At 64.9% G+C, this 110,208-nt stretch carries 115 protein-coding genes; 54 read left to right on the top strand and 61 right to left on the bottom strand.

What is annotated here, in order from left to right; genetic code table 11:
* The first annotated feature begins 310 nt into the window (after window positions 1–310).
* Window positions 311–541: a hypothetical protein gene (locus OU426_RS08580; RefSeq protein ID WP_267633527.1), complete on the top strand. Its 231-nt coding sequence runs from the start codon at window positions 311–313 to the stop codon at window positions 539–541.
* Between the two features lie 322 nt (window positions 542–863).
* Here OU426_RS08580 and OU426_RS08575 read toward each other — a convergent pair whose 3' ends face one another.
* Genes OU426_RS08575 through OU426_RS08555 form a run of 5 tightly spaced genes read right to left on the bottom strand, consistent with a single transcriptional unit; the run spans window position 864 to window position 8,148 of the window.
* Window positions 864–4,253: an error-prone DNA polymerase gene (locus OU426_RS08575; protein WP_267633526.1), complete on the bottom strand. Its 3,390-nt coding sequence runs from the start codon at window positions 4,251–4,253 to the stop codon at window positions 864–866.
* Window positions 4,250–5,731 (bottom strand): Y-family DNA polymerase, encoded by a 1,482-nt coding sequence (locus OU426_RS08570; protein WP_267633525.1) that lies wholly within the window; start codon window positions 5,729–5,731, stop codon window positions 4,250–4,252. Before OU426_RS08570 ends, OU426_RS08575 begins: the two co-directional genes overlap by 4 nt.
* Window positions 5,646–6,233 carry an ImuA family protein gene (locus tag OU426_RS08565; RefSeq protein ID WP_267633524.1) on the bottom strand — a complete coding sequence of 196 codons (588 nt, stop codon included), beginning with the start codon at window positions 6,231–6,233 and terminating at the stop codon, window positions 5,646–5,648. The genes OU426_RS08570 and OU426_RS08565 overlap by 86 nt, the downstream gene beginning before the upstream one ends.
* Before the next feature lie 55 nt (window positions 6,234–6,288).
* Window positions 6,289–7,350 (bottom strand): ABC transporter ATP-binding protein, encoded by a 1,062-nt coding sequence (locus tag OU426_RS08560; protein WP_267633523.1) that lies wholly within the window; start codon window positions 7,348–7,350, stop codon window positions 6,289–6,291.
* A gap of 12 nt (window positions 7,351–7,362) precedes the next feature.
* Complete coding sequence (locus OU426_RS08555) at window positions 7,363–8,148, bottom strand: IclR family transcriptional regulator (RefSeq protein WP_267633522.1); 786 nt, start codon at window positions 8,146–8,148, stop codon at window positions 7,363–7,365.
* Between the two features lie 104 nt (window positions 8,149–8,252).
* Between OU426_RS08555 and OU426_RS08550 the strand changes: the two genes are divergently transcribed.
* From OU426_RS08550 to OU426_RS08495, 12 genes are all read left to right on the top strand, one after another.
* Complete coding sequence (locus OU426_RS08550) at window positions 8,253–9,500, top strand: ABC transporter substrate-binding protein (RefSeq protein ID WP_267633521.1); 1,248 nt, start codon at window positions 8,253–8,255, stop codon at window positions 9,498–9,500.
* A gap of 58 nt (window positions 9,501–9,558) precedes the next feature.
* The gene (locus tag OU426_RS08545) at window positions 9,559–10,446 is read left to right on the top strand and encodes a carbohydrate ABC transporter permease (protein WP_267633520.1); all 888 of its coding nucleotides are present in this window, start codon (window positions 9,559–9,561) and stop codon (window positions 10,444–10,446) included.
* Between the two features lie 11 nt (window positions 10,447–10,457).
* Window positions 10,458–11,303, top strand: a complete 846-nt coding sequence (locus OU426_RS08540) for a carbohydrate ABC transporter permease (protein WP_267633519.1) — start codon at window positions 10,458–10,460, stop codon at window positions 11,301–11,303.
* Entirely contained in the window at window positions 11,300–12,655 is a 1,356-nt protein-coding gene (locus tag OU426_RS08535; RefSeq protein WP_267633518.1) for an alpha-glucosidase/alpha-galactosidase, read from the top strand. Before OU426_RS08540 ends, OU426_RS08535 begins: the two co-directional genes overlap by 4 nt.
* 73 nt (window positions 12,656–12,728) lie before the next feature.
* Window positions 12,729–14,438, top strand: a complete 1,710-nt coding sequence (locus OU426_RS08530; RefSeq protein WP_267633517.1) for an IlvD/Edd family dehydratase — start codon at window positions 12,729–12,731, stop codon at window positions 14,436–14,438.
* Window positions 14,438–15,208, top strand: a complete 771-nt coding sequence (locus OU426_RS08525; protein ID WP_267633516.1) for an SDR family NAD(P)-dependent oxidoreductase — start codon at window positions 14,438–14,440, stop codon at window positions 15,206–15,208. The genes OU426_RS08530 and OU426_RS08525 overlap by 1 nt, the downstream gene beginning before the upstream one ends.
* Window positions 15,205–16,128, top strand: coding sequence for a 2-dehydro-3-deoxygalactonokinase (locus OU426_RS08520; protein ID WP_267633515.1), 924 nt, complete (start codon window positions 15,205–15,207; stop codon window positions 16,126–16,128). Before OU426_RS08525 ends, OU426_RS08520 begins: the two co-directional genes overlap by 4 nt.
* On the top strand, window positions 16,125–18,065 hold the full coding sequence (locus OU426_RS08515; protein WP_267633514.1) for a beta-galactosidase: 1,941 nt from the start codon (window positions 16,125–16,127) through the stop codon (window positions 18,063–18,065). Before OU426_RS08520 ends, OU426_RS08515 begins: the two co-directional genes overlap by 4 nt.
* Before the next feature lie 197 nt (window positions 18,066–18,262).
* Complete coding sequence (locus OU426_RS08510; protein WP_267633513.1) at window positions 18,263–18,640, top strand: hypothetical protein; 378 nt, start codon at window positions 18,263–18,265, stop codon at window positions 18,638–18,640.
* Window positions 18,641–18,671: 31 nt separating this feature from the next.
* Window positions 18,672–20,027 (top strand): DUF6638 family protein, encoded by a 1,356-nt coding sequence (locus OU426_RS08505; RefSeq protein WP_267633512.1) that lies wholly within the window; start codon window positions 18,672–18,674, stop codon window positions 20,025–20,027.
* Window positions 20,024–20,302: a hypothetical protein gene (locus OU426_RS08500; RefSeq protein ID WP_267633511.1), complete on the top strand. Its 279-nt coding sequence runs from the start codon at window positions 20,024–20,026 to the stop codon at window positions 20,300–20,302. Before OU426_RS08505 ends, OU426_RS08500 begins: the two co-directional genes overlap by 4 nt.
* Before the next feature lie 9 nt (window positions 20,303–20,311).
* On the top strand, window positions 20,312–21,082 hold the full coding sequence (locus OU426_RS08495; protein WP_267633510.1) for a DUF1523 family protein: 771 nt from the start codon (window positions 20,312–20,314) through the stop codon (window positions 21,080–21,082).
* Window positions 21,083–21,115: 33 nt separating this feature from the next.
* Here the strand turns inward: OU426_RS08495 and OU426_RS08490 are convergent, their stop codons facing one another.
* From OU426_RS08490 to OU426_RS08480, 3 genes are all read right to left on the bottom strand, one after another.
* A complete protein-coding gene (locus tag OU426_RS08490) occupies window positions 21,116–21,685 on the bottom strand; it encodes a nucleoside 2-deoxyribosyltransferase (protein WP_267633509.1) in 570 nt (189 codons plus the stop codon).
* A 57-nt stretch (window positions 21,686–21,742) separates the two neighbouring features.
* The gene (locus OU426_RS08485; protein WP_267633508.1) at window positions 21,743–22,798 is read right to left on the bottom strand and encodes a glycoside hydrolase family 183 protein; all 1,056 of its coding nucleotides are present in this window, start codon (window positions 22,796–22,798) and stop codon (window positions 21,743–21,745) included.
* 172 nt (window positions 22,799–22,970) lie between these two features.
* Window positions 22,971–23,288, bottom strand: coding sequence for a hypothetical protein (locus tag OU426_RS08480; RefSeq protein ID WP_267633507.1), 318 nt, complete (start codon window positions 23,286–23,288; stop codon window positions 22,971–22,973).
* A 246-nt stretch (window positions 23,289–23,534) separates the two neighbouring features.
* On the opposite strand from OU426_RS08480, the gene deoC reads away from it, so the two are divergent.
* Both deoC and OU426_RS08470 read left to right on the top strand, forming a co-directional pair.
* Window positions 23,535–24,509 (top strand): deoxyribose-phosphate aldolase, encoded by a 975-nt coding sequence (gene deoC, locus OU426_RS08475; protein WP_267633506.1) that lies wholly within the window; start codon window positions 23,535–23,537, stop codon window positions 24,507–24,509.
* A 7-nt stretch (window positions 24,510–24,516) separates the two neighbouring features.
* The gene (locus OU426_RS08470) at window positions 24,517–26,871 is read left to right on the top strand and encodes an aldehyde dehydrogenase family protein (RefSeq protein ID WP_267633505.1); all 2,355 of its coding nucleotides are present in this window, start codon (window positions 24,517–24,519) and stop codon (window positions 26,869–26,871) included.
* Between the two features lie 73 nt (window positions 26,872–26,944).
* Here the strand turns inward: OU426_RS08470 and OU426_RS08465 are convergent, their stop codons facing one another.
* A complete protein-coding gene (locus OU426_RS08465; RefSeq protein WP_267633504.1) occupies window positions 26,945–27,265 on the bottom strand; it encodes a TFIIB-type zinc ribbon-containing protein in 321 nt (106 codons plus the stop codon).
* Between the two features lie 248 nt (window positions 27,266–27,513).
* On the opposite strand from OU426_RS08465, the gene OU426_RS08460 reads away from it, so the two are divergent.
* The 3 genes from OU426_RS08460 to OU426_RS08450 all read left to right on the top strand — a co-directional run bounded on the left by OU426_RS08460 (window position 27,514) and on the right by OU426_RS08450 (window position 30,308).
* Window positions 27,514–28,719 (top strand): aminopeptidase P family protein, encoded by a 1,206-nt coding sequence (locus tag OU426_RS08460; protein ID WP_267633503.1) that lies wholly within the window; start codon window positions 27,514–27,516, stop codon window positions 28,717–28,719.
* Between the two features lie 86 nt (window positions 28,720–28,805).
* Entirely contained in the window at window positions 28,806–29,597 is a 792-nt protein-coding gene (locus OU426_RS08455; protein WP_267633502.1) for a L,D-transpeptidase, read from the top strand.
* Between the two features lie 144 nt (window positions 29,598–29,741).
* A complete protein-coding gene (locus tag OU426_RS08450) occupies window positions 29,742–30,308 on the top strand; it encodes a hypothetical protein (RefSeq protein ID WP_267633501.1) in 567 nt (188 codons plus the stop codon).
* Window positions 30,309–30,334: 26 nt separating this feature from the next.
* Here OU426_RS08450 and OU426_RS08445 read toward each other — a convergent pair whose 3' ends face one another.
* Both OU426_RS08445 and OU426_RS08440 read right to left on the bottom strand, forming a co-directional pair.
* The gene (locus OU426_RS08445; RefSeq protein ID WP_267633500.1) at window positions 30,335–31,387 is read right to left on the bottom strand and encodes a helix-turn-helix domain-containing protein; all 1,053 of its coding nucleotides are present in this window, start codon (window positions 31,385–31,387) and stop codon (window positions 30,335–30,337) included.
* 116 nt (window positions 31,388–31,503) lie between these two features.
* Window positions 31,504–31,845 (bottom strand): cupin domain-containing protein, encoded by a 342-nt coding sequence (locus OU426_RS08440; protein ID WP_267633499.1) that lies wholly within the window; start codon window positions 31,843–31,845, stop codon window positions 31,504–31,506.
* A 134-nt stretch (window positions 31,846–31,979) separates the two neighbouring features.
* On the opposite strand from OU426_RS08440, the gene panB reads away from it, so the two are divergent.
* The 3 genes from panB (at window position 31,980) to OU426_RS08425 (ending at window position 34,766) form a co-directional block, all read left to right on the top strand.
* Window positions 31,980–32,813: a 3-methyl-2-oxobutanoate hydroxymethyltransferase gene (panB, locus tag OU426_RS08435; RefSeq protein WP_267633498.1), complete on the top strand. Its 834-nt coding sequence runs from the start codon at window positions 31,980–31,982 to the stop codon at window positions 32,811–32,813.
* 5 nt (window positions 32,814–32,818) lie between these two features.
* On the top strand, window positions 32,819–33,658 hold the full coding sequence (gene panC, locus OU426_RS08430; RefSeq protein WP_267633497.1) for a pantoate--beta-alanine ligase: 840 nt from the start codon (window positions 32,819–32,821) through the stop codon (window positions 33,656–33,658).
* 115 nt (window positions 33,659–33,773) lie between these two features.
* Entirely contained in the window at window positions 33,774–34,766 is a 993-nt protein-coding gene (locus tag OU426_RS08425) for a P1 family peptidase (RefSeq protein ID WP_267633496.1), read from the top strand.
* Between the two features lie 71 nt (window positions 34,767–34,837).
* On the opposite strand, the gene OU426_RS08420 is transcribed toward OU426_RS08425, so the two are convergent.
* Window positions 34,838–35,629: a hormone-sensitive lipase gene (locus OU426_RS08420; RefSeq protein WP_267633495.1), complete on the bottom strand. Its 792-nt coding sequence runs from the start codon at window positions 35,627–35,629 to the stop codon at window positions 34,838–34,840.
* A 77-nt stretch (window positions 35,630–35,706) separates the two neighbouring features.
* Here OU426_RS08420 and OU426_RS08415 point away from each other — a divergent pair, with 77 nt between their 5' ends.
* The gene (locus tag OU426_RS08415; protein WP_267633494.1) at window positions 35,707–37,185 is read left to right on the top strand and encodes an NAD-dependent succinate-semialdehyde dehydrogenase; all 1,479 of its coding nucleotides are present in this window, start codon (window positions 35,707–35,709) and stop codon (window positions 37,183–37,185) included.
* A 190-nt stretch (window positions 37,186–37,375) separates the two neighbouring features.
* Entirely contained in the window at window positions 37,376–37,729 is a 354-nt protein-coding gene (locus tag OU426_RS08410) for a cupin domain-containing protein (RefSeq protein ID WP_267633493.1), read from the top strand.
* 24 nt (window positions 37,730–37,753) lie between these two features.
* Here OU426_RS08410 and OU426_RS08405 read toward each other — a convergent pair whose 3' ends face one another.
* Window positions 37,754–38,359, bottom strand: coding sequence for a TetR/AcrR family transcriptional regulator (locus tag OU426_RS08405; protein ID WP_267633492.1), 606 nt, complete (start codon window positions 38,357–38,359; stop codon window positions 37,754–37,756).
* Between the two features lie 105 nt (window positions 38,360–38,464).
* Between OU426_RS08405 and OU426_RS08400 the strand changes: the two genes are divergently transcribed.
* Genes OU426_RS08400 through OU426_RS08390 form a run of 3 tightly spaced genes read left to right on the top strand, consistent with a single transcriptional unit; the run spans window position 38,465 to window position 40,521 of the window.
* Window positions 38,465–39,142, top strand: a complete 678-nt coding sequence (locus tag OU426_RS08400) for a PspA/IM30 family protein (protein ID WP_267633491.1) — start codon at window positions 38,465–38,467, stop codon at window positions 39,140–39,142.
* 48 nt (window positions 39,143–39,190) lie between these two features.
* Entirely contained in the window at window positions 39,191–39,478 is a 288-nt protein-coding gene (locus OU426_RS08395) for a YiaA/YiaB family inner membrane protein (protein ID WP_267633490.1), read from the top strand.
* 53 nt (window positions 39,479–39,531) lie between these two features.
* Entirely contained in the window at window positions 39,532–40,521 is a 990-nt protein-coding gene (locus OU426_RS08390) for an Lnb N-terminal periplasmic domain-containing protein (RefSeq protein ID WP_267633489.1), read from the top strand.
* A 2-nt stretch (window positions 40,522–40,523) separates the two neighbouring features.
* Here the strand turns inward: OU426_RS08390 and OU426_RS08385 are convergent, their stop codons facing one another.
* Window positions 40,524–42,455, bottom strand: a complete 1,932-nt coding sequence (locus OU426_RS08385) for a DUF3857 domain-containing transglutaminase family protein (protein ID WP_267633793.1) — start codon at window positions 42,453–42,455, stop codon at window positions 40,524–40,526.
* A gap of 160 nt (window positions 42,456–42,615) precedes the next feature.
* On the opposite strand from OU426_RS08385, the gene OU426_RS08380 reads away from it, so the two are divergent.
* Entirely contained in the window at window positions 42,616–43,155 is a 540-nt protein-coding gene (locus OU426_RS08380; protein WP_267633792.1) for an RNA polymerase sigma factor, read from the top strand.
* A 212-nt stretch (window positions 43,156–43,367) separates the two neighbouring features.
* Entirely contained in the window at window positions 43,368–45,242 is a 1,875-nt protein-coding gene (locus tag OU426_RS08375) for a vWA domain-containing protein (protein ID WP_420712584.1), read from the top strand.
* Here the strand turns inward: OU426_RS08375 and OU426_RS08370 are convergent.
* The gene (locus OU426_RS08370) at window positions 45,239–46,186 is read right to left on the bottom strand and encodes a LysR family transcriptional regulator (RefSeq protein WP_267633487.1); all 948 of its coding nucleotides are present in this window, start codon (window positions 46,184–46,186) and stop codon (window positions 45,239–45,241) included. The two genes, OU426_RS08375 and OU426_RS08370, sit on opposite strands and share 4 nt — an antisense overlap.
* A 107-nt stretch (window positions 46,187–46,293) precedes the next feature.
* Here OU426_RS08370 and OU426_RS08365 point away from each other — a divergent pair, with 107 nt between their 5' ends.
* Entirely contained in the window at window positions 46,294–46,773 is a 480-nt protein-coding gene (locus OU426_RS08365) for a cupin domain-containing protein (RefSeq protein WP_267633486.1), read from the top strand.
* A gap of 8 nt (window positions 46,774–46,781) precedes the next feature.
* Here OU426_RS08365 and OU426_RS08360 read toward each other — a convergent pair whose 3' ends face one another.
* The 6 genes from OU426_RS08360 to OU426_RS08335 form a co-directional block, all read right to left on the bottom strand.
* Window positions 46,782–47,312: a cupin domain-containing protein gene (locus tag OU426_RS08360; protein ID WP_267633485.1), complete on the bottom strand. Its 531-nt coding sequence runs from the start codon at window positions 47,310–47,312 to the stop codon at window positions 46,782–46,784.
* Window positions 47,313–47,411: 99 nt separating this feature from the next.
* Entirely contained in the window at window positions 47,412–47,876 is a 465-nt protein-coding gene (locus tag OU426_RS08355) for an Hsp20 family protein (RefSeq protein WP_267633484.1), read from the bottom strand.
* A 148-nt stretch (window positions 47,877–48,024) separates the two neighbouring features.
* Window positions 48,025–48,849, bottom strand: a complete 825-nt coding sequence (locus OU426_RS08350) for a trypsin-like serine peptidase (RefSeq protein ID WP_267633483.1) — start codon at window positions 48,847–48,849, stop codon at window positions 48,025–48,027.
* A gap of 118 nt (window positions 48,850–48,967) precedes the next feature.
* Window positions 48,968–50,248: a glycolate oxidase subunit GlcF gene (gene glcF / locus OU426_RS08345; RefSeq protein ID WP_267633482.1), complete on the bottom strand. Its 1,281-nt coding sequence runs from the start codon at window positions 50,246–50,248 to the stop codon at window positions 48,968–48,970.
* Between the two features lie 3 nt (window positions 50,249–50,251).
* Window positions 50,252–51,358, bottom strand: coding sequence for an FAD-binding protein (locus tag OU426_RS08340; protein WP_267633481.1), 1,107 nt, complete (start codon window positions 51,356–51,358; stop codon window positions 50,252–50,254).
* Between the two features lie 68 nt (window positions 51,359–51,426).
* Window positions 51,427–52,860 carry an FAD-linked oxidase C-terminal domain-containing protein gene (locus tag OU426_RS08335; RefSeq protein WP_267633480.1) on the bottom strand — a complete coding sequence of 478 codons (1,434 nt, stop codon included), beginning with the start codon at window positions 52,858–52,860 and terminating at the stop codon, window positions 51,427–51,429.
* 76 nt (window positions 52,861–52,936) lie between these two features.
* Between OU426_RS08335 and OU426_RS08330 the strand changes: the two genes are divergently transcribed.
* Both OU426_RS08330 and OU426_RS08325 read left to right on the top strand, forming a co-directional pair.
* Complete coding sequence (locus tag OU426_RS08330; RefSeq protein ID WP_267633479.1) at window positions 52,937–53,644, top strand: DUF599 domain-containing protein; 708 nt, start codon at window positions 52,937–52,939, stop codon at window positions 53,642–53,644.
* 206 nt (window positions 53,645–53,850) lie between these two features.
* Window positions 53,851–55,092, top strand: coding sequence for an arylsulfotransferase family protein (locus tag OU426_RS08325; RefSeq protein ID WP_267633478.1), 1,242 nt, complete (start codon window positions 53,851–53,853; stop codon window positions 55,090–55,092).
* 18 nt (window positions 55,093–55,110) lie between these two features.
* On the opposite strand, the gene OU426_RS08320 is transcribed toward OU426_RS08325, so the two are convergent.
* The 4 genes from OU426_RS08320 to OU426_RS08305 are packed head-to-tail and all read right to left on the bottom strand — an operon-like array spanning window position 55,111 to window position 61,902.
* Window positions 55,111–57,216 carry a hypothetical protein gene (locus OU426_RS08320; RefSeq protein WP_267633477.1) on the bottom strand — a complete coding sequence of 702 codons (2,106 nt, stop codon included), beginning with the start codon at window positions 57,214–57,216 and terminating at the stop codon, window positions 55,111–55,113.
* Window positions 57,213–59,993, bottom strand: a complete 2,781-nt coding sequence (locus tag OU426_RS08315; RefSeq protein ID WP_267633791.1) for a DUF4159 domain-containing protein — start codon at window positions 59,991–59,993, stop codon at window positions 57,213–57,215. Before OU426_RS08315 ends, OU426_RS08320 begins: the two co-directional genes overlap by 4 nt.
* Before the next feature lie 14 nt (window positions 59,994–60,007).
* Complete coding sequence (locus OU426_RS08310; protein WP_267633476.1) at window positions 60,008–60,901, bottom strand: DUF58 domain-containing protein; 894 nt, start codon at window positions 60,899–60,901, stop codon at window positions 60,008–60,010.
* On the bottom strand, window positions 60,898–61,902 hold the full coding sequence (locus OU426_RS08305; protein ID WP_267633475.1) for an AAA family ATPase: 1,005 nt from the start codon (window positions 61,900–61,902) through the stop codon (window positions 60,898–60,900). Before OU426_RS08305 ends, OU426_RS08310 begins: the two co-directional genes overlap by 4 nt.
* A gap of 83 nt (window positions 61,903–61,985) precedes the next feature.
* On the opposite strand from OU426_RS08305, the gene OU426_RS08300 reads away from it, so the two are divergent.
* Both OU426_RS08300 and OU426_RS08295 read left to right on the top strand, forming a co-directional pair.
* Window positions 61,986–62,561: a DUF1285 domain-containing protein gene (locus OU426_RS08300; RefSeq protein WP_267633790.1), complete on the top strand. Its 576-nt coding sequence runs from the start codon at window positions 61,986–61,988 to the stop codon at window positions 62,559–62,561.
* Window positions 62,561–63,319, top strand: coding sequence for a hydroxypyruvate isomerase family protein (locus OU426_RS08295; protein WP_267633474.1), 759 nt, complete (start codon window positions 62,561–62,563; stop codon window positions 63,317–63,319). The genes OU426_RS08300 and OU426_RS08295 overlap by 1 nt, the downstream gene beginning before the upstream one ends.
* Here OU426_RS08295 and OU426_RS08290 read toward each other — a convergent pair.
* Complete coding sequence (locus OU426_RS08290) at window positions 63,307–64,311, bottom strand: cation diffusion facilitator family transporter (RefSeq protein WP_267633473.1); 1,005 nt, start codon at window positions 64,309–64,311, stop codon at window positions 63,307–63,309. The genes OU426_RS08295 and OU426_RS08290 overlap by 13 nt on opposite strands.
* Window positions 64,312–64,362: 51 nt before the next feature.
* On the opposite strand from OU426_RS08290, the gene OU426_RS08285 reads away from it, so the two are divergent.
* Window positions 64,363–64,773 (top strand): MerR family transcriptional regulator, encoded by a 411-nt coding sequence (locus OU426_RS08285; RefSeq protein WP_267633472.1) that lies wholly within the window; start codon window positions 64,363–64,365, stop codon window positions 64,771–64,773.
* A gap of 44 nt (window positions 64,774–64,817) precedes the next feature.
* Here the strand turns inward: OU426_RS08285 and polA are convergent, their stop codons facing one another.
* From polA to OU426_RS08255, 6 genes are all read right to left on the bottom strand, one after another.
* Window positions 64,818–67,649: a DNA polymerase I gene (polA, locus tag OU426_RS08280; RefSeq protein ID WP_267633471.1), complete on the bottom strand. Its 2,832-nt coding sequence runs from the start codon at window positions 67,647–67,649 to the stop codon at window positions 64,818–64,820.
* A 74-nt stretch (window positions 67,650–67,723) separates the two neighbouring features.
* Entirely contained in the window at window positions 67,724–68,353 is a 630-nt protein-coding gene (locus OU426_RS08275; RefSeq protein WP_267633470.1) for a 5'-methylthioadenosine/S-adenosylhomocysteine nucleosidase, read from the bottom strand.
* Window positions 68,354–68,762: 409 nt separating this feature from the next.
* Window positions 68,763–69,239 (bottom strand): SRPBCC family protein, encoded by a 477-nt coding sequence (locus tag OU426_RS08270; RefSeq protein ID WP_267633469.1) that lies wholly within the window; start codon window positions 69,237–69,239, stop codon window positions 68,763–68,765.
* Complete coding sequence (locus tag OU426_RS08265) at window positions 69,179–69,364, bottom strand: zinc-finger domain-containing protein (RefSeq protein ID WP_267633468.1); 186 nt, start codon at window positions 69,362–69,364, stop codon at window positions 69,179–69,181. Before OU426_RS08265 ends, OU426_RS08270 begins: the two co-directional genes overlap by 61 nt.
* Before the next feature lie 60 nt (window positions 69,365–69,424).
* Entirely contained in the window at window positions 69,425–69,802 is a 378-nt protein-coding gene (locus OU426_RS08260) for an HIT domain-containing protein (RefSeq protein WP_267633467.1), read from the bottom strand.
* Window positions 69,803–69,809: 7 nt separating this feature from the next.
* On the bottom strand, window positions 69,810–71,387 hold the full coding sequence (locus OU426_RS08255) for a DUF5928 domain-containing protein (RefSeq protein ID WP_267633466.1): 1,578 nt from the start codon (window positions 71,385–71,387) through the stop codon (window positions 69,810–69,812).
* 140 nt (window positions 71,388–71,527) lie between these two features.
* Between OU426_RS08255 and OU426_RS08250 the strand changes: the two genes are divergently transcribed.
* Window positions 71,528–72,346 (top strand): sulfotransferase family protein, encoded by an 819-nt coding sequence (locus OU426_RS08250; protein WP_267633465.1) that lies wholly within the window; start codon window positions 71,528–71,530, stop codon window positions 72,344–72,346.
* Between the two features lie 29 nt (window positions 72,347–72,375).
* Here the strand turns inward: OU426_RS08250 and OU426_RS08245 are convergent, their stop codons facing one another.
* Window positions 72,376–73,056 carry a TetR/AcrR family transcriptional regulator gene (locus OU426_RS08245; protein ID WP_267633464.1) on the bottom strand — a complete coding sequence of 227 codons (681 nt, stop codon included), beginning with the start codon at window positions 73,054–73,056 and terminating at the stop codon, window positions 72,376–72,378.
* Window positions 73,057–73,091: 35 nt separating this feature from the next.
* On the opposite strand from OU426_RS08245, the gene OU426_RS08240 reads away from it, so the two are divergent.
* Window positions 73,092–73,697 (top strand): SDR family oxidoreductase, encoded by a 606-nt coding sequence (locus OU426_RS08240; protein ID WP_267633463.1) that lies wholly within the window; start codon window positions 73,092–73,094, stop codon window positions 73,695–73,697.
* Here the strand turns inward: OU426_RS08240 and OU426_RS08235 are convergent.
* Window positions 73,644–74,300, bottom strand: a complete 657-nt coding sequence (locus OU426_RS08235) for a TetR family transcriptional regulator (protein ID WP_267633462.1) — start codon at window positions 74,298–74,300, stop codon at window positions 73,644–73,646. The two genes, OU426_RS08240 and OU426_RS08235, sit on opposite strands and share 54 nt — an antisense overlap.
* A gap of 67 nt (window positions 74,301–74,367) precedes the next feature.
* Between OU426_RS08235 and OU426_RS08230 the strand changes: the two genes are divergently transcribed.
* The 3 genes from OU426_RS08230 to OU426_RS08220 all read left to right on the top strand — a co-directional run bounded on the left by OU426_RS08230 (window position 74,368) and on the right by OU426_RS08220 (window position 77,129).
* Entirely contained in the window at window positions 74,368–74,688 is a 321-nt protein-coding gene (locus OU426_RS08230) for a darcynin family protein (RefSeq protein WP_267633461.1), read from the top strand.
* The gene (locus OU426_RS08225) at window positions 74,685–75,428 is read left to right on the top strand and encodes an SDR family NAD(P)-dependent oxidoreductase (protein WP_267633460.1); all 744 of its coding nucleotides are present in this window, start codon (window positions 74,685–74,687) and stop codon (window positions 75,426–75,428) included. The genes OU426_RS08230 and OU426_RS08225 overlap by 4 nt, the downstream gene beginning before the upstream one ends.
* A gap of 84 nt (window positions 75,429–75,512) precedes the next feature.
* Window positions 75,513–77,129, top strand: coding sequence for an FMN-binding glutamate synthase family protein (locus OU426_RS08220; protein WP_267633459.1), 1,617 nt, complete (start codon window positions 75,513–75,515; stop codon window positions 77,127–77,129).
* Window positions 77,130–77,209: 80 nt separating this feature from the next.
* Here OU426_RS08220 and OU426_RS08215 read toward each other — a convergent pair whose 3' ends face one another.
* From OU426_RS08215 to nth, 3 genes are all read right to left on the bottom strand, one after another.
* Entirely contained in the window at window positions 77,210–77,851 is a 642-nt protein-coding gene (locus OU426_RS08215) for a VOC family protein (RefSeq protein WP_267633458.1), read from the bottom strand.
* An 87-nt stretch (window positions 77,852–77,938) separates the two neighbouring features.
* Window positions 77,939–78,928 (bottom strand): adenosine kinase, encoded by a 990-nt coding sequence (locus OU426_RS08210; RefSeq protein WP_267633457.1) that lies wholly within the window; start codon window positions 78,926–78,928, stop codon window positions 77,939–77,941.
* On the bottom strand, window positions 78,928–79,572 hold the full coding sequence (gene nth, locus OU426_RS08205; RefSeq protein ID WP_267633456.1) for an endonuclease III: 645 nt from the start codon (window positions 79,570–79,572) through the stop codon (window positions 78,928–78,930). The genes OU426_RS08210 and nth overlap by 1 nt, the downstream gene beginning before the upstream one ends.
* 106 nt (window positions 79,573–79,678) lie before the next feature.
* Here nth and OU426_RS08200 point away from each other — a divergent pair, with 106 nt between their 5' ends.
* The 3 genes from OU426_RS08200 to OU426_RS08190 all read left to right on the top strand — a co-directional run bounded on the left by OU426_RS08200 (window position 79,679) and on the right by OU426_RS08190 (window position 82,213).
* The gene (locus tag OU426_RS08200; protein ID WP_267633455.1) at window positions 79,679–80,527 is read left to right on the top strand and encodes a methylated-DNA--[protein]-cysteine S-methyltransferase; all 849 of its coding nucleotides are present in this window, start codon (window positions 79,679–79,681) and stop codon (window positions 80,525–80,527) included.
* Between the two features lie 144 nt (window positions 80,528–80,671).
* Complete coding sequence (locus OU426_RS08195) at window positions 80,672–81,340, top strand: YiaD family glycine zipper/OmpA-like lipoprotein (protein ID WP_267633454.1); 669 nt, start codon at window positions 80,672–80,674, stop codon at window positions 81,338–81,340.
* A gap of 102 nt (window positions 81,341–81,442) precedes the next feature.
* Window positions 81,443–82,213: a FadR/GntR family transcriptional regulator gene (locus OU426_RS08190; RefSeq protein ID WP_267633453.1), complete on the top strand. Its 771-nt coding sequence runs from the start codon at window positions 81,443–81,445 to the stop codon at window positions 82,211–82,213.
* 139 nt (window positions 82,214–82,352) lie between these two features.
* Here the strand turns inward: OU426_RS08190 and OU426_RS08185 are convergent, their stop codons facing one another.
* The 6 genes from OU426_RS08185 to OU426_RS08160 all read right to left on the bottom strand — a co-directional run bounded on the left by OU426_RS08185 (window position 82,353) and on the right by OU426_RS08160 (window position 86,079).
* Window positions 82,353–82,907 (bottom strand): F0F1 ATP synthase subunit B, encoded by a 555-nt coding sequence (locus OU426_RS08185; protein ID WP_420712578.1) that lies wholly within the window; start codon window positions 82,905–82,907, stop codon window positions 82,353–82,355.
* A gap of 5 nt (window positions 82,908–82,912) precedes the next feature.
* Window positions 82,913–83,395 carry a F0F1 ATP synthase subunit B' gene (locus OU426_RS08180; RefSeq protein ID WP_267633786.1) on the bottom strand — a complete coding sequence of 161 codons (483 nt, stop codon included), beginning with the start codon at window positions 83,393–83,395 and terminating at the stop codon, window positions 82,913–82,915.
* A 184-nt stretch (window positions 83,396–83,579) separates the two neighbouring features.
* Window positions 83,580–83,819, bottom strand: coding sequence for a F0F1 ATP synthase subunit C (locus OU426_RS08175; protein ID WP_105514294.1), 240 nt, complete (start codon window positions 83,817–83,819; stop codon window positions 83,580–83,582).
* A gap of 47 nt (window positions 83,820–83,866) precedes the next feature.
* Window positions 83,867–84,634: a F0F1 ATP synthase subunit A gene (locus OU426_RS08170; RefSeq protein WP_267633452.1), complete on the bottom strand. Its 768-nt coding sequence runs from the start codon at window positions 84,632–84,634 to the stop codon at window positions 83,867–83,869.
* A complete protein-coding gene (locus OU426_RS08165) occupies window positions 84,618–84,974 on the bottom strand; it encodes an AtpZ/AtpI family protein (RefSeq protein ID WP_267633451.1) in 357 nt (118 codons plus the stop codon). The genes OU426_RS08170 and OU426_RS08165 overlap by 17 nt, the downstream gene beginning before the upstream one ends.
* 181 nt (window positions 84,975–85,155) lie before the next feature.
* A complete protein-coding gene (locus OU426_RS08160; protein WP_267633450.1) occupies window positions 85,156–86,079 on the bottom strand; it encodes a DMT family transporter in 924 nt (307 codons plus the stop codon).
* 156 nt (window positions 86,080–86,235) lie between these two features.
* On the opposite strand from OU426_RS08160, the gene OU426_RS08155 reads away from it, so the two are divergent.
* Genes OU426_RS08155 through OU426_RS08145 form a run of 3 tightly spaced genes read left to right on the top strand, consistent with a single transcriptional unit; the run spans window position 86,236 to window position 87,859 of the window.
* A complete protein-coding gene (locus OU426_RS08155) occupies window positions 86,236–86,565 on the top strand; it encodes an ArsR/SmtB family transcription factor (RefSeq protein WP_267633449.1) in 330 nt (109 codons plus the stop codon).
* Window positions 86,566–86,609: 44 nt separating this feature from the next.
* Window positions 86,610–87,377 (top strand): tRNA pseudouridine(38-40) synthase TruA, encoded by a 768-nt coding sequence (truA, locus tag OU426_RS08150; RefSeq protein ID WP_267633448.1) that lies wholly within the window; start codon window positions 86,610–86,612, stop codon window positions 87,375–87,377.
* Complete coding sequence (locus OU426_RS08145; protein WP_267633447.1) at window positions 87,374–87,859, top strand: HugZ family pyridoxamine 5'-phosphate oxidase; 486 nt, start codon at window positions 87,374–87,376, stop codon at window positions 87,857–87,859. Before truA ends, OU426_RS08145 begins: the two co-directional genes overlap by 4 nt.
* A 19-nt stretch (window positions 87,860–87,878) precedes the next feature.
* Here OU426_RS08145 and OU426_RS08140 read toward each other — a convergent pair whose 3' ends face one another.
* The 3 genes from OU426_RS08140 to OU426_RS08130 all read right to left on the bottom strand — a co-directional run bounded on the left by OU426_RS08140 (window position 87,879) and on the right by OU426_RS08130 (window position 92,397).
* On the bottom strand, window positions 87,879–90,176 hold the full coding sequence (locus OU426_RS08140; RefSeq protein WP_267633446.1) for a glycosyl hydrolase family 28-related protein: 2,298 nt from the start codon (window positions 90,174–90,176) through the stop codon (window positions 87,879–87,881).
* A 152-nt stretch (window positions 90,177–90,328) separates the two neighbouring features.
* Window positions 90,329–90,727 carry a DUF4864 domain-containing protein gene (locus tag OU426_RS08135; RefSeq protein ID WP_267633445.1) on the bottom strand — a complete coding sequence of 133 codons (399 nt, stop codon included), beginning with the start codon at window positions 90,725–90,727 and terminating at the stop codon, window positions 90,329–90,331.
* Between the two features lie 89 nt (window positions 90,728–90,816).
* Window positions 90,817–92,397, bottom strand: a complete 1,581-nt coding sequence (locus OU426_RS08130; RefSeq protein ID WP_267633444.1) for a lysine--tRNA ligase — start codon at window positions 92,395–92,397, stop codon at window positions 90,817–90,819.
* 164 nt (window positions 92,398–92,561) lie between these two features.
* Between OU426_RS08130 and OU426_RS08125 the strand changes: the two genes are divergently transcribed.
* Window positions 92,562–92,933 (top strand): tellurite resistance TerB family protein, encoded by a 372-nt coding sequence (locus OU426_RS08125; RefSeq protein ID WP_420712583.1) that lies wholly within the window; start codon window positions 92,562–92,564, stop codon window positions 92,931–92,933.
* Window positions 92,934–92,941: 8 nt separating this feature from the next.
* Window positions 92,942–93,199, top strand: a complete 258-nt coding sequence (locus tag OU426_RS08120; RefSeq protein WP_267633442.1) for a hypothetical protein — start codon at window positions 92,942–92,944, stop codon at window positions 93,197–93,199.
* Window positions 93,200–93,232: 33 nt separating this feature from the next.
* Here the strand turns inward: OU426_RS08120 and betC are convergent, their stop codons facing one another.
* From betC to OU426_RS08105, 3 genes are all read right to left on the bottom strand, one after another.
* The gene (betC, locus tag OU426_RS08115) at window positions 93,233–94,687 is read right to left on the bottom strand and encodes a choline-sulfatase (protein WP_267633441.1); all 1,455 of its coding nucleotides are present in this window, start codon (window positions 94,685–94,687) and stop codon (window positions 93,233–93,235) included.
* An 83-nt stretch (window positions 94,688–94,770) separates the two neighbouring features.
* Window positions 94,771–96,249, bottom strand: a complete 1,479-nt coding sequence (gene dacB / locus OU426_RS08110; RefSeq protein WP_267633440.1) for a D-alanyl-D-alanine carboxypeptidase/D-alanyl-D-alanine endopeptidase — start codon at window positions 96,247–96,249, stop codon at window positions 94,771–94,773.
* Window positions 96,246–96,854, bottom strand: coding sequence for a nicotinate-nucleotide adenylyltransferase (locus tag OU426_RS08105; protein WP_267633439.1), 609 nt, complete (start codon window positions 96,852–96,854; stop codon window positions 96,246–96,248). Before OU426_RS08105 ends, dacB begins: the two co-directional genes overlap by 4 nt.
* Before the next feature lie 145 nt (window positions 96,855–96,999).
* On the opposite strand from OU426_RS08105, the gene OU426_RS08100 reads away from it, so the two are divergent.
* The 5 genes from OU426_RS08100 to OU426_RS08080 all read left to right on the top strand — a co-directional run bounded on the left by OU426_RS08100 (window position 97,000) and on the right by OU426_RS08080 (window position 101,036).
* Window positions 97,000–97,476 carry a GNAT family N-acetyltransferase gene (locus OU426_RS08100; RefSeq protein ID WP_267633438.1) on the top strand — a complete coding sequence of 159 codons (477 nt, stop codon included), beginning with the start codon at window positions 97,000–97,002 and terminating at the stop codon, window positions 97,474–97,476.
* A 183-nt stretch (window positions 97,477–97,659) separates the two neighbouring features.
* On the top strand, window positions 97,660–98,079 hold the full coding sequence (locus OU426_RS08095; RefSeq protein WP_267633437.1) for a DoxX family protein: 420 nt from the start codon (window positions 97,660–97,662) through the stop codon (window positions 98,077–98,079).
* A 120-nt stretch (window positions 98,080–98,199) separates the two neighbouring features.
* A complete protein-coding gene (gene ettA, locus OU426_RS08090) occupies window positions 98,200–99,855 on the top strand; it encodes an energy-dependent translational throttle protein EttA (protein WP_267633436.1) in 1,656 nt (551 codons plus the stop codon).
* Window positions 99,856–100,694: 839 nt separating this feature from the next.
* Window positions 100,695–100,853 (top strand): DUF3309 family protein, encoded by a 159-nt coding sequence (locus OU426_RS08085; protein WP_267633435.1) that lies wholly within the window; start codon window positions 100,695–100,697, stop codon window positions 100,851–100,853.
* Between the two features lie 27 nt (window positions 100,854–100,880).
* Entirely contained in the window at window positions 100,881–101,036 is a 156-nt protein-coding gene (locus OU426_RS08080) for a hypothetical protein (RefSeq protein WP_267633434.1), read from the top strand.
* Window positions 101,037–101,421: 385 nt separating this feature from the next.
* Here OU426_RS08080 and OU426_RS08075 read toward each other — a convergent pair whose 3' ends face one another.
* Window positions 101,422–102,108, bottom strand: coding sequence for an FkbM family methyltransferase (locus OU426_RS08075; RefSeq protein ID WP_267633433.1), 687 nt, complete (start codon window positions 102,106–102,108; stop codon window positions 101,422–101,424).
* A 712-nt stretch (window positions 102,109–102,820) separates the two neighbouring features.
* Between OU426_RS08075 and OU426_RS08070 the strand changes: the two genes are divergently transcribed.
* Complete coding sequence (locus OU426_RS08070) at window positions 102,821–103,267, top strand: DMT family transporter (RefSeq protein ID WP_267633432.1); 447 nt, start codon at window positions 102,821–102,823, stop codon at window positions 103,265–103,267.
* Window positions 103,268–103,390: 123 nt separating this feature from the next.
* Here the strand turns inward: OU426_RS08070 and OU426_RS08065 are convergent, their stop codons facing one another.
* Window positions 103,391–104,014 carry a TIGR02466 family protein gene (locus OU426_RS08065; protein WP_267633431.1) on the bottom strand — a complete coding sequence of 208 codons (624 nt, stop codon included), beginning with the start codon at window positions 104,012–104,014 and terminating at the stop codon, window positions 103,391–103,393.
* Window positions 104,015–104,145: 131 nt separating this feature from the next.
* Here OU426_RS08065 and OU426_RS08060 point away from each other — a divergent pair, with 131 nt between their 5' ends.
* Window positions 104,146–104,763 carry a hypothetical protein gene (locus OU426_RS08060; protein WP_267633430.1) on the top strand — a complete coding sequence of 206 codons (618 nt, stop codon included), beginning with the start codon at window positions 104,146–104,148 and terminating at the stop codon, window positions 104,761–104,763.
* Window positions 104,764–104,886: 123 nt separating this feature from the next.
* On the opposite strand, the gene rplP is transcribed toward OU426_RS08060, so the two are convergent.
* From rplP to OU426_RS08010, 10 genes are all read right to left on the bottom strand, one after another.
* Entirely contained in the window at window positions 104,887–105,300 is a 414-nt protein-coding gene (rplP, locus tag OU426_RS08055; protein ID WP_267633429.1) for a 50S ribosomal protein L16, read from the bottom strand.
* Window positions 105,301–105,312: 12 nt separating this feature from the next.
* Window positions 105,313–106,032 (bottom strand): 30S ribosomal protein S3, encoded by a 720-nt coding sequence (gene rpsC / locus OU426_RS08050; protein WP_267633428.1) that lies wholly within the window; start codon window positions 106,030–106,032, stop codon window positions 105,313–105,315.
* Window positions 106,032–106,412, bottom strand: coding sequence for a 50S ribosomal protein L22 (rplV, locus tag OU426_RS08045; RefSeq protein WP_267633427.1), 381 nt, complete (start codon window positions 106,410–106,412; stop codon window positions 106,032–106,034). Before rplV ends, rpsC begins: the two co-directional genes overlap by 1 nt.
* A 3-nt stretch (window positions 106,413–106,415) precedes the next feature.
* Window positions 106,416–106,694: a 30S ribosomal protein S19 gene (gene rpsS / locus OU426_RS08040; RefSeq protein WP_267633426.1), complete on the bottom strand. Its 279-nt coding sequence runs from the start codon at window positions 106,692–106,694 to the stop codon at window positions 106,416–106,418.
* A gap of 3 nt (window positions 106,695–106,697) precedes the next feature.
* Window positions 106,698–107,534, bottom strand: coding sequence for a 50S ribosomal protein L2 (rplB, locus tag OU426_RS08035; protein ID WP_267633425.1), 837 nt, complete (start codon window positions 107,532–107,534; stop codon window positions 106,698–106,700).
* Window positions 107,535–107,680: 146 nt separating this feature from the next.
* Window positions 107,681–107,977: a 50S ribosomal protein L23 gene (locus tag OU426_RS08030; protein WP_267633424.1), complete on the bottom strand. Its 297-nt coding sequence runs from the start codon at window positions 107,975–107,977 to the stop codon at window positions 107,681–107,683.
* Window positions 107,974–108,594, bottom strand: coding sequence for a 50S ribosomal protein L4 (gene rplD, locus OU426_RS08025; RefSeq protein ID WP_267633423.1), 621 nt, complete (start codon window positions 108,592–108,594; stop codon window positions 107,974–107,976). The genes OU426_RS08030 and rplD overlap by 4 nt, the downstream gene beginning before the upstream one ends.
* Window positions 108,591–109,328, bottom strand: a complete 738-nt coding sequence (rplC, locus tag OU426_RS08020; RefSeq protein ID WP_267633422.1) for a 50S ribosomal protein L3 — start codon at window positions 109,326–109,328, stop codon at window positions 108,591–108,593. Before rplC ends, rplD begins: the two co-directional genes overlap by 4 nt.
* Before the next feature lie 13 nt (window positions 109,329–109,341).
* On the bottom strand, window positions 109,342–109,653 hold the full coding sequence (rpsJ, locus tag OU426_RS08015) for a 30S ribosomal protein S10 (protein WP_104070856.1): 312 nt from the start codon (window positions 109,651–109,653) through the stop codon (window positions 109,342–109,344).
* Window positions 109,654–109,863: 210 nt separating this feature from the next.
* Window positions 109,864–110,208 (bottom strand): EF-Tu C-terminal domain-related protein (locus OU426_RS08010; RefSeq protein WP_506737134.1); only part of this gene is annotated, 345 nt, incomplete at its 5' end.

Genomic DNA, 110,208 nt, shown 5'->3' with positions numbered 1-110,208 from the left:
CGCCCCCCCAGAGGACCGGCAGGTAACGCGCCAGTGGCGCGTTACCCGGTCCGATTGGCGCTGACGCGAGGCAGCGCCAAGGGGCTCTCGGCAAGACCGGACGATTGGGCACGGACGGCGCCTGCCCTGGCGGGTGCGAATGCGCCCGCCGCCCGGAGGGCGGGCGCTGGCCGTGCGTCAGGCGCACGGCCGGGATAGTGTCGGCCGGTGACCGTGCGCGGGGCGATGGCCCCGCGCATTGGGGCGCGTCCAAATCCCGCCCCTTTCCGCCGTTAACCTTGCCCAGACGACAACAGCGGAGGGGTCCTCCATGAAATATGTGCAGGCAATTATCGCGCTCGGCCTTTTCGGCTGGGCCTCCTATGCGGTCCTGACCGACAGTTTCCCGGGTGGCGAGGGCGGCTCGTCGAAGACGCGGGCACTGAAATCCGTCGTCACGGCGGCCACCGACCAGTTCGGCACCCTGCAGACCGCGGCGGGTCTGGCCGTCTTCGGCCTTCTGCTCGCCCTCTTCTTCCTGCGTCGGCAGGAATCCGAATAGGTCTGCGCCGGCCGGTCGCGGTTCGCGGGCATGGACCGCTTCTTGGCCGAAGTTCAGCGCCGGGGCTATCGGGTGGCCGTGAACGGCGGCCAGATCATCATCTTTTGCAACCGCGCCCCAGTCCGCTGGCTGACCTCTCCCCCCGCGCCGCCGCCGATTTCTTGAAAAGAAATCGGACCGAAAACCTTCAAGGATTTCGGCGCCCTTCGCCGTACCGGTCCCCTCCAAACCCTTTCCAGACCCTTGCCCTTCCGTTCGCCCCTGTCGGGACGGATGCGGGACGGATGCGGGACGGGGGGCCGACGCTTGCGGGACGGGATATTCAGTGGAAATCGCGGCTGGGGAACAGCCTCTTCGCCTGCTCTCTGGGGTGCATCGCCCGCGGCGGCTGGCGGGGTGGTTTGCGGGGCTGGCGGGGGGCCTCGTCGGCCTTGGGATGGGTGATGCCCACCGCCCCGTCCATCGGATGGCCAAGCTCGGAGAGGCGGTGGGAAATATCCTCGATCTCGTCGGCGATCAGGTGGACAACGATCCCCTCCCGCTCCAGCCGCCCGGTGACGCGGAGGAGGCGGCCCCCCATGACCGCGCGGCGGAAGCGTTCGTAAACCTTTGGCCAGACAACGATATTTGATACACCCGTCTCATCCTCCAGCGTCAGGAAGATGACGCCAGAGGCGGTGCCGGGCCGCTGGCGGGTGATGACGAGGCCGCAGACCGATGTGCGGCGGAGGGGGGCGCCGACCAGCCTCTCATGCGGCGTCAGCCCCGGCAGCGCGGGGCGCAACAGCTCCATCGGATGGGCGCGGAGCGTCAGGCGCAGCGCGATGTAATCCTCCACCACCTCCTCGCCCAGATGCATGGCCGGCAGGGTGACGCGCGGCTCGGCCAGCCCCTCGCCATCAAGCGGATCGGCAAACAGCGGCAAAGGCGCCGCCCCCCTTATCCCCCTGACCTCCCACAGCGCCTCGCGGCGGCTGAGACCCATCGACAGGAAGGCGTCCGCCTCGGCCAGCCGTTCCAGCACCGCAGGCAAAAGCCCCGCGCGCAGCCACAGGCTTTCGGGGTCGGGATAGCCGTTGCCGCGCGCGGCGACGATCCAGCCCGCCTCCTCCTCCCGGAAGCCCTTGATCTGGCGAAAGCCGAGCCTGAGCGCCAGCGCCCCGTCGGCGCGGCGTTCCAGATGATTGTCCCAGCCGCTGCGGTTCACGCAGATCGGCCGCACCTCGACCCCGTGGTCGCGCAGATCGCGCACGATCTGGGCGGGGGCGTAAAAGCCCATCGGCTGCGAATTCAGAAGCGCGCAACCGAAGACCGCCGGATGGTGGCATTTGAGCCAGGACGAGACATAGGTCAGCATGGCGAAGGCCGCGGCATGGCTTTCGGGAAAACCGTAATCGGCGAAACCCTCGATCTGGGAAAAGCAGGCCTCGGCGATCGCCTGATCATAGCCGTTCGCCCGCATGCCCGCGATGAACCGGTCGCGGTGGGCGCCGATCGTGCCCATCCGCCGGAAAGAGGCGAGCGAGCGGCGAAGCTGGTCGGCCTCTTCGGCGGAATAGCCCGCCCCCACCACGGCGATCTGCATCGCCTGTTCCTGAAAGAGCGGCACGCCCAGGGTCTTTTCGGTGACCCGGGCAAGCGCGGGGCCGAAAGGTTCCGGCGCCTCCAGCCCTTGGCGACGGCGGATATAGGGCTTGACCATGCCGCCCTGGATCGGCCCGGGGCGGACGATGGCGACCTCGATCACCAGATCATAGAAGGTCGCGGGCTTCATGCGCGGCAGGAAATTCATCTGCGCCCGGCTTTCGACCTGAAAGACGCCGACCGCATCGGCGCGCTGCAGCATCCGGTAGGTCGCGGGATCTTCCTGCGGCACGGCATCGAGCGTGAGGCGGGTCCGTTCATGTTCTTCCAAGAGATCAAAGGACTTGCGCAGGCAGGTCAGCATGCCAAGCGACAGGACATCGACCTTGAGGATGTTCAAGGCGTCGATATCGTCCTTGTCCCATTCGATGACGGTGCGCCCCTCCATCGCGGCATTCTCGATCGGGCACAGTTCGTCGAGCCGCCCGCGGGTGATGACGAAGCCGCCGACATGCTGGCTGAGATGACGGGGAAAGCCGATCATCTCGCCGATGAGGCGGATGGTCTGGGCCAGCCGCCGGTTGGACGGATCAAGGCCCAGTTCGCGGATACGCTCGGGCTCCGCCCCCCGGCTCGACATGCCCCAGATCTGGCCCGACAAAGCGGCGGTCACATCCTGGGACAGGCCCATGACCTTGCCCACCTCGCGGATCGCGGCACGCGAGCGGAAATGGATCACGGTCGCGCAGAGGCCCGCGCGATGGCGGCCGTATTTTTCATAGATCCACTGGATGATCTCTTCCCGCCGCTCATGTTCGAAATCGACGTCGATATCGGGCGGCTCGCCCCGGTGGCGCGAGATGAAGCGTTCAAACACCATGCCGATCATGTCGGGCGAGACGTCGGTGATGCCGAGAAGGTAGCACAGGACCGAATTGGCGGCCGACCCCCGCCCCTGGCAGAGGATGCCGCGCGAACGCGCCTCGGACACGATGTCATGGACGGTGAGGAAATAGGCGGCATAGTTCAGCTCGCCCACGAGCGTCAGCTCCTTTTCCATCAACCCCAGAACCCGGTCCGGTGCGCCCCCGGGGTAGCGCCGTTTCAGCCCGTCGCGCGACAGCCGTTCCAGCCGGGCCTGCGGGCTTTCGCCATCGGCGATCTCGTCGGGGTAATCGTAGCTGAGTTCCGACAGGTCGAAGCTGCAGCGCGCGGCGATCTCAAGCGTGCGGCGCAGTGCGGCCGGGTGGCCGCGGTAGAGCCGCGCCATGTCGGTGGCGCCCTTCAGGCGGCGTTCGCCATTGGGCAGCGCGCGGGTGCCGATCCGGTCGATGGTGATCCCCTCGCGCAGGCAGGTCAGCACATCGGCCAGCTGGCGGCGCGCGGCGCGGTGCATCAGCACATCGCCCACCGCGACCATCGGCGCGGAAGTGGCCAGTGCCAGATGGGCGCAGGCGTCGAACCAGGCCTGATCGGACCCGTCATAGCGCGGCGGCGCGCCAAGAAAGACCTGCCCCGGATAGCGGCGGCAGAGCCGCTGGATAGGCAGGCGCGCGGCAGCCAGATCGGTGGGTGGCAGCGCGATCAGGATCATGCCCCGGCAGCCCTCTTCCAGATCGGCGAGCGTCAGGTGGCATTCGGCCTTGCCCGCCCGGCGTTTGCCGAGTGTCAGAAGCCGCGCCAGCCGTTGATAGGCATCGCGGTCGGTGGGCAGGGCCAGCCAGTGGACCGGGCAGTCCGTCAGCACCAGCCGCGCCCCCACGATCAGCTTCGGCAGGACAGGCTTTTCCGGCACGGCCAGATCCTGCGGCGTGCCGATCACCTGCCGCGAGCAGGGATCGACCCGGTGGGAGGAGCGGATGCGCAGCTTTTCCTCGGCCTCCTTCCTCAGCACCTTCAGCGCCGACCAGGCGCGCACCACGCCCGCGAGCGTGTTGCGGTCGGTGATCGCGATGGCATCGAGGCCCAGTTCAGCGGCGCGCAAGACCAGTTCTTCGGGGTGGGAGGCGCCGGTTAGGAAGCTGAAGTTCGAGGTGACGCAGAGTTCGGCATAGCGCGACCCATCAAACAGGCGGTGCGGCGACCCGGCGGCTGGCAGAGAGGCAGGCGGGGAGGTAGGCTTCGTCATGCGAATTCCCCCTGCACGAACCAGCCGGGGTTTTCCGGTGTGTGGAACAGCCACAGGCGACGCCCCTCGCGCGTCTCGACCTTCCAGTAATCGCGCAGGCCCGCGCGCCAGCCTTCATCCTCCAGCCACCATTCCGGGGCGATCCGTTCGGGCCCGGTGGCCTGGCCTGTGGTCAGCATCATGCGCCGCCAGCGGAACCGGTCGGGCGGGCGATTGCCCCGGCCCGCGATCGGTTCGGGCGGAAAGAGGCTCAGGGGCCGCGGGCGCGGGTTCAGCCATGCCCCTTCGGGGCGGCTGAAGGCGGCAGGCGCAAGGGTGAAGGCGCGTTCGGGGATATGGCTGTCGGCGGGCAGGAAGCGGCGGATATTCTCCAGCCCGATCCGTGTGCCGATCCGGGTGATGAGGTCATCCAGCCGTTCGGGTTCTTGGCGCGCGGCGCCTATGGCGATCTGCTGGACGGCGAGCGGTTCGACCGTCACCGCCTCCAGGCGGATCTGGTCGATGCCATAGCCCGCGTCGACCTCGGCGATGCCACGCTCGAACAAGGGCAGGATGCGGGCGGGCTCGCGCATCGGCCCGGCCAGACGCAGTTCCACCTGCCGGCTGGCCTGATCGACGCGCCTGAGGGTCAGCTGCAACCGCCGCGCCCCCGCGCCGTTCGCCTTCAGCCGCTCGCACAGGGGGGCCAGAAGCCGGGCCGTGGCCGCCATCACGTCGGCAACAAGGCCGATCGGTTCGGGCAAGGTCAGGCGCAATCCGTAATGCGGCGGCTCGGCCAGGGGCGAGAGCGCCTCGGGCGCCCGCCCCAGCGCCTGATCGAGCCGCATCAGAAGCCCCGGTCCGAAGCGGCGCGAAAGCGGCGCCCGCGCCGTGGCCAGAAGATCGCCGATCCGGCGCAGGCCAACCCGTTCAAGCCCGGTCGAAACCTCTGGCTCAAGCCGCAGCGCGGCGACCGGAAGGGGGGAGAGAGCCTCGGCCTCGTCCCCCGGTGCCGCGATCCCCTCGCCGTAATGGGCAAGCGCCCAGGCCGCGCCGCGTGTGCCCGCAAGCCCGAGCCTGAGTTCCAGCCCCGCCCGCGCAGCGCGGGCGCGCATGTCGGCAAGCATCGCCGCCTCGCCCCCGAAGAGATGGGGCGTGCCGGTGATGTCCAAGACCAGCCCGTCCGCGCCCTCCACCCCCACCCAGGGCGCATAAAGCCGGGCCCAGCGGCTGAGCGCGGTCAGGAAACGCGCGTCAAGATCGGGCCGCGCCGGGCGGCTGACCAGATCGGGGCAGTAGGCGCGGGCGTCGGCAAAGCTCATGCCCCGGTGAAGGCCCGCCTGCTCGGCCTCTCTGTTCAGGCAATAAAGCCGCTCGGCATTCTTGTCCTTCAGCGTGAGGGCAAAGGGCGCCTCAACCGGGCGCGCGCGCAGAACCCGGTCGCTCGCCAGCCGGGGAAACCACATGCAGATGACGCGTTTCTTCATTCCAACGAACATGCCAGGCGCCAAGTGTTCCCGATTTGTTCTTGATACTTTCCCACCGCATCAGAGTCGAGTCCCGCGCGCCTGGATCGAAGAGGGGTGCGGCTTGCCATCGGGTCTCGGCGGCGTTCGAGCCCATGCCTTCGGGGATCAGGCACAGCCCCGTCGCCCGGCCCGCCTTGGCGGCAAGCTGGAGCCTTCGCCCCTCGCGCAGGTCCAGGGGCCGCGTGACTTCCACCACCACGAAGGGCGCGGCGCCGTCCTTGAGCGCCTCTTCAGTCACGGCGAGGCTGTCGGTCTGGTCCTTGCCAAGCGCCAGAAGCAGGCGCGCGGGATCGAAGAAACGGGCCACGGCGACCGGGTTCACGCTGTCGGCAAGCCAGCCCTCGCGCACCCAGATCACCGGGCCCGTAGCGGAGGCGGCCGCGATGGCGGCAAAGGCGAAGGCGCCGGGGCCACAGACCTCGTGCACACGCGCCCGTCGCAGGGGGAAGCTGGAAGAAAAGCCGGTTTGCATGCGCCGACGCTAGCCGAAAAGGCGGGGTTTTCCAACGCCTCCTCGTAAGGGTGGTTCAGCGCAGGCGCTGTTCGGTCACCGGATCGAAGAAGAGTGCGTGCGCCGGATCGAAGCCGACCTGAACCGGCGTCCCTTCGGCAATCGTCTCGTCGTTCCGTGTCTCAACGATCAAACGGGCGCCGCCGGGTGCTGTGAGGTAATCGTAGGACACGCCGCCCAGCCGTTCGCGGATGTCGAGCGTGATGGCAGAGGGGCCCGGCGTCACCGTCAGGTGCTGCGGCCTGAGACCGACAAGCACCGTTCCGCCTTCCGCAGGCAGGGCCACTTTCGTCGAGACCGCCACATCGCCAAGCGCCGCGATGCGCACCCTGCCCGTCTCGACCCGACCTTCAAGGAAATTCATGCTGGGCGAACCGATGAAGCCCGCCACGAACCTGTTGTTTGGGTCGCTGTAAAGCTGCATCGGGCTGCCGACCTGTTCGATCTTTCCGGCGCGCAGCACCACAATCTTGTCGGCCAAGGTCATCGCCTCGACCTGATCATGGGTCACATAGATCATCGTCGCGCCGATTTCCTTGTGCAGCCGTGCGATCTCGACCCGCATGTCGACTCGGAGTTCGGCATCGAGGTTCGACAGGGGTTCGTCGAAGAGAAACACCTCCGGCCCCCGAACGATGGCGCGGCCGATCGCCACACGCTGGCGCTGGCCGCCCGACAGGGCCTTGGGCTTGCGGTCGAGATAGGGGTCAAGCTTCAGGATGCGGCTCGCCTCGGCGACTTTTGCCCTGATCTCTTCCTTCGGGTGGCCGGTCATCTTCAGGCCGAAGCCCATGTTCTCGGCCACCGTCATGTGCGGATAAAGCGCGTAGGTCTGAAAGACCATCGCCACGCCACGCTCTGCCGGGTCAAGGGCGGTCACGTCGCGCGCGCCGATCCGGATCGCGCCCGATGTGGTCTGTTCGAGCCCGGCAACCATCCTGAGAAGCGTGGACTTGCCGCAGCCCGAGGGGCCGACGAAAACGCAGAACTCACCATCGCCGATATCGAGGTCAACGCCGTGAATGACCCCGACGGGCCCGAACTTCTTCACGACATTCGTCAGAGTTACGCCGGCCATTCCATCCCTCCGCTAGACAATCTCTGGAAACTGCCAGCTCTCCGCCTCGGCGCCGATGGCGGCGGCGCAGTGCAGAAGCCGGGGTTTCAACGCATTCAGTTCCTCAAGCGTGTGGCGCGAGGTCGAGGTTGCGATCGACACCGCCCCGATAACCCGGCCCGCACGCGACCGGATCGGCGCCGCGATCGAGATGATGCCGCGCTCGTGCTCTTCCCGGTCGAAGGCAACGCCTTCGGCGCGGATGATCTCAAGTTCCGCCAGCAGCGATGCCGGGCCGGTATGGGTGGCGGGCGCATAGGGGTGAAAGGACTGCTGCGGCATGACCTTGTCGCGCGACGCCTCAGGCAGGAAGGCGAGGATCGCCTTGCCCACGCCGGTGCAATAGGCCGGCGCCACCCGCCCCGCCTGGGCCAGCGTTTCGAACATGTTGGTCGTCTTGCGCTTGTCGACGAACAGGATATGGCCATTGTCGATCTGCGCCAGATGGATCGCCTCGCCCACTTCGGCCGCCAGCGCATCGAGATGCGGCCGGGCGAGCGGCGCGAGCGAGCTTTGCGCCCAGGCATTATGGGCAAGCCGGACGAGCCGGACGCCGATCCTGTAGGCGCCGCTGTCCAGATCCTGCGAGAGCATCCCCTGGTTCACCAGCGTCTGCAGCAGTCGGTAAAGCGTTGCCTTGGGATAGTGCGATAATGCGAGCAGATCGGAAAAGCGGACGGGGCCGCCCTGATCGGCAACCATTTCAAGCACATCGAGTGCCTTCCCCACCGTTCCGTCGGCATGACCTTCGCTGCCCATGCGCCTTACCCCTGCGACTCAGTTGACAGGTTAGAGGATAGCGGACATAGTTTTCAATATTCAAGACTTAGTTTCACTTAATGGAACCACATCGGGAGGATACAATGGTCCATTACGCACGGGGCGCGCTCGCCCTGACGGCGGCTTTGCTGATGACAACGGCAGCCGTCGCCCAGGACAAGCGCGTGGTGAAGTACAATGCGGATTACGATCCGGCGCCGCTTGCGGCGATGGAGCAGGTGATCGCCGATTTCGAGGCAGCAAACCCCGACATCGACATCCAGCTGAACAATTTCGACCATGAAGGCTACAAGACCGCGATCCGGAACTTCCTGACCGCGGACGCGCCGGACCTTGCCAACTGGTACGCGGGCAACCGGATGGCGCCTTTCGTGACTTCGGGCCAGTTCATGGATGTCTCGGATGTCTGGGAAGCGAACGGGCTGAAGGATTCGCTCGGCTCAGCGCTCGCCTCGATGACCATCGACGGAAAGCAATGGGGCGTACCCTATACCTACTACCAGTGGGGCATCTATTTTAACCGCGACGCCTACAAGGCGGCGGGTGTGGACGTTCCGGGACCGGAAGGCGTGAGCTGGGACCAGTTCGTGTCCAATTGCGAGAAATTCGCAGCCGCGGGCATCGACTGCATCACCACCGGCACCAAGGCCCTGTGGCCGGGGGCTGGCATCTTCGACTATCTGAACCTGCGCACCAATGGCTACGAGTTCCACATGGACCTTACGGCCGGCAAGGTTGCCTGGACGGATGACAAGGTGCGCGCGACCTTCGCGGAATGGGCCAAGATCCAGCCCTACGTCACCAAGAACCATGCAGCAATCGACTGGCAGGATGCGGCAGCGCTTCTGGTGCAGGGCAAGGCCGCGAACTATGTGATGGGCAACTTCGCCGTCGCCGTCTTCAAGGAAGGCGGGATGACGAACGACAATCTGGGCTTCATGGGCTTCCCGGAAATCACCCCCGGTATCGCCCGCGCCGAAGAGGCCCCGACCGACACGGTCCATATCCCGTCGGGCGCCAAGAATGTCGACGATGCGAAGAAGTTCCTTGCCTATCTCGCCTCGGCGGACGCCCAGAACAAGATCAACGCCGCCATGGGACAGCTGCCGATCAACAAGGCATCGACCGTTGCCGACGATCCGTTCCTGCAGGCAGGCTTCCAGATGCTGTCGACGGCGGACGGCGGGATCGCGCAGTTCTTCGACCGGGACGCACCCGCCGAAATGGCCAAGGCCGGGATGGAAGGCTTCCAGGAATTCATGGTGAAGCCGGAAAACCTTGATGCGATCCTCGAACGGCTCGAGAAAATCCGCCAGAAGGTCTATCAATAATCGACCCTGGCCGGGCGGCGGTTTCGTCGCCCGGCCCTTCCGGACTGAAGGCGAAGCCATGACCGACTTCTGGAAATCGAACCAGCGCCGCATCGCGCCCTGGCTTTTCCTGGCGCCCGGCCTTTTCATGTTTGCGGTCTATGTAATCATCCCGATCTTCCAAAGCCTGTGGATCAGTCTCTACGACTGGGACGGGCTGGGCGCGAAGGTCTGGATCGGCACCGCGAACTATGTCGAGCTGTGGGATGATGACGCCTTCTACACCTCGCTGAAGAACAACGTCATCTGGCTGATCCTCTACCTGCTTGCCGTTCCGGCGGGCCTTTTCATCGCGATCTTCCTCAACCAGACGATCACCGGCATGCGGCTATATAAGTCGCTCTTCTTCTTCCCCTTCGTGATTTCGCAAGTCGTCGTCGGCCTGATCTTTTCCTGGTTCTACGCGCCCGATTTCGGCCTCTTCTACAAACTCATCGAGCTTCTGACCGGCCAAAGCATCGCGATCCTCGCCGATGACCGCTTTGTCACTTACGGCATCATCGCGGCTGGCCTCTGGCCGCAGATCGCCTATGTGATGATCCTCTACCTCACCGGTCTCAACAATGTCGCCCCCGACCAGATCGAGGCGGCGCGGCTCGATGGCGCGAAGGGCTGGCGGATGCTCTGGTATGTCGTCCTGCCGCAGCTTCGGCCCGCGACCTTCATCGCGGTTGTCGTCACGGTGATCGGGGCGCTCCGGTCCTTTGACCTTGTCTCGATCATGACCGACGGCGGGCCTTACGGATCGTCGCGCGTCCTGTCCTTCTACATGTACGAACAGGCGCTTTCCGAATACGGCTACCGCATGGGCTATGGCGCGGCAATTGCCGTGGTTCTCTTCGCGATCATGATGGTCTTCATCTCGGGCTTCATCTGGAAGATGTGGCGCGACGAGAGCGAACGGTAAGGGGCCCAGCGATGTTTCCCAGACCCATCGAACAGACATCCGCCCCCGCCCAGTGGCTTTACAGGATCGCCGTGCCTGTCGCGCTGATCCTCTGGCTCCTGCCGCTGATCGGCGTCGCCGTTACCTCGGTCCGCCCGGCCTCGGACCTCGCGCAGGGCAATTATTTCGGCATGCCCTCGTCGCTCGCCTTTTCGAACTACCGCGACGTCTTCGCCAATTCGCCGATGGGCGCCTATATGCTCAATTCCTTCAAGGTCACGATACCGACAGTGATCGGCGCCGTGGCCCTGTCGTGCATGACCGGCTTTGCGTTGGCGATCTACCGCTTCCGCTCGAACCTTCTGGTCTTCTTCCTGTTCGTCGCGGGCAATTTCGTACCCTTTCAGATCCTGATGGTGCCGGTCCGCGACCTCACGCTTCACCTCGGCATGTACAACAGCTGGTACGGGCTCGCGCTGTTCCACATCGCTTTCCAGACCGGTTTCTGCACGCTTTTCATGCGTAATTTCATCAAGGCCCTGCCGTTCGAGCTGATCGAGGCGGCGCGGGTCGAGGGCGTCAGCGAGGTCCGGATCTTCTGGTACGTGGTCCTGCCGCTGATGCGGCCAGCCATCGCGGCGCTGTCGGTCCTGATCTTCACCTTCATCTGGAACGATTTCTTCTGGGCCACCGTTCTGTCGAACTCACCGGAGTCGCAGCCGATCACCGCAGGGCTTTCTTCACTGAACGGTCAATGGATCGCACAATGGCATCTGGTCAGCGCAGGTTCGATCCTCGCCGCCGTGCCGCCCGTCGCCATGTTCTTCCTCATGCAGCGGCATTTCATCGCCGGTCTGACACTCGGAGCGGTCAAATGACGAAAATCGCCTTCATCGGAGCGGGCTCGACCGTCTTCATGAAGAACATCATCGGTGATGCGCTGCATTTCCCTGCGCTTGCCGACGCGACCATCGCGCTGATGGATATCGACGGTGAACGGCTGGCCGAAAGCGCGCTGGTGGCGCGCAAGCTGGTCTCGACCCTCGGTACCGGCGCGAAGGTCGAAACCCACACCGACCGCCGGGCGGCTCTGGCTGGCGCGGATTTCGTCATCGTCGCCTTCCAGATCGGCGGCTACCGGCCCTGTACCGTCACCGACTTCGACATTCCCAAAGCGCATGGCCTGCGTCAGACCATCGCCGACACATTGGGTGTGGGCGGCATCATGCGGGGTCTCAGGACCGTGCCGCATCTCTGGGCGATCTGCGAGGATATGCGCGCGCTTTGCCCGGATGCGATCCTCCTCCAGTACGTCAACCCGATGGCGATCAACACCTGGGCCATCGCCGCGCGCTACCCGGAGATCCGGCAGGTGGGCCTTTGTCATTCGGTGCAGGGCACTGCCCATGAACTGGCCCGCGATCTCGGGGTGGACCCCGCGACGCTCGTCTACCGGGCGGGCGGCATCAACCACATGGCCTTCTACCTGGAGTTCGGCCAGCGCCAACCCGACGGCACGATCCGCGACCTCTACCCCGCACTCCGTGAGGGCTACCGCGCGGGCCGCATCCCCTTGGAAAGCAGCTGGAACCCGCGCTGCCCCAACCTCGTGCGCTATGAGGTGATGATGCATCTGGGGCATTTCGTCACCGAAAGCTCCGAACATTTTGCCGAATATGTGCCCTGGTTCATCAAGTCCCACCGCCCCGACCTGATCGAGCGCTTCCGTATCCCGCTCGACGAATATCCCAGGCGCTGTGAGGAACAGGTCGCCGCCTGGAAAGCGCAGGCCGATCAATACCGCAAGGCCGACCGGATCGAAGTGAAGCAAAGCCACGAATATGCCGCCACGATTATGAATGCGGTCACCACCGGCGCACCTGCGGTCATTTACGGCAATGTCGCGAACCGTGGCCTGATCCCGCAACTGCCCGAAGGCTCTGCGGTCGAGGTGCCCTGCCTTGTCGATGCGAACGGCATCCAGCCCACACCGGTCACCGACCTGCCCCCGCAACTGACCGCGCTGATGCGCACAAACGTGAACGTGCAGGAACTGACCGTTGCGGCCCTGATGACCGAGAACCGCGATCATATCTATCATGCCGCCATGCTCGACCCGCATACGGCGGCCGAACTGGACCTTGGCCAGATCCGCGCGCTGATCGACGATCTGATTGCCGCCCATGGCGACTGGCTGCCCGCCTGGGTGCGAACATCGAGGGCCGCATGAGACTTGCCCTTTCATCTTGGCCCAAATACCTCCGCCGGAGGCTCCCCGACGCTCCGCAATCCCCGAAGGCATCATGACAAAGAACCGCCGCAACCGCGCCTGGTATGGCAAGCTCGACAAGGACGGCTTCATCCACCGGTCCTGGATGAAGAACCAGGGCTTCCCTGATCATGTCTTCGACGGCCGCCCGGTGATCGGCATCTGCAATACCTGGTCGGAACTGACGCCCTGCAACTCGGGCCTGCGCGACCTTGCCGAAGGCGTGAAGCGCGGCGTGTGGGAGGCGGGCGGTTTCCCGGTCGAGTTTCCGGTCATGTCGCTGGGTGAGACCCAGATGAAGCCGACCGCCATGCTCTTCCGCAATCTTCTGGCCATGGATGTCGAGGAATCGATCCGCGCCTACGGGATGGACGGCGTGGTTCTCCTGGGCGGCTGCGACAAGACAACACCGGGCCAGCTGATGGGCGCGGCCTCGGTCGATCTGCCCGCAATTGTTGTCTCCTCCGGTCCGATGCTGAACGGCAAATGGCAGGGCAAGGACATCGGGTCGGGCACCGACGTCTGGAAATTTTCCGAAGCCGTCCGCGCGGGCGAGATGACCTTGAAGGATTTCATGGCGGCGGAAAGCGGCATGAGCCGCTCGAAAGGCGTCTGCATGACGATGGGCACCGCCTCGACCATGGCAAGCCTTGTCGAGGCGATGGGGATGAGCCTGCCCACGAATGCCGCGCTTCCCGCCGTCGATGCCCGCCGCATGGCGCTGGCGCATCTGACCGGGCGGCGCATCGTCGAGATGGTGGATGAGGACCTGCGCCCGTCGAAAGTGATGACGCGGGCGGCCTTCGAAAACGCGATCCTCGCCAATGCCGCCGTCGGGGGGTCAACGAATGCCGTCGTCCATCTGCTGGCCATTGCGGGCCGGGTGGGCGTGGACCTGACGCTCAAGGATTTCGAGATCGGGTCGGACGTTCCGCTGCTGGTCAACTGCATGCCCTCGGGCAAATATCTGATGGAGGATTTCGCTTATGCGGGCGGCATGCCGGTGGTGCTGAAGGAACTCGCGGGTCACTTGCGCAGGGCCACAACGGTGATGGGCAAGGATATCGCCGCCTATGCCGAAGGCGCGGGCTGCTGGAACCGCGATGTGATCCGCCCCTTCGCCGATCCGGTGAAGCCCGCTGCCGGCATACGGGTCCTGAAGGGCAACCTCGCGCCGAACGGCGCCATAGTGAAACCGTCCGCCGCCACACCCGCGCTTCTGGAACATGAAGGCGTGGTGCATGTCTTTGAAAGCATCGAGGACATGAAGGCCAATATCGACCGCGAGGACTTGGCCGTGACGGCCGAGACGATCCTCGTCCTGAAAGGCTGCGGGCCGAAAGGCTATCCCGGCATGCCGGAAGTGGGCAACATGCCGATCCCGCGCGCTTTGGTGAAGCAGGGCGTGCGCGACATGATCCGCATCTCGGACGCGCGCATGTCGGGCACCGCCTTCGGCACGGTGATCCTGCATGTCTCGCCCGAGGCACAGGCGGGCGGCACGCTCGCGCTGGTCAAGACCGGCGACCGAATCCGGGTTTCGGCCAAGGCGGGCGTGCTGGAACTGCTGGTCAGCGAGGCAGAGCTTGCGGCCCGGCGCGCGGCATGGACGCCCGAGGAAAGCCCCTACACGCGTGGGTACGCGAAGCTCTATATCGACCATGTGTTGCAGGCCGACCGCGGCGCCGACCTTGATTTCCTCGTCGGCAAGGACACAAGGCCCGTCACGCGGGAGAGCCATTGATGCAACTGCCAGCCACGTTCCACGACCTTAAGGGCGCCTCCGTCTTCATCACCGGCGGCGGGTCGGGCATCGGCGCGAGCCTGACCGAAGGCTTCCTCCGGCAGGGCGCGAAGGTCGCCTTCGTGCAACGCTCGGACTCCACCGAATTCTGCGACCGGATGGCGGAAGAGACCGGCAACCGGCCGCTGTTCATCCCCTGCGACATCACCGACACGGCCGCGCTGAAGGCCGCCGTCGATCAGGCCGCCGAAGCGCACGGACCGGTCCGGGTGCTCGTGAACAATGCGGCGAACGACAAGCGCCATGACGTCATGGAGGTCGACGAGGCCTTCTGGGACTGGTCGATGGCCATCAATCTCAAGGCCTATTTCTTTGCCATTCAGGCGATCGTGCCCGGCATGAGGGCACTGGGCGGCGGTTCGATCGTCAACTTTTCCTCGATCAGCTACATGATGGGAAATGCGGGCTACACGCTCTACACGACCGCGAATTCCGCCATCAACGGCATGACCCGCAGCCTCGCCCGCGAGTTCGGGCCGGACCGGATCAGGGTCAACGCGCTCGCCCCCGGCTGGGTGCTGACGCAAAAGCAGAAAGACCTCTGGGTAACGCCCGAAGGCCTCTCGAAGCATCTCGACCGGCAGTGCCTGAAGGATACGCTTGGCCCCGAGGATGTGGTGGGCGGCACGCTTTTCCTCGCTTCGGACATTTCGAAGATGATGACCGGGCAGGCGTTGGTGATCGACGGCGGCGTGGTGGTGACCGGATGAGCGGCCAGACCGAGCGCGCCGCCTGGATCGCCGTCGACTGGGGCACCAGCAACCTGAGGCTCTGGCGGATGGGTCCTTCGGGCGAGGTCTTGGGCGAGGCGCGGTCGGATCGCGGCATGGGTACGCTCAAACCCGAGGGGTTCGAACCTGTCCTGCTTGACCTGATCGCTAACGACCTTCTGGAAAATGGCCGCCTGACAGTCATCGCTTGCGGCATGGTGGGGGCGCGGCAAGGCTGGCAGGAGGCGCGCTATGTCGCCGTCCCCGCCACGCCGCCGGGCATCTCGCAGGCCCTGAAGGTCGACACCAGCGATCCAAGGCTTTCGGTCCATATCCTGCCGGGCATGAGCCAGGCCTCTCCCGCCGACGTGATGCGCGGCGAGGAAACCCAGATTGCCGGGTTCCTGTCGGCGGAACCGGCCTTCGACGGGGTCCTCTGTCTGCCCGGAACCCATTGCAAATGGGCCCATATCAGCGCGGGCGAAGTGGTGAGTTTCCGCACCTTCATGACCGGCGAGATTTTCGCGCTTCTGTCGGGCCAGTCGGTGCTGCGCCATTCGGTGGCCGCCTCGGGCTTCGACACGGAGGCATTCACCGCCGCCGTCAGCCATGTCATGTCGCGCCCACAGGCGCTGGCGGGCGATCTCTTCTCGATCCGCGCCGAAACGTTGCTATCCGGCCTTGATGCAGTTCAGGCACGGTCGCGCCTATCCGGCATGCTGATCGGGGCGGAACTTGCAGCCGCGCGGCCCTACTGGCTGGGGCAGGAAATCGTCATCCTTGGCGAAGGCGGGCTCGCCGGTGCCTACCGTACGGCGCTTGCGGCGCAGGGCGCCCCTGCCCGCACAGTAGATGCCGCGCGCTTGACTCTGATGGGCCTGACCGCCGCCTGGCGGGCACTGGCAGAGGGCGCGCAATGACTGCCCGGCGCCGGACGCTCGGCGTCTGCTACTATCCCGAACACTGGCCCGAGGAACAGTGGCCGGAAGATGCGCGGCGGATGGCCGAGGCGGGTCTGACATGGGTCCGGATTGGCGAGTTCGCCTGGGGGCGCATCGAGCCCGAACCGGGGCGCCTTGATTGGGGCTGGCTTGACCGGGCAATCCAGACGCTGGGGCGCGAAGGGCTGAAGGTCGTCTTGGGCACACCGACTGCAACACCGCCGAAATGGGTGCTCGACCGCCATGCAGACATGCTGGCTATGGATGCCGAAGGGCGCCCGCGCAAGTTCGGCTCGCGTCGCCATTATTGCTTCAGCCACGAGGGCTATCTGGGCGAATGCCGCCGGATCGTGACCGAGATCGCCCGCCGCTACGGCCGCAACCCGCATGTCGCCGCCTGGCAGACCGACAATGAATATGGCTGTCACGATACGGTCCTGTCCTATTCCGACGCCGCGCGGCGGGCCTTCCGCGACTGGCTGCGCGCCCGCTTTCCGGCGGAGGGCGGCAATGGCGGCGATATCGGCGCGCTTAACCTGGCCTGGGGCAATGTCTTCTGGTCGATGGACTATGCCGATTTCAACGATATCGACCTGCCGAACCGGACGGTGACCGAACCGAACCCGGCCCATAGCCTCGCCTTCCGCGCCTTTTCTTCCGATCAGGTCGTGCGCTTCAACCGGGCGCAGGTCGAAATCATCCGCGCCCATTCCGACGCGCCGATCGCCCACAACTACATGGGTCGGGTGACGGAGTTCGATCATTTCAAACTCGGTGCCGATCTCGATATCGCGTCCTGGGACAGCTACCCGCTTGGTTTCCTTGAAGACCGTGTGGGCGCGAGCGCAGAGGATCAGCGCCATTTCGCTCGGCAGGGCGACCCGGATTTTCAGGCCTTCCACCACGACCTGTACCGCGCGGTTGGGCGCGGCCGCTGGTGGGTGATGGAACAACAACCGGGGCCGGTGAACTGGGCACCCTACAACCCCGCCCCCCTGCCCGGCATGGTCCGCCTCTGGACGTGGGAGGCCTTTGCCCACGGCGCCGAGGCGGTCTGTTATTTCCGCTGGCGGCAGGCGCCCTTCGCGCAGGAACAGATGCACGCGGGGCTTTTGCGCCCCGACAGCGCGGAAGCGCCGGGTCTGGCCGAGGCGCGGGCGGTAGCTGGGGAGCTGGCCGAGGCGCCCGAGGTCAGCCAGGCCCGCGCGCCGGTCGCGCTGATCTTCGACTATGCCGCCGACTGGGCCTGGACCGTCCAGCCGCACGGGCGGGGGCTGAGTTATTTCGACCTGCTCTTCGCCCACTATCGCGCTTTGCGCCGGGCGGGTCTGTCGGTGGATATCCTGCCGCCCGAGGGCCGGGATTTCTCCGGTTATCGCGCGATCTTCGCACCGGGCATGATGCACATGCCCGAGGCACTTAAGGAAGCGCTGGCGTCATGCGGTGCAGAGGTGGTGATCGGCCCGCGTAGCGCCGCGCGCGACGAGCACTTCTCGATCCCCGTGCCGCTGCCGCCCGCCTTTCCCGGCCTCGATGTCACGGTCTTGCGGGTCGAGAGCCTCAGGCCCGACATGCCGATAGCGGTTCAGGGCGGCGGGGCAGTCACCGGATATCGCGAGGAACTGGAAACAAGCTGCAAGGCCATTTTGCAGCTTGAAGACGGGCAGGCCGTCGCCGTCCAGTCTGGACGCATCGCCTATGTCGGTGGCTGGGGCGATGACGTGATGCTTGACCGGCTGGTGGCGGAAATCGCGGCCCGGGCCGGACTGGAAACGCTCTCGCTGCCGCGCGGCCTCAGGGTTCGCGACAGCGGTCATGAGCGGTTCTGGTTCAACCACAACCCCCACCCGCTCGAGAGCCCGGTCGGCACGATCCCGGCGGCCGGGGTCATCCGCCAGCGAAAGGGAACCACTTAACTGCACGCTGACCCGGACAGCTGCCGGAGGTGAGACAGTTTCTGTCTTTTTCCCCTTTCGCACACTATGCGACGCGTGCCACCCGCCATTCATGGCGGGAGCCTGTACCTGGATCATCATCGCAGGCTGTACATGAGGCTTGCGGAGTGCGAAACATGGCGAACAGGCCGCGTAGGTCGACATGACGCGGGGGTGAGATGGACGTTCCGATCGGATTTTCAAACACGTTTTTGCCGATCCTTATCCTCGGGGCAGCGGCAATCTCTCTGCCGCGGCTGATCGTGCCCAAGGAAACCCGGTCGCACCGCATGGTTATTTCTGGCGTCCTTCTGTCGGCCTTTCTTGTTCAGGCGCTCTCGACGGCGCTCACTGGCTATATGTTCGCGCAAATTGGCGCCGATGTCGGCGGGGCCTTGTCGGACGCGCCGGGCGAGACCATGTTCTACCTGATCAGGACTTCCTTCCTGCCGATGATTGCATGGGGCCCGCTGATGCTTATTTCCTGGCTTTCGCTTTCCCGCCGTACAGAAAGGCTGCGCGGCCAGGATCTGGCGCGGAACCGGCTGCCGGAATGACGGAGCCCGGACGTCCGGAGACGAAGCAGAGATGAGACGGCTGATCGAAAAGGGGCTGATGTTCGGCAATCTGGTTGCCGTGGATTCGCCCGCCCTTGTCGAGCGTTACAACCGCGCGCTGGAACGTCTGACCGGCAAGCGGACCGCACTGCAGGACTTCCATATCGACCTGTCGGGCTACAGCCCCGAGGTGGGCGACGAGCTGGGTGATCATCTCTATCTCAACCCCAATGGCATGAACCGCCAGTTCATCCTTCTGACGACCGAACAGAAGGAAGCGCCGCTGCTGAACGCCAGGTTCTCCACCTCGCGCGGCATCCTTGTGCGCTATATCGAGGAAAACGAGGAGCAGCTCTTTTCCCTCACCGCGCGCGACGCGGTGGCGGGGGAGCTGGAGAATACGATCTTCAAGCTTTCCACGCCCGGACAACTTCTCGATCTGCGGCAGGTGACGGTCAGGGCCGACACCGCCGGACAGGCGGTGAAGGGGGCCGAGAAGATGCAGGGCCTGATCCACCGCTTCCGCAGCGAATATGACGCCTGGTGCGACGATGCGCTGATCGGCGAGATGATCGATCTTGCGAAGTCCACCGGAGACATCACCCGCAACCCGATCCGGCTGAGCGAGAAGGTCTACGATCAGGGCAATTTCTGGACCGGGCATTTCGGCGGGATCTATCTTTTCCCGAAGGTCGATTTTCCCGCCGCCATCTCTGTCGGCCCGAAAGAAGTGCTGGGGCGGATGCCGATCGCCTATACGTTTGACCTTGGCGACCGCAATCAGATCGCAAAGTTTCTCGACCTCAACGATCTTGCCGAACCGGTCGTCCATGCCCGCGGCGCCGATGCAGCCGCGATTTTGCGGCAGAAGATGGATTTCATCCTTGTCGATTTCGCTGCGCGCGAGGGGATCGACCCTGGCGCGGGCACGCGCGCCGAACTGCGGCTGATCGCCAATACGCTTGCGGCACAGTTGCCCGAGGAGTTCCACGGGCTCGCCGCCATGCTTCGCTGGGCCGAGGCGGGCGGCACATGGCCGCGCATCACCTCGGACCATCCGTCCTATTTCTACACGCTGCGCGCCAAGGCCGGGCCTGACCGCGATCTGGTGAACATGCTGTTGGCGGAACTCTCGCCGCTCGACATCCGCCAGACCTTCATCTGCCACAAGGACCTGTTCTACCGGCTCTATTCCGGCTGGTCCGAGGCCAAGAAAGACTATGTGGCGACCTTCCTCGCCGCCGAATATCAGATGGACCGGGTGGGCACGCGCGAGGCCCTGTTCGGGCCAGAGCCGGACATGGGAGACCACCTGCCCGACCTTGTCGCTCGCGTTGGCCCCTGGGGTGCGGTGCGCGCCAAACCTGCCCGAAAGGACAGACGATGATCGCCATCCTTCGCCTTCTGCTCTTCGCCTTCATCGGGCTCTCGGTATTCTATCTTCTCCTTGGCGCCTACTGGCGCTCCCTGCGTCGCGAGGCGCTGGAAAAGCAATGGGACGCCGCGCCGCCGGACGGTCAGGGCGCGGCCGAGCGCAATGCGTTCATCGCGAAGGGCATGGAGGCCTATGAACGCGGGCTGAAGAAGAAACTACTCTGGCTCGTCTATGTCATCCCGATGGGCCTGATCGTGATCATCGCCTATGTGCAGAATTATCAATAGGGGGCGCCGATGTCTGGCTATCTGGTCTGGGGGCTGATCCTCCTTCTCCTCATCGGGGGCACGCTTTTCCTGCGCTACCGCTATCCCGAGGGCAGCAGCGGGCGGCGGCGGATGAAATGGGGCTTCTGGGCCCTGGTGATCCTGATCGTCGGCCTCTTCCTCAACTACACGCTGCCCAGTCATGACGTCGTGCGGATCACCAACACCTACAACCGGCTGACCACGGTTTCGTGGGAAAACGCCTGGGCCTATGCCTCGCCCGACACCGGCACCGGCGAGGGCACCCAGACGCGCGATATCCGCTTCATCGAGGCGGTGCATGACGATGACAGCGTAGTCGTGTTCCGCAACGAGGATACCGGCTGGGTCTGGCCGCCCTATTTCAAGTACGACAGTTCGAACCTGCATGCCGAGGCCTCGAACCTCAGGTCCGACAAGGCCGCGCCGCAATGGGTGATGGTCACCTATTACGGCTGGCGCCTGCCGATCCTGTCGATCTATCCCAATGCGGTGAAGGTGCGCGCGGTCGACAGCGCGGACGCGACGGTGTTGCCGTGGGTCAATATCCTGATCCTCACCGCGCTCGCGCTTCTCATATTGATGCTACGGCGGATGTGGCTGCAGTTCCGCGAAAGGACCATCGACCCGGTGGTCGAGGATGCAGGCGATTTCCTTGAGGGGATTGACGCTCAGGCTGATGCCGCCCGCGCGCAGGCGCGCGGCTGGTGGGGGCGCTTCATTGCCTGGATCAACACCTGGCGACAAAAGCCACGACCCTAGCGTCGGCATTGCGTCCGGCTCGGCCCCGGCGCCTTACCCGCCACGCAGCCTTTGCGTCGCAATCGCAAGCACGGCCTCGAATGCCGACAGGTCCAGGTAGCGCCGGTCCTCGGGCACATCGCGCGTCACCCAGGTGCCGCCCGCCGCCATGATCCCGCCGTCGAGCATGAGGTTCTCGTTCATGTCGAAATCCTCGACCAGCATGCCGTCCGGGCCGCGCGCCCGCCCGGCCGCATCCGTTTCCACCTGCCCGCCATAATGCGCCAGGAGGCGCGCGTGATGGCTGGCGGTGACGTTCGAATAGGCGAATGCCGGCTTGCCGCGCCCGCACATGAAGCCTAGCTCGAATATCGTGCCGGCATCGGCGTGCAGGCCGCGGAAGGGTGTGAGGTTCGCGATGATTGCGCCTGCGGACATCATCAGTCGTTCGTCGGCGCGGTAAATGTTCTCGCCCATCTGCCGCTTGGTCAGCGCGGCCGGAATCTCCAAATCGCCGGGTGCCACCGGCTCCAGCCCCGCCGCGCGGGTCAGGGCGATCTTGCGGTCGAGGACCTCGCGCGCGTCGGGCAGAAAGACTTCGGGCCCAGCCAGATAGACCTTCATGACACTTCTCCCTGGGTGCGCGGCAACCGCTCCATGCGACTTGAAACGCCGCCATTCCTACCGGCGCTGCAGCTCGGCCTTCATCAGGAAGGTGTTGTAAAGGCCGAACTGGCTCATGATAAAATAGAAGGTGAGCCCGTCGTCCTCGATCCAAGAGGGTGTCATGTAGGAGCCATAGAGCAGCGGGTAATCCGCAGCACGTGCCAGCGCGACCGGCTCCGACCAGGGGCCTTCCGGTCGGTCGGCGAAACGCAGTTCCAGCGCTTCCGAGACTTCGTTGATCGTGGAGTACATCCAACGGCCGATGCCCGCGTTCCAGACGAGTGAACCTTCGCTCGCAGCCGGCAGAATGACCTCGACCGCGCGTGCGCGGTCCTTCTGCCAGACGCTGCCGTCCCAGTATTCCCAGGCCTCGGTCTGCAGAAGTTCACCGGCACTGACGCGGGCCGCCCGTGCCCCGCCTGCGCGGCCGCAGGGGGTGCCGATGGCATAGACATAGCGCGCGTCCTCGTTGCCGGTGCCGGCCTCGGCCGATAGTGCCCGCATGTTGAAGTTCGACAGATGGTCGCCAAAGTCGCCCGAGCCCCTGTCCCAGGTCCGGCCGCCGTCCTTCGAGGTGATGAAGCGGGAATAGTTGCAGATCGTCCCCATCCCGGGGGAGTAGCCATGCATCGACATGTAGTGCAGGTAGAGCGTATCGCCGACCGCCACCATTGCGGTGGGGATCTTCGACTGTTCGCCCGTGAACGGCGCATCGTGCCAGCCCTCGACTGCCGCCTTGGCGTGGCCATCCGGGCCGGTCAGCCACGCGTCGATCACGACACCGTCCGACGGGTCCAGGTCGCGTGTGAACGCGATGGCATTCGAACGCATGTTCGGACCGAATTTCTGGCACCAGTCGCCCTGCCAGCCGAACGTGTCGCCGAAGGCGATGACGATTGTCCCGTCAATCTCGGCCATCGTGCCAAGATCGGTGCCGCAAATGTCGAGCGCCTGCACGTCAGCCGAGGCTTCCGGGCCGGTAAGCGGCTGCACCTTTGTCGAGGTGACGTCGTACTCCTGCCCCAGGGTCGGCCAGGCGACCAGCACAAGTAAGGCGACCAGGGATTTCATGCGTCATCCTCATCGACGGACAGGGCCGCCATTGGAATGGAAGCCACGCAGCCCAAGTCTGACACGGCCGGGCGACGTCGGCAATCTGCCCGACGACCCGATCGCCTTGCACCCTGCAAGGCGCGGCGGGATGTCGCCGGTACATCCGCCGCACGGTTCGGCGCCCGTACTTTCAAAGATCGCGAAAGAAGGGATCGATCGCCCAGTAGGTTTCCAGATCGGCGGCGCGTCCGCGTGGCAGGCCAAGCGCCTCCATCGCATAGAGATCGGCGCCGAGCAGCGCGGCGAGCCGCCAGGCCTGCGCCGCATCGTCGCGAGCGGGGCTGCCGGGGCCGAACGTGGCCTCGATATCCGCCGCCGCCGTCGCCAGCGTGAAGATCAGCTCCGACGGCCGCGCCTCCGGCCAGGCGTGCACCATGTCACGCACGACCGAGCGCCAGCCGTCTGGCGCCTCGAGCAATTTCTCGATGGCAAAATGAACCTTTTCCACACCGGCAGCCCCACCCGCTGCCTCGATGTAAGCAGAAATCCCCGGTTTCCGCCACTTTGCGTCATTTTGGGCCCGATTCCGGCGCCAGAGGCGGCAACAGATGCCAATTGTTGGCAAAAGCCCCGCAATAGCAGACCAAAACCTGACCAATTGGTCAAATTTCTTGGTTGATTGGCATTGGCGCTTTGGCTAATGTCGGGCACAGTCTTTCCAACCGGCCAAGCGCGCCGCCCCCGAGGTTTCCCGATGTCCCTGAGCGCGAGTGCCGCCACGGCCAATTTCCCCCGAAACCAGGGCGTGCCCCTGCAGACCGACTGGTTCGACGCCATCGCCGTGAACACCTCGGCCGCCGAACGGCGCGCTGCGACGATGACAACGCGGCGCACGGTGAAGAAGGAATTCCAGGCCGCCTGGCTCGTGAACGCCATCCGCTGCATCGACCTGACCACGCTTTCCGGCGACGACACGCCCGACCGCGTCGCCCGCCTCTGCGCCAAGGCCCGCCGCCCCTTGTCGGACGAGATCATGACCGGCCTCGGCCTTGATCATCTCACTACAGGCGCGGTTTGCGTCTACCCGTCCATGGTCCCTGCGGCGGTGAAAGCCCTGAAGGGCACATCCATCCCCGTCGCCTCGGTCGCCACCGGCTTTCCGGCGGGCCTCACGCCGCTCGCCCTGCGCCTCGCTGAAATCAAGTACGCAGTTGAGGAAGGCGCCGAGGAAATCGACATCGTCATCCATCGCGCTCAGGTGCTGAACGGCGACTGGCAGGCGCTCTATGACGAGGTCGCGGCGATGCGTGAGGCCTGCGGCGCCGCGCATATGAAGGCCATCCTCGCCACGGGCGAACTGAGAACGCTGCGCAATGTCTACAAGGCCTCGATGGTCGCCATGCAGGCCGGGTCGGATTTCATCAAGACCTCGACCGGCAAGGAAGGCGTGAACGCCACGCTCCCCGTCTCGCTGATCATGGTCCGCGCGCTCCGCGACTACGGGCGCCTGACCGGCCACAAGATCGGCTTCAAGCCTGCGGGCGGCATGAAATATGCCAAAGACGCGATCGCCTGGCAGATCCTGATGAAGGAAGAGCTGGGCAACGACTGGCTCCAGCCCGACCTCTTCCGCCTCGGCGCCTCCTCGATGCTTGCCGATATCGAACGTCAGCTCGAACATCACCTGACCGGCCGCTATGCGGCCGCCCACCGCAACGCCATCGCCTGAGGGTCCCATGTCCAAAGTCACGGAAATCCTCGCCACCATGGAATACGGCCCCGCCCCCGAAGCAAATGGCGAAGTGGTCAAATGGCTTAAGGCGCGCGGCACCTTCGGCCATCTAATCGGCGGCGCATTCACCACGCCCGCGAAGACCTTCGCCGTCCATAACCCCGCGACCGGCGAGGTGCTGGCCCAAGTCGCGCAAGGCTCCGCCGCCGACGTCGATGCAGCCGTGAAAGCCGCCCGCGCCGCGCTCCCCGGCTGGCAGCGCCTTTCCGGCCACGAACGCGCCAAATGGCTCTATGCGCTGGCCCGCGCCGTCCAGAAACGCGAGCGCTTCCTCGCCGTCCTCGAGACGATGGACAACGGCAAACCGATCCGCGAGACGCGCGACATCGACGTGCCTTTGGTCGCCCGCCATTTCTACCACCATGCCGGCTGGGCCGAGATGCTGGCGGACGAATTTCCGGGCACGGACCCGGTGGGCGTCTGCGGCCAGATCATCCCCTGGAACTTCCCGCTCCTCATGCTCGCCTGGAAGGTCGCGCCCGCGCTGGCCGCCGGCAACACCGTCGTCCTGAAGCCCGCCGAATACACGCCCCTCACCGCCCTCGCCTTCGCCGAGATCTGCGTCGAGATCGGCCTGCCGAAGGGCGTCGTGAACATCGTCACGGGTGACGGCGAAACCGGCGCGGCGCTTGTGAACGCCGAGGTCGATAAGATTGCCTTCACCGGCTCAACCGAGGTCGGCCGCGCGATCCGCAAGGCCACTGCCGGCACGGGCAAGAAGCTGACGCTGGAACTCGGCGGCAAGTCGCCCTTCGTGGTCTTTTCCGACGCCGACATCGACGGCGCGGTCGAGGGCGTCGTGGACGCGATCTGGTTCAACCAGGGTCAGGTCTGCTGCGCGGGCTCGCGCATCCTCGTGCAAGAGGTCATCGCCGAGGACTTCACCCGCCGCCTGAAGGCCCGCCTCGCGAAGCTGCGCGTCGGCGATCCCCTCGACAAATCCACCGACATGGGCGCACTCGTCGATCCAGTGCAACTCGACCGAGTCTCCTCGCTCGTCCGCGAAGGCCAGGCCCAGGGCGCCGTGCTGCATCAGGCCCCCTGCCTCCTGCCCACCAAGGGCTCCTTCTTCGCCCCCGGCTTCTTCACCGGCGTTGCCCCCGCGAACGTCATCAGCGAGGTCGAAATCTTCGGCCCCGTCGCCACGCTCACCACCTTCCGCACGCCGGACGAGGCGGTGGAACTTGCCAACAACACCCGCTACGGGCTCGCAGCCTCCGTCTGGTCGGAAAACATCAACCTCGCCCTCGACGTGGCCAGCCAGGTCAAGGCCGGGATCGTCTGGATCAACGGCACCAACATTTTCGACGCCGCCGCCGGTTTCGGCGGCTACCGCGAGTCGGGCTTCGGCCGCGAGGGCGGGCGCGAGGGGATGCTCTCCTACCTCGCCGACACCCCGGTCAAGTCCAAAACCGAGGCCGCCCCCATCGCCCCCGACACCGCGCCTCACCCGAACGCGCCGGGCCGCGCCGACGGCATCGACCGCACTGCGAAACTCTACATCGGCGGCGCACAGAAGCGCCCTGATTCCGGCTATTCCTACGCCGTCACCGCCAAGGGCCGCACCCTCGGCCTCGCGGGGCTTGGCAACCGCAAAGACATCCGGAACGCGGTCGAGGCCGCGCACGCCTGCAAAGGCTGGGGCAAAGCCACCGGCCACAACCGCGCGCAGGTCCTCTATTTCCTGGCCGAAAACCTCAGCCAGCGCGCCACCGAATTCACCGAACGGCTGAAAGCGGCCGGCACTCCCAAGGCCGCCGAGGAGGTCGAAACCGCAATCCGCCGCGCCTTCTGGTATGCCGCGCAAGCCGACAAGTTCGACGGCGCCGTCCATTCGACCAAATCCGCCCATGTCACGCTCGCGATGAACGAACCCTTCGGCGTGATGGGCATCGCCTGCCCGACCGACGCGCCTCTCTTGGGCTTCCTCAGCCTCGTCCTGCCCGCCATCGCGATGGGCAACCGCGTGATCGCAGTCCCCTCGCAGAACATGCCCCTCGCCGCGACCGATCTCTATCAGGTACTGGAAACCTCGGACCTTCCAGGCGGCGTCGTGAACATCGTCACCGGCCCGCGCGACGAGCTGGCCAAGACGCTGGCCGGCCACGATGACGTGGCTGCGCTTTGGTACTGCGGCTCGGCCGAAGGCGCGCGGATGGTCGAGACGGAAAGTGCGGGCAACCTCAAGGTCACCTGGTGCCCGGAAAACCGCGACTGGCTCTCGCCTGCGGGGCAAGGGCGCGGCTTCCTGACCCGCGCCACGCAGGTCAAGAATATCTGGGTTCCCTACGGCGAATGACCCTTATCGTCGCACTTCGTGCGCTCTCCGGGTGTCCCCCCGATAAGCGGCGAAGCCGACGAGGAGGCCCGGCTCAGAAGTCGAACAATTCGCTCAGGAAGCTCTCGCGTTTCTTCGGCTTGCGACGGCGATCGTCGTCGTCATCATCATCGTCGCGGTGGCGCGACCGTTCGCGCCGCTCTTCGGTATAAGCGGGCGCCGACCGTGGCTCGCGCAAAGGCACCGCCTGACGCGCCGCCGTCGAAGCCAGCGGATCGCCTCCGGTGGCCCGGTCGATAATCTTGTCCAGCTCGCCACGATCCAGCCAGACGCCCCGGCATCTCGGGCAATAGTCGATCTCGACGCCGTTGCGGTCGGCCATCACCAGCGTTTCATTGTCGACAGGGCAGCGCATAGAACATCCTTTCACTTTTCGAAGGAGATAGTGCGCCCCGCCTGCCCCGCAAGCCAGCCGCCTCTGTTTTCGCAAGATTCCGCTTGCCAGACCGCCCCCTTCTGCGTCATTTACCGCGCGAGCCGTGACGATGGCGTCGTCACAGGGGGCAGACCCCGCCGCTTGCGGTCCAGTAGCCGCGACTGTCCTGTACGCCGGGACCTTTCGGGGTCTCGGTCGCGATCAGACCCCAATCAAAGAGGTCTGAAATGTCCGAGCGCCCACAGCAATACCGGTTCCACCAAGGCGACCGCGTCCTGCCCTTCGCCGCATCCGAATATGACGCCCGCCTTGCGGGACTGAGGAAGATCATGGCCGACCAGGGGGTCGAGGCCGCGATCTTCACCTCGATGCACAATATCGCCTACTACTCGGGCTTCCTTTACTGCTCCTTCGGCCGCCCCTACGGCCTTGTCGTCACCCCGACGGAATCGGTGACGATCAGCGCGGGCATCGACGCGGGCCAACCCTGGCGGCGCTGCCACGGCGACAACATCACCTACACCGACTGGCAGCGCGACAATTACTGGCGTGCGATCCTCTCGGTCACCGGCCCGGGCCGGGTGATCGGCTATGAAGGCGACCATCTGACCCTTCTGCAGAACCAGAAGCTCGAAGCCTTCCTGTCGCCCAAGACCAAGGTCGACATCGCGCCCGCCACGATGAAACAGCGGATGATGAAGTCGAGGGCCGAGATCGACCTGATCATCCACGGCGCCAATGTCGCCGACGTCGGCGGCTTCGCCATCCGTGATGCGGTGAAGGAAGGCGCGCGCGAGATCGACATTGCCATGGCCGGCCGCGACGCGATGGAACTGGAGATCGCCAAGCGTTTCCCAGACGCCGAATATCGCGACACCTGGGTCTGGTTCCAGTCCGGCATCAACACCGACGGCGCCCACAACCCGGTCACGGCGCGCAAACTGCAGCGCGGCGACATCCTCAGCCTCAACACCTTCCCGATGATCTCGGGCTACTACACCGCGCTGGAGCGCACGATGTTCGTGGGTGAGTGCGACGCCGCCTCGCGCCGCATCTGGGACATCAACGTCGCTGCCCACGAATATGGCATCAGCCTCCTGAAGCCCGGCGCCTCCTGCGCCGAGGTCACCCAGAAGCTGAACACCTTCTTCGAGGAACATCAGGTGCTGCAATACCGCACCTTCGGCTACGGCCATTCTTTCGGTGTTCTCTCGCACTATTACGGCCGCGAAGCAGGGCTCGAACTGCGCGAGGATATCGACACCGTCCTTGAACCCGGCATGGTCATCTCGATGGAACCGATGCTCACGATCCCCGACGGCCAGCCCGGCGCGGGCGGCTACCGCGAGCATGACATCCTGATCATCACCGAGGACAGCAATATCGACATCACCAAATATCCCTACGGGCCGGAATACAACATCGTCGACTAAGGTTGGGCGCGTCGCGAAGGGTGGCTTTCGTTTGCCGCCGAAATTCTGCTAGTCAGGTTCGAAACAGACTCTCGCGCGGACGGAACATGCCATTCTCGACCCTATCGCCTTCGCGGCGCACCTTCATCGCCCTGGCCGGTTCGGCCGCCCTCTCGGCTTGCGGCGGCCCGCCGACGCCCGCCGCCGACGATCCGGTGACGCGTTATGGCTTCACGCCGGTCGAGGGTTACGGCCCTCTGGACGACAACGGCTACCATCTGCCACCTATTCCGCCGAATTACCTCGAATGGCCGAACCGCCGGCAGCTTGTCTTCTACGAAGGCGAGCGTCCGGCGGGCACGATCGAGATCGATCCCTGGGCCAAGTTCCTTTACTGGATCATCGGCGACGGCACCGCTTGGCGCTATCCGATTGCAGTCGGCCGCGCAGGTCTTACGCTCAGGGGCCAGACCACGATCCGCCGCAAGGAGGTCTGGCCGGGCTGGCAGCCCACCGCCAACATGCTGCGCACCCAGCCCGAGGTTTACGGCCCCTTCGCGCGCGGCGTGCCCGGCGGCCTGGCAAGCCCCCTCGGCGCGCGGGCGCTTTATCTCTACCGCGGCGGCAAGGACAGCTATTACCGCATCCATGGCACCAACGATCTGGAATCGATCGGCAATTCGGGATCTGCGGGCTGCATCCGGCTTTTCAACCATGACATCATCGACCTCTTCGACCGCATCTCGATCCCGACCGAAGTGAGCATCCGCACGCTGGAGGACAGCCAGCGCCTTCTCGGACCGGCCAACACGCCGCGCGGCGTCGAACTGCCGCCGAAGATCATCTCGCCCGAGACGATCTACGGCGCAACCGAGCCTGCGGTCGATCCCGGAACCTGACGCCCCTCCGGGCGTAGTTCGGAAAAGCGATTTCGAACGTTTGGATTCATGCATTCGGACTTTTTGCCCGGCGTCCCTGCTTAGGTGTTGGTACCGCCGCCGCGCGCTGCGGCTTAACCAAGCATCTGCACAGGGTCATCCGATATGTCGAACAGGTTCAATCGCGTACTATTCCTGACAACTCCAGCCGCTCTCCTTGCGACCGCACTTGTGGCCAGCGGACAAGAAACCGTTCCGCCGCCCGGCTGGCCGGAAGATACCGCCGTCCAGACCGAAGCCGGGCAACAGATTCCGGCCGGCGCCCTTGGCATCGCCCAGATCGAGACCCCGCGCGTGGCAACGCTTCTGCAGCTCAGGGGCGTTACCGGAAAGGGGGTGGTGATCCTGAAAAGCAGCGACAGCCAGGATTGCCTGACATTGCTTATCCGCTTCGTCGCGGGCGATTTTGGCGGCGACGGCATCTCGGCCCGTGCGGCGGAGCCAATTCGCCTGATCATCCGGTCCGCGCGCGTTGCCGACGCGCTGGTGACCGGCGGGGACGTGGTCAGCAACATGTATCGCGTCAGCAGCCGGACCGATGACCCGAAGGCAGACATCGTCATCGAGAGCGGATTGAGGGAAAGCCACGGTTTCGTTCTCAATCCGGGAAATTCCATTCTCGCCGACATTTTCGGTGCCGCAGTCAGCCGCACGGCCTGCTCGGCACTCTGATCTCGACAAGGCGGCGGCGGGCGTTTCTAGGCGTCCGCCTGCCCGGCCCGGAATTTCGACGGGGTCTGGCCGGTCATCCGGCGAAATTCGGTATTGAAGCTCGACTTACTGACAAACCCCGCGTCGAACATCACTTCCGTGATTGGAAGATCGGTTTCCAGCAGTGCTTTTTGCGCATAACGCACCCGGAACCCGTTGACATAACGTGAAAAATTCTCCCCCGTCAGGCCGTTTATCGCAACTGAAACGTCACGCGCAGGCACCGACAGCCGCCGCGCCACCCGCGCCAGCGTCAGGTTGCTGTCCTTGTAAAGCTGCTTTTCGCGCATCAGCACATCCAGGGCGGCCAGCATCTCGCCATCCCGGGTCGTCGGCCGCGCGGCCTTCGCCGAATGGCCCGCCGGGCCGCGCATCAGGATCGAGGTGCCGACGAGTGCGGCAACAAAGATCAACACCGTGAAGATGCCCGACACGCCCGTCAGAAATGTCAGGATGAAGGCTTCTCCCGCCACCAGTCCAGCCGCAACGATCGAAAGATCGGTCGCAACCATCAGCCCAAGCAGCACGAGCGTGGCATAAATCGCCGATCGCAGAATCGGTTGCGCGTTCGGCGCGACATGGACGAACTGGTCCGCCTCACAATGCAGAAGGCGAGACATACGAAACAGATAAAGGCTGGTGACACCAAGAACGAAGACATCGGCCGAAACCGGAATCCTTGCCAGGATCGCCAACTGTGCCAGGGCAACCGGCACACCATTCAGGACAAGCAGGCTGCGCCAGTTCGACACCACATCCTGGGACAGCGCAGCAAAACCGAGGTAGGCGAGCGGTCCGACCATGACGGCGACCAATGGCTGCAGTCGTGCAGCCAATGCAGAATCGAAAGATAACCGAAACCCCAGCAACAAGGCGATGGCCGCCAGGGCCATCAGGAAGTGGCAAAGGAAACAGCGCGCCGGAAGCGGCAATCGCATGTCCTGGGCAAGAGCCAGGGCGGCAATCGTCGTCAGGACGCTGACAACCCAGACAAGCGGCAAGGTGATCATGTCTTCTCCGGAAACCTCGGGCAGGTGCACGACCACATTCCTACCACCATTTCCCCGACAATCCGCATCAGGTCATTGCAAATTCGCACTAATGGCGGCGCCGTGTCACAAGCTCTATGGCCTGCCAGCGAGGCCTCGGTGCCCCCTCACACCAAGATCACATAATCCTTCCGTGTCGTCTCGATCACCTCCCAGGTTCCCTTGAACCCAGGGCGGATCAGGAAACTGTCGCCCGCCGCCACCTCGAACGCCTCGCCGCCGTCCTCGGCAATTACCGAACGGCCCGCCAAAATCCGGCAATATTCCCATTCGTCATAGGAAATCCGCCATTTCCCCGGCGTCGATTCCCAGATGCCTGCATAAAGTCCGCCCCGTTCCTCGGCATTCCACGTCGTGTGGACGGGATCGCCCGCCAGCACTTTCTCGGCGGCGGGGCGCGCGACTTCGGGCGTGGCGGCAGCAGGGGTCAGACGCAGAAAGGCGGACATGGCAGGCTCCTTTTCATTTCCTCCGGCCTAGCGCGCGCCGCTCGCCCGGGCAAGCCGCAGCGGCAGGCAAGGAAGTGCTGGAAACCATGCTGCGGCGCAGCTAGATTATGAGCGACAACCTCGGGGGGACGAAGATGAGCGCAACCGGCGTCGAGAAACGCATCACCCCCCCGGATATCCGAGCGCGCAAAGGCGGTGAGCCAATCGTGATGCTGACCGCCTATACTTGGCCCATCGCCCGGATCGTCGATCAGCATTGCGATATCGCATTGGTGGGTGACTCTCTCGGCATGGTCGTGCATGGCCTGCCGTCGACCCTGCCGGTCACGCTCGAGATGATGATTCTGCACGGCCAGGCAGTTGCCCGCGGACTGACGCGCGCGATGATGGTCGTCGACCTGCCCTTCGGCAGCTACGAAGAAAGCCGCGAGCAGGCCTTCCGCTCCGCCACCCGCGTGATCCGCGAGACGGGCGCCTCGGCGGTGAAGCTCGAAGGCGGCGCGCATATGGCCGATACGATCCGCTTCCTGACAGAGCGCGGCGTGCCGGTGATGGGCCATGTCGGCCTCCTGCCGCAGGCGGTTAACACCGTGGGCGGCTACAAGGTCCAGGGCCGCGGCGCCGATGGCGACCGGGTTCTGGCCGATGCCCGCGCGGTGGCCGATGCGGGAGCCTTCGCCATCGTCCTTGAAAAGATCCCCGCCTCGCTTGCCGAGGAAATCACCGCCGCCGTCCCGGTGCCTACGATCGGCATCGGCGCCTCGGCCGCCTGCGACGGGCAGGTGCTGGTCACAGACGACATGCTTGGCCTTTTTACCAGCTTCCGCCCGAAATTCGTCAAGCGGTTCGCCGACCTCGGACTCACGGCCGACGAGGCAATCAAGGCCTATGCGGCCGAGGTCAGGGCAAGGACCTATCCGGCGGCAGAACATCTCTTCGCCGACGAAGCGCCGACGAAGAAGGGCTGACCGGCATGCGCACGATCCGTGACCTTGCGGTCCTCAGGACCCGTGTGCGCGACTGGCGCGAGGCGGGTGAAAGCGTGGCGGTCGTGCCCACGATGGGGGCCCTGCACGAGGGGCATTTGAGCCTTGTCGCCGCGGCGAAGGCGGCCTGCGACCGGGTGATCGTGACGCTCTTCGTGAACCCAAAGCAGTTCAACAACCCTCAGGACCTCGCTAGATATCCCCGCACCGAGGCGACGGACGCGGCACTGTTGCAGCCGCTGGGGATCGATGTCCTGTTCGCGCCCGAGGCGTCGGCGGTCTATCCTGAAGGCTTCCTGACCAAGGTCACGGTCGCCCATCTGCAGGACGTGCTCTGCGGCGCGCACCGGCCCGGCCATTTCGACGGCGTCGCGACGGTGGTGACGAAGCTCCTCCTGATGACAGGCGCGGATATCGCCTTCTTCGGCGAGAAGGACTGGCAGCAGTTGCAGATCATCCGCCGTCTGGTCGAGGATCTGAACATTCCGGTCGATGTGGTCGGCTGCCCGACACTGCGCGAGAAGGACGGGCTTGCCATGTCCTCGCGCAACCAGCGCCTGTCGAAGGCCGACCGGGCCCGGGCACCGGCGCTGCATGCCGCCATGGCAGAGGCGGCAGTGGTGATCCGCGCTGCGGGTGACGTGGCGGCGGCCCTTTCTGCGGCGCGCGGCGCGATCCTGAAGGCGGGCTTTGCCGAGGTCGAATATCTCGAGCTGCGCCACAGCGCGACGCTTGAGCCTCTGGACCGGGCGGCACCCGAGGCGCGGCTCTTCGCCGCTGCCTGGATCGGCGGCGTGCGACTGATCGACAATATCGCGCTCTTCTGAACTGCTCACGGCCGGACCGCTCGTCGAGCCCTTGCATGCTCTCCTCGCTCCGGCGGCCGATTTGGCAGTTGCGCGGGAAGCGGCCTCTTCATAGGGTCACCTGCGGAGGTTTTGCATGCGGCCCGGTCCACGCAATCTCATCACCGATGTCACCGGACTGCGGGTCGGAAATGCCGCCGATGCGCGCCTGAAATCGGGCGTTACCGTCCTGACTGCCGACAGGCCTTTCACCGCCGCCGTCCATGTGATGGGCGGCGCGCCCGGCACCCGCGAGACAGATCTACTGTCGCCCGACCGGCTGGTGCAGGAGGTCGACGCGCTTGTCCTCGCGGGCGGTTCGGCCTTCGGCCTTGCCGCCGCCTCCGGGGTGATGGAAGGGTTGAGGGCAGCGGGACGTGGCTACGCGGTGGGCCCCCTACGGGTGCCGATCGTCCCGGCGGCGATCCTCTTTGACCTTCTGAACGGCGGCGACAAGGATTGGTCCGACAATCCCTATCCCGCGCTCGGCCGCGCGGCTCTCGCCGCTGCCACGGCGGATTTCGCGCTCGGCACCGAGGGGGCGGGCCATGGCGCCACCTTGTCGGGCCTGAAGGGCGGGCTTGGTTCGGCCTCGGCCAATCTGGCGAACGGCATGACGGTCGGGGCGCTTGTTGCCGTCAATGCGCTCGGCTCGGCCACCGCCGACGAGGCGGGGCGCTTCTGGGCCGCGCCCTTCGAGTTCGGCACGGAGTTCGGCGGCCTCGGCCTTGCACAGATCGCAAGGCCGGACCGCGATCCCTTGCCATCGAAGGCACCGGGAGAGGCCACGACCATCGCCATCGTTGCGACCGACGCGGCACTTACCAAGGCGCAGGCCCACCGCATGGCGGTCGCAGCCCATGACGGGATCGCCCGTGCACTCGTCCCCTCCCATACGCTCCTCGATGGCGATCTGGTCTTTGCCGTCGCAACCGGCGCGCGGTCGCTGACCGACCCGATCTCCGACCAGTTTGCCCTCGGCCATGCCGCAAGCGCCTGCCTCGCCCGCGCCATCGCGCGCGCCGTCCATGCGGCACGGCCGGAGCCCGGCGATCTTCTGCCCGCCTGGCGCATGCGGTTCAGCGGCTAGAGCGATACTGCACGGTCTGTCGGGAAATACTTTCGGGGGAGCGCGAGGGGCAGTAAGCCCCCTCGCCCACCTCAAGACCCCACGATCGCCCGCATCAGGGGGCTGTCCGCGACCTCCAGCCCCTCGATCACGTTGAAATGGTGACGATCGGGCTCCACCGTCACTGGGCAGCACCAGGCATTGCCCAGCCGCCGCGCCTGATCGAGGAAGCGCGGTCGCTCGATGCCGCCGACCCAGACATGAACCGCAGCGCCGGGACGCCGTTGGAGAAGCGCGGGGCTTTCCGCCTTTGCGACCGCCGCGTCGATCTTCAGATCGCGGTTCATTTCGGTTTCCATCAGCGGCCGCAGATCACTTAGGGGAGAAATCGGAACGACATTGGCGATTCTATCGGCGACCGCCTCGGGCAAGCCAATGGCCGTCGTCGCCATGCGCGCCGACAGATGCCCCCCGGCCGAATGGCCAGTGACGACGACCGGCCCGGCGATCCTTTCGGCGGCCGCCAACAGAGCGCTGCGAATCTCCGCTGTCATCTGCGGCAGGCCGGCGGTCGGGGCGAGCGTATAGGCAGGCATCGCCACCGCCCATCCCGCCGCGACCGGCCCCGCCGCCAGATGCGAAAAGTCGCGCGGACCGAAGGCCAGCCAATAGCCGCCATGGATGAAAATCACGAGGCCACGGGGCTCTCCTTCGGGCAGGAAAAGGTCGAACCAGTGCCTTTCGCCCGGACCATAGACAATACCAAGCTCGGCCCTCGCGCCCATTGCTGCGCGAAAGCCGTCAGCCTTCCGCGCCCAGCGTGATGGAAAATCTTTTCCATCTGCTAAATATTTTGAATTGGCAAACGCGTCGTCAAAGCGCATATATTCCCCCGTCAACCGGCTCTCCCGGCCCATACTCATGCCTGCCCCGTCCCGGGGCAATCCACAAGAGGTCTGCCATGCTCGATACCGTCACCGATCTGAGGTCGCTTCTCAAGGATCCATCGCTTCTGGTTACAAAAGCCTATGTCGCGGGCGAATGGGTCGATGCCAAGGACGGCAAGACCTTCGCCGTCACAAACCCCGCGCGCGGCGACGTGATCTGCCATGTCCCCGACCTCAGCCGCGCCGACGCAGCCCGCGCGATCGAGGCCGCCGACAAGGCGCGCCACGGCTGGGCGGCGATGACTGGCAAGGAACGTGCAGCCGTCATGCGCAAGTGGTTCGACCTCTGCATGGCCAATCAGGATGACCTCGGCGCGATCCTGACCGCCGAGATGGGCAAGCCGCTCGCCGAAGCCAAGGGCGAGATCGCCTATGGCGCCTCCTACATCGAATGGTTCGGCGAGGAAGCCAAGCGCATCTACGGCGAGACGATCCCCGGCCACCAGCGCGACAAGCGGCTGATGGTGATCAAGCAGCCTATCGGTGTCGCGGCCTCGATCACGCCGTGGAACTTCCCCAATGCGATGATCGCCCGCAAGGTCGCGCCCGCGCTCGCCGCGGGCTGCGGCTTTGTCGCGCGCCCGGCAGCCGAGACGCCGCTCTCGGCGCTTGCTCTGGCCGTGCTCGCAGAGCGTGCGGGCGTGCCGAAGGGCGTCTTCTCCGTTATCACCTCGTCGCGCTCTTCCGAGATCGGCAAGGAATTCTGCGAAAACCCGGCCATCAAGAAGCTCACCTTCACCGGCTCGACCGAAGTCGGCCGCATCCTTCTGCGTCAGGCCGCCGATCAGGTGCTGAAATGCTCGATGGAACTGGGTGGCAACGCCCCCTTCATCGTCTTTGACGATGCTGACCTCGACAAGGCCGTCGAAGGCGCGATGATCTCGAAGTTCCGCAACAACGGCCAGACCTGCGTCTGCGCCAACCGCATCTATGTGCAGGCGGGTGTCTATGACGCTTTCGCGGCCAAGCTCGCGGCGGCGGTCGGCAAACTGTCGATTGGCGACGGGCTGAAGGAGGGTGTCACCACCGGCCCCCTGATCAACAGGGGCGCGGTCGAGAAGGTCGAGGAGCATATCGCCGACGTCCTCGCCGGCGGCGGCAAGGTTGTCACCGGCGGCAAGCGCCATGCGCTCGGCGGCACCTTCTTCGAGCCGACCGTCGTGACCGGCGTCACGCCGGACATGAAGGTCGCGACCGAGGAAACCTTCGGCCCCCTCGCCCCCCTCTTCAAGTTCGACACCGAGGAAGAGGTGATCCGCCGCGCGAACGACACGATCTTCGGCCTTGCCTCCTACTTCTTCGCCCGCGACATCGGCCGCATCACCCGCGTCCAGGAAGGGCTGGAATATGGCATGGTCGGCGTGAACACCGGCCTGATCTCGACCGAGGTCGCGCCCTTCGGCGGGGTCAAGCAATCCGGCCTTGGCCGAGAAGGCAGCCACCACGGGATCGAGGATTATCTCGAAATGAAGTACATCTGCCTGTCGATCTGATCGGGCAGGAAAAGACAACCGAAGCGGGGCCTGCGGGCCCCGTCTTCATTTGCGCCGTCGTTCCTCCTCCCGCCGTCCGGGTCACAAGAGGCGGAAGAGGTCGATTCCCGCCCTTCCGCCGTCGCCCGGCGCGGTTTTCGGCGCGCCGCGATCTGGCAGTCTCAGACCCAGACAGGAACCGGAGGACCCCATGCAAAGCATCACCAGACTGCCGTCCACGGACGGGATCGAACCCGCGACCGCCGACCTCGATGGCTGGATCAGGACCGAGGGCAACCCGTCGATGAAGACCTGGGTGCTGCATACCTCAAAGGACGGGGCGATGGTTTCGGGGATCTGGGAATGCAGCCCTGGCACCTACCATGCGACCTACACCGCCTATGAATATGTGGTCCTTATTACCGGCCGCATCGTGATCACCCCCGATGGTGGCACGCCCGTCACCGTCAAGGCAGGCGATGCCTTCGTCGTCGAACATGATTTCAAGGGCACCTGGAAGATCGAGGAACATGTGCGCAAGCACTTCGACTTCGTGGTGAATTGAGCCCGTTCTTGCAGGCAGCCCAGTTCAGGCGTCGGGGCGGCTGCCCCTGACCATGAGCTCGACAAGCGCAAGCACCTCGGGCTTGATCTGATCGCGCGGCGCACCGACGAAGCGTGCCTGCAGCGACAGGTGCACGACGCCATGGACGGCGGCGAAGAGCGTCTTGGCCCGCGTGACCAGAAGGTCCGGCGCCAGATCGGGCCGCAAAGCGGCCAGCGGCGCGGCGATTTCGCGGATCAGCACTTCATGGGCGTCGCGGTACCAGTCGGGCATCGGCGTGCCTTCGGGCAGGCGATGGTTGAAAAGCGCCTTCCAGAGCGCGAGATTGTCGAGCGCGAAATCCACATAGACGGCGGCCAGCTCCTTCAGCGCCGTACCCGGATCTCGGTCGGCGGGCAGGCGGAGCGCCAAGGCCTCGCCCATGCGCGCGAGCGTGCGGACATTCACTTCCATCACCAGATGGTCGAGGTCGGGAAAGACCGTATAGAGCCCGCCGAGCGCGCAGCCCGCCCTTTCCGTCACATCGCGCGCCTTCAGGCCACTCAGGCCTTGCTCGGCAATCAGCGTCTCTGCGGCCGCCACGAGCCGGGCCTTCAGATCTTCGCGCTTCTCGTCCCGTTTGTTTCCCAATTCGATCCACACTATTTTTGAACAACGTTCATATTTTTCTTGAACGACGTTCACGATTGCCGCATAACAGCTCCATGAACATCGTTCATATCAAGGGAGACCAAAATGTTCAACCTGCTCGTCACCTACTTCCGCGGCGCCAAGGCCGACCGGACCGAACAGCTGGCCGACGCGATCGCCCTGCCTGTGCTGCGCCAGCAGCTGCGCGACAGCGCCGCCTCGGTCGAGACCGCCCGCCGGGCTGTCGCGGTGGTCATGGCCCATGCCGAACGCGAAAAGAAGAATGCCGACCGCATCGCCACCCAGAAGGTCGATCTGGAAGAGCGCGCGCTGGCAGCCCTTGCCGCAGGCAAGGATCAGCTCGCAGCCGAAGCGGCCCAGACTATCGCCCATCTTGAGGCCGAACAGGATGTCGCGCTGCGCGCCATCGCCACTTACGAGACAGAGATCGCCAATCTGCGCGCCATCGTTTCGGACAGCGAACTGCGGCTGAGGGAACTGGAGCGCGGCCAGAAGCTGGCCGTCGCGACCGACAAGACCCAGAGGCTGCGCGCCGAGATGCCGCAGATCGCGACCTCGTCGCTTGCCCAGGCCGAAGCCACGCTTGCCCGGCTGCAGGAACGCCAGGCCCATACCGACGCCACCCGCCTTGCGCTGAACGAACTCACGACCACCTCGAATGCCGTGATGATGCGCGACCGCCTTGCGGCGGCGGGCTGCGGCGCCGCCCTTCGCCCCGACGCACAGGCGGTTCTCGAACGGTTGAAGGCGAAGATCAACTGACTTGATCCGACGTCAAACCCATATCCGAAAGAAAGAAAGGAACATCCCATGCAAGACGCAGCTTATCAGCGTGTTTATTCGAACACCTTCGCCATCTTCACGATCTTCAACTTCGTCGTTGCCGCCGCGATGATGGCAGGTGGTATCTACAACATGGACGCCACCTTCGCAGGCAAAGGCTTCTATGCCATGTCCGCCCTGATGCTTGTCTCCTCGGCGATCGCCATCACCAACACGCTGCGCGACCGTGAAGAAGCTCAGCGCCTGCACAACAAGATCGAGGAAGCGCGCACCGAAAAGCTCCTCATGGAAGTGAACACCTCGAAGAACATCTGATCCCTCTGGCGCCGGGGCTTGCCCCGGCGCCTTTGCCGTCGGAGAACAGGACTATGACCCAATCGCGCCCCAGCCTTATCCGCCGTATCGGACGATTTCTTGGCCGTTCGGCCTTCTTCCTGACCCTCGCCCTTGTCGCGGGACTGACTGCGACCGCGCTGACGGTGCATGTCTCGGGCCCTGCGCTCTATCTAGCAGAGGCGCTTCTGGCCGCGGCGGCACTGAGTGCAGCCCTTCTGCGCCTTCTCGCCCGCCGCGCCGCTTGGGCAATGCTGGTCATGGTCACGCTGATCGCGGGCCTCTGGTACCAGACGATCATCCCGTGCGACGACCGCACCTGGGCTCCGGATGTGGCCCATGGCGTTACCGCCGAGATCGACGGCGACCGGGTAACCCTGACCAATGTGCGCAATTTCCGCTGGACCTCCGAGGATGCGGCCACCGAAGTCTGGGAAAGCCGCAGCTATGACCTGTCGAAACTCGCCTCGGTCGATATGCTGACTTCGGTCTGGGACAGCCCCGACATCGCCCATCTGCTGGTCAGCTTCGGGTTCGAGGATGGCGAGCATGTCACCTTCTCGGTCGAGATCCGCAAGGAAATGGGCGAGAAGTTCAGCACGCTCGGCGGTTTCTTCCGCCAGTTCGAACTGGTTCTGATCGCGGCGGACGAAGAGGATATCGTCAAGCTGCGCACCAACTACCGTGGGGAAACAGTCAGCCTCTATCCGCTGACGATCGGCGCCGAGGGGCGGCGGCAGCTCTTCCTCTCCTACCTCGACCTCGGCAACCGGCTGGCCGCGAGACCAGCCTTCTACAATACGGTGACCAGCAACTGCGCCTCGACGGTCTACCGCACGGTCGGCGCGTTCAAAGAGGATGTGCCGCTCGACATCCGTCTTCTGAAGACCGGGCTCCTGCCGGAATATCTTGCCGATCTCGGCTATCTCGACCCCGCCATCGCGGCGGCGCCCGCCACCATCACCGCCCGTGCCCAGACCTTGCCGCAGGATATCGATTTCTCTGCAGGCATCCGGGTCAGGTAGGATCACTCCGGCGTCATGTCCCAGCTCCAGTAGGTCGCGTCGGAAATCCGGCGCGCATCTGCCACGACTGAACGGACCTTGTCGGCAGGCACCTTGCGACCCTTGGTCCGGAAACTCCAGCTCAGCTCCATGCGTCCGGGCTCAGGCGCATATCCAGAGAAGGAGAAGAAGAACCCGTCATTGTTGATCGCCACCGACTCCGGCGGCAGGAAGTCTAGCGGCGCATTGATCACGATGACCTTCTTCGTCTCTTTCATTGCGGAGCCCAGCAGAAGTGGCGTCTCGCGCGTGCCGGACAAGGCCACGACAAGGCGTTTGCCCCAGTTTTCGGCGAAGAACGGAAAATCGTCGCCAAGCTCGCCGAGGAACACTTCGTTGCGGGGAATGAAGTAACCCGCCCGGATCTTGATTTCGTTCTGCTCGGCATCGTCCTGGAGCTTCGGAGGCGTAAGCTCCCTGATCCCTGGATAGACAGACGCATAAAAGTCGAGATAGGCCTTGGCATTGACCAGGGCGGGCTCTTCCGCCCAGCGACGGCGCTGCCCGTTTGCCGCCTCGCCAAGGAATGCGTCCTCGACGGTCAGATAGACGCCGAGAAGGCCGAACTCGAAAGTCTCGCTACTGTCAACCAGCCAGCCCTGTTCCTGCAGGGGCGCAACCGGCTGCAATCCTTCGGAGCCGCCATGGCCGATCGGTAGCGCATAGCCATAATCCGGCGTCACGGCGAACCTCAGCCGACCAGCCTCATGCGTGGCGGTCGGGTCGACCCAGAAAGTCTGCATGCCGATCCGGACGCGGGCGATCATGTGGTCGAAGGCCCGGATCGCAGGCACTGCGTTGGCGAGGCGGTATCCTTCGTCAAGATCGGTCAGCGCGACATCCGCATCTATGCCAAGGGCGCGCAGCGAGGTGACTAGAAGAAGTGACTTGTCCTTGCAGTCGCCGAAGCCGGCCGCGACCACCTCCGCCGGCGCTCGGGCGAAATAGCCGCCGACGCCGACCTCGATCCCGACATAGCGGATTTCATCCTGCACCAGTCGCAGTGCCGCCGTTGCCTGCAGTTCCCGGCTGGAATGCTTGGCCCTGATCGCGTCGAGCTTCGCCAACCAGCTTTCGGGAAGGTCATATTCCTTGTCGTAATAGGGCGAGAGCGCCTCATTCAGCGGCTGCCAGTCGCCCCAGGCACCGTAGGACACCTCCGCCTCGCGCACGTCCTCGACGGGTGTAAGCGCCTCGTCGGGGAAGGGCATGTGACCCTTGCGCCACCAGTCGAACCGCTTGACCGAACCGAGATCGGTTTCGCTGTGTTCGACCCGGTCGGGCACAGGCGCCTGATGGAAGGGCCAAGCGCGCGGCCAGAGGACCGAATGATGCACAAGCCCGACCGGCACTCCGAATTCCATCCTCGAGCCGCCGCTGCGATTTGCCCCGTCGAAAAGCGCGTCACGCCGGAAATAGACCGCATAGTCGACCACATCGCCAACCCGCAGGTCGGGTATTTGCCAGTGAACCGTCAGTTGCCCGTCGATGATGCCCGCATCTAGCCGCGTCTCGCGTCGAAAGACTTCTTCCTTCACCCGGTCCGCGTAATGGATCACCTCATCGCCGCGCCGCACGTCGAGATGGACAAGCCGCAGGCTTTCGAAGTTCGGGTCGAAATCGTACTGGACCGTTCCCGCCCGCTCCAGCCCCGCCCGGTCGGTCACCTGCATCACATAGCGGCCGTAGCTGATCTTGACCTCGCCCTCATAGGCCGACTGCGTATCGTCCATCAGATAGGCAATGCCGCCGTAGGAGGCCGCGCGCAAGGCATCGGTCATCGGCGGCACCTCGGTCTCCTCGACCCAGGGCGGCGCCGGGGCCTTGCCATAGTCGCCTGCAAATGCGGCCAACGGCGTGACAAACGCCAGACACACCATCCACATCAGCCGCATTGCCACCTGCCGTCCCTGAACCCTGCCGCATCTCAGCGCATCGCCCGCGCCCGCGCAACCCCCGAGGGAGTTTGCCGACGGCGCCGCTTTCCTCTTCAGACTTTTCTTTGCCCGCAGCCAAGGTTACGGCTCTGTCACACGTCAAATGAATGTCATGCTGATGGACACGAGCGACGAAACCTTGGCGCAGGCCGCCGCGATGGGGGACCGCGACGCATTCGCGGTGCTCCTCGGGCGGCATTACGACCGGATCTTCGGCCTCGCCTTCCGCCTGACCGGGCAGCGGGCCGAGGCAGAAGACCTGACACAGGATATCTGCCTCGCGCTGCCCGCGAAGCTGGAAAGCTACCGCCGCAGCGCGCGCTTCACCACCTGGCTTTACCGGGTCACGGTGAATGCCGCTCACGACCGGCGCCGCCGAGCGGCAACGCGAGCGAAGGCGGGCGATGGCTGGGGCGACTGGGAGATTGCGCGGCAAGCCACGATGGCCGAGGCCGCCGAGGCGCAGGACTGGCTCGCCGCCGCGATGCAGAGCCTGACGCCGGAATTGCGCGACACGGTGGCGCTGACCTTGGGCGAGGAACTGAGCCAGGCCGACGCGGCCGAAGTGCTGGGCGTCTCGGAAGGCACCGTTGCCTGGCGGATGAGCGAAGTGAAGAAACGCCTGCGCGCGATGGCGCGCGCGGAGGGCATGTTATGACCGACGAACTCGACGATCTGAAGCGCGCGCTGAAAGCCGCGCCCCCCGCGCCCGATTCGGCAACGAAAGCCGCCGCGCTTGCGCGCGCGATGGCGGCGTTCGACGCCCATGCCGAAACGCTGACGGAAACATCCCGCCAAGGATCGACCGATGACCCGCGTCCCATGTCGGACCGCCCGCAAAGGGCGGGGTTCCCGACAGGAGTACGCGAGATGCTATCCAAACTCACCTCCCGCCCGATGCTCGCCGCCACCGCCTCGGTTGCCGCGATCTGCGTGGGTGTCGTCATCACCCAGCCGGGTATCTGGCAGCGACCTGGTGTAGAGGACGGGGGACGGACGCCCACTGCGGAACAGCCACAATCGATCCAATCGGCTGCGGATGCGGCAGAGCCGCAGGTCGCGCCTGCGCCAACGGACGACCGAGTGCGGCAAACCGCCGTCACCGCGACCGACGCGCCTGCCGTCGAAGTGGAGGTTCCGCTAGCAACTCCGCAGGCGCCGATCGAATTGGCGCAGGAAGAATCGGCCATCGTCGCGGAAGGCGAGATGGCGGTCGATGCGCAGGTCGATGGTCTTGCGCGAATGGCGAAGTCAGCCGAAGCGGCGCCAAGCGACATGACGGCCTATCTTGAGGTCGCGCCGGTCGGAAATGCGCTTTCCGACGACGCGGCGCCCTCTCGCGAGCCGAACACCGAGACCTTCTCGAACGATACGCCGAACCCGGTGAAGATCGTGGCCGAAGAACCGGTTTCTACCTTCTCGACCGATGTCGATACCGCATCCTGGGCGGTGGTCCGCTCGTCGGTGACGAGCGGCTATCTGCCGCCCCCCGAGGCCGTGCGGGTCGAGGAGATGGTGAATTATTTCCCCTATTCCTACCCTTCTCCTGATGCAGAAGGCGCGCCCTTCCGCACCACGGTCAGCCTGTTTGAGACCCCCTGGAACAAGGACACCCAGCTTCTGCGTATCGGCCTGCAGGGCCGCCTGCCCGCCGTCGAGGACCGCCCGGCGCTGGACCTCGTCTTCCTGATCGACACGTCGGGATCGATGGAGGATGCGAACAAGCTGCCGCTGCTGATCCAGTCGTTCAAACTGATGCTGGGCCAGCTTCGCCCCGAGGACCGCGTGGCGATCGTCACCTATGCCGGATCCGCCGGGCTGGTGCTGGAACCGACCGCGGCGAAGGACCGGGCGAAGATCGAGGCAGCGCTCGGGCGGCTGAGCGCGGGTGGGTCAACCGCCGGGGCCGAGGGGCTGGAACTGGCCTATCAGACCGCTGACAGCATGGAGGGCGAGGGGCGCGTGAAGCGCATCCTTCTGGCCACTGACGGCGATTTCAACGTGGGTGTGTCCGACCCCGAGGGGCTGGAGGCCTATGTCGCGAAGAAACGCGCGGGCGGCACCTACCTGTCCGTCCTCGGCTTCGGGCGCGGCAATCTGGATGATGCCACCATGCAGTCGCTCGCCCAGAACGGCAACGGCACGGCTTCCTACATCGACACGCTGACCGAGGCGCAGAAGGTGCTGGTCGACCAGCTGACCGGGGCGCTCTTCCCCATCGCCGACGATGTGAAGGTGCAGGTGGAGTTCAACCCCGCCGCCGTCGCGGAATACCGGCTGATCGGCTACGAGACCCGCGCGCTCGCCCGCGAGGATTTCAACAATGACAAGGTCGATGCGGGCGAGATCGGCGCAGGGCTGCAGGTGACGGCCCTTTATGAAGTGACGCCGGTCGGCTCACCCGCCCGGCTGTCCGATCCGCTGCGCTATGGCGCGCCGCCCGAATTGAGCGGCGATATCGCGGAACTGGGCTTCCTGAAGCTGCGCTACAAGGAACCCGGTCAGACCGTGTCGAAACTCATCGAACAGCCAATCCCGCCCACCCCGGGCGAGGCCGACGAGGATGCCCGCTTCGCCGCAGCCATCGCCGGTATGGGCCAGCTTCTGTCCGAGCCGAAGTATCTGGGCGACTGGGGCTGGGATGAGGCCATCGCGCTCGCGAGTGGCGCCAAGGGCACCGACCCCTATGGCTACCGGGCAGAGGCCGTGCAGGTGATGCGGCTGGCAAAAAGCCTCGCCCGCTAGGGGCCGAGCGCCGTATCGCTGAAGCCAAGGCTTTCGCAGAGATCACTGACCATGCGGCGCATCCAGCGATGCGCCGCATCCTTTCCGTGCCGGGCGTGCCAATAGATGCTGATGTCGGGCGCCGGGATCGGCACCGGCGGCAGGAAGATCGAAAGGTTCATCGGTCCCCGCACCAATCGCGCGAACTGCACCGGCAGGGCGGCTGTCATCCCGCCCTGCGCGACCGCGAGCGCGACGGCCTGGAAATGCGGCAGCGCCAGTGTCACCCGGCGCGCAAGCCCATGGGTCGCGAGGGCCGCATCCACCTGCCCGGTCATCGTGCCGTCTAGCGAGCGCAGCGCATGGCCCAGTGCGCAGAACGTATCGAGCGGCATTTCCTCGCCCTCGGTCAGATGCGCCACGGCCGGATCCTTGCGCGCCGTGACCATGACGAAGGGCGAGCGGAAAAGCGGCTGTTTCTCTACCCCCTCCGGCAGGTCGATCGGCCGTTCCAGCGCCATGTCGGCCAGATCGTCGCGCAGGATGCGGGCGACATCGCCAAGCGAACTGTCCAGCACCCGGATCCGCACCCTTGGCGCGTCCCGGCGCAACCGTTCGGCCAGATCCGGCATCAGCATCATCGAGAAGAAATCCGAGGTAAGGAAGGTGAAGGTCCGCTCCAGCGCGCCCGGGTCGAAGGCCGGGCCGGGGGCGAGCATCCGCCCGATTTCTTCCAGCGCCGCCCGGGCGCGCGGCGCCAGTTCCCCGGCGCGGGGCGTGGGTACCATCGCATTGCCGCTGCGGATGAAAAGCTGATCGCCGAGCGCATGGCGCAGCCGTGTCAGGGCCGCGCTGACGGCGGGCTGGCTGAGGCCCACGCGCGCGCCCGCGCGGGTCACGCTGCGTTCCTGCCAGAGGGCGTCAAAGACGCGGATCAGGTTCAGGTCGAGGCCGTTTATATCCATGGCATGGATGAGTTGAATATGAATTCACAATTTCATTGATGAACTGCATTCCGCTAACTTTCAACCATTCCGCGGTGCAACCCGCATGAAAACCAAGGAAACCCGCCATGAATGCGCTCTCAGACCCGGCAAGCCGGATGGAACTCTTCTGGTTTCTCAATAACCTTCTGGCCATTCCCGTCTCCGCCCGCGACGGCGAGGACCGGATCTCGGTGGTCGAACAATGGGCCGCGCACGGCGACAGTCCGCCCCTGCACATCCATCATAGCGAAGACGAAGTCTTCGTCGTGCTGAAGGGGCGGCTTCGCGTCTTTATCGACGGCAAGGACCATTTCCTTGACGCGGGCAGCACGGCAATGGCGCCCAAGGGCAAGCCGCACAGTTTCCGCGTCGAAAGCGCCGAGGGCGCGCACTTCCTGGCGATCACCAGCGGCTCGGATTTCGAAAATATGGTGCGCAAGGTCGCCCGCAAGGCCGCCGCGGCCACCCTGCCCGAATCGACGGTGCCGACTGAAGCGATGAAGGCCGAGCTGACCCGCATCTGCGCCGAGCATCATATCGAAATCGTCGGCCCGCCCCTGCACTGAGGTGGCCGTCAGTCCTGCGTCGGTCGCCTGCCCGCCCGCCAGTCGCGCACCCGGTCGCTGAGGCCATCATGATCGCCCATCTCGCGCACGGGAATATCGTCCCACCAGTCGTCGCGCTTTGCACGCCGCTCGGGGTTCACCGCGTAGTAGATGCGGTTCTCAGCCTTAGTCGTCTCGCCCACCACCAGTAGCCGGACATCGCTGTCGGTATTGTTGATGAACGTATGGCAGAGGCCGGTCCCGGCCGGGAAACCCACCGCATCGCCGGGTTGAAGCCGGTGCAGATGCCCGTCGATCCAGGCGTCGGGCGCGCCCTCGATGACATAGACAAACTCCTCCTCGGCGCTTTCAGCGTGGGGGTAGGAGCTGCGGTGCCCGGGCGGCAGGCGCTCGTGATGGATGCCGATCCGCATCAGCCCGAAGTGTCGCCCGAAGGCGGCCCCGAGCGTCATCTTTTCATCGTCACCGGAATAGGACCAGGCCTCGCCTTCCTCGATTTCCTGCCAATGGGCGATGCAGTCCGGACGGGGGGCGGTCATGGCAATCTCCTCGCGTTGGGATGCGCGAGATTAGGATGGGGACAGCGAAATGAAAATGGCGCCCCGGGCTGGGGCGCCATCAAACGGATGGCCCAATGTTCAGGCCTCGATCGTCTCCAGCGCCTTTGCCTCGACCGTGTCGCCCTTGGCGATCTCGATCCGGCGCGGCTTCAGAGCCTCGGGCACTTCGCGGACGAGGTCGATATGCAGCATGCCGTCGGCATGGGTCGCGCCCGAGACGCGCACATGATCGGCAAGCGCAAAGCGGCGCTCGAAAGCGCGGGTCGCGATGCCGCGATGCAGATAGGTGCGCGGGGTCTCATCAGCAGCCTTGCGGGCGGCGACGGTCAGCGCGCCGTCCTTCACCTCGACCGAGAGTTCGTCAGCGGCAAAGCCCGCGACGGCGATCGAGATGCGATAGGCATTCTCGTCGGTCTTCTCGATATTGTAGGGCGGATAGGCGGGTTGGGCCACGTCGGCACTCAGCACCCGGTCCATCAGATCGGCGATCCGGTCGAAACCAACGGTCGCGCGGTAAAGCGGGGCAAAATCATAGGTACGCATGGTCATCCTCTTCAAGCGATGGTCAGGGTCCGCCCCGTATGGGCGCGGACAGGTTGGGCGCCGGGCCCGCACGCGGCATCCCGGCCCCCTCCATCTGGGAAGCCTGCGTCAGGCTTTCAAGAGCTTCGGAAGGGCGGCATCCAGTTCCTCAGGGTTTGAGGAATTTCGCGCCGTTCGCCCCGGCAGGTGCGCCGATCTGCGGCAGGCGGCTGACTGTCACGCCCCCCGGCATATCGGTCGCGGTACTGGCGAAAGCGCTGCGCAATTCGTTCAGGGGCTCGCCGATCTGGGCGCCAAGCGAGACAAGTTTGCCATCCAGTTCCGCCTTGGCCGAAACGACCGAGACGATTCGCGGCACGCCGCCCTCGACCCGAAAGATCGGCGCGCCGGAAGACCCGAAATCGACCGAGCAGGAAAAGACATTCATGCCCGGCTGCGGGCCGATCATCCGACAGCTTTGCTGCAGCGACGGCACTTCCGACCGGTCAAACGCATAGGAGACGACCTCGACCTGTTCGTCGGTCACCGGATCGGCGCCGATGGCGAACGGCTGGACCTGCGCCAGTCGTATCGGTTGATCCAGCTGCAGGATCGCCAGATCGTAAGGCACGCTGTTCACATTCTCGGGCCCGAGGAAGGCATAGGACGGATGGGCCATCGCGCGCTGCACGCCGCGATAAGCGACGGCGCGGCCATTGCGCCAGCCGGCGAGGAATTTGAAATCCCCGGCGGCAAAAGGCCTGCCGCTGTCCTGATCATAGAGGCAATGGGCCGCCGTCAGCACCAAATCGGGCGCGATCAGCGCCCCCGTGCAAAAGGCACGGTCGGCGATATCAATGCGCCCGACCGCTTCCCAACCCCGGCTCTTGTCCGCGGTCGCAAGCGCCTCGAGCGCCGAATCCTCTATGTCGTCCGCTCTGACCGGACCGGCGAGCAAGACCAGAAACAGCAGGAAAACCGCAACCGCACGCATCAAGGGCTCCGCGAAATACCGTCGCGATACAGGACGGCTGCGGCGAGATTATGGCCTCGGAGTTAACCAATCGCAATCGAGCGCGGATTGCTGCGAAAGCCTGCCGGGCGGGCCTACCTTACAAGGCGCGCGGCCTTGGCCCGCCGGTCGCCCAGTCGATCAGTTCGACCGTGTGCACGACCGGTATCTGGGTGCCCGATCCGATCTGCATCATGCAGCCGATATTGCCCGCCGCGATCACCTGCGGCGCCCGCCGCTCAAGTGTCTCGACCTTGCGCCGCTTCAATTCGGCTGACAGCACGGGCTGCAGAAGGTTGTAAGTCCCGGCGGACCCGCAGCAAAGGTGACTGTCGGCTGGCTCGACCACCTCGAAACCCATCGCGCGCAGAAGATCCTTCGGCGCGGATTTCACTTTCTGGCCGTGCTGCAGCGAACAGGCCGCATGATAGGCAACGCGCAGGGGTTCTGGCGCCCGGCCCTCTGGTGCAAGCCTGACCAGCAGTTCGCTGATGTCGCAGGCAAGGCCCGCCACCTCCGCCGCATCCGAGGCAAGGTCGGAGGTGCGGAACATGTGGCCGTAATCCTTCACCGTCGTGCCGCAACCCGAGGTGTTGATCACGATCGCATCCAGCCCCCCGGCGCGTTTCTCCGCCATCCAGGCGCGGATATTCGTGGCGGCGGAGCCATGCGCCTCCTCCTCGCGCCCCATGTGATGGGTCAGCGCCCCGCAGCAGCCCGCGCCGTTGGCCACCACCACCTCGCAGCCGTGCCGGGTCAGGAGCCGGATCGTGGCATCGTTGATGTCAGTATTAAGCGCCTTCTGTGCGCATCCCGTGAGCAGCGCCACCCGCATCCGCGGCGCGCCCTTGGGCGCGAATACCTGGGGATCGTCATTTCGGCTGACCGGCGGCACCTGTTTCGGCGCCATCGCCACCATCGCCCTCAGCCGCGCATCCGGCAGGAGCCGCGCGAAGGGCCGCGCGATCTTCGCCCCCAGAAGCGCCAGCCGGAACCGGCGGGGATGGGGAATGACCTTCGCCAGCACCCAGCGCAGCGCCCGGTCACGCCAGGGGCGCCGGTAGGTCTTCTCGATATGGGCGCGGGCTTGGTCGACGAGATGCATGTAATGCACGCCCGACGGGCAGGTCGTCATGCAGGCAAGGCACGACAGGCAACGGTCGACGTGACGCACGACCTTCTCGTCGGCCGGTCTGCCGCTCTCCAGCATCTCCTTGATCAGGTAGATGCGGCCACGCGGGCTGTCGAGTTCGTCGCCAAGGATCTGGTAGGTCGGGCAGGTCGCGGTACACATGCCGCAATGGACGCAGGACCGCAGGATCTCGTTCGCCCGCGCGAGCCCCGGGTCTTTCAGCTGTTCGTGTGTAAAGAAAGTCTGCATCGCTCAATCCATCAGCCCGGGGTTCAGGATCTGTCGCGGATCGAACCGCGCGCGCAAGGCTTGGGAGAGCGCTGCGACGGGCGGCACTTCGGGCGGAAAGGGCGCGATCCGCGCCCGGGTCTCCGCCGTTGCCCGGATCAGGGTCGCATGCCCGGCGAAAGGCCCAAGCCTTGTGCGCAGGTCGGTCCCCTCCCCGACCCGCAGCCATATCCGCCCGCCGCCCCAGTCAAAAAGCGCATCCTCAGCCTCGGCCCGCGCCGCGACGCCCGGCGCCTCGGACGGTTTCACCGCGAGACACCAGACATCGCCCGGTACCGCGTGAAAGGCCACCACATCGCGGACGGACTGCCACTCCCCGCCGCCCTCGCCGATAGGGGACCAATCGCCAAACCGCGCGAGACGCGCGCAGAGCCGCTCCGCCCGATAGGCCACCGAGGGCGCGAAACCCTCAATGCGGATCAGCGTGCGGCCCGAGCCGCGATGATGGGCGGCTCCCGTCACCTCATAGGGCGAGCCAAGCGCGTCAGACATCGCTGTTACCGCCTGCTCCGGCGAAAGCCCCTCGCAAAGAAGCGTCGCCACTGTCTCGGGTCGGGGCAAAAGCTTGAAGGCAACCTCGGTCATCACCCCGAGCGTGCCCCAGCTTCCGGCCATCAGCTTCACCAGATCATAGCCGGTGACATTCTTCATCACCCGCCCGCCGTTCTTCACCACAGTCCCGGTCCCGTCGACGAACCTGACCCCGATCAGCGCATCGCGGCAGGCCCCCGCCTGCACCCGGCGCGGGCCCGAAACATTCGCGGCCACCATGCCGCCGATCGTGGGTTTACCCGCCGTCCCCAGAAGCCCGCGCCAGTCGGCCGGCTCGAAGGCCAGCCGCTGGCCCTCGCCCGCCAAAAGCGTCTCGACTTCGGCAAGCGGCGTCCCGGCCCGCACCACCAGTGTCAGCGCCTCCGGCTCGTAGAGCGTCACGCCGTGAAGGCCCGATACATCCAACACCTCACCCGGGACCGCCCCGCCGACCGGGCGCGTCCCCCCGCCCAAGATCCGCATCGGCTCGGTCGCGGACGCGATCCGCTCCGCAAGGTCCAGTTCAGAGGTGGTCGTCACGCATTGCCTTTCACTGTGGTCCAAGTATCCTCGGGGGTCCGGGGGCAGACAGCCCCCGGGCATTTGTCTCAGGCGCCTCGCCGGGCCGCACTCGCCTTCAGCGGAAAGACCTTTGCCGGGTTCAGAAGCCAATCGGGATCGAACACATCCTTGACCCGCATCTGCGCCTCCATGTCTTCCTCTGTGAACTGCGCCACCATCAGGTCGCGCTTCTCGATCCCCACGCCATGCTCGCCGGAGAGGCACCCGCCCACGTCCACACAGAGCCTGAGGATGTCAGCCCCGAGCGCCTCGCATTTTTCCAGATCGCCCGGCTTGTTGGCGTTGAAAAGTATCAGCGGATGCATGTTGCCGTCGCCCGCATGAAAGACATTGGCCACATCAAGCCCGTAGCCCCGGCTCATCTCGCCGATGCGCTTCAGCACATGCGGCAGGGCCGAGACCGGGATCGTCCCGTCCAGACACATGTAATCGTTGATCCGCCCCATGGCCCCGAAGGCCGACTTGCGGCCGAGCCAGATGCGCGCGCTTTCCGCCTCGGACCGGCTTTCGCGCAGTTCTACCGGATCGTGGCGCCGCGCGATTTCGCCGATGCGGGCCAGCTGATCGTCGATCTCGGCCGGGCTGCCCTCGACCTCGATGATCAGAAGCGCCTCGCAATCGGGGTAGCCCGCCTTGGCGAAGTCCTCGCAGGCGCGGATGCAGGGCCGGTCCATGAATTCGATAGCCACCGGCAGGACGCCCGCACGGATGATGTCGGCGACGCAGGCCCCCGCGACCTCATTGGAGTTGAAGCCGATGAGTACCGGCCGCGCGCCTTCCGGTTTCGGCAATATCCGCAGCGTCGCTTCCGTCACCACGCCCAGCTGACCTTCCGAGCCGCAGATCACACCCAAGAGGTCGAGCCCACCCGCATCCGACCAGGGCCCGCCGATCTCGACCACCTCGCCCGCCATCGTCACCAAAGTGACGCCCAGAAGGTTGTTGGTTGTCACCCCGTATTTCAGGCAATGCGCGCCCCCGGAATTCATCGCGATATTGCCGCCGATCGCGCAAGCAAGCTGGCTGGAGGGGTCGGGGGCGTAGAAGAAACCCTCGCCCTCGACCGCGCCGGTGACCGACAGGTTGGTGCGCCCCGCCTCGACCCGGATGAAGCGGTTGGCAAGGTCGGTTTCAATGACCCGGTTCATCCGCCCGAGGCCTAGGATCACGGAATCGGAGGTGGGCAGAGCGCCACCCGACAGCGATGTGCCGGAGCCGCGCGGCACCACCGGTACGCCTTCCTCCCGGCAGATCTTCAGGGCAGCCGCCACCTCTGCCGTCGATCCCGGCAGGATCGCGGCGAGCGGCGGACAGCGATAGGCCGAAAGCCCGTCGCATTCATAGGCCCGTGTCTCGGCCGGATCGTCGATCACCGCCGTCGGCGGCAACACCGCGCGCAGCCGCGCGACGATCTCGGCCTTGCGCGCAATCACCTCGGCATTCGGGCGCGGAAGCTGCATTTTCCCTCCATTTGGTAAAGTGATATTACCAATTTATCCAATTGGCAAGCGAAAGCGCGGACGTCAGGATGCGCGCATGAGCTTCATGCCGACCCTCGCCGCCCTCTCCTTGCCCGACCTCCTCGCGGGGGCGGCATTGTTCCTGTCCTGGATCGCCATCGGCTGGTTCATCGAACATCCACCCGCGCGCCATCCGTCGGTCAGCCAGCTGATGCAGGCCTACCGGCGCGAGTGGATGCGGGAGTTTGTAACCCGCCAGCCGCGCATCTTCGACGCGACCATTGTCGACAGCCTGCGCCAGGGCACAAGCTTTCTCGCCTCGGCCTGCATGATCGCCATTGGCGGTGGCGTGGCCCTGATCGGCAATGGCGAACAACTGCGGGGCATCGCGGACGATCTGGCGCTCGGGCCGGAGCCGCTTCTGGTCTGGCAGGGCAAGATGCTTATCGTGGTCCTGTTCGTGACCAACGCAATGCTGAAATTCATCTGGGCACACCGGCTGTTCGGATATTGCGCCATCCTCATGGGATCGGTCCCCAACGATGTCGACAGCCCGGTGGCCTATGCCCGCGCCGCTCAGGCGGCAGAAATCAACATCCTCGCCGCGCGTAGCTTCAACCGGGGCCTGCGCTCGGTCTATTTCGCGCTCGGATCGCTTGGCTGGCTCCTCGGCCCCTTCGCGCTGCTCGTGACAACGTCTGCGACGCTCTATCTGACATGGCGGCGTGAATTCGCCTCGCAATCGCGGAGCATTCTGCTGAATGCCGAGGGGCACGACGCATGAATCATTTGCGCCTTTCCGATGATGGTAAAGACTGTACAATCTAAGGGTGTTATAAAATGGTCCTAGTATCGCGAGTCGCGTTCGTTATCAGCCTCTGTTTCCTCGCGTTCGTCTGGGGCGTCGCGGCGACAACGAAGAAAATTTTTCCGTATCGATATGTCCAGCATGTCCTGATCGGCATCGATGCTTGGCAGAAGATGGAAAGGATGCGGCTGCCATCGCATGCGATCAGGCCCGAGCCGGACGCGACGGGTCCCTCGACCGCACGTAGCCTTGCGCCAACCTCATCCGACGATCTGATCCTGATGACCGCGGGCTTCTCGGAACGTCAGGATATCTGCCCATCCTTCGGCTGCATGGCAATGATCATCGACCGGACCGGCCAGGTCAGGCACAGTTGGGAGACCGACCCCAGCGCCCTGTTCACCAAGGAAAATTTTGCGACGTTCACCGGCCAGCCGAACCTGCAGAACATCTATGTCCAGGGCAGCACCCTGGACAGTCGGGGCAATCTCATCGTCACCTTCCAGGGGCGCAACGTCTTTCCCTATCAGGTGGGCATCGCCAAGTTCGATTGGGATGGCAATCTGCTGTGGGCCAGGACGGACAATAGCCATCACTGGCCCACCGTCGGCGACGATGGCCGAATTTACGTTCCAGTCTCCCACATCACCCGCGACGAAACCCACGTCGCAGCAACCTCGGTGCCGCTCGACTGCAAGGGTGGAGCGGTCTACGAAGAGGGGGTACAGGTTCTTGCGCCGGACGGGAATGAACTGCACCGGTTCTGGATGTCGGACGCCGTGATCGCGTCTGACACTCAGGGTCTTGCCTATTCGGTCCGCAACGACTGCGATCCCTATCACGTGAACGGCATCGCGTTGCTCACCCCGGCAGCCGCAGCGAAACTCCCCGGAACGCGAGCAGGTGATCTGGTCGTTTCGCTTCGCTCGTCGTCGTCGCTCGTCGTGATGGATGTCGAAACCGGAAAGATCGAGCATGTGACGGCCGGCCCCATGGTCGCCCAGCACAGCCCGCGCGTGATGCCGGATGGCAGCTTCGCTGTCTTTGACAACCTCGGATCGCATGACACGCCGGGCGGCAGCCGCGTGCTGAGGATCGACCCGGAAACCGGGAACAGCGACAGGCTCTTTCCGACGATCGAAAACGCGGTCGGTTGGGATCTTGGTTCGGGCGCGCAGGGCGAGATCAATCTGTCCGATGACGGGCAACGAATGCTCGTGGCCTCTACCCTCGAAGGCGTCGTTTATGAGGTCGAGGTCGCGACCGGCGGGGTGCTATGGGACTATACTTCGATCTCCGACCTGCGACCCTATTTTGAGATGGCGGGCCAATCGCCGGGAACGGATCGCTTCTTTCGCATGCAGACCCAAGGTGCCGCCTATGTGAAAGCGTCCGATTTCGCGCGGTTCGCTGGCCAGGGCTGAGCCTGCGCCAACCCGCGCTCATCCAGCCCGTCGCCGCTGGCCCTCGCTCAGCCAGGCCAGGAGCATGAGACCTGCGCCAACTATTAGCCAGGCCCAGTCGGGCAGAAAGGGTTGCAGTTTCAGATCGACCGTCCGATAGGCCTCGCGCGGCGTGATGCCGATCCAGCCGCGCCCGATGGCCGGGCGCCCCGCTCGCACGGCGCGCACATTGGGCAGGCCGTCCTCGATACGGGTCACACCGCCACTGGTCGCCTCGGCAAGGGGCGCCAGAAGGTCGCCGCTGGCCACCGCCGCGTCGAACTCGCGCGGGCTTGCCGACCCCAGCGCGAAGACCCGCTCCAGATCGCCCTCGACGATGCGGTAAAGGCCCGGCGCGGGCGGTGCCCAGACTTTGGCATAAAGGCCGGGCCTCACTTCGGTCAGCGGCACATAGACGGTCTTGCCGTCAGGCCCGGTGACCTTGGCCACATGTTGCCCTCCCGGTTCCATCGTCCGCCGCTCGATCGTGACCTCGGCGCCCTTCACCGTGGCGGTCAGCGCCTCTTCCTCCAGGTCCGGCTCTTTCATTGCCCAATGCGCCAGACGGCGCAGAAGCTCCTGCTGCGGCCCGCCCCCTTCGAAGCCGCGGGTCCAGAGCCACGCCTGATCGGAAGCGAGCAGCGCCACGCGCCCCTCGCCCGCCCGGTCCACGACCAGAAGCGGCTTGCCGTCCGGCCCCTCCATCAGCGTCTGGCCGCGCGCATGGCGCACCTCGACATAGCGCAGCCAGCGGCCCCATGGCCCCTCGCCGCCCGGCGGATGATCCTTGGCCCAGACCGCTTCCAGCCCGTCGGTCACCGGATGGCGCTTGCCGAGATCGGAGAGCGTCGGCAGGTAAAGGCCTTCCAGCACCCGCGTCGTCGGCGCGGCGGGCATTATATCGCCGAGCGCCGAATAATAGATGCTTTCGACCGAGGCATAATCCGCCCCCGCCGCCACCAGAACCGCGCCGCCATTCAGGACATAGGAACGGATATTGTCGAGATATTGCGCGGGCAGGATGCCGCGCAAAGGATAGCGGTCGAAGATGATCAGGTCGAATTCGTCGATCTTGTCGACGAACAGTTCGCGCGTCGGAAAGGCGATCAGCGCCAGTTCCTCGACCGGGACACCATCTTCCTTTTCCGGCGGGCGCAGGATGGTGAAATGCACCAGATCGACCGCGCTGTCGGATTTCAGGAGGTTCCGCCAGGTCCGCTCGCCCGCATAAGGCTCACCCGAAATCAGAAGCACCCTAAGCCGGTCGCGCACGCCGTTCACCTGCACCACCGCGGCATTGTTGCGCTCGGTCAGCTCGCCCGGGCTGGTGGCAACGGTCAGTTGCACGATGTTCTGGCCCGCATGGTCGAGCGTCAAGGGCAGTTCAAGGTCGGTATTGACCGGGATGTCGTAATACGCCGCAGGCCCGCCATCGATTGAGATCGCAATCGACACCGGCCTGCCGGCCTCGGCGGCGGGCATCGTGCCCTGCTCCTCGACCCGCAAGCCAATCGTGCTTTCCTCGCCGATGATGCCGAAGGCCGGCGCCTCGGTGATCTTCAGCCGCCGGTCCCAGTCGCGCTTGCGCCCGATCAGAAGCACGTTCAGCGGCGCGGGCAGGCTGACCGCCAGATCGGGATCGTGGATCTGCCCGTCGGTGATCAGGATCGCGCCCGCGACACGCGATTGCGGCTCCTCCGCCAGCGCCCGTGCCAGCGCGGTCTTCATCAGCGTTCCGCCTTCGGCCTCGGCATCCGGCACCTCGATCCGGCGGATATCGACGCCGGGCATCGCACCCAACTCCGCCGTCACCTTGGCAAGCGCGGCATCCGCCTCTGCCGTCCGGTCCTTCAGCCCCTGGCTGGCGCTGCGGTCGGTGACGACGAGCACGATATCGTCAAGCTTCTCGCGCGTCTCGAACTTCAGCGCAGGTCCAGCCAGCGCGGCCAGAAAGGCCGCCGCCGCGAGGCATCGCAGGACCGTCCCCCGAAGGCCCCGCCATCCGGAAAGCGCGACCGCAAGCGCGGCCACGGCAGCCAGCCCCATCAGGACCGGCAGCGGCAGTAGCGGCGCGAAGGCCAGCTGGCCAAGGTCCAACCCGCTCATTGCCCCAGCCTTTCCAGAAGGGCCGGCACATGGACCTGATCGGATTTGTAGTTGCCGGTCAGCACATACATCACGAGGTTGATCCCGAACCGGTAGGCGATCTCGCGCTGGCGGTCGCCCGCAAGGCCGCGTCCGACCGGATATGCGGGATTGCCATATTCGTCGATCGCCCAAGCCGCGGCCCAGTCATTGCCGCCGATCACCACCGGGCTGACGCCATCGTTGAGGTTGCGGAAAGGCACGCCTTCGGCCTGTTCGGCATCGGGGGGGGCTGCCTCTACCCAGACGGCGCGCGAGGTATGACGGCCAGGGAGATCCTGCAGAAGGTAGAAACTCCGGGTCAGAACGTGGTCCTTCGGCAGGACCTCCAGCGGCGGAACATCGAGCAGTGCTGCCAGTTCCTGCAGCCGCCGCCCCTCGGGCGTCTGCCCCCCGCCGCCTGAAACGTCGGCATCTCGGGTGTCGAACAGGATCATGCCGCCAGTCTGCAGGAAACGGTTGAGCTTGCGGTACGCCTCGACCGAGGGTGCGGGCTGATTGAGCGAGATCGGCCAATAGAGGAAGGTGAAGACCGCAAGGTCGTCCCGTTCCAGATCGACGGCCAACGGTGCGCCGGGTTCGACCGAAGTGCGCTGGGTGAGGATGGAAGACAGGCCGACAAGCCCGGCATGGGCCATCTCATCCACGCGCGCGTCGCCGGTCAGCACATGGCCGAGGGTCATTCCTCCCGCCGCTTCCAGAAGCCGCGCCTCATCCGCCCCTTCCGCCCGCACCGGACCGCCCGCGCCGAGAAGCGCCGCGCCGCTCACCACGGCCACGAAAAGCGCCACCGGCACACGGCGCGGCGCGCCGAGGCGCCCCTTGAGGCGCCCCGTCAGAATGAGGGTTGCCAGAACATCGGCAAGCATCAGCAGCAATGCCAGCGACAGCACCCAGCCCTTCAGCGGCCGCTCCTCGGCCCGGTCCAGCCCCGCGATCAGGGTTCCGGCGGGCCAGCGGGCAGCGCCGAGCGTCCGGCCGGTCGCGAGCACGTTCAGCGCGAAACTGCGCTCGTCGCTTTGGTAAAGACCGGGCGGCATGTCGGGCGCCGGAGTGCTCTCGGCCAACCGTGCGCCCGGCACACCGCCGATATCTTCGGCAGGCGCCAGCGCTCCGTAAGCGTCCATCACCCGTGCCGCCTGCCAGACGGTGCCCGTCATATCCTTTTCCGCCGGGCGGTTCGGCTGGCTCGAAATCGCCAGTCGGTCGAGCATCGAGACGAAAAGGCCAGACAAGGGCAGGCCCGACCATTCGGCATTGGCCGTGACATGGAAGAGCACAACCTGCCCGTCGCCGAGGGCCGCCCGCGTCACCAGTGGCGTGCCATCGTCAAGCGAGGCGAGCACCTTGTCAGCGAGGTCCGGCGACGGTTCGGCAAGCACCTGAGCCGTCACCTTCACCTCGTCAGGCACCTGCAGCCCCGCAAAAGGCGAGCCTTCCGCAAAGGGCGCGACGGTGCGCGGGGCGCCCCAACTCATCGTGCCGCCGACCGACCGGCCACCGGGGCGCAGGTTCACCGGCAGCAGCGGGTCGCGCATGCCGTCAAGGCCCACGGCAGCCGCAAGGCGCGGCCCGGCGAAGCGGACGAGAAGGCCACCTTCCTCGACCCATTCGGCCAGCCGGTCGGCATCCTCGCCCGGAAGGCGCGCGACATCGGCCATCACGATTACTTCAGGCGCCGCGGGCAGCACCTCTGCGAATGTTCCCTCGACCAGATCCACATTCGGCGCGAGCGCCTTGCGCAGGTAGTGCAAGGGCGACAGAAGCTCCAGCCCTTCCTGCGGCGTGCCGGAGGCGACCAACGCCACTTTGCGGCGCTTCAGCGCGTCGTCGGCCAGAAGCACCGCGCCCGCCGACGCCTCGCCCTCGATCTCCAGCCGCGTGACCCGGTTGCGCAGTTCCGACGGCAGCTCGAATGCCACATCCTCGATCGCTTCGCCGGGCGTCAGCGCGACAGTCGTGCGTGCCAGTTCCCTCTCGATCCCGGCCGGGTCGAGGCCTCTGGCGATGACGACAGCCTGGGGGGCGCCGCCCGGAAGCGGGTGGAAGAGCTTCGCCGTCACCTTGCCGTCCAACAGCCGCATCTCGCCCAGGGCCTGGGCGCCGCGCGGGCTTTCGATCACCTGAAGCGTACCGCGCGCCGCGAGTGCCGAGGCAAGGTCCGCCTTGCCCTTCCGGTCCAATCCGTCCGAGAGCCAGAGCGTATCGAACGCCTCCGCGGGCAAGTTGGCGGCGACCTCCGTCATGCGCGCCGAAGGTGGTTCCCAGGCCGACGGATCAAGGGCGGCAAGACGCGCCTCAAGGGCGGCGCCATCAGAGAAGGTCAGGTCGAGCGGCGCAGGGTCCGAAAGGTTGAGGAAAGCCACCGCCCGCCCGGCCCGCTTTGCCTCGGCCAGTGCCGCACCAAGCCGGGCGCGGCGGGCGGACCAATCCGCCGCATCGGCCCAGCTTGCATCCGTCAGGATCAGAAGCGGCCCACGTCCTTCAGTCTTGGCTGCGGGGTTCAGGACCGGACCGGCAAAGGCCAGGATCGCGGCGGCGATCAGCGCCAGCCGGATCAGCAGGAGCAGGGGCGGCGTGCGCGCGGCGGCGCTGTCTTCATCCTTAAGGCCGAAGAGAAGCACAATCCCCGGGAAACGCCTGAGGATCGGCGCAGGCGGCACGATGCGCAGAAGGATCCATATGACCGGTAAAGCGGCAAGCGCCCAGAGAAGCCAGGGTGTGGTGAAGCCGATCATGCCGCCGAAAAGCGTCACCGCGCGCCTCCGAGGATCGTGTGGATCCAGATGAGCGCGGCCATCGGCGGCTGGTCTGTGCGGTGGATGGTGAACTGCCAGCCCGCCTTTGCGGCGAGTGCCTGCAGACGGTCGCGCCGCTCGGCCAGCCGTTCGATGTAGCGGCGGCGCAGACCGCCCGCTTCCTGCGTCTCATGACGCGCCGCACCGCTCATCATCTCGAAGACCGTGCGACCCGCGAAGGGAAAGTCCTCCTCTGCCGGATCGACGATCTGCATCAGCGCGCCGGTCACGCCCCGCCCCGCCGCCGCAAGAACGAGCTCCGACATCCGGTCGATGTCCCCGAAGAAGTCGGACAGAACCAGCGCCCGTGCGCCGCTGACGAAGCTGGTCACGCCCATCGCCGCCTCTACCTCCGGCAGCGCTGCCTCATCGGCCAGAATGCCCGCCACCCGACCAAGCTGGGCGCGCCCCGCGCGTGGCGGCGCGCGGTCGTCGGCAAGGCCGAACCGCTCGCCCGCGCGTTCCAGAAGGATGGCCACCGCCAGCGCCAGAACCCGCGCCCGCGCGCCCTTTTCCGGCCAGCGCTCGGTCGAGCGGAAATTCATCGAGGCGGAACGGTCGACCCAAAGATGCACCGACTGCGCCGCCTGCCATTCCTTCTCGCGGATATAGAACTGGTCCGACCGGCCGGACCGGCGCCAGTCGATGCGCCGCGCCTCATCCTCGGGTCGCGCCGTGCGATATTGCCAGAATTCCTCGCCCACGCCCGCGCGGCGCCGCCCGTGTTCGCCGGTCTGTATCGCAGCCGCCAATTGCCGAGCTTCCGCCAGAAGCGGCGGCAATGCATCGGCCAGGCTGCCAGCGTCGCGCCGCAGCCCCGCCGCCTCGGCTGAGCCTGCAAGGGTCATGCCGCGTCCAGCTTCAGGGCACCACGCGCCACATCGGCGATCATCTGCCCAAGGCTTTCCCCCCGCGCCCGCGCCGCGAAGGTCAGCGCCATACGGTGACTGAGAACCGGCTTCGCCAGCGCCGCCACATCCTGGACCGAGGGCGCGAGCCGCCCGTCGAGAAGTGCCGCCGCCCGCACGGCAAGCATCAAGGCCTGCGCGGCGCGCGGCCCCGGGCCCCAGCTGACTGCGGCCTTCACCGCCGCGCCCGCATCCGCCGCATCGGGACGGCAGGCGCGCACAAGATCGAGGATCGCCTCGACCACGCCCTCGCCCACCGGCATCCGCCTGAGCACCGTCTGCGCGGCGATCAGCGCGGGCGCGTCAAAGACCTGCGAAGCGCTCGCCTCGCCTGCCCCGGTGGTGGCCAGAAGGATGTTCCGCTCGGTCTCGCGGTCAGGATAATCCACGTCGATCTGCACGAGGAACCGGTCGAGCTGCGCCTCTGGCAAGGGATAGGTCCCCTCCTGCTCGATCGGGTTCTGGGTGGCGAGCACATGGAAGGGAGGGCCAAGTGGCCGATGCTGCCCGGCAACCGTCACCTGCCTTTCCTGCATCGCCTGCAGAAGCGCCGACTGCGTGCGCGGCGAGGCGCGGTTGATCTCGTCCGCCATCAGCAGCTGGCAGAAGACCGGCCCTTCGATGAAGCGGAAGGCACGGCTGCCGTCCTTCGCGGTTTCGAGCACCTCGGAGCCGAGGATATCCGCAGGCATCAGGTCCGGGGTGAACTGCACGCGCTGGGTCGAAAGCCCCATCACGGTGCCGAGCGTATCGACGAGCATGGTCTTGCCAAGGCCCGGCACACCGACCAGAAGCCCGTGCCCACCGCAGAGAAGCGCGGTCAGCGACAGGTCCACGACCCGTTCCTGCCCGATGAAGCGCCGGGCGATCATGGCGCGCGCCTGGGCCAGCCGTTCGCCCAACGCCTCGATATCTGCGATGAGTGCGCTATCCTCAGCCATGACAGATCGGTCCTTCCCTGCTAGGTAGCACATTAAAGGCAGATTATGCGCCTGACACCAATGGGGAAAAACCGGAAGGACACCTGATCGTGAAGCCCTCGGCGGAAAATATCGCAGCCGCGGCGAAAGCCGCAGGCAAGAAGGGGCCGCCGCCGGTCCACTTGTGGAATCCGCCCTTTTGCGGCGATCTCGACATGGAAATCCGCCGCGACGGGACCTGGTGGTATCTCGGCACGCCGATGGGGCGCATGGGGCTGGTGAAGCTCTTCTCCTCGATTATCCGCAAGGACGGAGACAGTTTTTTTCTGGTCACGCCGGTCGAAAAGGTAGGCATACGGGTGGTGGATGCGCCCTTCGTGGCCAATGACTTCCGGGCCGAGGGCACAGGGCGCGATCAGGTCCTGACCTTTTTCACCCATGTCGATGACGAAGCGGTCGCGGGCCCGGAACATCCGATCCGCGTGTCGCGCGACCCCGAGACGGGCGAGCCCTCGCCCTATATCCATATCCGGGCGAACCTAGAGGCGCTCATTGACCGCAAGACCTTCTACCGGATCGTTGATCTCTGCGTGCATGAAGAGCATGAGGGTGCGCAATGGTTCGGCCTCTGGTCTTCGGGCACCTTCTTCCCGATCATCCCCTCCGCCGAGCTGCCCTGATGCCAGCTTTCGCGGCCAATCTCACGCTTCTCTTCACCGAACTGCCGCTGATGGAGCGGTTCGCGGCGGCGAAGGCGGCGGGCTTTGAGGCGGTCGAGCTGCTATTCCCCTACGACGAAAGCGCGCAGGACATGCGCGATCAGCTTGTGATGAACGGGCTGACGTTCGTCCTGATGAACACGCCGCCGCCGAACTGGACCGGAGGCGACCGCGGTTTTGCCGCCGTGCCGGGGCTCGAGGCGCGCTTCCGCAAGGATTTCGAGCGCTGCCTGCGCTTCGCCGATGTGCTGAAGCCACAGCAGATCCATGTGATGGCGGGCGTGACCGACGATCCGGCGGCGCGGGACACCTTTGTCGCGAACCTGAAATGGGCCTCGGCCCATGCGCCCAGGCGCCGCCTGACGATCGAGCCGATCAACCGGCATGACATGCCGGGCTACTGGCTGGCGGATTTCGATCTGGCGGCGGAAATCCTCGACGAAGTCTCGGCACCGAACCTCGCCCTGCAGTTCGACGCCTACCATGCCCACCGGATCACAGGCGATCTGATGGGCACCTGGGCGCAGCACGGCCAGCGCGCCGCCCATGTCCAGATCGCGGGCTTTCCCGATCGCCATGAACCCGCGGGCGGAGAGATCGACTATCCCGCCTTCTTCACGCGGCTTGATGCGGACGGCTACCGGGGTTGGGTCTCGGCGGAATACAATCCCAAGGGCGATACGGCGTCCGGCCTCGGCTGGCTTTCTCAGCAGGCCTGACCGGCGCAGGCGGTTCCCGCTGCCTCGACCTCAAATGTCGTGTGTGACAGGCCAAACCGATTGGCAAGGTCCGCCTTGACCCGCGCCAGCACGTCTGCGGCCTCGGCCCCCTCGGCCAGCACCAGGTGCGCCTCCAGCGAGGCACGGCGCTCGTCGATCTGCCAGAGATGCAGGTGATGCACATCCGCGACGCCCACATCGGCCAGAATCGCGGCGCGCACCTCCTCGCCTGCCATGTCCTCGGGGGCGGCGAGCATGAGGATGCGGATGACTGGCCCGATTTCGCGCACGCAATGCCACAGGATCCAGAGCGAGATCAGAAGCGTGATCAGGGGATCGGCGAGACGCCAGTCGAACCAGATCACCAGAAGCCCGCTCACGATCACCGCAAGCGATGTGCCTGCATCCGACAGGTTGTGCAGGAAGGCCGCGCGGATGTTCATGCTGTCGCGCGCCAGCCGAAAGGTCAGAAGCGCGGTGATGGAATTCACCACCAGCGCGACCCCGGCCAGGATCACCACGACACTGCCCTCCACGGCGGGCGGATCGACCATACGTTCGATCGCCGCATAGCCAAGCCAGAGGCAGATGACGATCAGCGTTGTGTAATTGACCAGCGCCGCCACCACCTCGGCCCGGGCGTAGCCGAAGGACATGCCCGGATGGGCGGGCCGGCGCGCAATCCGCCGTGCGGCGAAGGCGATGATGAGGGCGAGCGCATCGGAAAGGTTGTGCATCGCATCGGCGATCAGCGCGACCGACCCGGCGATAACCCCTCCGACGATCTGCGCGAAGGTCAGCGCCAGATTGGTCACCACCGCCGCCGCCACCTGCCAGTCGCCCCGGCCCTCGATTCCGTGGCTGTGGCCGTGGTGGCCATGGCCGCCCGCGTGGCCGAAACCACCATGCCCATGATCCGCATGGTCATGATGATCGCCGTTGCCCGCTTCGTGCCTGTGTTCCGCCATGTCTTCCGCTCTCTTGCGACTCACCTGTCACGATCCTAATTCCTCTAGTGACTAGAGGTTCAAGGACAAACTGCCATGCTCTCTATCGGAGATCTGTCGCGGCGCACCGGCGTCAAGGTGCCGACCATCCGCTATTACGAGCAGATGGGACTCCTGCAGGCGGAGGGCCGGACAGACGGCAACCAGCGCCGCTATAGCCATGCCGGGCTGGAGCGGCTGGCCTTCATCCGCCACGCCCGCGACCTCGGTCTGCCCATCGGGGCAATCCGCGAGCTGATCGCGCTTGACGGCAGCGACTGCGAGAAGGCGCATCCGATCGCCACACTGCACCTCTTGGACATCCGCCGCCGGATCGAGGCCCTGCGCGGGCTAGAGGCGGAACTCGCCCGGATCGCCGCCGCCTGCGATGGGTCTGCAGGTGCCTGCCGGACGTTGGCCGCCTTTGGCGACCATGGAAAGTGCGCGCGCGACCACAGTCATCCGTAAGGGCAGCGCGCCCGGCAAACCGCAGGCGTACAATGAGCGGCCTGTCAATGCGCCTCGGCCCAGTTCGCGCCCTGCCCGGCATCGACCGTCAAGGGCACGTCGAGATGCACGGCCGGATGGGCCGCCCCTTCCATGACTTCGCGCGCGGCGGCGATGAGTGCATCGACCGCGCCTTCCTCGACCTCGAACAGGAGCTCATCATGGACCTGCAGGAGCATCCTCGCGGGCAGGTCAGCGATCGCCTTCGGCATGCGGATCATCGCCCGGCGGATCACGTCTGCCGCCGCACCCTGTATAGGCGCGTTGATCGCCGCACGGCGTGCAAACCCGGCAGTCGGCCCCTTGGCATTGATCTCGGGCGTATGGATCTTGCGGCCGAAGAGGGTCTGGACGTAGCCCTTTTCCTTCGCGAAGGCGGTCGTGGAATCCATATATTCCTTGATACCCGGAAAGCGTTCGAAATAGGTGTCGATGAACGCCTGCGCCTCGGCGCGCGGGATGCGCAGGTTGCGGGCAAGTCCGAAGCCGGAAATGCCGTAGATCACCCCGAAATTGATCGCCTTCGCCCGGCGGCGGACCATCGGGTCCATGCCTTCGACCGGCACGCCGAACATCTGGCTCGCAGTCATCGCATGGATGTCGATCCCCTTCCGGAAGGCCTCCTTCAGGGCCGGGATGCCCGCAACATGGGCGAGGATCCTCAGTTCGATCTGGCTGTAGTCGAGCGAGACGAGCCGCATGCCCGGCCCCGCGACGAAAGCCTCGCGGATGCGGCGACCCTCGTCGGTGCGGACCGGGATATTCTGCAGGTTCGGATCGGTCGAGGCGAGCCGCCCGGTGTTCGCGCCCGCGATGGAATAGGAAGTATGGACGCGACCGGTTTCAGGATTGATCGCCTGCTGCAGCGCGTCGGTATAGGTGGATTTCAGCTTGGATATCTGCCGCCAGTCGAGCACCGCCGCCGCCAGACGCGCCGCCGTGGGGTTTACGTCCTCAAGGGTCGTGATGTCCTCCAGAACATCGGCCCCTGTCGCATAGGCGCCGGTCTTGCCCTTCTGGCCACCCTCCACCCCCATCGTATCGAAGAGAATTTCGCCCAGCTGCTTCGGCGAACCCACGTTGAAGGGCTGGCCGGCGATCTCCTGTATCTCGGCCTCGAGCCCCGCCATCTTCTGGGCGAAGGCATTCGACATGCGGCTGAGGACCTGACCATCGACGCGGATGCCCGCCATTTCCATATCGGCCAGAACCGGCACCAGCGGGCGTTCCAGCGTTTCATAAACCGTCGTCACCTGCGCGCGGTGGAGGTTCGGCTTGAAGGCCCGCCAGAGGCGGAGCGTGACGTCGGCATCCTCGGCGGCATATTTCACCGCCTCGTCGATGGGCACCTGATCGAAGGTGCGGGCCGACTTGCCTGTGCCCAGAAGCGATTTGATTTCAATGGGCTGGTGCGACAGGTAGCGTTCGGACAGCCCGTCCATGCCGTGATTGTGCAGGCCTGCATGCATCGCGTAGGACATCAGCATCGTATCGTCGATTGGCGACATGCGGATGCCGTGGCGGGCGAGGATCTTCCAGTCGTATTTGATGTTCTGGCCGACCTTCAGGACGGCATCATCCTCCAGCACCGGCTTCAGCGCGGCGAGCACCGCGTCGCGCGCCATCTGGCCGTCGGCCAGCGCGGACGAACCGAAAAGGTCGCCCGAGCCCTGCCGGTGCCCGACGGGGATATAGCAGGCCTGCCCGGGAAGGACCGAAAGAGAGATGCCAACCAGCTCGGCGCGCATCTCGTCGAGGCTGGTGGTTTCGGTGTCGATCGCCAGTTGGCCGCGCTCGCGGGCCAGCGCGATCCAGCGGTCGAGTGCGGCCGCGTCGCGGACGCATTCATAGGCGGCGTGATCGAAGGGAAGCGCCTCTTCGTGCGCCTGCGGCTTCTCATCGGCGCTGGCCGTTGGCGCGGCGGGCGCCTCCGTCAGGGTCGGGACTTCGACCTTCAGCGCCTCGGCCACGCGCTTGGTCAGCGTACGAAACTCCATCTTCGTGAGGAACTCCATCACCGCTTCCGCCTCGGGCGCCCGGACTTCCAGCGTCTCAAGCGCCTCGGCCACCGGCGCCTCGGCATCGAGAGTCACGAGGCGCTTCGAGATGCGGATCAGGTCGGCATTCGCCTCCAGCGCTTCGCGGCGCTTGGGCTGCTTGATCTCGCCCGCGCGCTCCAGCAGCGTTTCCAGATCGCCATATTCGTTGATGAGAAGCGCGGCCGTCTTCAGCCCGATCCCCGGCGCGCCGGGCACGTTATCGACGGAATCGCCCGCGAGCGCCTGCACATCGATAACCTTTTCCGGCGGCACGCCGAATTTCTCGATCACCTCATCGCGGTCGATGCGGCGGTTCTTCATCGCGTCGAACATCACGACGCCATTGCCCACAAGCTGCATCAAATCCTTGTCGGAGGAGATGATGGTGACGTCGCCCCCCGCTTCGACCGCGCGGCGGGAAAGCGTCGCGATAATATCGTCGGCCTCATACCCCTCCATCTCCAGACAGGCGACGCCGAAGGCCCGGGTGGCCTCGCGCGTCAGGGGAAATTGCGGGCGCAGGTCTTCCGGTAGCTCCGGGCGGTTGGCCTTGTACTTGTCGTAGATCTCATCGCGGAAAGTCTTCGAGGAATAGTCGAAGACGACGGCCACATGCGTCGGCCCGTCCTTGCCCTTGTTGGCTAGGATCTGGCCCCAGAGCATGTTGCAAAACCCCGCGACCGCGCCGATCGGCAGGCCGTCGGACTTGCGCGTGAGCGGCGGCAGCGCGTGATAGGCGCGGAAGATGAAGGCCGATCCGTCGATCAGATGCAGATGGCTGCCCTTGCCGAATGACATTCCGTCCCCCGTTTCGCCTGACGTTCCGGTCTTCGCATGAAGAGGCGCGCTTGGCCAGACGCTGCGGGTCGGCCTCAGACCGCGAGCCTGCCCTGCCGGATCGCCTTGCCCAGCGTATCGACGGCGGCGGCGAGCCGTTCGTCGATCACATGCAGATACTGGGTCCAGTCCTTCAGGTGGCGCAGTTCCTCGGCACCATCCGATATGCCCCTGAGCCCGATCAGCGGTATGCCGAACCGTTGGGCCGCACGCAGATGCGCGAAGGTTTCCATATCCACCATATCTTCGGCAATCCGGTCGTAGGCCGCGCCGCTGACGATATTGGCGCCGGTCGAAAGGCTCGCGGTTGGCACACCTGGGATGTGGTGCGGCAGGTCGACCCGGGCGGGAAGGTCGAGGAAGGGCGTCCGCCCGCGCTCGAACCCCAGTGGCGAGGCATCCATGTCGCGGTAAGCGACGCCTGATGCCTGATAGACCTGTCCCTGTTCCAGCACCCGCGACCCGGCCGATCCCAGTGAGACGATCAGCCGGGGGCGCTTTTCCATCCCGGCCAGAGCCGCCGTCAGGACCACAGCGCCCTCGACCGGGCCAACGCCGGTCATCAGCGGTGCGATCCTTGCCTTCAGCGCCGGGCCATATTCCGGCTCGGCCGCCATCACGAAGAGAACGGGCAGACCGGCGATCATATCTGGTTTCAGGGTCATGGTCCCTCACGCAATTCAACTGCGAGGTGACATGTTGGGGGCTTGGCGGTCAAGCCGCAGCCGTTGCCCCCCGAAGATCACCCGCGCCCGAACCGCCAGAGCGACAGATCGACCGACCAGGTGGCGGGGGTCCAGATGCCGAAGCGGACACCGGCTGCGCGCAATTGCCGCCCGACTCAGACGTTGCAGGTGTTGAAAAGGTGAAAGCGCGCGCGTCCGACGTAGAAGGCGTCGCCGGTATGGAACCCCGGTGCCCGCACCAGTTCGGGGTTTCCGGTGGCGGGATCATGCGCGAACTCAGCCTCGATCCCAGAACTCAGGGGCTCCCGGAGCAGTCGCCGAGAGGAAAAGGACCGCCGCGGACAGCCCGCGAAATGCCCGCAGGAGCCATCTTACCAATCGGATCACCCTACCCCCGCTCGGCGGCTGCCTTCAGATTGTCGAGGTGAAAGGACCAACCGCGCTCATGCGCCGAGATCAGCGTGGCGCGCTCGGCGTCCGGTGCGCCGTCCCAGCCGCTGTGCGTGAGAGCCAGGCGGCTCGTCTCGCCCAATGCGGTCAGCTCAAAACGAACTTCGGTCACGAAGGACCAGTCCTCATCCGCCCAGTCAAGCACCAGGCGCCGCGCCGGGTCGGCCAGGATGACCCTGCCGCGGGTCACATGCACCGCTCCGGTCGCGTCACGCCAGGGTTCAAGGAACATCCCGCCGGGCCGGGCCTCGATCACCACGTCCGGGCCCCACCACAGGCTGGGCGCCACGAGAGTCCCCCACAAGCGGGAAACCGGCACCGTGACCGATCGTTCAAGCGACAGCAAGCGTCCGCTTACTCCCTGAGCTTTTCGATGAAATTCTCGTGGACGTACTTCTTGTCGCAATAGCCGCATTCGACGACGCCGGTGTCATGCGGCACGGCAAGCCAGACGCGCGGATGGCCGAGCGCGCCTTCGCCGCCGTCGCAGGGGATTTTCCAGACGTTGATCACTTCGGTCTCGGGCGCGGGGATCGGCATGGTCAGGCTCTTCGTAACAAGGGTTTGGCCCATTCTAGCGATGGGCGCCGGGGTGACAAGTCAGCGGGCGAGCATCGGGCCAAGCGGCCGACCCGCCAGCAGATGCAGATGATAGTGCGGCACTTCCTGATGGCCGTGATCGCCCGCGTTCGACAGGATGCGGTAGCCCTGCCCGCCCGCGCCCGGGCTGAGGCCCAGCTTGCGGCAAATGTCCGCCGTGGCGCGGTTGAAATCGGCGATCTCCTCGTCGCTCGCCTCGGATGCGAAATGGTCGAAACACACATAGGGGCCTTTCGGGATCACCAGCACATGCACGGGCGCGCTTGGCCTTATGTCCTCGAAGGCGAGCGTATGGGCGGTCTCGATCACCGTCTTGTTCGGGATCTCGCCGCGCAGGATGCGCGCGAAGATATTGGTCGGGTCGTAGCTGTAGGCCATGATGCTCTCAGTCGGCAAAGAGATGGTCGGTCGCGGCAATCGCGCGCGCGGTCTCGGTGGGGATAGCAAGGAACCGCGCCAATGACACGGTGTTTTCCTCAATGTCCGCCCCTTCCCGCAGACGAAAGGTTCCCGGTAGCTCCGCATCACGGATCCGGTCGCTTTCGAAGCGGACGTCGAAACGGACTGTGGGTAGAAGCGCCTCCATGGTCTCGGGGCGCGTGGCAGGCCCGGCCAGACCGACGCGTTGGGCATGGCCCGTCAGGTACGCGTCAGAAAATTCGCACTGAATCTCCAGAAGCCGCACATTCGCGCGGTCGCCGTAGAAATCGCGGATCAGGTCGAAATCCGCCGTGTCGAGGCAGATTGCCATCCGGTCACGCCCGAAATGGTCGAAAAGCATCCTGAGAAGCGACCTGCGATGGCGGCTGCGCTTGGCCAGCGTCGTCTCGATCCCTCCAAGGTCAGGCAGCGCGGTCGCCTCTTCGGTGAAGAGATAGTCGAGCGCGGGAATATCGGTCTTGTCCCGGATCGCGGCGGTAAGGCGCTTGGCCACGTGCCATTTCTTGCAGGCAATGAGAAGAAGCGTGCGGTTCTGCCCGATCCCGCCCTCGGCTTCCCAGAAGCGCGGCGCGAACCGCCGCCCCGCGCGGCCCCGGCTGGTGAGAAACCCGTGAACCCTCTTGCCCTCGCCGGTGATGCCGAAGGGGACACCCGTCTGCCCGTACAGGTCGCCAAGCCGCGCCTTCAAATCCTCGGCTTCGGGGCTGATCTTGCGGGCGAAGAAGAAATCCTGAGCCAAAAGCATGTCATGCTGGTCGTTGTAGAAGGCCGCGGGCATCCCGTAATCGGTGAACATCAGGAAGGTGGGCGTACGGGTCCGGATCTGCGCCTCGGGAACCAGATGTCGGACGAGCGTCTGAAAGAAGGTTTCGTCCGGGATCCAGGTGGTGCGGAAGAAACGCACCACATCGGGCCGCGTCCGGCAAAACTCCAGCACCGCCTCGATCGTGCGGCGCCTGAGGCACCACCATTGGCTGCCGATCATGATCCTGAGGTCGGCCGGAATGGCGCGCGACAGGCCAAGGCGCTTCTGCCATTCGAAGCTTTGGTAGAACAGCCATTTCTGCGTGCGCTCGTTGAAGACATGGCGGTAGGTCAGCCGTTCCGCCCGCATGCCGGTCTTGATCCAGTCGCTGTCGAAGAAATCGAAGCTTTCGATATAGTCGACATCCTCATGGTCCAGCCGGTCGTGGATGAATTCCGCCGTCTTGATCGGCATGCAGTCGCCCGACAGCATGAAGAAATGGGTGGCGTCCGGAAAGGCCGCCTCGGCCGCCCGCACCGCGTGCAGCGAAGCGGCAACGAGGCTCCATTCGCCCCAGCCGCATTTGATGCGCCGCGCGGCAAAGGCGACCGAGGGATTATCTGCAAGCGCCGTGCGGATCGCCTGATAGGCGTCCGCCGGGGCGCGCCGGTCGAAATGGATCGAGACATAGTCGCCCGCCGCCGTCAGCCGCGTTGCCTGCGCAATGATCCCTGCGGGATCCTTGTGGCAGAGAAGTGTGTACGCGATCTTCGCCATTTGCCTTGCGGTTGCCCGATTTTAGCACTCATTTCCTGATAGATGGATTGCCCATTGAAAAGACAGTATTAGTTTGGTTCTGTCCTGAAAAAAGTACTTTCAACCCCTGGGTGTGACAGGGTGAAGCGAGGCGATCGGCGATGGGTTTCCCCGGAACCTGGATGACGGAAAGCGAAAGCATGGTCTATCGGGTGGTGCCGAAATGCGCCTGCTCGTCCATCGGCCAGATCATGTTCTATTCCGATCACGGTCGCTTCTTCGATGGCGATATCCATGATTCCACCGCTGGCCTGCACAAATGGGCGCAGGAAGACAGCCAGCCGAAGATCGAGGCCAATGTGAAGGGGCACAAGAGCTTTGCCTTCACTTGCGTCCGCAACCCCTACGGGCGCATCCTGTCCTCGTTCTTCGACAAGATCGCGGGCATCCAGCGCAACGGCAAACGCTATCGCGGCAATCTGGTGCCGATGCTCGCCCAGAAATACGGGATCGAGGTCGGCACGCCCGAGAACGGCTTCGATTTCGACCAGATCGCCAGCTTCCGGCGTTTTCTGCTGTTTGCGCGCGACACGATCCGCTGGCGCCGCCCGATGGAGCCCGACATCCACTGGTCGGCCATGTCGGGCCATATCTCGACCTACATCGTGAACGGCGGCCGATATGACCATATCTTCTTCACCGAAAAGTTCGACGAAGGCATGCAGAAGGTCCTCGACCAGGTGAAGACGCCGGTGCCGATCGTCTTGAAGGACGTGCCGCGTTTCAATGAAAGCGAAGGCCACGGGCCCAAGCGCGCCCATCCGATTTCGGCCTATTTCGACGATCTTTCACGGCATCTGATCTGGGAAATCTACAAGAAGGATTTCCAGCTTTTCCGCTACGATTTCGACGATCCCGACAACAAGATGCCGCTGGGTGACATCGACCTCGACGAGGTGCACGCCAAGCTTGGCCGTTGACTCCGAGACGGGCGCGCGGTCTTTCGGCACTAAGATTTGTCTGGTTCACCAGCGTCGCCGCCGACCCTCGGGCATTCCTTGAGATAGCCAAGAACGGCGCGGGTAATCCGCCGCTTGATCGCATCGAAGTCGGGCCGACCGGCCGCGCAGGCCGCCATCACGATGCCGCGCGTGATGGCGATCGAATCCGCTGCCGCCTCGGCCGGGTCTACATAGCCGCGGCCCGCGAGGCAGGACACCATTGCCTCGCGCACCCGCCGCCGCCCTTCCCTCACCTCTGGGTCGCGCGGCAACTGCGCCTCGGCCTCCTCTAGCGCCGCCGTCAGCCGCGGCTCGGTCTCATATTGCCGGACCGCCTCTGCCATCTGCCGGGGGATCGCTTCTTTCAGCGGCAGGTGCCGGACCGCAGCGCCCACTTCAGCCATTCGTGCGCTCATGGTCAGCCGCATCCGCCGCACGAGTTCGGCAAGGATCGCCTCGCGCGAGGGGAAATACTGGTAGAGCGAACCTACGGAAACCCCCGCGCGCTCGGCCACCCGGTTGGTATTCATCGCACCCAGCCCATCCTCGCGAAGAATGCGAGTCGCCGCTTCGAGAATCGCCTCAAACGTGGCGCGGCTTCGGTCTTGGGCGGGCTTTTTCCTTGGTTTTACAAGGGTCTCCAACACAACCTCCGAAGGCGAGTAGAGAATGTGAGCATTTGCTCGCATTATCGGCCCATCCAATTCAGACGCAAGAGGCTCGGATGTTCGGGATGGAGGGTAACAGGGTCTTTGGCCGCAAGATTCTGGTCACAGCGGCAGCCACGCCTTTTGGACGCGCGGTCGCGCTTTGCCTTGCAGCGCGCGGTGCCGATGTGCTGGCCATCGATGTGGATCGCGCCCGCCTCGACGATCTGGCCTGGGACTCGGCCGGCAGCGTCGCCACGCGGCTCGGCGATGCGGCCTCCCCTGGCGACGCGTTCGAAATCGCGGCATGGCTCCGGTCCGATCATGTCAATCTTTCCGGGCTGATCGCCTGCCCGGCGCCTCTGGGAAAATCTCTGTCCGCCGAGTTGGCGCCACGGCTTGCACGTCTCCTCCGCGCAAATGTCGGTCCTTTCGCAGTGCTGGTGACTGGCCCTTCGACAGATCGTAGCGCGGCGGCCGAAAGCCTTGCGCCTTTCCGGGCCCGCGCTGTCCCGACGATCCATGCCCTTGCTCCCGAAGATCGGACACAGGCCGACAGCAGCAGGATGGCGGCAAGACTGCTCGATGGCCTTGACCGCGGGCGATCCACCCTGCGGCTTTCGGGACGATCACGGGCGTCGAGCCGCCCTTTCCTGCGCGCCTTCAGCCGCGCCGAGATCTAGAAAGGCCAGAACCGCGCGCTCGACCCGGGCGGTGAGCGCGGCCGCATCCTCCTCGCCCGCAATCACGGCCGTATCGACCAGCGCTTCGACCATCGCGGCGGTTTCCTGCGCGGCGGCGGCCGGTGCCTGCATCCCTGCCGACCGGCAGAAATCGGCAAGGATCGCATGGATCGCCTGCTTGAGCCTTGCTGTCTCCGCCTGAAGCGCCAGCGACCCTTCGGCCATCTCAAGCGCCGCCACGAGCCGTGGCCGCTGAAGGTGCGGCCCGATGGCCGCAGCGAGAAGGCGCCTTACACCGTCGGTGGCCGGAAGGCCACGCGCCGCTTCCCGGGCCTGCGCGAGGTCCGACAGAAGTGCAGCGCGTTTCGCTCGCACCAGTTCGGCCACGAGCGCGTCGCGGCCCGGATAATACTGGTAGAGCGTCCCGACCGACACGCCCGCGAGGTCGGCAACCCGATTCGTCGTCAGCCCTGCCAGGCCCTGCCGTTCCAGAATGCGAGCGGCGGCTTCCAGGATGGCGGCGCAGGTCGCCTGGCTGCGCGCCTGCTGCGGCAGTTTTCTTGGTCTTTCGGCAGGTGATCCGTGGGGGCTCTGGTCGGGCATGGATGCGAATGGCCAGTCGGGCTCTTGTCGGCATAGTGCTGCCTGCAGGAACCACAGGATGCAAGCGATGACCTACACATTCTTCCTGCTGCTGAAGGCCCGCCCCGAATGGCTGGCCCTGCCGCGCGACCGGCGCGGCATTCTTGCCGCCGACGCCTTCGCCGCGTCGCGCCTGAACGAGATCGGTCAGGTCCGGCATTTCGATGTCGAAGCCTTCAGCACCATGGCCTCGGATCTGATGATGATCACCACCGACAATCCCGGCGCCTATTATTTCGCCATGGAGCGGTTGCGCGATACGCCGCTGCTGACCGTGCCCTATTTCGACATTGTGGCGATCCTGCCTGCGGTCGAGAACGGGTTCCGGCAGTTCGAGGCGGCGGTATGACCGGCCACTACCGCAACCGCAAAATCCTGGTGACCGGCGCGAGCCGGGGGATCGGCCGGGAGCTTACGCTCCAGCTTCTGGCAGCAGGCGCCTCGGTGATCGCCGTTTCGCGCGAAACGAAGGGCATCGCCGCGACCGAGCCGGACCATATTCATCCCATCGCCTGCGACCTTGCCGACCCGGCCGACGTCGCACGCCTTGTCGAACGGGTGGCGCAGGACCATGCCGATCTGTCGGTCCTGATCAACAATGCGGGCGTCATGGTTCATACCGACCTGACCGATCCGCCCCCGGACCGCCGCGGCGAAGTGCTGCCCGAGATCGCGACGAACCTCACCGCCCCCATCCTGCTTTCGGTGGGCCTGCTGCCAACACTCGCCGCTAATCCGGGCGCGGCGATCTGCAATGTCACCTCTGGGATCGCCATCGCGCCGGTGCCCGATGCCGCGGTCTATGCCGCGACCAAGGCGGGGCTCCGGCATTTTACCCGCGCCCTGCGCTATCAGGTCGAGGATGCGGGCCTGCGCGTTCAGGTCAGCGAATGCGTGATGACGCTGGTCGCGACCGGCCTCTCGCGCGATGGCGGGCGGCGGCGCTACCCGCCCGAGCGCGCCGCGGCGGACCTTCTGGCAGGACTTGCCGCCGGACGGCGGGAAATCTGGATCGAGAAGGCGAAACTGCTTCGGCTGCTCGTGCGCCTCTCGCCCGCCCTGGCCAACCGGGTCATGCGGGGGCGCTGACGGGGGCGCTGATACGGCGATCGCCGCTTGCCTCGCGTCGCGCGCCGGTGCTAGCTCAACCTGCGCGACAGGGGAGACGGGCGTATGGGCAGACAATCACTGGAACGGTTCACGACCTTCGGCGCGGTGGCGCTCTTCACGCTTTTCTCACTGGGGCTCGTCGCCCTCTCGCCCTGGGCCTGGCTTGGCGTCGGCCTCTTCGGCCTTCTCACGCTGGTTGGCATCCGCGATGTCACCCAGACCCGCCATTCGATCCTCAGGAACTACCCCGTCCTCGGCCATATGCGCTTCATGTTCGAAGGGATCCGGCCGGAAATCCGCCAGTATCTGATCGAAAGCGATCATGACGAACTGCCCTTCTCGCGCGACGACCGCTCGCTCGTCTACCAGCGTGCCAAGGGGGTCGAGGACAAGCGCCCCTTCGGCACCCGCGCCCGGGTCTATGAGGCGGGCTATGAATGGATCACCCATTCGGTCCAGCCGAAGCACATCACCGACACCGATTTCCGGGTGCGCGTCGGCGGGCCGGATTGCACGCAACCCTATGACGCGTCGGTCTACAATATCTCTGCCATGAGCTTCGGCGCGCTTTCCGCCAACGCCATCCTCGCGCTGAACAAGGGCGCGAAGACCGGCGGCTTCGCCCACGACACCGGCGAAGGCGGCATCTCGCGCTACCACCGCGAGGGTGGCGGCGATCTTATATGGGAGATCGGCTCGGGTTATTTCGGCTGCCGCGCCAAGGATGGCGGGTTCGATCCCGACCGGTTCGCCGAACAGGCCGCCGATCCCCAGATCAAGATGATCGAGATCAAGCTGAGCCAGGGCGCCAAGCCCGGCCATGGCGGCGTGTTGCCCGCTGCCAAGGTCACGCCCGAGATTGCCGAGGCGCGCGGCGTGCCGATGGGCACCGACTGCGTATCGCCGCCCTCGCACAGCGCCTTTTCGACGCCCTTGGAATTCATGCATTTCATCGCGAGGCTGCGTGATCTGTCAGGTGGCAAGCCGGTGGGCTTCAAGCTTTGCATCGGTCACCGGCGCGAATTCATGTGCATGGTCAAGGCGATGCTGGAAACCGGCATCACCCCGGATTTCATCGTGGTCGACGGGAAAGAGGGCGGCACCGGCGCCGCGCCGCTGGAGTTTGCCAACCACATGGGCATGCCGCTCGTCGAGGGGCTGACCTTCACCCACAATACGCTCCGTGGCGCGGGGCTGCGTGACCGGATCAGGATCGGCGCCTCGGGCAAGCTGATCACTGCCTTTGACATCGCGAAGGCTTTTGCCCTTGGCGCCGACTGGGCCAATTCCGCCCGCGGCTACATGTTCGCGATTGGCTGCATCCAGGCGCAGGCCTGCCACACCAACCATTGCCCGGTCGGGGTCGCGACACAGGACCCGCTGCGCGCCCGTGCGCTGGTCGTGGGCGACAAGACCCAGCGCGTGGTGAACTTCCACCACAACACGCTGAAGGCGCTGGGCGAGCTGACCGGGGCCGCGGGCCTCGACCATCCGTCGGGCTTCCTGCCCCACCACCTGATCATGCGTGAAACCGACCGCGACATGGTCACCGGCGACGAGGTCTATCCCTATCTGCCCGACGGGTTCCTGCTGCGCGACGAGGAGGACCGCTTCGGCTATCTCCTCCGCTGGCGCCGCGCCAATTCGGCAAGCTTCGCGCCGATGGGGGCCTATGTGTGAGTGGTGATTGCGAAAGGCTGGATTGAGCCCTAAACTACTTGATGCTGCGCAACGCGCGAACGACCGTTAACTGGCCAGGCTTACCAAAGAGTGCGCAAGCCATCCGGCGTTTCGATTTCGGCTTCGTATCGAAACACCGCCCCGGCCCGTATCTCTGGTGGCCGGTCAATCTTCAAACCGTCATACGTGGCTCTGATCTCCTCTGGCTCCGGGTGCTGAAGGGAGAAGGAAATCAGACGTGCTCCAAGGTCGGGGATGTCCGACATCCGCGTCGGATCATCGCGGTGGTCAATCAGCGATGGAAGAACGCCGCCCATGGGCAAAGAACCATCAGCCGGAATGGCAAAGGCAAATTCGGGCTCGTTGAAGGGTAGCGGAACAACTTCTCCAAACTCAGATCGCCGGCGGACAAAGCCTTCAATCGAGGCAATTGCAGCAACCCATCCCCTCAGCCGACGCTTCCGCTCCCAGTCTGAACGAACTTGTCTCGGATCGTCGACGCCAAACCAACGCGCCCGCCCCGGATCAACGCCATCAGGATCTAGCGCAACAATCTCTAGATAGACGTTCTCGCCAAGTTGAAGGCGATGGTTATGAGTTCCCATGTACTGGTGTCGTGTTCCGAAAGGCACCTCGATTCCGAGACAATCGTTAACGTGCTCAACGCCCTCAGTCAGTGTGGGAGCAACTATCGTAAGATGATCAAGGGTTAACATGGCCATTCTGTATCATGGGATAGGATCACCTCGAAAGCGGCCATTCACCGAACGGCAAGCAAAGTCCGCTTCGTCCCGCATAGCGGACAGCCCTCAGATCAACCCATCCGCCCGGAACAGCGCCTTCACGTCCGCCTCGGGGCGCGGGCCGAAATGGCTGATGACTTCGGCTGCCGCGATGCAGCCCATGCGGCCGGCCTTCTGAAGGCTCTGGCCGGTGGCGAGGCCGTAAAGGAAGCCCGCCGCGAACTGGTCGCCCGCGCCGGTCGCGTCCACCGGCACCACCCGGTGCACCGGCACCTCGGCCCGCTCGGCGCCGCGCAAGATGATCACGTCGGCGCCTGAGCGGGTGCAGACGATCAGCGGGCAATCGGCGCGGGCCTGCGCGAGCGCCGCCTCCAGATCCTCGGTCTGGTAGAGCGAGCACCATTCATGCTGGTTGCCGATCACGTAATCCATCTGGTCATGCACCAGCCTGCGGAAATCCGCCCGGTGCCGGTCGACGCAGAACGGATCCGATAGCGAAATCCCCGCCTTGCCGCCCGCCTTGTGGCAGGCCTCTGCCGCCTTCAGAAACGCAGCCTTTCCCTGATCCTTGTCGAAGAGATAGCCTTCGAGGAACAGATATTCGGCCGCCTTCACCACCGCGTCATCCAGATCGCCGGGGCCGAAGTCGGCGCCCGCGCCAAGGTAGGTGTTCATCGACCGCTCGCCATCCTGGGTGACGAAGATCATCGAGCGCGAGGTCGGCAATTCCGCCGTCGCAGAAGGAGGGTTCGGAAAGACCGTGCCTTCCGCCTCAAGCGACTTCGCATAGAACCGCCCCAGCGCATCATCCTTGACCTTGCCGATGAAGGCGGTCTTCAGCCCAAGGTTCCCGAGCCCGGCGAGCGTGTTGCCGACCGAGCCGCCCGGCGCCTGCACCCGTTCCTTCATCGCGCCATACAGCGTTTCGCCCCGCTCGCGGTCGACAAGCTGCATGATCCCCTTCTCGATCCCCATCCAGTCAAGGAAATCGTCGTCGCACTGGGTCAGCACATCGACGATGGCATTGCCAAGGCCCACGACATCGAAACGTTTCATCACAGGTTCTTCTCCTCAAAAGGGCAGAGATCGCGGATCAGGCAGGCCCGGCATTTGGGACTGCGCGCGGTGCAGGTATAGCGGCCATGCAGGATCAGCCAGTGGTGGGCGTGGCTTTGGAACTCGGCGGGGATATGGTCTTCGATGGCGCGCTCGACCTGATCCACATCCTTGCCGGGCGCGATGCCGGTGCGGTTGCCGACGCGAAAGATATGGGTATCGACCGCCTGCGCGGGCTGCTTGAACCACATGTTCAGGACGACATTGGCGGTCTTGCGCCCGACCCCCGGCAGCGACTGCAGCGCCGCGCGCGAGGACGGGACCTCGCCGCCATAGTCCTCGGTCAGAATCCGCGAAAGCTTGATGACGTTCTTGGCCTTCTGCCGGAAAAGACCGATGGTCTTGATATGCTGGGTCAGACCTTCCTCACCCAAAGCCAGCATCTTCTCGGGCGTATCGGCGATCTGAAAAAGCGCCCGCGTCGCCTTGTTCACGCCTGCATCCGTCGCCTGCGCCGAGAGCGCCACCGCGACCAGCAGCGTGAAGGCATTCACATGCTCGAGCTCGCCCTTCGGATGGGCCTCCGCCTCCCGGAACCGGGTAAAAATCTCGCGGATCGTGTGATAATCGAGCTGGCGCGCCATGGCTTCCTCATGCCCCGCGCGCATGGCACCGTGCAAGCAAAAACCCGCAAAATCCGGGTCGCGCGAGACGGTGCCCGGCCCTATTCTCTGGGCAAGGAGAAAAGACATGCAGATCGACAGTCTCTCGGACGCCTATCACTACCAGGTCATCGGCCGCGCGCTGCGCGAGATCGACTCGGCGGGGCAATCCGCCCTGTCGCTCGACGACCTCGCCCAGCGGCTGAAGATGAGCCCCGCGCATTTCCAGCGCACCTTTTCGGCCTGGGTCGGCGTCTCGCCCAAGCGCTATCAGCAGTACCTGACGCTCGATCATGCCAAGCGGTTGCTGGCCGAACGCTTCACGCTCCTCGATACAGCGCACGAGACCGGCCTGTCCGGCACCGGGCGCCTCCACGACCTGTTCCTGAGGTGGGAGGCGATGAGCCCCGGCGCCTATGCGGCGGCGGGCGAGGGCCTCGATGTCAGCTACGGCTGGTTTCAATCGCCCTTTGGCGAGGCCTTGGCGATGGGTACCGAGCGCGGCCTCTGCGGCCTTGCCTTTGCCGAGGAATGCGGGCGCGAGGCGGCCTTCGCCGACATGACCGGCCGCTGGCCCGCGGCCCGCTTCACCGAGCGCCCCGAGACGCTCCGCCCCTGGGTCGAGGCGGCCTTTGCACAGAAGGGCGAGGCGCGGCTTCTGATGATCGGCGCGCCCTTCCAGATCAAGGTCTGGGAAGCGCTTCTGCAGATCCCCTCGGGTCAGGTCACCACCTATTCCGAACTTGCCCGTGTCACCGGCCACCCGACGGCGCAGCGCGCGGTCGGCACAGCGGTGGGGCGCAACCCGGTCAGCTTCCTCATCCCCTGCCATCGGGCGCTGAGGAAATCCGGCGGGCTTGGCGGCTATCACTGGGGCCTGCCGGTAAAGCGCGCGATGCTCGCCTGGGAGGCGGCGCGGGCCGAGGAAGCCGCCTGAGGCGGGGCCGGTCGCTCGCCATCCCTCTGACATCCACGTCCGCGACTGGCAATTTTCCGCCGACGCGAAAGACGCAATGGATCGTTATTGCCTAACACAGGCGTTATGCAGAGCGTCAGCGCGTAAACAGCTTGGAGCTCATCGATGCGTCTCAATTCCCTTCTGATCGCGGGCCTCGCGGCGGTCGCCTTCCTGACCGCCTGCGTCGCACCGCAGCCCACCTACAATCCCAATGACCCGAACCAGCGCGCCAAGCAGGGCGCCTTGATCGGCGCCATCGGCGGTGCTGTCCTCGGCGCCGCGACGGGCGACGACAACGACAAAACCTCGGACCGCGCTATCGGCGGCGCCATTCTCGGCGGGCTTGCCGGTGCGGCCTATGGCAATTTCCTCGATAAGCAGGCGGCCGAACTGCAGCGTGATATCCAGACGAACGGCGTGCGGATCATCAACGAAGGCAACCGGCTGCGCGTGGTGATGCCCGAAGGCATCCTCTTCCCGGTCGACAGCGCAAGCGTGAACCCGGGCATCATGAACGACCTCTACACGGTCGCGAACAGCCTGCAGCGTTACCCGAACAGCCGCGTGGATATCGTCGGCCATACCGACAACACCGGTTCCGCCGCCTACAACCAGGACCTGTCGCAACGCCGCGCCGGTTCGGTCGCCGCTGTTCTGCGCAGTGCGGGCGTGTCGGGCGCGCGTCTCAACCCCTATGGCATGGGCGAGGACCAGCCGGTCGCCTCGAACCTGTCGGCGGCGGGCCGCGCCCAGAACCGCCGGGTCGAGATCATCATCATCCCGAACGGCTGATCCCGCCGGATTGCCGCGAAAGGGGCCGGGTCTTTCCCGGCCCCTTTTCGTTTGAACAATCCGCCGGGCGGTCATATGTCTTGACCAATTCCGGGGGGTAGCGTGCCGTTTCAGAAGATCGACTCCGAAAAGCTGTCGCAGACCGTCGTCCGCCAGATCGAACGGCTGATCCTGCAGGGCGTGCTGCGCCCCGGCGAACGGCTGCCGTCGGAACGTGATCTGGCCGAGCGGCTCGCGGTTTCGCGGCCCTCGCTGCGCGAGGCGGTCGCGGAACTGGAGGAGGCCGGGCTTCTGGCCACCCGTGCGGGGTCCGGCATCTATGTGGCCGAGGTTCTGGGATCGGCCTTCTCGCCCGCGCTGATCAAGCTCTTTTCCGTGCATGACGACGCGGTCTCGGACTATGTCGATTTCCGCCGCGACATGGAGGGGCTCGCGGCCGAGCGCGCCGCGCGCTTTGCCTCGGACACCGACCTTCAGGTGATCGACACGATCTTCGCCAGAATGGAGGCCGCGCATGCCAAGCGCGACCCGTCCGACGAGGCGGCGCTCGATGCCGAGTTCCACATGGCGATCATCGAGGCCGGGCATAATGTCATCATGCTGCACATGATGCGCTCGATGTTCGACCTCTTGAAGGCCGGGGTCTTCTATAACCGTCAGGCGATCTTCCGGCAGCGCCAGACCCGCGACACGCTTCTGGACCAGCACCGGGCGATCCGCGACGCGATCCTCGCGCGCGACCCGGTCGCGGCGCGCACGGCGGTCGAGGCGCATCTGACCTTCGTGCAGGATTGCCTGTCCGACCTGCGTCGCGCCGACCGCAACGAGGATGTGGCCCGGCTCCGGCTCCAACAGGAACAGACGCGCGGCTGAGCGGCGCCTCGTCGAGCACTTCGTGCACTCCTCGGCAACGGCGGCCAATCTCGCGAGGCGTGCACGAAGTGCGCGACGAGCGCGCCCCAACGAAAAAGGCCCGCGAAGATCGCGGGCCCTTGTTCTGGTAGGTTCAGGTTCAGTGAAGCTTCGCTTCGACCTCGCCGATCGCCGCATCGACGAGCTTGCCGCGCTCGGCCGCCGTCATCTCGCTCGCGATCAGGTCGCCCGCGGCAGCAACCGCCACCTGCACGGCGCGGTCGCGCACTTCCTTCACCGCGGCGGCTTCGGCCGATGCGATCTGGTCCTCGGCGGCCTTCAGGCGGCGCGCGATCGAGGCCTTCAGATCGACCTTGGCCTGTTCGGCCGCATCCATCGCCTCGCGCTTTGCGGTCTCGACGATCTGGCCCGCCTGTTCCTGCATCTCGCGCTTCTTCTGGTCGTAAGAGGCGAGAAGGGCCTTGGCTTCCTCATGCAGCGCCTTGGCTGCATTCAGATCGGCGCGGATCCCTTCGGCGCGCTTGTCGAGAAGCCCGCCGATCATGCCCGGCACTTTCAGCTTCAGGAGAAGTGCCACAAACAGGATGAAGGCAACCGTCACCACGAAGTTGGTGTTGCGGAGCGAGAAGAACGGCCCGCCAGCGGCCAGTGCCGGGGTGGCGGCGAACATCAGGGCGAATGCAAGTCTCTTCATGTCCGTCAGCCTTTCATCCGGGCCGCGACAGCCGCCGCGACGCTCTTGGCATCGGCCTTGCCGCCGAGGGCGGCAACGATGGCTTCGGCCGTGTCTTTGGCAACTTCGCTTACCGAGGCGACCGCGCCCGCGCGGATCTCGTCGATGCGCTTGGCGGATTCGGCGGCACGCGCCGCGATCTCGGCATCGGCCTTGGCCGTCGCCTTGTCGAGGTCGGCCTGAATCTCGGCCCGCGCGGCAGAGACGATCTTGCCCGCCTCGCTGCGCGCGTCGATCAGGGCCTGCTGATAGGCCTTCTCGGCCTCCTGGGCCTGATCCTTCAGCTTCTGCGCCATTTCCAGGTCGGAAGTAATCCGGCCCTGACGATCGGCAAGGATCCCGGCCAGACGCGGCAGCGCGATTTTCGCCAGGATGAAATAGAGAACGACCAGCGTCACCAGAAGCCAGAAGATCTGGTTGGGGAAGGTCGAGAAATCGAGTTGCGGCATGCCGGCGGATTCGGCCGCATGACCGGCGGCGTCCGCGGCGTGGCCAACGGCCTCGGCGGTGCCTTCAGCGACGTCGGTCGCGGTGGTTGTGGTATTGGCCATTCTTTCCCCCGGAGATGCTCTTTACCTTCGCGGGCGGGTACGCGAACGCCCCCGCCCGGCCGTAAGGATCAGTCGCTCAGGATCAGACGGCGAACATCAGAAGAAGCGCGACGAGGAACGAGAAGATCCCGAGCGCTTCGGCGAAGGCGATGCCGATGAAGAGGGTCGCGGTCTGGCCAGCGGCGGCCGAGGGGTTGCGAAGCGCGCCAGCGAGGAAGTTGCCGGCAACATTGCCCACCCCCATCGCCGAGCCGCCCATGCCGATGCAAGCAAGGCCGGCGCCGATGAATTTGCCGAGAGCGGCAGCAGCTGCGATTTCCATGTGTATCTCCTTACGGTTGGATAGTGCAGTTGAGATTGTGACCGATGTCAGTGGCCCGGATGCAGCGCATCGCGGAGGTAGACGCAGGTCAGGATGGTGAAGACATAGGCCTGAATGAAGGCCACGAGAATTTCGAGCGCATACATCGCGACGATCGCGAGGATCGACAGCGGCGTCACCGCATAGCCCACCGCCGAGAAGAGGACGAGCGGCGCGAAGGCGGCGAACACTTTGATAACCGCGTGACCGGCCATCATGTTGCCCGCAAGACGGATGGAGTGGCTGACGGGGCGCACGAAGTAGGAAATCAGCTCGATCACCGCGAGGATCGGGCGCAGCGCCAAGGGCGCCGACGAGACCCAGAAAAGCCCGAGGAAATGCAGCCCGTTCTTGGCGAAGCCAAGGATGGTGACGAAGAGGAAGACCATGACCGCCATCACCGCCGTGACCGCCACGTGCGAGGTGGTGGTGAAGGCGCCGGGCAATAGCCCGAGGAAGTTCGAGAAGGCGATGAAGACGAAGAGCGTGAAGATATAGGGGAAATATTTCACACCATCATGGCCGGTCACATCCTCGACCATCTTGTAGACGAACCCATAGGCCAGTTCCGCGATCGACTGCATCCGGCCCGGCACGACCGAGCGCTTTGCGGTGCCCAGAACGAAGAGAACGATCACGCAAAGAACCGCGATGGCCATCCACAGCGTGACGTTGGTGATCGAGAAGGCGCTCAGCGCATCGCCGAACAGCGGCCCGACCTTGAACTGGTCCATCGGGTGGAACGTAAGGCCCTGGGCTTCAGTCTCGGCTGCCATCTTTTTCCCCTTCAGTCCGGGCGTCGCCGCCCGCGTTTCGTTCCATGTTCCGCTTCTGGAACTCGCCCGCCGTGCGCATCATCACCCGCACCCCGGCCGCAAAGCCCAGCAATGTGAAAACCACCAGAGCCCAGGGAAGCGTCCCCAGAAGGCGGTCTAGCCCGTATCCGATGGCCGCGCCGATCCCGAGCCCCGAGACCAGTTCGATCACCATGCGCCAGCCAAGGTCGGCGGCGCCAAAATCCTTCACCACCCGAGGCTCCGGTTTCCCGGATTTTTTCAGGGCCTCGATGCGTTTTTCCAGATCCTTCAGACGAACGGGATCGGGACCTTCCTGCATGGTTCGGCCTTTCGCGGCAGTCGGCGCGGGTCTAGACGGCTGGGGGGGATGAGTCAACGGGGAATATCAAGCGCTCAATGACTCGTAAGGCGATGATTTCATTGATGTTCAATCGGGATCATTTTGTTCCGCGAGACGGCGATCGGGCCGCGCGCCCCGCTTTTCGGCAGGACCGCGATATTCAACTATCCGGTTGATCTTTCGCCGCACCCGCCAGCGCGCGCCCAAGGCCAAGCCAGCCGAAGAGCCGCCCGTCGATCATCAAAAGACCCGCGAAGATCACCGCCATCCCTGCAAGATGCTCCCACAGCACCGGCTCGCCCAGCACATGGGCCCCAAGCGCGACCGCAGAAACCGGGGCGACGAAAGTGACGGTGGAGGTGGCGGTGGCGCCCGCGCGGGCGAGAAGCCAGTAGAACAGCGTGAAGCCGACCGAGGTCAGAAGAAGTCCGACGATCAGCAGCGCGCCCCAGGTTTCCGGTCGCTCGATCCGGGGAAGGCCTTCGGCAAGAAGCGCGAACGGCATGATGAACAGCGCGGCCCCGCTCAAGGACCAGGCCGCCAGCAGCGCCGGATCAAGCGTGCGGAAACGGCGGGCGAGATTGGTGGCGATGCCGTAACAGACCGGCGCGAGCAGTGCCGTCAGGATCGCCCAGAGGGCGGGCATCTGCCCCGCGCTCAGATAGGGCCAGGACAGAAGCGCGATCCCGGCAAAGCCGGTCGCAACGCCCGCGGCGCGCGCCGCCGTCGCCCGCTCTCCCCCCGGCCAGAGATGCGAAACGATGACGACCAGAACCGGCGTCATCGCATTCACGATCCCGGCGACCCCGCTTGGCAGGTGACGCTGCGCAACCGGGTAGAGCGCGAAGGGAATGGCAAAGAAGACGATACCCAGAAGGAAGAGGCCGCCGACGGTGCGCGGCGAAAGGCGTAGGGCACGCCCGCTGATCCAGACCCAGACCCAGCAGCCCATCGCGCCCACGCCCACCCGGCCGAGCGAGACGGTCAGCGGCCCAAGCTCGCGCAGAAGGACCGCATTCATCAGAAACGACCCGCCCCACAGGATGCCGAGCGTCAGGATCAATAGCCAATAGCGTATGGGCATCGCGCACCTCCGGGTCCCGACACTCAATCCCGGCCGCCCCGCCCCGTCCACCCGAAACCTGCGCATCCCTGATGGCGATTTGTGCGCCGGCCGATCACCGGCACGAATGACCGCGCGCCACTTCCGTGACAGCCCGCCGGGCGCTAAGCTCGCGCCATGACGCTCGACCTCATCTTCGCGGCCCTCGCCGACCCGACGCGCCGGGCGATCCTGACCATGCTTCTTGAAGACGACATGGCGGTGACCGACGTCGCCCATCCGTTCGACATGTCGCTGGCCGCGATATCGAAACATCTGAAGGTGCTGGCCGAGGCGGGCCTCATCGCACAGGAACGGCGCGGAAGGGTGATCTGGTGCAAGCTCCTGCCCGACGCGATGCGCGCGGCCACCGTCTGGATCGCGGGCTTCGGCATGTTCGAGGCGCTGGATCTCGACGCGTTCGAACGGTTTCTGGAAGAAGAGATCGCGCCCGAACCCTCGGAGTGACGCGTGCCGTTGCCCCTGTCGCCGTGCCGCGTTAGGGAAAGTCCATGCCCCGCTATGCCCTGAAGATCGAATATCACGGCGGCCCGTTCTCGGGCTGGCAGCGCCAGGCTGGCCAGCCCTCGGTGCAGGAAGCGATCGAGACCGCGCTGCGCAAACTCGAACCCGACGCGGGCCCGATCCACGGCGCTGGCCGCACTGACGCCGGCGTCCATGCCACCGGGCAGGTCGCCCATGCAGAACTCGCGAAAGACTGGGACCCGTTCCGTCTGTCCGAGGCACTGAATTTTCACCTGAAACCCGCGCCGGTCTCGATCCTTGCCGCCGCCCGGGTGGCTGACGATTTCCACGCCCGCTTCTCCGCCACCGAACGGCGCTATCTCTTCCGCCTCCTCTCGCGCCGCGCCCCCGCGACGCATGACAAGGGGCTCGTCTGGCAGGTCCAGCACCCGCTCGACCTAACCGCGATGCGCGAAGGTGCCGCCCATCTGGTCGGGCGGCACGATTTCACCACCTTCCGCTCGACGCTTTGCCAGGCCGACAGCCCGGTGAAGACCCTCGACGCGATCGAGATCGATGCCCATCCCGTGCCGCATGGCACCGAGTTCCGCTTTCGCCTGCGCGCCCGCAGCTTCCTGCACAATCAGGTCCGCTCGATCGTCGGAACGCTCGAACGTGTGGGCGCCGGGGGCTGGGCGCCCTCAGACGTCCGCGCGGCGCTTGAGGCACGCGACCGCGCCGCCTGCGGCCCGGTCTCCCCGCCCTCGGGCCTTTATCTCACCCATGTGAGCTATCCCGAGGATCCGTTCCGGTGAGTACCCGCGCTGATCCCGTCCTGCCCGCCGACGATGCCGCCCGCGCGCTGGCCCGGTCCCTTTGGCAGGGTGCAAAGACCGCGGCGCTGGCCTTCACTGACCCCGCGACCGGCGCCCCGATGATCGCCCGTGTGGGCTTTGGCCTTGCCGCGGACGGGACTGGCCTCACACTCGTCTCAGACCTCGCCCAGCATACGCGTGCCTTGCGCGCCGAGCCGCGCGCCGCGCTTCTTCTGGGCGAACCCGGCCCGAAGGGCGATCCGCTGAACAGCCCCCGCCTCTCGGTCGCCGTCACCGCCCGCTTCGCAGTACCCGAAGACCGCGCAACCCTGCGCGCTTCCTGGCTCGCCCGCCACCCCAAGGCCAAACTCTACGTCGATTTCGCCGACTTCCACTTCGTCCGCTTCGACGTCACCGAGGCCTTCCTCAACGGCGGTTTCGGCCGCGCCTACCGGATCGCGGCCGAAGACCTGCACGGTTGACCGGATCAAGGCGGCCTGATCAAAGCGGATTATCCATCCGGACCCGCATGTGAAGCCGCCCTTTGGAGGCCTGTGGCCACACGACCCTCACCTCATTCTTGTTCGTGCCCTGCTCGAACTGCAGATAAGGCATCTCAGCCCTGATCTCGCCCACCGGCCCGGTGATCGCCCCTTCGGCGCAGATCGATTCGACATTCCGCGCCCAACCGCCGAACGGCAGGAACGCCCCCGGCTGCGCGGTCCAGACCGTCGCAGCCGTTGCCTGATCGTGGGCGTAAAGTACCGGGTTCTCGACATTCTGGGTCACGCTGTTGAAGCTGTTGCCGGTGAACAGGACATTGCGCATCCGACTACGATCAAGATCGGCGAAGGTCGTGTCTACGCCTTCAACCCGATCGATCACACCGTTCAGCGCACGGAAGACATTGCCCGACACATTGAGCCCCTGGACGAAATGACCCGCACCGTAGGGCTTGATGCTGATCCAGCGGAACCAGGGGGCCACATCGTTGCAGGTGAAGGTGTTGCCGGTAACGGTCAGCCCGCCGAATGAGAACTGGTTCACGAACGCGGGATTGGACTCGTATTCGTTCGTCCACTCGACGAAACTGTTGTCGATGTAATTCCCGGTGATCGTCGACTTCAGGTTGGTATTGGCAAAGACCAGACCCGCGACCCTCAGCCCCTGGGTCTCGTTGTCGCCCTGAAACCAGTGATTGCCCACCACCAGGTGACCCGAACCGGCAAGCACGCCGAAATGGCGGAAATGGACCACGCGGTTCTCGCGCACCTTCACGTCGTTGGCGTTCACATTGAACACGATCGACGTCCGATCCTGCGAGCGCAGCGCGGATTCATTCGACAGGAACTGGCAGCGGTCGATCAGCATCCCCTGGCAGCCGTTCCCGATCGAAGTGATGCCGCGATCCTTCGGCGCGGTGATGAAACAGTCCCGCATCTGGAAGATGCCGCCGCTCGGCGCCAGCATCACGCCGCTCGCCTGGCCATTGCACTGGATGTCGATGTCGTCGAGGATCATCTTCTCAAGCTGCGCGAAGCCAGAGAAATCCAGCACATATTTGAACCGCGTGAACGTGTAGGTCTGGGTCCCCGGTGCGCCATAGAGCGGCTGGCTCAGCGTCAGCGTTCCATTGCCCACATTCTTCGCCGTCACATAGACCTCGCGCCCGACGCCCGCGCCGGTCACCAGCGCGCCCACCGGCACATTGGCTATATTGGCGACCGCGCTCAGGGTCTTGGCGTTCCCTGTCGAATAGCTCGCTTGAGAGGTCACGACCGTCGGCGTCCAGGCCGCGCCCGAAATCACGTTGAACTGCCCGTTGCGGATCACGCGGCGCGTGTTGAACGTGGTCTTGTTGTTGACCGCCGCCTGCATGTCGATCGGCGCCGTCACCTCGACCCGTCGCCCGCCGAGGTCGAGCGCATCATGGTCGGCGAAATTCAAAAGCGCCTGAAAAGCCTTCTTGAAACCCAGCTCCTCGCTGCCGAAGGCCTCGGCATAAAGCGGCAGGTTGAACCCGCGCGTCAGCGCCAGCCGCTTGTCGACCGGCATGGTGACCGTGCCCTCGAAGCGGCAATCGGAATCGATCTGCACATCGTTCGCCAGCCGGAACGTCCCCTTGGAAAACAGAACCGTCCGCCCGGTCGCCAGCGCATCGGCATCCGCAGCCTCGACCGCCGCGCTGTCGTCGGTGACTCCGTCGCCCTTGGCCCCATAATCACGCACATCGACCCAGTCCATCATCGTCCTGAGGAAGGCCTCGGTGATATCCTCGATGATGATGTCATCGACACGTACCACACCGCCCGTCGCCCCGGTCAGGTCGATGCCGAAATGACCAAGCGTCGCGGTCGTGCCCCAGCTCATGTCGACGCCCTGACGGAACCCGATGCCGATGATCGCGCTCACCGTCTCGACCCGGCCATAGGCGGTCAGCGCCAAAGACGGTCCGACTTCGACGACGCCGGTAAGGTGTGTCGAGGCATTGACGCCCGCCCAGGCCGCGATCCGGACCGAGGGCAGGTTGCCGCTCATCGCCTTCACCTTCGCCGTCACCCGCAGATAGCAACCCGGCAGGATCGGGGTATCGCCCTTGTAGCGCAGGCTCATCGTCACCGAATTCTTCTGCATTTCCAGGCAACTGCCAAAATCCTGATCGGCAGGCACCAGTGCTGCATCGGCAAAGCCCTGATAGGTGGGCGAGCCCGGCGTTCCGTCCGTCCGCGACCATTGCGACAACCCCGCCTCGAACGGCGCGGGCATCAGGACGATCCCATCGGTGATGACCTTGTTCATTCACGACCCCTTCATGGTTCAAATTCGGCCGGCACGAAGGGGACCGTTCGCCCCGAGGGGCGTCCAACCACAGCTCTGCCGGAAACGGGGCACGGCCCCTGCCCTTCCGGAATAGCCGAGAGACTTAAGAAATCGCTAAAGGGGGCGTGCGCTCAGGCTCCGACGCTCTGATCCTCGACCGGCCAGACGCCGTTGATCCGCCAGGACCCGTCGATCAGGACCATCTCGTAATCGAAATAGCGGATCGCCCCGTCCGCCCCCCGCACCTCGACCCGCTCCAACAGGCGCCCGCCTGCTTCGCGCAGCCCCAGATAGCGGACGCGCTCGGCCCCCAAGATCGCCGGATAGCCGCCCTCGACCATGCGCCCGAAATTCTCCGCCGAGCCAAAGACCTGACGGATGAAGGGCGAGGCAAAGCCAAAGGCCGCCTCGACGTCCCCGGCCCGGAAGGCCTCAAACTGGCCGCCGATGACCGCCTCAATCTCGGCATCCTGCGCACAGGCGCCCGATGCCAGCACTCCCACCACCAGGGCAAACACCCATCGACGCATCGCCGCCTCCCTCGTTTCATATCGAGGATACGGCAAAACAGCCGGAAAAGTTGCCGGTCGCGATCAGATTTTCGCGACCAGCTTATGGATCAAGCGACAAGTTCTCCGGCCAGAGCCCGATCGATCAGCGCCACCGTCTCTGCCACGCCGTAAAGCGCGATGAACCCGCCGAAGCGCGGCCCCTGGCTCGCGCCCAGCAGCACCTCGTACAGCGCCGTGAACCAGTCGCGCAGGGGTTCGAACTGATGCGCGGTGCCGACGGCAAAGACCATGGTCTGCAAGGCCTCCGCGTCCAAGCCCCCCTCCCAGACCTTCAGCCGCGCAACCAGATCCTCCATCGCCGCGCGCTCCTTGTCGGAAGGCAGACGGAACACCCGTCCCGGCGCCACGAAAGCGTTGAAATAGCGCACGGCGAACTCCGCCGCCTGATCCAGCTGCGGGTTCTTCTCCGGGCTCGCCTCGGGCGCATAATTGCGGATGAAGCCCCAAAGACCCGCCTTGTCCTTCGCGCCCGCGACCGATGCCAGGTTCAGAAGCATGGCGAAGGACACGACCATATCCGACGCCGGCGGCTTGCCACCATGGATATGCCAGACCGGGTTCGCCAGTTGCTGATCGACCGTCTGCGCCGGGAAGGCATTCAGCTGCTGGTGATATTCATCCACCGCCTTGGGGATCACATCCCACCAGAGCCGCTTCGCCGTCTTGGGCTTCTGATACATGAAATAGCCCAAGGACTCCGTCGCCGCATAGGTCAGCCATTCGTCGATCGTCAGGCCATTGCCCTTCGATTTCGATATCTTCTGACCCTGCTCATCCAGGAACAGCTCATAGGTGAAATGCTCCGGCTTCCGCCCGCCCAGAACCTCGCAGATCCCGTCATAGATCGGCGTATTTGTGCTGTGGTCCTTGCCGTACATCTCGAAATCGACGTCCAGAGCCGCCCAGCGCGCGCCGAAATCCGGCTTCCACTGCAGCTTCACATTGCCGCCCGTCACCGGCAGCGTCCATTCGCGCCCCGTCTCGTCGTCGAAGGTGATCGTATGGTTCACCTTGTCCACATGCTTCATCGGCACATAGAGCACCCGCCCCGTCTCGGGATGAATCGGCAGGAAACAGGAATAGGTCTGCTGGCGCTCCTCGCGAAGCGACGCCAGCATGATCTCCATGATCGCCTCGTACCGCTCGGCAGCCAGCCGCAAGGTATCGTCAAACTGCCCCGACTTGTAGAACTCGGTCGCCGAGATGAACTCGTACTCAAACCCGAACGTATCAAGGAACCGCCGCAGCATCGCATTGTTGTGGTGGCCAAAGCTCTCATATTCCCCGAACGGATCGGGGACCGAGGTCAGGGGCCGCTGCAGGTTCTCGCGCAGCATCTCCTGCTGCGGCACATTGTCCGGCACCTTCCGCATCCCGTCCACATCGTCGGAGAAACAGAAAAGCCGCGTCGGAATGTCCGAGATGATCTCGAACGCGCGGCGGATCATCGTGGTGCGCTGCACCTCGCCGAACGTACCGATATGCGGCAGACCCGAGGGGCCATAGCCGGTTTCAAACAGCACATATCCCTTCTTCGGCGGCGCCTTTTCATACCGTTTCAGCACCCGGCGCGCTTCTTCAAAAGGCCAGGCTTTCGAATTCATCGCAGCATCGCGGAGCGTCGTCATGGTCGCACACTTTCAAAGGTTGGAAACGGCGCCCGATGCGCCGCAAGGCCCGTCCCTATTGTGCGGGGGGCGAATGGTCAATAATTTCACGTTCAAACAGAAGGAACGAACCCTTGTCCAATACCCTCCCCGCCTTCTCCGCCCAGGACGCGCTCGTGGCGCTCATGGTCACCATCTCCGTCTCGGACGAGACGATCCGCACGGCCGAGCTTGTGGCCATCGAACGTCAGGTCAACCACCTGCCGATCTTCGCCGACTATGATATGGAAACCGTCCGGCAAGTGGCGCAAACGGTCTACAAGCTGATGGAGGATGAAGACGGGCTCGATACGCTGTTCGCGATGATCCGCGCAGCGCTTCCCGAAAAGCTATACGAGACCGCCTATGCGCTTGCCTGTGATGTCGCCGTCGCCGATGTGAAACTCGGCCAAAGCGAACTGAGGCTCCTCGAAGAGGTTCGCGAAGAGCTGGACATCGACCGCCTGCACGCCGCCGCCATCGAACGCGGCGCCCGCGCCCGCCATATGACATTGTGAGGTTTGCCGTGCGCGTAACGATTGCCCCCGTCCTCCTCCTGTCGCTCGCCGCCTGTCAGGACAAAAGCTGCACGCCTGAGGATCTGAGCCAGAAGGCGACCGATCTGATGACCGCCGCCCGCAGCTATGGCCTCAGCCACCACGACCAGATGCAGAAGATGGGCGAAAAGGTCGCCGACCTCGTCGACCGCGCCAACCGGGCAAGCGGCGATCTTCAGCCCCTCTGCGACGAGATCGCCGCGCTGATGAAAGAGATCGGCGGCTGAACGGCAGGCCCGGCCGTTGGCTTCGGCAGTCGGCTATTTCCGCACATATTGCCGCGCCGCATCCTGCGCGACGACATAGTCCCAGCCGGTCTCATTCGCCGCCATCGCCTGATTGACCACCGCCTTCTGCGGCAGCCGGGCCCAGACGTCGCGCTCGATGGCTTCCAGATCGAAGCGCCCGCCGGTGATCAGCCGGTTCAGCTCCGCCTCGATCCCCGCCACCGCCGGATCGCCCGCGCGGTTCCGCCATTCACCCGGGTCTTCGGCCAGATTGAACAGCTGCGGGGCCGAGCGGTGGCAATAGATGTATTTCCAGTCGCCGAGCCGCACCATGAAGCTCGGCCGCATGATCCCCTCGCCGTGATACTCCGAAAAGACCGGCACCGCCGCAATCGCCTCGCCCCTCAACGCCGGCAGAAGCGACCGCCCCTCCATCTCGCGCGCAAGGCTCTGGCCCGCCAGATCGACAAGCGTTGCCGGCAGGTCCAGCAACGAAACAGGCGTCGCCACATCCCGCCGCTGCCCCCCAGGCATCGCCACGATCAGCGGAATGCGCGCCGACCATTCGTAAAGGCTGCGCTTCTGGATCAGCCCTTTCTCGCCCAGCATCTCGCCATGGTCCGAGGTGACGATGACAATCGTATTCTGCGCCAGCCCCTCCTCCTCTAGCACGCCAAGCAACTCGCCCAGCTTGTCGTCGACATAATGGGCCAGCGCCGCAAACCCCCGCCGCATCGCGATCAGATGGCGCGGGTCGCGGATGTCCTTGCGGTCGAGCCCGTACCAGCGGATGAAGGCCCGGTCGAAATCGCTGTAAAGCGCGTCCATGTCGTCGGGGTAGTGCGGGATCGGCAGGTCGGCGTCCTCGTACATCTCCCAATATCTGCGCGGCACCTTGTAGGGCGGATGCGGGTTGGTGAAACTGACCGTCAGCATCCAGGGGCGATCCGGCGCGTGGCGCAGATATTCCAGCGACCGGAACTGCGTCTCCTCGTCATATTGCAGCTCGGTCGACCAGCCAGCCCCGATATTCTCGGCCTGATATTGCGGCGCGAAATCGAAAGCCATCGCCTCGGGGTCGTCCTCGGGCAAGAGCGGGTAGGACCAGAGAAAGCCCGAAGGGTAGATGTCGGTGTTCAGCCGCCGCCGAAATCCGTGCAGCTGGTCGGCGCCGATGAAATGCATCTTGCCGGACAAGACCGTGTCATAGCCCGCATTGGTCAGATAATGCGCAAAGGTCGGGATGAAGCTCGGAAAGGGATCGCCGTTGTCGTAACAGCCGGTGGTCGAGGTCAAAAGCCCGGTCATGAAACACGACCGCGCCGGCACGCAGATCGGGCTTGGCGTATAGGCATTGGTGAAATTCACCGCGCGCGCTGCCAAGGCCGACAGGTTCGCCATCCGCGCGCCCCGGTAGCCGCAGGCATCCAGCATGAACGGCGTCATCTGATCGGCCATCACCAAAAGAATGTTCGGCCCGTCAGTCATCGGCCCCTGCCTCCCTCTCCCCGGAAATCAGGGACAGTTCACCAGCGCCGGATGATGTTTTCTGCCCCGAATGCGACGCTTCGTCAGGCCCAACTGCCGATCAGCCGCAATTCCATGCGTCGCGCCCGCTTGGCCCAGCTTGAGGCGCCGGGCGGGTTCTCGCGGTCACCGGGCGGCACGGCATCGCGGCGCGCCACATCGGCGGCAAAGATCGCAAAGACCCGCTCCTCGCCCGCCGCCGTGGTCATGTAGCCCACAAGACCCGAGACGAAATTCAAGGTCCCGGTCTTCGCCACCACCCGCTGCGGCGCGCGCACTGAGCCCAGATCCTTCGCATCCTTGAACTTCACCGGCTTCATCAGCCCGCCAAGCCCCGCGCCCGGCCCCAGCAGCCGCAGTGCCTCGGCCATCTCGACCGCGCTGACGCGCGAGGCGCCGCCAAGCCCCGAATGATCGACGAAACGCGCCCCCAGCCTGCCGATCCCCGCCGCCAGCCACTCGCCCATGGCGCGCGCCGAGGCGGCGTGGGTCTTCGCCCCCCGCGTGACCGACGCCGCCATCCCCACCGTCTCGGCCGTCATGTTGGTCGAGAATTTCAGCATGTCGCGCAAGACGTCGGGCAAGGCCATACTTTCATGTCCGCGCAGCACCTGCGCGCCCTGCGGCAGCGACGCCAGCACCTCGGGCCGGTCGAGCCTGATCCCCTGCGCCGCCATCAAAGTGCGGAACACATCGCCCGCATAAAGATCGGGCCGCCGCACCGGCAACCAGCGGCTGCCATCCTTGTTCAAGGCGGCCTGCGCCACTGTCCAGTCCTCGGTCCGGCCGCCGTCGGCATAGGTGAAGATCGGCAGATCGCGTGCCACCACCTTCATCCGCGCCATCTCGACCATGGGCGCAAACCGCTCCGCCCGCGCATCGAACCCCACCTTGTAGCCGTCACCCCCGCGCGCCCAAGTGAAATTTACCCGGTTGAAATTCAGGTTCAGCCCCGCGACCGCCGGGTTATATCCCAGCCATTCGGGCTGCCCCTCGTCGATCTCCGGCAGATAGGGCAGCGCCCCGCCCCAGACGAGGAACCGCCCCGCGACCGAGGTCACGCCCGCCGCCCGGACCGCCGCCGCCAGATCGCCCAGATCGTCGGTCGACAAGGCCGGATCGCCGCCACCCGCGAGGATCAGATCGCCCTCGACCCGACCGCCCTTGACCGGCCCGGTCACCATCACTCTTGTCGCGAACCGATGCCCGGCCCCGAGCGTCCCCAGCGCATAAAGCGCCGTGATCGCTTTCAAGGTCGAGGCGGGCGGCATCGGCCGGTCAGGCTCCCGCGACGCCAGCACCTTTCCGCTTTTCGCATCCATGAGCAGATAGGAAACCGCAGCGCCGGGCAGCTTCGCCTCGGCAATGATCGCCTCGGCCAGATCGGCCGACGGCGCCGCAACCGCACCAGGCACCGGCCGTGCAGGCGGCACCGGCGACCGTACCGGCGCCTCGGCCAGCGCGGGCCAGGCCGCCCCCGCCATCAGCCCTGCCAGAAGGCCGCGCCGCGTCAGTCCCGTCATCCGTTCCGTCTCCATTCGCCCCGCGCCCGGATCGCGGAAGAGGACATGGCGTTCAAGGGCATGTCAAGAAAGACCCAGGCCGGGGCCTTCCTGCGCCCGATCAGACCCGCCGCATGTGCAGGCAGCCGCCAGCGCGCATATTCGTCTGCCGCCCGCGCCCCCCGCGCGGCAAGCCGCGTGCCCGGCCGCGCGAAGATGGCAATCGGCACGTTCCGCATGATCCAGTCCCAGCGCTCCCAACGGTGGAACTGCGCCAGATTGTCCGCCCCCATCAGCCAGACGAACCGCACGCCGGGATAAAGCGCCGTCAGCCGCTCCAGCGTCTCGGCCGTGAATCGCGTCCCGAGCCGCGTCTCGATATCGGTCACGATGACGCGCGGATGATCCATGACCGCCTGCGCCCGCGCCACACGCTCTTCGATCGGCGCCGGAGGATTGGCCTTCAACGGATTGCCAGGCGAGACCAGCCACCAGACCCGGTCAACGCCAAGCCGCTTCAGCGCCTCGCGGGTCAGGTGGGCATGGCCTTCATGTGCGGGGTCGAACGAGCCGCCCAGCAATCCGACCGTCTGGCCCGGCGCCGCAATCGGCATCCCCGCGCGCATGCACTCTTCTCCTCCCGCCCTTTCCCGACTTCTGCCGTGGCGCATGACCGATTGTCAAACCGGCCGTCGGCGGTTTCTTCTTATCGGACTCCCGTTCCCGTGTGCTAGGATCGGTCCGATTTCCTGCACATGTCATGGCCAGCCAATGCACACGACCATTGATGATTTCGACATACGCATTGCCGACCCGGAGTCGGACGAGGCACGCGCCTGCCTGAATGCCTATTTCGACCTGCTCGTGGAACGCGTCGACGGGATGATGCGGTCCCATGTCCCCGACCCCGATCCTCATGCCGCCGCGTTCCGTCGACCGGGCGGCACCTTCCTGCTGGCCTGTCGGCGCGACGCGCCGGTCGGTTGCGTCTCGCTCAAGACACTCTCGCCGGGTGTGGGGGAGATCAAGCGCCTCTGGGTCGACGCCTCGGCACGCGGGCACGGGCTCGCCCGTCTCCTGATGCACAGGGTCGAGGCGGAGGCCCGCGCTCTCGGCCTTCACCGGCTTCAGCTCGACACCAGCGGCGTGCTTACCGAGGCGATCGCGCTCTATCGCTCCGAAGGCTGGACCGACATTCCGGCCTATTCCGGTTTTCCGGCCACGCACTGGTTCGGAAAGATCCTCTAGGAACTGCGCAGGCGCTTCCTGCGCCTGCAGCGTGCCGGACCAGCGCGTGCCCTGTATATTTCGATAGATACGTTTATACTTGTCTCTCGAAATGCACATTTCCTGTTTGGTTTCGCCGAATTGCGGCAACCGTGTCGTACCGTCATCTTCTGGCCAACCGAAACCAGAACGCGGACCCCGCCCATGACCACCGCCACCTACATTCCCGCCTCGACCGATCGCACCGAAATCGCTGCCCTGATCCTGCGTATTACCAACGGTGTCTTCTTCGTCCTCCATGCCTGGCTGAAGATCGCCATCTTCACGCCCGCCGGCACCGCCGGCTTCTTCGAAAGCCTCGGCCTGCCCGGCTTTCTCGCCTATCTCGTGATCGCGGCCGAGCTTTTCGGCGGCCTCGCCCTGATCGCCGGTTTCAAGACCCGACTTGTCGCGCTCGTCCTCGTGCCGGTCCTCCTCGGCGCGATCTTCACCGCCCATTGGAACGCCGGCTTCTTCTTCTCGAACGAAGGTGGCGGCTGGGAATATCCCGCCTACTGGGCCGTCGCGCTGATCGTCCAGGCGCTCCTCGGCGACGGGGCCTATGCTCTGGGCAAGCGCGCCTGACCCCACCTCATCCACCGCAAGGGCCGCCCTCCGGGGCGGTCTTTTTTCATGCGGACGATTGCCCTTCGCGGCCCGCACGACTAGAGGAAGGCCAATCCCTTTCCGCCAGGAGTGCGACCCATGGCTTCCTACCAGTATGTCTACCACATGGACGGCGTCTCCAAGACCTATCCGGGCGGCAAGAAATGCTTCGAGAACATCCGCCTCAACTTCCTTCCCGGCGTCAAGATCGGCGTCGTCGGCGTGAACGGATCGGGTAAGTCCACGCTTCTCCGCATCATGGCGGGCATGGACAAGGATTTCACCGGCGAGGCCTGGGCCGCCAAGGGCGCGCGCGTGGGCTACCTGCCGCAGGAACCGCAGCTCGACGCCTCACTCGACGTGCGCGGCAACGTGATGCTCGGCGTCGCGGCCAAGCAGGCCAAGCTCGACCGCTACAACGAACTTGCCATGAACTATTCCGACGAGACGGCCGACGAGATGGCGGCCCTTCAGGACGAGATCGACAGCCAGAACCTCTGGGACCTCGACAGCCAGATCGACGTCGCGATGGAGGCGCTTCGCTGCCCGCCCGACGACGCCAACGTCGAGACCCTGTCAGGCGGCGAAAAGCGCCGGGTCGCGCTCTGCAAGCTTCTCCTCGAAGCGCCCGACATGCTCCTTCTCGACGAACCGACGAACCACCTTGACGCCGAAACCATCGCCTGGCTGCAAAAGCACCTGATCGAATATCAGGGCACGATCCTCATCGTCACCCACGATCGCTATTTCCTCGACGACATCACCGGCTGGATCCTCGAACTCGACCGCGGCCGCGGCATCCCCTACGAGGGCAACTATAGCTCCTGGCTCGAACAGAAGGCCAAGCGCCTGGAACAGGAAGCGCGCGAGGACCGCGCGACCCAGAAGACGCTCGAACGCGAGCTTGAATGGATCCGCGCCGGCGCCAAGGCGCGGCAGGCCAAGCAGAAGGCTCGTATCAACGCCTACGAGGAACTCGCGGGCAAATCCGAACGCGAGAAGATCTCGACCGCCAAGATCATCATCCCGAACGGCCCCCGCCTCGGCGGCAAGGTCATCGAGGTCGAAGGTCTGGCCAAGCACCTCGGCGACAAGCAGCTGGTCGAGGATCTCTCGTTCAGCCTGCCCCCCGGCGGCATCGTCGGCGTCATCGGCCCGAACGGCGCGGGTAAGACCACGCTCTTCCGCATGCTCACCGGCCAGGAAAAGCCCGACGCGGGCAGCGTCACCTTCGGCGACACGGTGAAACTCGCCTACGTCGACCAGTCGCGCGACGCGCTCGACCCCAACAAGACGGTTTGGGAGGAAATCTCCGAGGGCCTCGAAGTCCTCGAACTCGGCGACGCCACGATGAACAGCCGCGCCTATTGCGGCGCCTTCAACTTCAAGGGCGGCGATCAGCAGAAGAAGGTCGGCCTCCTCTCCGGCGGCGAACGCAACCGGGTGCATATGGCCAAGCTCCTGCGCTCCGGCGGCAACGTCCTCCTCCTCGACGAACCGACGAACGACCTCGACGTCGAAACCCTGCAATCGCTCGAAGCCGCGCTCGAAGATTTCGCCGGCTGCGCCGTCATCATCTCGCACGACCGCTTCTTCCTCGACAGGTTGTGTACGCATATTCTAGCGTTCGAGGGCGACGCCCATGTCGAATGGTTCGAGGGCAACTTCGAGGCCTATGAGGAAGACAAGGTGCGCCGACTGGGGCCGGACAGCATCGAGCCGAAGCGGGTGAAGTACAAGAAGTTTACGAGGTGAGGCGCGCCCGGACGACCTTCCAGTGGAAGGTCGTCAGCGCCGAACGCCCTCGGCACAAGCCGAGGGCCGTGCACCTTCGACGCCGATTGATTCGTTGCGTCGTTCACGAAGAGCACATAGTTCAGCTCAGGGCTTGCACGAACAAATTAGCAACATTATGTTTTGGCTGTCCTTGGAGGTCGACTCAAACGACCGCATGGAAGGTAAGCCACTCGCACTGCGAACAAGGCGACTCCTGCCAACGAATAGGAAAGCGCTTAGCGGCGCTGTGTGAGGGGTTTAGCGGCCTCTTGCTAAGGCGGTCCGGCCTCAAACGCCGGGCACCCGTCGCCCCCGGAGGCCCCAAGTGATCATAGGGGCACCGGAACTGCCTCGCTAGGGCAGTATAAATATACTGAGTTGACTTAGGTCGCTCATCCGGATGGGCCACGCTTAGGAAACACTCCAATGCGTATCTCATTCAAGGTCGAGGGGCGAGTGTCGTATGGCGACGTAATAGGAACCATCGCGCTCTTGCTGACGATTGTCGGATTATTCCTATGATGGTCGGGCGGTCTTCGGGCCGCCCCTCTTCTTCTTCCGCCCGCCACCAGTAGGGTGCGTGCTCGCACGCACCATTCCCCAAACCAACCGCCCATCCGAACCGGCCAATATCGGTGCGTGAAATCACGCACCCTACCATCGCCCCGCCGCAATCTCGCGGTGGATCGACGAATAGGCCAATCCCCGCGCCGCTCCGTATCCCCGCAGCGCCCCGCGAGTCCTTCGGGGAACCGATCCGCGCCGCCTGCGTTGTCACAGGACATAGCCCATGCGGGCGCAGGACATAGGAACATCGCATGACACTCGGCACCATCCTGATCATTATTCTCATTCTTGCTCTGATCGGCGCGCTGCCGAACTGGGGCTATTCCCGCGGCTGGGGCTATCGTCCGGCGGGCGGGCTTGGCCTCTTGCTGGTGATCCTGCTGATCCTCGTCTTGATGGGACGGATCTGACCCTGGTCTCATTGGGGGTCTGACCGGGTGAGCGGGGGCCGCCGTGCCCCCGCAAGCCGCCCCGAAACCCACGAAACCCACGAAACCATTGCACCGGAGGAAGCCATGAAAGGTATCGTCGCCTGGCTGATGGGCGTTCCGATCGTCGTCATCATCCTGCTTTACGTCTTCAACATTTTCTGACCCTACGGACGGCGGCTGAGGCAGCAAGCGTAGGGTACGCGCTCGCACGCACCATTCCCTGAAGCGACCGCCCATCCGAACCGGCCAATGTCGGTGCGTGACATCACGTACCCTACCATCGCCCCGTCGCGATCTCGCGGTGGATCGACGAATACGGCCAATCCTCGGGCCGCTCGACTTACCCGTGCTTGACCGGGTTCACTTGGCAATACCGGAGATGCGCGACGTAATCCGCCTCGTCCCGGATATGGTCGGCTCCGCCGCCGGGGCTTCGCCCGTTCGACGCTGAAAACGATCCACTGGATCGTTTTCCGGGCGCGTCTCACCCCAATACCGCCGCTGCCGTCCCGAAGCGCAGCATCGGCCTCAGCCCGGCCTTTCGCTCTCACCCAGAGGGCGCAAAGCCCTTCAGGACATAGACCGAGGTCAGGCCGATCTGATAGCGGTAGTCGTATCCGGCGCCGGTCAGCCTCTCATGGATGCCGGTGGTCAGAACCTCCGGTATCGTCGGCGCATAGGTTTCCAGCGCGATGACCTTGGGGCGCACCGGCCAGTCGGCGATATCCTCGACCGCGGCCTCGTCCAGCCCCTCGATATCGATGTTCAGAAAATCGACCCCGTCCGGCGCCCCGGCCGCATGATCCGCAAGGATCCGCTTCAGCGTCGTGCAGGGCACCGAGGTGACAGTCCTTGCGCCGCGTTCCCCGGCCAGGTCGGCCGAGACAGTGGCGCTCAGGTCGAGATCCCTCGCGGTATAGAGATCGACATGGGTCTGCCGGGCGGCGACAGCCTCTGACACGATCGCGCTCCAGATATTGGTGTCGCCTGTGCGGACCTTGCGGAAGATCTCGATGCACTTCGGATTGGCGTCGACATTCACGCCGTTCCAGCCCAGGCACCAGAGATAGGCGGTGTTCGATTGGCGGAACGGGTGGTGGGCGCCCACGTCGACGTAAAATCCCTCTTTTCGGTTGAAGAGCTTTCGGATGATCGTGTCTTCGCCGTACTGGGAAAACCGAATGCGAACCGATCCCTGCCGCCCCAGAAGCCTCGCCAACCGCGTCAGTCTCATCGCTGCACTTTCCCCTTGTCCGGCCTGCACACTAGAGCGGCACACACCCGCCGACAAGCGATCGGCCCCAGCACAGAGTTACATGCAGCGCGGCGCGACCAGTGCCCGGCGAGCACGGCAGCGACGAGGACACACAGCGGATGCGCGATGGCGGAGATGGCCCGCCGCCGCTTCGCTCTCCCCCTTGCCGGGTCAACGCGGGTTAGAAGGCTACGGCCAGCCGAACCCTGCAGCGGGTCCCCCGACGTAAAGATGCCCCGTCCGGAGGAACGGGGCATGTTTTTCACTCACTCACACAAGCACGGACAAACCGCAGGAACCACCTAAAGCACAGCCGACAAACCGCCCCCGTCGACGATCCTAAACAGAAGGATCAGTGCAGCAAAACCCGCAGCTTCGATCAGGGTCAAGGAAATCCTAAGTTTCATGGCAACAAATACTCCGTTCAATGCAGTCTTTGTAGCCTGCTGGTTTGCCGGGATTATGGCCGTGGCGATGTCCAATCCCCCGAAACCTTTCACATCATCGTTTCCGCGTTCATCGGGGTTACTAACTTTCGGATAGGTTAGTCGGCCGTGGTGCACGATTCTGACACAATCTCCCGCCCGGCGCGCCGAACCTGTGGCAGAGTTGTGGACAGATCGTCACGTCGTTTCCATTGCCGTGTGCTCGCAACTGCCATTTGATGGGGATGACCAACAGGGAGGTTCCGATGCCCTATGTCGCCTTGACCTCGCTCGCGCTCGCCATGGGCGTGGCGCTCGCCGTCTATCTGCCCGTCCTCAGCCAGAGCGGCCGGATCGTCGGCTCGCCGATCCTTGCCAACGCGCCCTTCTATCTTCTGGGCTTCCTGACCACGGTCGCGATGGCCGTCGCCGCCGGCAACCGCCTGTCCGACTTCGCGCGGCTCCGCGAGGTGCCGGGCTGGATGTATCTCTCGGGCGTCGTCTCGGCCCTGATGATCCTCGGCTCGACCTTCCTGATCCCCCGGATCGGGCCGGGGCCGTTCTTCGTGCTGCTGGTGACCGGCCAGATACTGACCGGCGCGCTTCTCAGCCAGATGGGCTGGCTTGGGGCGCCGATGGATGCGGTCAGCCTGCGGAAGGCGGCGGGCCTTCTGCTCGTCGTCCTCGGCGCGGGCCTTGTCACCATCCGCTGAGGGCGGCCTGTGGGCTTACCGAAGGCTGAAGGCGGCGTCCGCCCCTGTCGGGACGGATGCGGGACGGATGCGGTACGCAAGGCCGACGGATGCGGGACGGCCCGTCAGGCCCAGCCGTAACCGTCAGGCCCAGCCGTAGTTGAAGCTGACGCTGACCCGCTCTTCCTCGGCCATGTTCATCGGCACCTCGTGCCTGAGCCAGCTTTCCCACATCAGAACCTCGCCAACCCTCGGTTTTACATAGACAAACCGCTGCAGCGCCTCGGCCGCATCCTTCCTGACCATGGGCGCCATCATCATCATCGGCAGGCGCGGGTCCTCAAGTTTCAGGGCCGACGTCCCCTCCGGCATCGCCACATAGGTCGTCCCCGAAATCACCGAATGCGGATGAATATGAGAAGCATGCGTCCCACCCTCGGGCAGGATGTTGATCCAGAGCGAGTTGCATTTCAGCTTCTTGCCCTGAAGGTCGAACCCCAGTTCCGCGCAGAAGGCCGCCACATGCTTGTCGAGCGCCTTTTCTAGCGCCCCGAAGATCGGAAAGCGCCAGGGCAGGTCGTTCAGCGAGGCGTACGAGGTATAACCCGGATAGCCGTTCGCCTCGCACCAGTCCTGGCCGGCCTCGTCATCCTCGGCGATGGCGAGGCAGGAGGCGTTCAGTTCGTCATAATCAACCTTGGACTTGGCCAACTCGTTCAGGGCGGCGCGATAGAGGCGGGTGGTGAAAAGGTTCGAGATGTCGGGCATATGCGGCTTTCCCTGCTTACGGTTTCAGATACCAGCGTGCCTAAACGCGTGCAACGAAGGCGTGTCGCAAACCGGTCTTTCCTGGCCGATTTTGCATTCTGCGCTCGGCCATGTCAGAGTAGCGAGAACGTTTGTATCGAGATGACGGCCAGTCAAATGCTCATGAAACACTGGGTGTCACACCTTCCTTCCTGTGTCTTATCGCCGTGCTCGCGACTCAGCCGGCGGCGGGCGAAGGCGCGGACGGCGCAGACAGGTTCGACGAACTCGCGGCCCGCCAAACGGCCTTTTCTGCTGTCGTCACGGTAGAAAGAATTGCGGCCCGCATGATTCATGTCGAAAGCGTGGCGCTTCTTTCAGAATTGGGCGTGTGGCCGCCCGAACTGGAAAACTGGCCAGAAGACGCGAAAACAACCAAATATGTCTATGATATCAAGAACCTGGAACAACGCTTGAGAGCTGACATCGTGGCGCTTCGGCGACATGCAAATCCCGGGGGGGCGTTCTCGGCAGTGGAGGCCGTGCGCTTCTTGCAACTGGTCGAAGAGCTGGACCAGATGCTCACGGAATCGCAGGACTTCTTCAAACTCTTTTCCGATGGTCGCGTCTATGAGGCCAACCAGTTCTTCAGAGAAAAGGTTCGGCAACGTTATGCGCGTATTGAATGGGAAACCTCCACGCTCGGCTCCGCCATCCGGAAGGATATCGAAAGTCTAAAGCGGAAAGCAACGCTGAAATCATCCCCCTAGAACGGGGATTTCGCAGGATCCTGCTTTTGCCGCCGCAGGTATGTCGGAGTGAAGCCTCCAAAACAAAACCCCCGCCGTTCCCGGCGGGGGCAATACCGTAGGTCGGGGATTACCCCGACTTGCTTACCAGTCCTCGCGGACCACGACGCGGGTCTTGACCGGCAGCTTCATCGCGCCGAGGCGCAGGGCTTCACGCGCGATGTCTTCGGCAACGCCGTCGATCTCGAACATGATCCGGCCGGGGTGGACGCGGGCGGCCCAGAAGTCGACCGAGCCCTTGCCCGAGCCCATCCGGACTTCGGTCGGTTTGGCCGAGACCGGCAGGTCCGGGAAAATCCGGATCCAGACGCGGCCCTGACGCTTCATGTGGCGGGTGATCGCGCGGCGGGCCGCTTCGATCTGCCGCGCGGTGACGCGCTCGGGCTCGGTGGCTTTGAGACCAAAGCCGCCGAAGTTCAGATCCGAACCGCCCTTGGCTTCACCGTGGATGCGGCCCTTGTGCTGTTTGCGGAACTTTGTCCGTTTGGGTTGCAGCATCTTCTCTACTCCTTACCGGTCGCGGCGGTCATCGCGGCGCGGACCGCGCGGAGCCGGACCGTCCTGAGCCTCGGCCGCGCGGCGGTCGCGGGCCTGGGGATCATGCTCCATGATCTCGCCTTTGAAGATCCAGACCTTGCAGCCGATGATCCCGTAGGGCGTGGTGGCTTCCGCCAGAGCATAGTCGATGTCGGCGCGCAGCGTGTGCAGCGGAACGCGGCCTTCGCGGTACCATTCGGTCCGGGCGATTTCCGCGCCGCCAAGGCGGCCCGCAACGTTGACGCGGATGCCGAGGGCACCCATGCGCATCGCGTTCTGCACCGCGCGCTTCATCGCGCGACGGAAGGAAACGCGACGTTCCAGCTGCTGGGCGATCGATTCCGCCACCAGCATCGCGTCCAGTTCGGGCTTGCGAACCTCAACGATGTTGAGGTGCAGTTCCGACTTGGTGAAGTTCGCGAGCTTCGAACGAAGCGTCTCGATATCGGCGCCTTTTTTGCCAATGATGACGCCCGGACGCGCGGTGTGAACCGTCACGCGGCACTTCTTGTGCGGACGCTCGATGATGACCTTCGAGACACCGGCCTGCTTGCACTCTTCATGGATAAAGTCGCGCATCTTGAGGTCTTCAAGAAGCAGGTTGCCATAGTCCTTGCTGTCAGCAAACCAGCGGCTGTCCCAGGTGCGGTTGACCTGGAGGCGCATCCCGATTGGGTTAACCTTCTGACCCATTATGCAGACTCCTCAACTTGACGCACCTTGATGGTCAGTTCGCTGAACGGCTTCATGATCTTGCCATAGCGGCCACGTGCCCGCGGACGGCCACGCTTCATCACCAGGTTCTTGCCGACATAGGCCTCGGCCACCACCAGCGCGTCAACGTCGAGACCATGGTTGTTCTCGGCATTGGCGATCGCGGACTGCAGGCACTTCTTCACGTCAATTGCGATCCGCTTTTTCGAGAAGGTCAGGTCCGACAGGGCCTTTTCCACCTTCTTGCCACGGATCAACGCGGCGACGAGGTTGAGTTTCTGCGGCGAGGTGCGAAGCATCTTCGCCTTGGCGAAGGCCTCGTTATCGGCCACGCGGCGCGGATTCTTTTCCTTGCTCATGGCTTACTTCCTCTTGGCTTTCTTGTCGGCGGCGTGACCGTAATAGGTCCGGGTCGGCGAATATTCACCGAACTTCTGGCCGATCATCTCTTCGGTCACGTTGACCGGGATGTGCTTCTGGCCGTTGTAGACGCCGAAGGTGAGGCCGACGAACTGCGGCAGGATGGTGGAACGGCGCGACCAGATCTTGATCACTTCGTTCTTGCCCGAACCTTGTGCCTTTTCCGCTTTCTTCAGCAGATAGGCATCAACGAAGGGGCCTTTCCAGATGGAACGAGACATGGATTAACGCCCTTTCTTCGCGTGGCGCGAGCGAACGATGTACTTGTCGGTCGCCTTGTTCGTGCGTGTGCGGTTGCCCTTGGTGCCCTTGCCCCACGGGGTAACCGGGTGGCGGCCACCGGAGGTGCGACCTTCACCACCACCATGCGGGTGGTCGATCGGGTTCATCGCAACACCGCGAACGGTCGGGCGGATGCCCATGTGGCGACGACGGCCGGCCTTGCCGAGGTTCTGGTTCGAGTTGTCGGGGTTCGAGACCGCGCCAACCGTCGCCATGCACTCCTGACGCACCATCCGCAGTTCGCCCGACGAGAGGCGGATCTGCGCATAGCCGCCGTCACGGCCGACGAACTGGGCATAGGTGCCCGCAGCGCGTGCGAGCTGGCCGCCCTTGCCGGGCTTCAGTTCCACGTTGTGAACGATCGTGCCGATCGGCATGCCCGAGAACGGCATCGCATTGCCGGGCTTCACGTCGGTCTTGGCGCCCGAGATCACGCTGTCGCCGACGGCGAGGCGCTGGGGGGCGAGGATATAGGCCTGCTCGCCATCCGCATAGCGGACGAGGGCGATGAAGGCAGTCCGGTTCGGATCGTACTCGATCCGCTCGACCGTCGCGGCGACGTCAAACTTGTTCCGCTTGAAGTCGACGATGCGGTAAAGACGCTTCGCACCACCACCTTGGTGGCGCATCGTGATCCGTCCGGTATTGTTCCGGCCGCCGTTCTTGCGCAGACCCTCGACGAGGGCCTTCACAGGGCGACCTTTCCAAAGCTCCGAACGGTCGATCAGAACCAGCCCGCGCTGGCCAGGCGTCGTCGGTTTATACGACTTGAGTGCCATGCTCTCTGTCTTCCGTTGCTTTGGACCATTGGTCCGTTGTGTTTATAGGGCCCCGAAGGTCCCCGACGTTCGCTCGGCCGGAAAGCTTCCGTCCGAAAAGACTCACGGCCCCGTTGGACGGGGCCGCGAGATTCGCGCGGCTTCTATCAGAGGCCCGACTGGACGTCGATAGTGTTCCCCTCTTCGAGGGTCACATAGGCCTTCTTGATGTCGCTCCGCTCGCCGGGACGGCCGCGGAAGCGCTTGGCCTTGCCTTTGGTGATCGTGGTGTTGACCGCCTTGACCTTCACACCAAAGACCGCCTCGACGGCTTCCTTGATCTGGGGCTTGGTGGCCGACCGTTCGACCTTGAACACCACCGCATTGTTCTCGCCCGCGAGGGTCGATTTCTCGGTGATGACCGGACGCTTGATCACGTCGTAATGTTCGGGTTTCACGCTCATTTCAGACGCGCCTCCAGAGCTTCGACACCCGCCTTTGTGAGGATCAGCGTCTCACGCTTGAGGATGTCATAGACGTTGGCGCCCATCGACGGCAGCACATCGATACCTTCGATGTTGGCCGCTGCGCGGGCGAAGTTCTCGTTCACCTCGGCGCCGTCGATGATCAGCACTTTCTTCCAGCCGAGCTCCTTCGCCGCCTTCGCGAGGATTGCGGTCTTGGCTTCGGCCATCGTCAGCGTGTCGAGGATGACAAGGTTGCCCGAACCGGCCTTGGCCGACAGAGCATGCTTCAGCCCAAGGGCCCGAACCTGCTTCGGCAGGTCGTGCGCATGGCTGCGCGGGGTCGGAACCTTGTACTTACCGCCGTGACGGAAGATCGGGGCCTTGCGGTCGCCGTGGCGGGCGCCACCGGTGCCTTTCTGGCGGTAGATCTTCTTGGTCGAATAGCTGACTTCCGACCGGGTCTTGGCGCTGTGCGTGCCGGCCTGGGCCTTGGCGCGCTGCCAGCGGACGACGCGATGCAGGATGTCGGCGCGCGGTTCCAGGCCGAAGAGAGCTTCGTCCAGATCGATCGTGCCGGCCTTGCCGCCGTCGAGCTTGATCACATCAAGTTTCATGCTTCACCCCCTTCGACCGCAACGTCAGCGGCCGGAGCGGCTTCCACGGCGGAAGCAGCGGATTTGATCGCGGCGGGCATCGGCAGATCCTTCGGCAGCGGCTTCTTCACCGCGTCCTTGATCGTGACCCAGCCGCCCTTGGAACCGGGAACCGAACCCTTGACCATGATCAGGCCACGGTCGGCGTCGGTGCGGACGACCTGGATGTTCTGGGTGGTGACGCGGACGGAGCCGAGGTGACCCGCCATCTTCTTGCCCTTGAACACCTTGCCCGGGTCCTGGCACTGGCCGGTCGAACCGTGCGAACGGTGCGACACGGAAACACCGTGCGAGGCCCTGAGACCACCGAAGTTGTGACGCTTCATCGCACCGGCGAAACCCTTGCCGAGCGAGGTGCCGGCGATGTCCACATACTGCCCTTCGGCATAGTGGGCAGCCGAGATTTCGGCACCGACATCGATCAGGTTTTCAGGGCTCACCCGGAATTCCGCGATCTTGCGCTTGGGGGCCACGTTCGCCTTGGCGAAATGGCCGCGCATCGCCGCGGTGGTGCGCTTGGCCTTGGCCACACCCGCACCGAGCTGAACGGCGGTGTAGCCGTCCTTCTCGGCCGTGCGCTGTGCCACGACCTGAAGATTGTCAAGCTGAAGGACGGTGACAGGAACCTGCTTGCCGTCTTCCAGGAACAGCCGGGTCATGCCCAGCTTCTTTGCGATAACGCCGGAGCGCAGCATGGGTCCGCCCTCCTCAGTTCAGCTTGATCTCGACGTCCACGCCAGCGGCGAGGTCGAGCTTCATCAGCGCGTCCACCGTCTGGGGGGTCGGATCAACGATGTCGAGAAGACGCTTGTGCGTGCGGATCTCCCACTGGTCGCGCGACTTCTTGTCGATGTGCGGACCACGGAGAACCGTGAATTTCTCGATCTTGTTCGGCAGCGGGATCGGACCCCGGACCTGTGCACCGGTGCGCTTGGCCGTGTTGACGATTTCCTGCGTGCTGGCGTCCAGAACGCGGTAATCGAAGGCCTTGAGCCGGATGCGGATGTTTTGACCAGTCATGTCAGTCATGCCTCTCGCGGGCTTCTTCAGGTTGAGAGGCAGACACCACCGAATGCGGCGCCTGCGTCGAACCAAATCTCTCGGAGATCAGGCGGCCCGGGTAAGGGGGAGCACCATCACTGTCAAGAGGGAATGGTGCGCCCTGGGACGCACCATCTGTTCTTTCCTCCGTCCGGGGCGTTAGCCCTGTCCGGTATCGGATGTCCTGAGTTACTTCAGGATCTTCGAGACGACGCCTGCGCCGACGGTGCGGCCGCCTTCGCGGATGGCGAAGCGGAGCTTCTCTTCCATCGCGATCGGCGCGATCAGCTCGACCTCGAACTTCAGGTTGTCGCCCGGCATCACCATCTCGGTGCCTTCCGGCAGCTTCACCGTGCCCGTCACGTCCGTGGTGCGGAAGTAGAACTGCGGGCGGTAGTTGGCGAAGAACGGCGTATGGCGGCCGCCCTCTTCCTTGGTCAGGATGTAGGCTTCGGCCTCGAAATGGGTGTGCGGGTTCACCGACTTCGGCTTGCACAGAACCTGGCCGCGCTCGACGCCGTCACGGTCGATGCC

It is taken from the genome of Frigidibacter sp. RF13, from assembly GCF_026626305.1.
In the GTDB taxonomy this organism is placed as follows: domain Bacteria; phylum Pseudomonadota; class Alphaproteobacteria; order Rhodobacterales; family Rhodobacteraceae; genus TMP-24.
The sequence above is the reverse complement of the archived record's forward strand: the minus strand, read 5'-3'. Positions and strand labels throughout refer to the sequence as shown.

Excerpts from the sequence above, each read along its gene's own strand:
- OU426_RS08580 (WP_267633527.1), top strand. The coding sequence starts at position 311 with ATGAAATATGTGCAGGCAATTATCGCGCTCGGCCTTTTCGGCTGGGCC.
- OU426_RS08575 (WP_267633526.1), bottom strand. The coding sequence starts at position 4,253 with ATGACGAAGCCTACCTCCCCGCCTGCCTCTCTGCCAGCCGCCGGGTCG.
- OU426_RS08570 (WP_267633525.1), bottom strand. The coding sequence starts at position 5,731 with ATGTTCGTTGGAATGAAGAAACGCGTCATCTGCATGTGGTTTCCCCGG.
- OU426_RS08565 (WP_267633524.1), bottom strand. The coding sequence starts at position 6,233 with ATGCAAACCGGCTTTTCTTCCAGCTTCCCCCTGCGACGGGCGCGTGTG.
- OU426_RS08560 (WP_267633523.1), bottom strand. The coding sequence starts at position 7,350 with ATGGCCGGCGTAACTCTGACGAATGTCGTGAAGAAGTTCGGGCCCGTC.
- OU426_RS08555 (WP_267633522.1), bottom strand. The coding sequence starts at position 8,148 with ATGGGCAGCGAAGGTCATGCCGACGGAACGGTGGGGAAGGCACTCGAT.
- OU426_RS08550 (WP_267633521.1), top strand. The coding sequence starts at position 8,253 with ATGGTCCATTACGCACGGGGCGCGCTCGCCCTGACGGCGGCTTTGCTG.
- OU426_RS08545 (WP_267633520.1), top strand. The coding sequence starts at position 9,559 with ATGACCGACTTCTGGAAATCGAACCAGCGCCGCATCGCGCCCTGGCTT.
- OU426_RS08540 (WP_267633519.1), top strand. The coding sequence starts at position 10,458 with ATGTTTCCCAGACCCATCGAACAGACATCCGCCCCCGCCCAGTGGCTT.
- OU426_RS08535 (WP_267633518.1), top strand. The coding sequence starts at position 11,300 with ATGACGAAAATCGCCTTCATCGGAGCGGGCTCGACCGTCTTCATGAAG.
- OU426_RS08530 (WP_267633517.1), top strand. The coding sequence starts at position 12,729 with ATGACAAAGAACCGCCGCAACCGCGCCTGGTATGGCAAGCTCGACAAG.
- OU426_RS08525 (WP_267633516.1), top strand. The coding sequence starts at position 14,438 with ATGCAACTGCCAGCCACGTTCCACGACCTTAAGGGCGCCTCCGTCTTC.
- OU426_RS08520 (WP_267633515.1), top strand. The coding sequence starts at position 15,205 with ATGAGCGGCCAGACCGAGCGCGCCGCCTGGATCGCCGTCGACTGGGGC.
- OU426_RS08515 (WP_267633514.1), top strand. The coding sequence starts at position 16,125 with ATGACTGCCCGGCGCCGGACGCTCGGCGTCTGCTACTATCCCGAACAC.
- OU426_RS08510 (WP_267633513.1), top strand. The coding sequence starts at position 18,263 with ATGGACGTTCCGATCGGATTTTCAAACACGTTTTTGCCGATCCTTATC.
- OU426_RS08505 (WP_267633512.1), top strand. The coding sequence starts at position 18,672 with ATGAGACGGCTGATCGAAAAGGGGCTGATGTTCGGCAATCTGGTTGCC.
- OU426_RS08500 (WP_267633511.1), top strand. The coding sequence starts at position 20,024 with ATGATCGCCATCCTTCGCCTTCTGCTCTTCGCCTTCATCGGGCTCTCG.
- OU426_RS08495 (WP_267633510.1), top strand. The coding sequence starts at position 20,312 with ATGTCTGGCTATCTGGTCTGGGGGCTGATCCTCCTTCTCCTCATCGGG.
- OU426_RS08490 (WP_267633509.1), bottom strand. The coding sequence starts at position 21,685 with ATGAAGGTCTATCTGGCTGGGCCCGAAGTCTTTCTGCCCGACGCGCGC.
- OU426_RS08485 (WP_267633508.1), bottom strand. The coding sequence starts at position 22,798 with ATGAAATCCCTGGTCGCCTTACTTGTGCTGGTCGCCTGGCCGACCCTG.
- deoC (WP_267633506.1), top strand. The coding sequence starts at position 23,535 with ATGTCCCTGAGCGCGAGTGCCGCCACGGCCAATTTCCCCCGAAACCAG.
- OU426_RS08470 (WP_267633505.1), top strand. The coding sequence starts at position 24,517 with ATGTCCAAAGTCACGGAAATCCTCGCCACCATGGAATACGGCCCCGCC.
- OU426_RS08465 (WP_267633504.1), bottom strand. The coding sequence starts at position 27,265 with ATGCGCTGCCCTGTCGACAATGAAACGCTGGTGATGGCCGACCGCAAC.
- OU426_RS08460 (WP_267633503.1), top strand. The coding sequence starts at position 27,514 with ATGTCCGAGCGCCCACAGCAATACCGGTTCCACCAAGGCGACCGCGTC.
- OU426_RS08455 (WP_267633502.1), top strand. The coding sequence starts at position 28,806 with ATGCCATTCTCGACCCTATCGCCTTCGCGGCGCACCTTCATCGCCCTG.
- OU426_RS08450 (WP_267633501.1), top strand. The coding sequence starts at position 29,742 with ATGTCGAACAGGTTCAATCGCGTACTATTCCTGACAACTCCAGCCGCT.
- OU426_RS08440 (WP_267633499.1), bottom strand. The coding sequence starts at position 31,845 with ATGTCCGCCTTTCTGCGTCTGACCCCTGCTGCCGCCACGCCCGAAGTC.
- panB (WP_267633498.1), top strand. The coding sequence starts at position 31,980 with ATGAGCGCAACCGGCGTCGAGAAACGCATCACCCCCCCGGATATCCGA.
- panC (WP_267633497.1), top strand. The coding sequence starts at position 32,819 with ATGCGCACGATCCGTGACCTTGCGGTCCTCAGGACCCGTGTGCGCGAC.
- OU426_RS08425 (WP_267633496.1), top strand. The coding sequence starts at position 33,774 with ATGCGGCCCGGTCCACGCAATCTCATCACCGATGTCACCGGACTGCGG.
- OU426_RS08420 (WP_267633495.1), bottom strand. The coding sequence starts at position 35,629 with ATGCGCTTTGACGACGCGTTTGCCAATTCAAAATATTTAGCAGATGGA.
- OU426_RS08415 (WP_267633494.1), top strand. The coding sequence starts at position 35,707 with ATGCTCGATACCGTCACCGATCTGAGGTCGCTTCTCAAGGATCCATCG.
- OU426_RS08410 (WP_267633493.1), top strand. The coding sequence starts at position 37,376 with ATGCAAAGCATCACCAGACTGCCGTCCACGGACGGGATCGAACCCGCG.
- OU426_RS08400 (WP_267633491.1), top strand. The coding sequence starts at position 38,465 with ATGTTCAACCTGCTCGTCACCTACTTCCGCGGCGCCAAGGCCGACCGG.
- OU426_RS08395 (WP_267633490.1), top strand. The coding sequence starts at position 39,191 with ATGCAAGACGCAGCTTATCAGCGTGTTTATTCGAACACCTTCGCCATC.
- OU426_RS08390 (WP_267633489.1), top strand. The coding sequence starts at position 39,532 with ATGACCCAATCGCGCCCCAGCCTTATCCGCCGTATCGGACGATTTCTT.
- OU426_RS08385 (WP_267633793.1), bottom strand. The coding sequence starts at position 42,455 with ATGCGGCTGATGTGGATGGTGTGTCTGGCGTTTGTCACGCCGTTGGCC.
- OU426_RS08380 (WP_267633792.1), top strand. The coding sequence starts at position 42,616 with ATGGACACGAGCGACGAAACCTTGGCGCAGGCCGCCGCGATGGGGGAC.
- OU426_RS08375 (WP_420712584.1), top strand. The coding sequence starts at position 43,368 with ATGCTATCCAAACTCACCTCCCGCCCGATGCTCGCCGCCACCGCCTCG.
- OU426_RS08370 (WP_267633487.1), bottom strand. The coding sequence starts at position 46,186 with ATGGATATAAACGGCCTCGACCTGAACCTGATCCGCGTCTTTGACGCC.
- OU426_RS08365 (WP_267633486.1), top strand. The coding sequence starts at position 46,294 with ATGAATGCGCTCTCAGACCCGGCAAGCCGGATGGAACTCTTCTGGTTT.
- OU426_RS08360 (WP_267633485.1), bottom strand. The coding sequence starts at position 47,312 with ATGACCGCCCCCCGTCCGGACTGCATCGCCCATTGGCAGGAAATCGAG.
- OU426_RS08355 (WP_267633484.1), bottom strand. The coding sequence starts at position 47,876 with ATGCGTACCTATGATTTTGCCCCGCTTTACCGCGCGACCGTTGGTTTC.
- OU426_RS08350 (WP_267633483.1), bottom strand. The coding sequence starts at position 48,849 with ATGCGTGCGGTTGCGGTTTTCCTGCTGTTTCTGGTCTTGCTCGCCGGT.
- glcF (WP_267633482.1), bottom strand. The coding sequence starts at position 50,248 with ATGCAGACTTTCTTTACACACGAACAGCTGAAAGACCCGGGGCTCGCG.
- OU426_RS08335 (WP_267633480.1), bottom strand. The coding sequence starts at position 52,860 with ATGCAGCTTCCGCGCCCGAATGCCGAGGTGATTGCGCGCAAGGCCGAG.
- OU426_RS08330 (WP_267633479.1), top strand. The coding sequence starts at position 52,937 with ATGAGCTTCATGCCGACCCTCGCCGCCCTCTCCTTGCCCGACCTCCTC.
- OU426_RS08325 (WP_267633478.1), top strand. The coding sequence starts at position 53,851 with ATGCGGCTGCCATCGCATGCGATCAGGCCCGAGCCGGACGCGACGGGT.
- OU426_RS08320 (WP_267633477.1), bottom strand. The coding sequence starts at position 57,216 with ATGAGCGGGTTGGACCTTGGCCAGCTGGCCTTCGCGCCGCTACTGCCG.
- OU426_RS08315 (WP_267633791.1), bottom strand. The coding sequence starts at position 59,993 with ATGATCGGCTTCACCACACCCTGGCTTCTCTGGGCGCTTGCCGCTTTA.
- OU426_RS08310 (WP_267633476.1), bottom strand. The coding sequence starts at position 60,901 with ATGACCCTTGCAGGCTCAGCCGAGGCGGCGGGGCTGCGGCGCGACGCT.
- OU426_RS08305 (WP_267633475.1), bottom strand. The coding sequence starts at position 61,902 with ATGGCTGAGGATAGCGCACTCATCGCAGATATCGAGGCGTTGGGCGAA.
- OU426_RS08295 (WP_267633474.1), top strand. The coding sequence starts at position 62,561 with ATGCCAGCTTTCGCGGCCAATCTCACGCTTCTCTTCACCGAACTGCCG.
- OU426_RS08285 (WP_267633472.1), top strand. The coding sequence starts at position 64,363 with ATGCTCTCTATCGGAGATCTGTCGCGGCGCACCGGCGTCAAGGTGCCG.
- polA (WP_267633471.1), bottom strand. The coding sequence starts at position 67,649 with ATGTCATTCGGCAAGGGCAGCCATCTGCATCTGATCGACGGATCGGCC.
- OU426_RS08275 (WP_267633470.1), bottom strand. The coding sequence starts at position 68,353 with ATGACCCTGAAACCAGATATGATCGCCGGTCTGCCCGTTCTCTTCGTG.
- OU426_RS08270 (WP_267633469.1), bottom strand. The coding sequence starts at position 69,239 with ATGCGGCTATTGCGACAAGAAGTACGTCCACGAGAATTTCATCGAAAA.
- OU426_RS08265 (WP_267633468.1), bottom strand. The coding sequence starts at position 69,364 with ATGCCGATCCCCGCGCCCGAGACCGAAGTGATCAACGTCTGGAAAATC.
- OU426_RS08260 (WP_267633467.1), bottom strand. The coding sequence starts at position 69,802 with ATGGCCTACAGCTACGACCCGACCAATATCTTCGCGCGCATCCTGCGC.
- OU426_RS08255 (WP_267633466.1), bottom strand. The coding sequence starts at position 71,387 with ATGGCGAAGATCGCGTACACACTTCTCTGCCACAAGGATCCCGCAGGG.
- OU426_RS08250 (WP_267633465.1), top strand. The coding sequence starts at position 71,528 with ATGGGTTTCCCCGGAACCTGGATGACGGAAAGCGAAAGCATGGTCTAT.
- OU426_RS08245 (WP_267633464.1), bottom strand. The coding sequence starts at position 73,056 with ATGCGAGCAAATGCTCACATTCTCTACTCGCCTTCGGAGGTTGTGTTG.
- OU426_RS08240 (WP_267633463.1), top strand. The coding sequence starts at position 73,092 with ATGTTCGGGATGGAGGGTAACAGGGTCTTTGGCCGCAAGATTCTGGTC.
- OU426_RS08235 (WP_267633462.1), bottom strand. The coding sequence starts at position 74,300 with ATGCCCGACCAGAGCCCCCACGGATCACCTGCCGAAAGACCAAGAAAA.
- OU426_RS08230 (WP_267633461.1), top strand. The coding sequence starts at position 74,368 with ATGACCTACACATTCTTCCTGCTGCTGAAGGCCCGCCCCGAATGGCTG.
- OU426_RS08225 (WP_267633460.1), top strand. The coding sequence starts at position 74,685 with ATGACCGGCCACTACCGCAACCGCAAAATCCTGGTGACCGGCGCGAGC.
- OU426_RS08220 (WP_267633459.1), top strand. The coding sequence starts at position 75,513 with ATGGGCAGACAATCACTGGAACGGTTCACGACCTTCGGCGCGGTGGCG.
- OU426_RS08215 (WP_267633458.1), bottom strand. The coding sequence starts at position 77,851 with ATGGCCATGTTAACCCTTGATCATCTTACGATAGTTGCTCCCACACTG.
- OU426_RS08210 (WP_267633457.1), bottom strand. The coding sequence starts at position 78,928 with ATGAAACGTTTCGATGTCGTGGGCCTTGGCAATGCCATCGTCGATGTG.
- nth (WP_267633456.1), bottom strand. The coding sequence starts at position 79,572 with ATGGCGCGCCAGCTCGATTATCACACGATCCGCGAGATTTTTACCCGG.
- OU426_RS08200 (WP_267633455.1), top strand. The coding sequence starts at position 79,679 with ATGCAGATCGACAGTCTCTCGGACGCCTATCACTACCAGGTCATCGGC.
- OU426_RS08195 (WP_267633454.1), top strand. The coding sequence starts at position 80,672 with ATGCGTCTCAATTCCCTTCTGATCGCGGGCCTCGCGGCGGTCGCCTTC.
- OU426_RS08185 (WP_420712578.1), bottom strand. The coding sequence starts at position 82,907 with ATGAAGAGACTTGCATTCGCCCTGATGTTCGCCGCCACCCCGGCACTG.
- OU426_RS08180 (WP_267633786.1), bottom strand. The coding sequence starts at position 83,395 with ATGCCGCAACTCGATTTCTCGACCTTCCCCAACCAGATCTTCTGGCTT.
- OU426_RS08175 (WP_105514294.1), bottom strand. The coding sequence starts at position 83,819 with ATGGAAATCGCAGCTGCTGCCGCTCTCGGCAAATTCATCGGCGCCGGC.
- OU426_RS08170 (WP_267633452.1), bottom strand. The coding sequence starts at position 84,634 with ATGGCAGCCGAGACTGAAGCCCAGGGCCTTACGTTCCACCCGATGGAC.
- OU426_RS08165 (WP_267633451.1), bottom strand. The coding sequence starts at position 84,974 with ATGCAGGAAGGTCCCGATCCCGTTCGTCTGAAGGATCTGGAAAAACGC.
- OU426_RS08160 (WP_267633450.1), bottom strand. The coding sequence starts at position 86,079 with ATGCCCATACGCTATTGGCTATTGATCCTGACGCTCGGCATCCTGTGG.
- OU426_RS08155 (WP_267633449.1), top strand. The coding sequence starts at position 86,236 with ATGACGCTCGACCTCATCTTCGCGGCCCTCGCCGACCCGACGCGCCGG.
- truA (WP_267633448.1), top strand. The coding sequence starts at position 86,610 with ATGCCCCGCTATGCCCTGAAGATCGAATATCACGGCGGCCCGTTCTCG.
- OU426_RS08140 (WP_267633446.1), bottom strand. The coding sequence starts at position 90,176 with ATGAACAAGGTCATCACCGATGGGATCGTCCTGATGCCCGCGCCGTTC.
- OU426_RS08135 (WP_267633445.1), bottom strand. The coding sequence starts at position 90,727 with ATGCGTCGATGGGTGTTTGCCCTGGTGGTGGGAGTGCTGGCATCGGGC.
- OU426_RS08130 (WP_267633444.1), bottom strand. The coding sequence starts at position 92,397 with ATGACGACGCTCCGCGATGCTGCGATGAATTCGAAAGCCTGGCCTTTT.
- OU426_RS08125 (WP_420712583.1), top strand. The coding sequence starts at position 92,562 with ATGGTCACCATCTCCGTCTCGGACGAGACGATCCGCACGGCCGAGCTT.
- betC (WP_267633441.1), bottom strand. The coding sequence starts at position 94,687 with ATGACTGACGGGCCGAACATTCTTTTGGTGATGGCCGATCAGATGACG.
- dacB (WP_267633440.1), bottom strand. The coding sequence starts at position 96,249 with ATGACGGGACTGACGCGGCGCGGCCTTCTGGCAGGGCTGATGGCGGGG.
- OU426_RS08105 (WP_267633439.1), bottom strand. The coding sequence starts at position 96,854 with ATGCGCGCGGGGATGCCGATTGCGGCGCCGGGCCAGACGGTCGGATTG.
- OU426_RS08100 (WP_267633438.1), top strand. The coding sequence starts at position 97,000 with ATGCACACGACCATTGATGATTTCGACATACGCATTGCCGACCCGGAG.
- OU426_RS08095 (WP_267633437.1), top strand. The coding sequence starts at position 97,660 with ATGACCACCGCCACCTACATTCCCGCCTCGACCGATCGCACCGAAATC.
- ettA (WP_267633436.1), top strand. The coding sequence starts at position 98,200 with ATGGCTTCCTACCAGTATGTCTACCACATGGACGGCGTCTCCAAGACC.
- OU426_RS08085 (WP_267633435.1), top strand. The coding sequence starts at position 100,695 with ATGACACTCGGCACCATCCTGATCATTATTCTCATTCTTGCTCTGATC.
- OU426_RS08075 (WP_267633433.1), bottom strand. The coding sequence starts at position 102,108 with ATGAGACTGACGCGGTTGGCGAGGCTTCTGGGGCGGCAGGGATCGGTT.
- OU426_RS08070 (WP_267633432.1), top strand. The coding sequence starts at position 102,821 with ATGCCCTATGTCGCCTTGACCTCGCTCGCGCTCGCCATGGGCGTGGCG.
- OU426_RS08065 (WP_267633431.1), bottom strand. The coding sequence starts at position 104,014 with ATGCCCGACATCTCGAACCTTTTCACCACCCGCCTCTATCGCGCCGCC.
- rplP (WP_267633429.1), bottom strand. The coding sequence starts at position 105,300 with ATGCTGCAACCCAAACGGACAAAGTTCCGCAAACAGCACAAGGGCCGC.
- rpsC (WP_267633428.1), bottom strand. The coding sequence starts at position 106,032 with ATGGGTCAGAAGGTTAACCCAATCGGGATGCGCCTCCAGGTCAACCGC.
- rplV (WP_267633427.1), bottom strand. The coding sequence starts at position 106,412 with ATGAGCAAGGAAAAGAATCCGCGCCGCGTGGCCGATAACGAGGCCTTC.
- rpsS (WP_267633426.1), bottom strand. The coding sequence starts at position 106,694 with ATGTCTCGTTCCATCTGGAAAGGCCCCTTCGTTGATGCCTATCTGCTG.
- rplB (WP_267633425.1), bottom strand. The coding sequence starts at position 107,534 with ATGGCACTCAAGTCGTATAAACCGACGACGCCTGGCCAGCGCGGGCTG.
- OU426_RS08030 (WP_267633424.1), bottom strand. The coding sequence starts at position 107,977 with ATGAGCGTGAAACCCGAACATTACGACGTGATCAAGCGTCCGGTCATC.
- rplD (WP_267633423.1), bottom strand. The coding sequence starts at position 108,594 with ATGAAACTTGATGTGATCAAGCTCGACGGCGGCAAGGCCGGCACGATC.
- rplC (WP_267633422.1), bottom strand. The coding sequence starts at position 109,328 with ATGCTGCGCTCCGGCGTTATCGCAAAGAAGCTGGGCATGACCCGGCTG.
- rpsJ (WP_104070856.1), bottom strand. The coding sequence starts at position 109,653 with ATGACTGGTCAAAACATCCGCATCCGGCTCAAGGCCTTCGATTACCGC.